The following is a 113316-nucleotide window of genomic DNA, read 5'->3' as shown; positions in this document are numbered from 1 at the left end:
GGCTTGCCCTGGAAGTACTTGAGCTTGACGCTCAGGACCTTCTTGCCCGGGCCGGTCTCGGCGGTCGCCACGTCTTTGACGTAGCCTTCTGCTTTCAGCAGTTCAGCGATCGCGAGCTTCACCCGCGAGGCTGGCATCTGCACATTCTGCTTGCCCATGGCCTGCGCATTGCGGATGCGCGTCAACATGTCGGCAATTGGATCGGTCATGCTCATGACGATTACCTGATTCTTTAGGGTGCTTACCAGCTGGCCTTGCGCAGGCCAGGGACGTCGCCACGCATGGTTGCTTCACGCAGCTTGTTGCGGCCGAGACCAAACTTGCGGTAGTAGCCGCGAGGACGGCCGGACAGGGCGCAGCGGTTGCGCTGACGGCTGGGGCTGGAGTCGCGCGGCAGCTTCTGCAGCTTGGCCTGCGCTTCCATCTTTTCTTCGTAGGAGGCGGTCAGACTGGAAATGACTGCCTTCAGTTCGATGCGCTTGGCGCCGTAGCGCTTGGCCAGCTTCTCGCGCTTGATCTCGCGATTCACCATCGAAGTCTTCGCCATGGAATCTCTCCTGGGTTCGCGTGGGATCAGTTGCGGAAGGGGAAGCCGAAGGCCTCGAGCAGGGCTTTCGCCTCCGCGTCGGTCTTCGCCGTGGTGGTGATGCAGATGTCCATGCCGCGGAGCGCGTCGACCTGGTCGAAGTCGATTTCCGGGAAGATGATCTGTTCCTTGACACCGAAGTTGTAGTTGCCGCGACCGTCGAACGCGCGGCCGGACTGGCCACGGAAGTCGCGAACGCGCGGCAGAGCGACGTTCACCAGGCGATCGAGGAACTCGAACATGTGCTTGCGGCGCAGCGTGACCTTGCAGCCGATCGGCCAGCCGTCGCGGATCTTGAAGGTCGCGATGGACTTCTTGGCCAGCGTGGTGATCGGCTTCTGACCGGAGATCTTGGTCATGTCGTCGACGGCATTTTCCAGGATCTTCTTGTTGCCGACGGCCTCGCCCACGCCCATGTTGAGCGTGATCTTGACCAGGCGCGGAACCTGCATCGGGTTGGCGTAGGCGAACTTCTTCGTCAGCGCCGGCACGACGGATTCGCGGTAGAACGTATCGAGTCTCGCGGTCACGGGTCTATACCTCAAACAATATCGATGACTTCGCCAGTGGAGCGGTACACGCGGACCTTGTGCTCCACACCGGCGTCGTTCTTGACGGTCTTGAACCCGACCTTGTCACCCTTCTGGGTCTTCGGATTCAGCAGCATCACGTTGGAGGCGTCGATCGACGCCTCGCGCTCGACGATGCCGCCAGGCTGGTTGGCCTGCGGATTCGCCTTCGTGTGACGCTTGACCACGTTCACATTCTCGACAAACACGCGGCCCTCGGTGGTCACGCGCGTCACCGAGCCCTTGCGGCCCTTGTCCTTGCCTGCGATCACGACGACCTGATCGCCCTTGCGGATGCGCTTCATAACTGAATCCTCAAAGCACTTCGGGAGCCAGCGACACGATCTTCATGAACCGCTCGGAGCGCAGTTCGCGCGTGACCGGTCCAAAGATACGAGTGCCAATCGGCTCAAGTTTGTTGTTCAACAACACCGCAGCGTTTCCGTCGAAGCGTACCAGCGAGCCATCGGCGCGGCGGACGCCCTTGCGGGTGCGCACAACCACGGCGTCGTAGACCTCGCCCTTCTTGACCTTGCCGCGCGGAATCGCGTCGCGGACGGAGACCTTGATCACGTCACCGATGTTGGCGTAACGGCGCTTGGAGCCGCCGAGCACCTTGATGCACATCAGTTCCTTGGCGCCGCTGTTGTCGGCCGCGGCGAGCGTGCTCTGCATCTGGATCATGGCGCTATCCCCTTACTCGCCGGCGCGACGCACGATCTCGGTGACCGTGTAGCTCTTGGTCTTGGAGATCGGACGGCAGGAAGTGATCGTCACCGTGTCGCCCTCACGCGCGCCGAGCTCGTCGTGCGCATGGAACTTGGTGGAACGACGGATGAACTTGCCGTAGACGCCATGGCGGATCTGGCGCTCGACCAGCACGGTCACGGTCTTCTGCATCTTGTCGCTGACCACGACGCCGACCAGCGGCCGGGCCTTCTTCGTGGTTTCTGTCTGCTGCTCGCTCATGGCTTAACCTTTGCGCTCGATCTCGGCGATGACGGTCTTCACGCGTGCGACATCGCGGCGTACACGCTTGATCTGGTGAAGCTGGGTCTGCTGGCCCTGGCTGCGCTGCATGCGCAGGTTGAACTGCTCCTGGCGCAGGCCGAGCAGCTGTTCCTTCAGCTCGGAGATCGACTTGCTACGAAGTTCACTGGCATTCATCACAGCACCGAGCGGGTAACGAACATGGTCTTGACGGAAAGCTTGGCGGCGGCAAGGGCCATCGCTTCGCGGGCCTGCGCCTCGGAAACGCCTTCCATCTCGTAGATCATCCGGCCGGGCTGGATCTGGGCGACGTAGTATTCGACGTTGCCCTTGCCGTTACCCATGCGGACTTCGATCGGCTTCTTGCTGATCGGCTTGTCGGGGAACACGCGGATCCACAGCTTGCCGCCGCGCTTGACGAAGCGCGAGATCGTGCGGCGCGCCGCTTCGATCTGACGTGCGGTCAGCTGGCCGTGTTCGACGGCCTTCAGGCCGTACTCGCCGAAGCTCACCTTGTTGGCGACGAACGCGAGGCCGTTGTTACGCCCCTTGTGCGCCTTGCGGAATTTGGTGCGTGCAGGTTGCAGCATGGCTTCCTACTCCTTACTTGGCCTGCGAGCGCTCGGCCTTCGCTTCGGCCGGTGGCGCATGGAGATCAAAGACATCGCCGCGATAGATCCACACCTTGACACCGATGATGCCGTAGGTGGTCTTGGCTTCGGCGAAGCCGTAGTCGATGTCGGCGCGCAGCGTATGCAGCGGCACGCGACCCTCGCGATACCACTCCGAACGCGCGATTTCCGCGCCGTTCAAGCGGCCCGCGACGCTCACCTTCACGCCGAGGGCGCCGAGGCGGAGCGCGTTCTGCACTGCGCGCTTCATCGCGCGGCGGAACATGATGCGGCGCTCGAGCTGCTGCGTGATCGATTCGGCGACCAGCTGCGCGTCCAGTTCCGGCTTGCGGATTTCGGCGACATTGACGTGCGTCGGCACGCCCATGATGTCCGAGACGTCCTTGCGCAGCTTCTCGATGTCCTCACCCTTCTTGCCGATGACGACGCCGGGACGTGCGGTGTAGATCGTCAGGCGCGCGGTCTTGGCCGGACGCTCGATCTGGATCTTGCTGATGCCAGCCTGGCTCAGGCGGCTCTTCAGGTATTCGCGGACGCGCAGGTCGGCTTCGAGGTAGCCGGCGAAATCCTTGCGGTTCGCGAACCACTTCGAATTCCAGTCGCGGGAGATGCCGAGACGAATACCAACGGGATTGACTTTATGACCCATTTTTCGATCCTCAGTCCGCGCGGCCGTCGCCGACAATGACGGTGATATGGCTCGTGCGCTTGATGATGCGGTTGCCGCGGCCCTTGGCGCGGGCGTGCAGCCGCTTCAGCTGCGGACCTTCGTCGACGCAGATGGTGGTGACCTTCAGCTCGTCGACGTCGGCTCCGAGGTTGTTCTCGGCGTTCGACACCGCGGACAGCAGCACCTTGCGGATCATGCCGGCCGCCTTCTTCGGGCTGAACGTGAGCAGCTGGTCGGCGCGGCCGACCTGCATGCCACGAACCTGGTCCGCCACGAGGCGGGCCTTCTGCGGCGAGATCCTCGCCGTACGCAGAATTGCGCGTGCTTGCATGATTACTTCCCTGCCTTCTTGTCGCCGGAGTGGCCCTTGAAGGTGCGCGTCGGCGCAAACTCTCCAAGCTTGTGGCCCACCATGTTCTCGTTGACGATCACCGGAACGTGCTGGCGACCGTTATGGACGGCGATCGTCAGACCCACCATTTCCGGCAGGATCATCGAACGGCGCGACCAGGTCTTGATCGGCTTCTTGCTGTTCCCGGCAGCGGCGACTTCGACCTTCTTGAGAAGGTGCAGGTCGGCGAAGGGACCCTTTTTCAATGAACGCGACATGATGCTCTAGTCCCTTGATCAGCCGTTGCGACGACGCACGATGAAGACGCTGGTGCGCTTGTTCTTGCGCGTCTTGTAACCCTTCGCCGGAGTGCCCCACGGCGACACCGGGTGCGGATTGCCCTGGCCGGAGCGGCCTTCGCCACCACCGTGCGGGTGATCCACCGGGTTCATCGCGGCGCCACGGACCGTGGGCTTGATACCGCGCCAGCGCTTCGCACCGGCCTTGCCCAGCTGCTCCAGGTTGTGCTCGGAGTTCGACACTTCGCCGACGCAGGCGCGGCAGTCGGCCGGCACCTTGCGCATCTCGCCGGAGCGCAGACGCAGCGTGGCGTAACCCTGCTCGCGAGCGACCAGCTGCGCCGAAGCGCCAGCGGAACGCGCGATCTGGGCGCCCTTGCCCGGCTTCATCTCGATGCAGTGCACCGTGGAGCCGATCGGCATGTTGCGCAGCGGCAGGCAGTTGCCGTTCTTGATCGGGGCATCGCGGCCCGAGAGCAGCGTGTCACCGACCTTCGCTCCCTTGGGCGCGATGATGTAGCGTCGCTCGCCGTCGACGAACAGCAGCAGCGCGATGTGTGCGGTGCGGTTCGGATCGTATTCCAGGCGCTCGATCTGGGCGGCGATGCCGTCCTTGTCGCGCTTGAAGTCGATCAGGCGGTAGTGCTGGCGCGAGCCACCGCCGCGATGACGCGTGGTGATGCGACCGTGGTGGTTACGACCACCGGTCTTGTCCTGCGGCTCGGTCAGCGGCTTGTACGGGCCGCCCTTGTACAGCTCCGGCGAGACGACCTTGACGACGCCACGGCGGCCTGCGGAAGTTGGCTTGACTTTGATCAGAGGCATGGTCGGTTCCTCAGCCCTGCGCGCCGAATTCGATCGACTGGCCGTCGGCCAGCGTCACGTACGCCTTGCGCCAGTCAGCGCGCTTGCCGGCGCGACCGCGAAAGCCCTTCGACTTACCCTTGACGTTCAGCACCTGAACGCCCTCGACCTTGACCTTGAACAGGGTCTCGACCGCAGCCTTCACGTCCTGCTTGGTGGCCGAGGTCGCAACCTCGAACACGTACTGGTTATGGTCCGCCTGGATGCGCGCGGTCTTCTCGGAGATGCGCGGCGCGATCAAGGTCGACAACAGACGTTCGTTGCTCACGACAGCCACTCCTCGATCTTCTTCACCGCGTCGACGGTCAGCACCAGGTTATCGGTGCCGACGAGCGCCGCCGGATTCAGGGCATGCACGTCGACGACGTACACATGCGGCAGGTTGCGCGCGGCCAGGTAGGCGGTCTCGGTCACTTCAGCGGCAACAAACGTTGCGCGCTTGACGCCGAGCTCGGCCATCTTGGCGACGAAATCCTTGGTCTTCGGCTGCGCGATGTCGAGGCCGGAGATGACCTTGACGCGATCCTGACGGATCAGCTCGGAGAGGATCGCCTGCATCGCACCGCGATACATCTTGCGGTTGACCTTCTGCGCGAAGCTGCGCGGGCTAGCGGCGAAAGCGCGACCACCGCCGACGAAGATCGGAGCGCGGTAGTCGCCGTGACGCGCGCCGCCGCCCTTCTGCTTCTTGAACTTCTTGGTGGTGCCGGACATCTGCGAGCGCGTCTTCTGCGCCTTCGTGCCGGCGCGGCCCGCATTGCGGTACGCGGTCACGATCTGGTGCACCAGCGCCTCGGAGTAGGGGCGGTTGAACACCGTCTCCGACACCTGGATCGGGCTTCCGCCCACGACATTGAGTTCCATGCTCATTCTCTCAGCGCCCCTTCGAAGCCGGACGCACGATCACATCGCCACCTGGCGCGCCGGGGATGGCGCCGCGCACCAGCAGCAGGTTGCGCTCGACATCGACGCGGACGACTTTCAGGTTCTGCGTGGTCTCGTTGGCGTTGCCCATGTGGCCCGCCATCTTCTTGCCCTTGAACACACGACCCGGGGTCTGGCGCTGACCGATGGAACCCGGAGCGCGGTGGCTCAACGAGTTACCGTGGGTAGCGTCGCCCATCGTGAAGTTCCAGCGCTTGATGGTGCCGGCGAAGCCCTTGCCGCGGGTCACACCGGACACGTCGACAATCTGGCCTTCGCTGAACACATCGGCCTTGAGTTCGGCGCCCACGTCGAACTTGCCGATGTCGGCGTCGTTCAGGCGGAACTCCCACAGGCCGCGGCCAGCGCCGGTCTTGGCCTTGGCGAAATGCCCGGCCTGCGGCTTGCTGACGAGCGCTGCGCGCTTGTTGCCGGTCGTGACCTGGATGGCATCGTAGCCATCAGTGTCCTTGGTCTTGACCTGGGTGACGCGATTCGCCTCGACTTCGATCACGGACACCGGCACCGATTCGCCGTTTTCCGTGAAGACTCGGGACATGCCGCACTTGCGGCCAACCAATCCGATTGCCATGACTGCAGTCCCCGACTCAGTAGAGCTTGATCTGAACGTCGACGCCGGCAGCCAGGTCGAGCTTCATCAGCGCGTCCACGGTCTTGTCGTTGGGGTCGACGATATCCATCACACGCTTGTGCGTGCGCGTCTCGTACTGGTCACGCGCGTCTTTGTCGACGTGCGGCGACACGAGCACGGTGTAGCGCTCGATCTTGGTCGGAAGGGGAATAGGACCGCGGACCTGGGCGCCGGTGCGCTTGGCGGTCTCGACAATCTCGCTGGCAGACCGGTCGATCAGACGATGATCGAAAGCCTTCAGCCGAATACGAATTCGCTGTTGTTGTGCCATGTTTCTCTCCGTAGCGGTGTTCACGCCGCGCATTTCGCGCGTTCGCCACATCCTTGAGCTTACGCCCCACCGCCGATGTCTTTGTTTCCCACCCGCGAAAGCGGGCAAGAGGGCCGCGGACTATACTCCGCGGTTTCGCGATTGCCAACCCTTTTTCAGGGCCGTTTACCACTCGTTCAAACTATTAGCCGGCCTAGCCTCCTGGCAGTGACCGGCTTTGGTGCCCGATGCCCAAAAAGCGGGGCAAGAGGCAGGGGGGGTGAGGGACCAAACTGGAGGCAAATGAGGACCGAGACTCACGCCCGGGCCCTTGCCCCTTGCCCCCTACCCCACGCTTCCTTACTTGATGACCTTCGCCACCACGCCGGCGCCAACGGTACGGCCGCCTTCGCGAATCGCGAAGCGCAGGCCTTCTTCCATCGCGATCGGCGCGATCAGCGACACCACCATCTTGATGTTGTCGCCCGGCATCACCATCTCCACGCCTTCCGGCAGCTGGCAGTTGCCAGTCACGTCCGTCGTGCGGAAATAGAACTGCGGGCGGTAACCCTTGAAGAACGGCGTGTGACGACCGCCCTCTTCCTTGCTCAGCACGTACACCTCGGCTTCGAACTCCGTGTGCGGATTGATCGAACCCGGCTTGCAGATGACCTGGCCGCGCTCGATGTCTTCACGCTTCGTGCCGCGCAGCAGCAGACCGGCGTTGTCGCCCGCCTGACCCTGGTCCAGCAGCTTGCGGAACATCTCGACGCCGGTCACGATCGTCTTCACCGTCGGCTTCAGGCCAACGATCTCGATTTCCTCGCCCACCTTCACGATGCCGCGCTCGACGCGACCGGTCACCACCGTGCCGCGACCCGAGATCGAGAACACGTCTTCCACCGGCATCAGGAACGGCTTGTCGATGTCACGCTGCGGCAGCGGGATGTAGGTATCCAGCGCGTCCACCAGCTTGATGATCGACGGCACGCCGATCTCGCTCTGGTCGCCTTCCAGCGCCTTCAGCGCAGAACCCTTCACGATCGGCGTGTCGTCGCCCGGGAAGTCGTACTTGGACAGCAGCTCGCGCACTTCCATCTCGACCAGCTCGAGCAGCTCGGCGTCGTCCACCATGTCCGCCTTGTTCAGGTAGACCACGATGTACGGCACGCCCACCTGGCGCGACAGCAGGATGTGCTCGCGCGTCTGCGGCATCGGGCCGTCAGCGGCCGAGCACACCAGGATCGCGCCGTCCATCTGCGCCGCACCCGTGATCATGTTCTTCACGTAGTCCGCGTGGCCCGGGCAATCGACGTGCGCGTAGTGGCGCGACGGCGATTCGTATTCCACATGCGCCGTCGAGATCGTGATCCCGCGCGCCTTCTCTTCCGGCGCCTTGTCGATCTGGTCGTACGCCTTGAACTCACCTCCAAAGCGCTCCGCACCGATCTTCGTCAGAGCGGCCGTCAGAGTGGTCTTGCCGTGATCGACGTGACCGATGGTGCCGACGTTCACGTGCGGCTTGGTGCGCTCGAACTTACCCTTGGACATGGCTAGCTAACCTTTGACTTCTATCTGGACTATGGCGGTGAGCGCAGGGCTCAGGACTTCTTCATCACGGCCTCGGCGATGTTCGCCGGGGCTTCTGCGTAATGGTCGAATTCCATCGTGAAAGTGGCGCGGCCCTGGGTCATCGAGCGCAGCGAAGTGGCGTAACCGAACATTTCGCCCAGCGGCACGTGGCAGTTGATGACCTTGCCCGACGGCGTGTCGTCGCTGCCCTGGAGCACGCCGCGACGCCGCGATATGTCGCCCATGACATCGCCGATGTAATCCTCGGGTGTTACCATCTCGACCTTCATGATCGGCTCAAGCAACACCGGAGACGCGTTCATGAAGCCTTCCTTGAAGCCCATCGAACCGGCGATCTTGAACGCCATTTCGTTCGAGTCGACTTCATGGTACGAACCGTCGATGACGCGCACCTTGACGTCCACCACCGGGAAGCCCGCCATGACGCCCGCGGCAACAGCTTCCTGGATGCCCTTGTCGACCGCCGGAATGTATTCCTTCGGCACCACGCCGCCGACGATGCCGTTCTCGAACAGGTAGCCCTCGCCACGCTCACGCGGCTCGATTTCGAGCACGACGTGGCCGTACTGGCCGCGACCACCGGACTGGCGCACGAACTTGCCTTCCTGCTTGACCGCGCGACGGATGGTTTCGCGATAGGCCACCTGCGGCTTGCCGACATTCGCCTCGACGCTGAACTCGCGCTTCATGCGGTCGACGATGATCTCCAGGTGCAACTCGCCCATACCGGCGATGATGGTCTGGCCGGATTCTTCGTCCGTACGCACGCGGAAGCTCGGATCTTCCTGGGCCAGGCGCGACAGCGCGATGCCCATCTTTTCCTGGTCGCCCTTGGTCTTCGGCTCGATCGCCATCGCGATCACCGGCTCGGGGAACACCATGCGCTCGAGCGTGATGACCTGATCCATCGCGCACAGCGTGTCGCCGGTGGTGACGTCCTTCAGACCCACGGCCGCGGCGATGTCGCCGGCGCGCACTTCCTTGATTTCTTCGCGCTGGTTCGCATGCATCTGGAGCAAACGACCAATGCGTTCCTTGCGGCTCTTCACCGGGTTGTAGACGGTGTCACCGGAGTTCAGCACGCCCGAATAGACGCGGAAGAAGGTCAGCGTACCCACGTACGGGTCGGTGGCGATCTTGAAAGCGAGCGCCGAGAACGGATCAGTATCCTGCGCATTGCGCGAGGACTCGTTGTCCTTCTCGTCGGTGCCCTTGACTGGCGGACGGTCGGCCGGCGACGGCAGCAGCGCGATGACGGCGTCCAGCATGGCCTGCACGCCCTTGTTCTTGAAGGCCGAGCCGCAGAAGACCGGGATCAGCGCCGTGGCGATGGTGCCCGCTCGCAGGCCGGAAATGATCTCGGCTTCCGACAGATCGCCTTCTTCGAGGTACTTGTTCATCAAGTCCTCGGTGGTTTCGGCCGCAGCCTCGACCATGTACTCACGCGCCTTCTTGCACTTCTCGACCAGGTTGGCCGGGATGTCGCGATACTCGAAGGACATGCCCTGCGAGGCGGCATCCCAGTGGATCGCCTTCATCTTCAGCAGGTCGACGACGCCTTCGAAGTTCTCTTCGGCACCGATCGGCACCTGCATCGGCACCGGGTTGGCGCCGAGACGCGCCTTCAGCTGGCCGACAACCTTGTCGAAGTCGGCACCGGCGCGGTCCATCTTGTTGACGAAGGCCAGGCGCGGCACGCCGTACTTGTTGGCCTGGCGCCAGACGGTTTCCGACTGCGGCTGCACGCCGCCGACCGCGCACAGCACGAACACCGCACCGTCGAGCACGCGCAAGGAACGCTCGACTTCGATGGTGAAGTCGACGTGCCCCGGGGTGTCGATGATGTTGAAGCGGTGCTGCGGGAACGACCGATCCATGCCCGTCCAGAAGCACGTCGTGGCCGCGGAGGTGATGGTGATTCCGCGCTCCTGCTCCTGCTCCATCCAGTCCATGGTGGCAGCGCCTTCATGGACTTCGCCAATCTTGTGATTGACGCCGGTGTAATACAGGATGCGCTCGGTCGTCGTCGTCTTGCCGGCATCGATGTGAGCCATGATGCCGAAATTGCGATAACGCTCGATGGGTGTCTCTCTGGCCACGGCAAAGAATCCTTTCTTGTCGGGGTGCTGGGATTACCAGCGGTAATGCGAGAAGGCCTTGTTGGCCTCCGCCATGCGGTGGGTTTCTTCGCGCTTCTTCACCGCGGAGCCGCGGTTCTCCGAGGCATCCATCAGCTCGCCGGCGAGGCGGCGCGGCATCGAGGTCTCACCACGCTTGCGCGCGGCGTCGATGACCCAGCGCATCGCCAGTGCGGAGCGGCGGGCGGGACGCACTTCGACCGGCACCTGGTAGGTGGCGCCACCGACACGGCGGGACTTCACCTCGACCACCGGGGCGACATTGCCCAGGGCCTTTTCGATCAGGCTGACGGCATCGGCGTTCTTGTTCTTGATCTCGTCGATCGCGCCGTACAGGATCTGCTCGGCGACGGCCTTCTTGCCGTGGCGCATGATCATGTTGACGAAGCGCGCGATGACCACGTTTCCGAACTTCGGATCGGGCAGGATCTCGCGGGACGGGTGCGAACCTTTGCGGGACATGGCGGTATCTCTCGATTACTTGGGGCGCTTGGCGCCGTACTTGGAGCGGCTCTGCTTGCGCTTGGCGACGCCCGAGGCGTCCAGCGAGCCGCGCACGGTGTGGTAGCGCACGCCCGGGAGGTCCTTGACGCGGCCACCGCGGATCAGGACCACCGAGTGCTCCTGCAGATTGTGGCCTTCGCCACCGATGTAGCTGATCACTTCGAAGCCGTTGGTCAGACGAACCTTGGCCACCTTGCGCAGCGCGGAGTTCGGCTTCTTCGGCGTGGTCGTGTAGACACGCGTGCACACACCACGACGCTGCGGGCAGTTCTCGAGCGCCGGGGAGGCGGTCTTGAAGGTCTTCGGAGACCGCGGCTTACGCACCAACTGATTGACTGTCGCCATTGCAGGATCCCTAAGAAACGAAACGACAGGCGAAAAGCGACCTGTCGAGAAGCGGGAGTTTAAGCCGCCGTTATTTTAGCTGTCAACTCACCGCGTGAATGGAAGCTGGCTGGACAGCGCCCGCGCGGTTCACGCGGGCGCCGCCATCAGCGGTTTACATGCTGTCGGCAAAGTCTTCACTGCGGTTGCCGCGACCACCGATGCCACCCAGCACCTCGAGTTCGGCGGTGGACAGTTCCTCGTGCTTGCGCCGACGCTTGTCGTGGTGCGCGAGACCGGTGCCCGCCGGAATCAGGCGGCCGACGATGACGTTCTCCTTGAGGCCGCGCAGCGTGTCGCGGGTGCCGCGGACGGCAGCCTCGGTAAGCACGCGGGTGGTCTCCTGGAAGGACGCCGCCGAGATGAACGACTCGGTCGCCAGCGAGGCCTTGGTGATGCCGAGCAGCACGCGGTCGTAGTCCGCCGGCTGTTCGTTGCGCGAGGCTGCACGCTGGTTTTCCTCGACCACGCGCACGCGGTCGATCTGCTCGCCGCGCAGGTAGCGGGTGTCGCCGGAGGCGGTGATCTCGACCTTGCGCAGCATCTGGCGAATGATCGTCTCGATGTGCTTGTCGTTGATCTTCACGCCCTGCAGGCGGTACACGTCCTGGATTTCCTTGACCAGGTAGGCGGCCAGTGGCTCGACGCCGAGCAGGCGCAGGATGTCCTGCGGGTTGCGCTCGCCATCGACCACGGTCTCGCCCTTCTCGACGTGCTCGCCTTCGAACACGATGACCTGGCGCCACTTCGGGATCAGCTCCTCGTGGACGTTGCCATCCTTGTCGGTGATCAGCAGGCGCTGTTTGCCCTTGGTGTCCTTGCCGAAGCTGATGACGCCGGTGCATTCGGCCAGGATCGCCGGTTCCTTCGGCTTGCGCGCCTCGAACAGGTCCGCGACGCGCGGCAGACCGCCGGTGATGTCGCGGGTCTTGGAAGTTTCCTGCGGAATACGTGCGACCACGTCGCCGACGCCCACTTCCGCCTCGTTCTGCAGAGAGATGATCGCGCCGGCCGGGAGGAAGTACTGCGCGGTGATGTCGGTGCCCGGCAGCACCAGGTTCTCGCCGTTCGGGCCTTCCAGGCGGATCATCGGGCGCAGGTCCTTGGCACCGCCACCGCGGCGCTTCGGATCGGTCACCACGTTGCTCTGCAGGCCGGTCAGCTCGTCGGTCTGCTCGTTCACGGTGACGCCGTCGACGAAGTCGATGAAGCGCACGCGGCCGGAGACCTCGGACACGATCGGGTGGGTGTGCGGATCCCAGTTGGCGACCGTCTGGCCGCCCTTGACCGCTTCGCCTTCGCGCACCGTCAGCACCGCGCCGTAAGGCACCTTGTAGCGCTCGCGCTCGCGACCGTGGCTGTCGAGCACGCAGACTTCGCCGGAACGCGACACCGCCACCAGGTGGCCGGCGCTGTGTTCGACCGTCTTCAGGTTGTTCAGGCGGATGGTACCGGTGGTGCGGATCTGCACATGGTCCTGCGCCGCCACTCGGCTGGCCGCGCCGCCGATGTGGAAGGTGCGCATGGTCAGCTGGGTACCCGGCTCGCCGATCGACTGCGCAGCGATCACGCCGACCGCCTCGCCGATGTTGACCAGGTGGCCACGCGCCAGGTCGCGGCCGTAGCACATCGCGCAGACGCCGAACCGCGTCGAGCAGGTGATCGTCGAGCGCACCTTGACTTCCTGCACGCCGAGCTCTTCCAGCTTGGCGACCCAGGCTTCGTCGAGCAGGGTGTTGCGGGTGACCACCGGATCCTCGTCGTTGCCCGGCGCGAACACGTCCGCGGCCACCACACGACCGAGCACACGGTCGCGCAGCGGCTCGATGACGTCGCCGCCTTCCACGATCGGCGCCATGGTCAGGTGCTCGAGCGTGCCGCAATCGACCTCGGTGATCACCACGTCCTGCGCCACGTCGACCAGGCGACGGGTCAGGTAACCCGAGTTCGCGGTCTTCAGCGCGGTGTCGGCCAGACCCTTGCGCGCGCCGTGGGTGGAGATGAAGTACTGCAGCACGTCCAGGCCTTCGCGGAAGTTGGCCTTGATCGGGGTCTCGATGATCGAGCCGTCCGGCTTGGCCATCAGGCCACGCATGCCGGCCAGCTGGCGGATCTGCGCCGCGCTACCACGCGCGCCGGAGTCGGCCATGATGAAGATCGAGTTCATCGACTTCTGGTCGATCGCCTTGCCCTCGGCATCGGTCGCCTTGTCGGTACCGATGCCCTTCATCATCGCCTGGGCGACCTGTTCGTTGGTACGCGACCAGATGTCGACGACCTTGTTGTAGCGCTCGCCGGCGGTCACCAGGCCAGAGGTGAACTGGTCCTGGATTTCGCGCACTTCGCGCTCGGCCACTCCAGGATTTCGCCCTTCTCCAGCGGGATCTTGAGGTCATCGATGCCGATCGACACGCCCGCGCGGGTGGCGTAGGCGAAGCCGGTGTACATCAACTGGTCGGCGAAGATCACCGTGTCCTTCAGACCCAGGCGGCGATAGCACTGGTTGATCAGGCCGGAGATCGCCTTCTTCGTCAGCGGCTGGTTGACCAGCGCGAAGGGCATGCCCGCCGGCAGGATTTCCGACAGCAGCGCGCGACCGACAGTGGTCTGGGTCAGCGTGCGCTTCCGGGTGCGCGTGCCGTCCTCGTTGACCTCGGTCTCCTCGATGCGCACGCGCACCTTGGCGTGCAGGTCCACCTTATGCGCCGAGTAGGCGCGATGGACTTCCTTGACGTCGGAGAAGGCCATGCCCTCGCCGCGCTTGCCGACCAGTTCGCGGGTCATGTAGTACAGGCCGAGCACCACGTCCTGGCTGGGCACGATGATCGGCTCGCCGTTGGCGGGCGACAGGATGTTGTTGGTCGACATCATCAGCGCGCGCGCTTCGAGCTGCGCTTCCAGCGACAGCGGCACGTGCACGGCCATCTGGTCGCCGTCGAAGTCCGCGTTGAACGCGGTGCAGACCAGCGGGTGCAGCTGGATCGCCTTGCCTTCGATCAGCACCGGCTCGAAAGCCTGGATGCCGAGGCGGTGCAGGGTCGGCGCGCGGTTCAGCAGCACCGGATGCTCGCGGATGACTTCCTCGAGGATGTCCCACACCTCGGCGCTCTCGCGCTCGACCAGCTTCTTCGCCGCCTTGATCGTGGTGGCGAGGCCGCGGCGCTGCAGCTTGCTGAAGATGAAGGGCTTGAACAGTTCCAGCGCCATCTTCTTCGGCAGGCCGCACTCGTGCAGGCGCAGCGTCGGGCCGACCACGATGACCGAACGGCCGGAGTAGTCGACGCGCTTGCCGAGCAGGTTCTGGCGGAAGCGGCCCTGCTTGCCCTTGATCATGTCGGCCAGCGACTTCAGCGGGCGCTTGTTGGTGCCGGTGATGGCGCGGCCGCGGCGGCCGTTGTCCATCAGCGCATCGACCGCTTCCTGCAGCATGCGCTTCTCGTTGCGCACGATGATGTCCGGCGCGTTGAGCTCGAGCAGGCGCTTGAGGCGGTTGTTGCGGTTGATGACGCGGCGATACAGGTCGTTCAGGTCCGAGGTCGCGAAGCGGCCGCCGTCCAGCGGCACCAGCGGACGCAGGTCCGGCGGCAGCACCGGCAGCACGGTCATCACCATCCACTCAGGACGGTTGCCGGACTCGACGAAGGCCTCCATCAGCTTGATGCGCTTGGACAGGCGCTTGAGCTTGGTCTCGGAGTTGGTGCTCGCGATCTCTTCCTTGAGCTTGACCATCTCGGCGTTGAGATCGATGGTGCGCAGCAGCTCGTAGACCGCCTCGGCGCCCATGCGCGCGTCGAACTCGTCGCCGTGCTCCTCGACCGCAATCAGGAACTGCTCTTCGGTCAGCAGCTGGCCGCGGGTCAGCGCGGTCAGGCCCGGGTCGACGACCACATAGGCTTCGAAGTAGAGGATGCGCTCGATGTCGCGCAGGGTCATGTCGAGCATCAGGCCGATGCGCGAGGGCAGCGACTTCAGGAACCAGATGTGCGCGGTCGGGCTGGCCAGCTCGATGTGGCCCATGCGCTCGCGGCGCACCTTGGCGAGGGTCACCTCGGTGCCGCACTTCTCGCAGACCACGCCACGGTGCTTCATGCGCTTGTACTTGCCGCACAGGCACTCGTAGTCCTTGATCGGCCCGAAGATCGCGGCGCAGAACAGGCCATCGCGTTCCGGCTTGAAGGTGCGGTAGTTGATCGTTTCCGGCTTCTTGACCTCGCCGTAGGACCACGAGCGGATCAAATCAGGCGAAGACAGCCCGATGCGGATCGAGTCGAAGTCCTGGGCGGGACGCTGCTGGTTGAACAGGTTCAACAGGTCTTTCATGGTGCTTTGCTCCAATGCCTTCGACGATTACTGCGCTTCGTTCTCGAGCTCGATGTGGATCGCCAGCGAGCGGATTTCCTTGACCAGCACGTTGAACGATTCGGGCATGCCCGCGACCATCTGGTGGTCGCCATCGACGATGTTCTTGTACATCTGGTTGCGGCCCTGCACGTCGTCGGACTTGACGGTGAGCATTTCCTGCAGCGTGTACGCCGCGCCGTAGGCTTCCAGTGCCCAGACTTCCATTTCGCCGAAGCGCTGGCCGCCGAACTGCGCCTTGCCGCCCAGCGGCTGCTGCGTGACCAGCGAGTACGGACCGGTCGAACGGGCGTGCATCTTGTCGTCGACCAGGTGGTTCAGCTTCAGCATGTACATGTAGCCCACGGTGACCGGGCGCTCGAAGGCGTCGCCGGTGCGGCCGTCGAACAGGACGGTCTGGCCGGAATCCGGCAGTCCCGCCAGCTTCAACATGCGCTTGATCTCGGCCTCGGTGGCGCCGTCGAAGACCGGCGTCGCCATCGGCACGCCCTTCTTCAGGTTCTTCGCCAGGTTCATCAACTCCTCGTCGGTGAACTCGGCCAGGTCCACCTGCGGACGCGGCATGTCCTTGTTGTAGATCTCGTCCAGGAACTTGCGCAGGTCGGCGATCTTCGCCTTGGCTTCGAGCATCTCGCCGATGCGCTTGCCCAGGCCCTTGGCGGCCCAGCCCAGGTGGGTTTCCAGCACCTGGCCGATGTTCATGCGCGAGGGCACGCCCAGCGGGTTCAGCACGATGTCCACGCTGGTGCCGTCGGCCATGTACGGCATGTCCTCGACCGGCACGATGTTGGAGACCACGCCCTTGTTGCCGTGGCGGCCGGCCATCTTGTCGCCCGGCTGGATGCGGCGCTTCACCGCCAGGTAGACCTTGACCATCTTCAGCACGCCCGGGGCGAGGTCGTCGCCCGCGGTGATCTTGCTGCGCTTGTGCTCGAAGCGCTTGTCGAACTCGGCCTTGTGGCGCTCGATCTGCTCCTGGGCCTTCTCGATGGCCTCGGCCGCCGAATCTTCCTTCATGCGGATCGCGAACCAGTCCTTGCGGTCCAGCTTGGCGAGGTACTCGCGGGTGACCGTTTCGCCCTTCTTGATGCCCTGCGGGCCACCATTGACGATCTTGCCCACCAACTGGTCGGCCAGGCGGTCGTAGATCGCGGCTTCAAGGATGCGGAACTGGTCGTCGAAGTCCTTGCGCACGCGCTTGACTTCGGCCTGCTCGATCTGCAGCGCGCGCTTGTCCTTCTCGAGGCCATCGCGGGTGAACACCTGCACGTCGATGACGGTGCCGTCCATGCCCGGCGGCACGCGCAGCGAGCTGTCCTTCACGTCGGAAGCCTTCTCGCCGAAGATCGCGCGCAGCAGCTTCTCTTCCGGGGTCAGCTGGGTCTCGCCCTTCGGCGTGACCTTGCCGACCAGGATGTCGCCGGCGTCGACTTCGGCGCCGATGTAGACGATGCCGCTCTCGTCGAGGCGCGACAGCGCCTGCTCGCCGACGTTCGGGATGTCCGCGGTGATTTCCTCGGGGCCGAGCTTGGTGTCGCGGGCGACGCAGGTCAGTTCCTCGATGTGGATCGTGGTGTAGCGATCTTCCTTGACCACGCGCTCGGAGACCAGGATCGAGTCTTCGAAGTTGTAGCCATTCCACGGCATGAACGCGACCAGCATGTTCTGGCCCAGCGCCAGCTCGCCGAGGTCGGTCGACGGGCCGTCGGCGAGCACGTCGCCGGGCGCCACGCGATCGCCCACCTGCACCAGCGGACGCTGGTTGATGCAGGTGTTCTGGTTCGAACGGGTGTACTTGATCAGGCTGTAGATGTCGACGCCGGCATCGTTCTCGCCGACCTCGGCCTCGTTGACCTTGACCACCACGCGGCCGGCGTCGATCTGGTCGACCACGCCACCGCGGCGGGCGTTCACGGTCACGCCGGAATCGGAAGCCACCTTGCGCTCGATGCCGGTGCCAACCACCGGCACGTCGGCGCGCAGCGTCGGCACCGCCTGGCGCTGCATGTTCGCGCCCATCAGTGCGCGGTTGGCGTCGTTGTGCTCGAGGAAGGGCACCAGCGCGGCCGCGACCGACACGGTCTGCATCGGCGCGACGTCCATGTAATGGATTTCGTTCGGTGCCTTGAGCAGGATTTCGCCACGTTCACGGCAGTTCACCAGGTCGTCGACGAAGCGGCCGTCCGGGGTCACCTGGGCGCTCGCGGTGGCGACCACGAACTCCTGTTCCTCGATCGCCGACAGGTAGTCGACCTGCTCGGTGATCTGGCCGTCGACGACGCGCCGGAACGGGGTCTCGATGAAACCGTAATCGTTGGTGCGGGCGTACACCGACAGCGAGTTGATCAGGCCGATGTTCGGGCCTTCCGGGGTCTCGATCGGGCACACGCGGCCGTAGTGCGTCGGGTGCACGTCGCGCACCTCGAAGCCGGCGCGTTCGCGCGTCAGGCCGCCCGGACCCAGCGCCGAAACGCGACGCTTGTGCGTCACTTCCGACAGCGGGTTGTTCTGGTCCATGAACTGGCTGAGCTGCGAGGAGCCGAAGAACTCCTTGATCGCCGCGGCCACCGGCTTGGCGTTGATCAGTTCCTGCGGGGTCAGGCCCTCGGACTCGGCCATCGACAGGCGCTCCTTGACCGCGCGCTCGACGCGCACCAGGCCGATGCGGAACACGTTTTCGGCCATCTCGCCGACGCTGCGCACGCGGCGATTGCCGAGGTGGTCGATGTCATCGACCGTGCCCTTGCCGTTGCGGATGTCGATCAGCACGCGCAGCACCGACAGGATGTCGTCGTGCGAGAGCACGCCCGAACCAGTGGTTTCCTTGCGCCCGACGCGACGGTTGAACTTCATGCGGCCGACGGCCGACAGGTCGTAGCGGTCGGCGGTGAAGAACAGGTTCTGGAACAGGTTCTGCGCGGCTTCCTTGGTCGGCGGCTCGCCCGGACGCATCATGCGGTAGATCTCGACCAGCGCTTCCAACTGCGAGCGCGAGGGGTCGATGCGCAAGGTGTTGCTGATGTACGGGCCGCGGTCCAGGTCGTTGACGAAGATCGTGCCGATCTGCTCGATCTTGGCCTTGCGGAAGGCGGCCAGATGCTCGTCATGCAGCTCGTCATTGGCCAGCGCCAGCACTTCGCCGGTCTTCGGGTCGACCACGTCCTCGCTCAGGATGCGACCGATCAGGTACTCGTCCGGCACCTCGATCTGCTTGTCCTTGAGCTTCTCCATCTGGCGCACGTGGCGCGAGGTGATGCGCTTGCCGGCCTCGACGATCAGCTCCTTGCCGATGCGGATGTCGAAGCTGGCGGTCTCGCCGCGCAGACGGTCCGGCACCAGTTCCAGCTTCGCGCCGACGTTCTGCAGTTCGAAGCGGTTGATCTCGAAGAAGGTCTGCAGGATCTGCGTGTTGGTGTAGCCCAGCGCGCGCAGCAGGATGGTCACCGGCAGCTTGCGGCGACGGTCGATGCGGGTGAACAGCGAGTCCTTCGGGTCGAACTCGAAGTCCAGCCAGGAGCCGCGGTAGGGAATCACGCGCGCGGAGTACAGCAGCTTGCCCGAGCTGTGGGTCTTGCCGCGGTCGTGGTCGAAGAACACGCCCGGGCTGCGGTGCAGCTGCGAGACGATGACGCGCTCGGTGCCGTTGACGATGAAGGTGCCGGTGTCGGTCATGAGCGGCAATTCGCCCATGTAGACCTCCTGCTCCTTGACGTACTTGATCGCCTTGTTCGACGACTCGCGGTCGTACACCACCAGGCGCACGGTCACGCGCAGCGGCGCGCCGTAGGACAGGCCGCGCGACTTGCATTCACGCACATCGAACGGCGGCTCACCCAGGCGGTAGCTGACGTACTCCAGCGACGCGGAGCCGGAGTAGGAGCTGATCGGGAACACCGATTTCAGCGCGGCGTGCAGGCCGACGTCGCGGTAGCCGGACGGCGACGAGTCCATCTGCAGGAAATCGCGGTAGGAATTGACCTGGATCGCCAGCAGAGGCGGCACGGCCAACACCGCGGCGGTCTTGCCGAAATCCTTGCGGATGCGCTTCTTTTCGGTGAACGAGTAGCTCATGGGGGGTACTCTCGCCTTGGGCTGTCTGTCGACAGCGGTTAAACGTGAAAAGTGAAAAGTGAAAGAGAGCGATCCGGCCGCGAGGCGCGGCATTTCAGGACCTCATTTCACTTTTCACATTTCACTTTTCACTCGTGAACAGCAAAGGGCCGGGGATCTTGCGATCCCCAGCCCAGAACCACCGATGGTGGAAATACCGAGCCAGGATCGATTACTTGACGTCGACCTTGGCGCCGGCTTCTTCCAGCATCTTCTTGAACTTCGCAGCGTCGTCCTTGCTGACGGCGTCCTTGACGGTCGCCGGGGCGCCTTCGACCAGGTCCTTGGCTTCCTTGAGGCCCAGGCTGGTGATCGCGCGGACGGCCTTGATGACTTCCACCTTCTTCTCGCCGGCAGCGGCGAGGACGACGGTGAACTCGGTCTTCTCTTCGACCGGGGCGGCAGCGGCGGCCGGACCGGCAGCCACGGCGACCGGGGCGGCGGCGGAGACGCCGAACTTCTCTTCCATCGCCTTCACGAGATCCATGATCTCCATGAGGCTCTTCGAAGCGATGGCTTCGAGGATCTGATCGTTGCTAATCGACATGATTGAAAACTCCTGATTGAAAAACGGGTGTAGCAGTTCGATTGCTGAACTCGCTCAAGCGGCTTCCTGGCGCTGCTCGCCGACCGCGCGGATTGCGCGCGCCAGGCTTGCGGCCGGTTCGGCCAGCACGCGCACCAGCTGGGTGGCGGGCTGCGTGAGCACTCCGAGCAGCATGGACAGGGCCTGATCGCGGGTCGGCAGACTCGCCAGTCGATCCAGTTCGGCAGCGCCGTAGAGCTTTCCGCCCACGGACACGACCTTGGCGACGAGCTTGTCGTTGGTCTTCGCGAAATCCTTGATCAGCCGTCCAGCCGCACCGGGATCGTCCTTGGAGAAGGCATACAGCAAGGGACCGGTGAGGGCGTCGGCGACGCACTCGAATTCGGTTCCCTGGACTGCACGACGCGCCAGCGTGTTCTTGACCACACGCAGGTAAACGCCGTCTTTGCGCGCCTTCACGCGGAGAGCGGTGAGGTGGGCGACGGTCAGGCCGTCGTACTTTGCGGCCACCAGCGACATTGCGCCGGAAGCCACCTCGGCGAGTTCGGCAACGACCTCTTTCTTCTGTTCCAGATTGAGTGCCATTGCTTTCCTCCAGCATCAGGGCCGGCGGCGGACCGCCGGGCACCTGCATCGACTACGCCGTCCACGAGTGGTTTCGGCGTCGGAGCCCTTGCGGACCCCTGACTGCGGTACTGCCGTTTCCCAACAACTCGGATCGGGCGGCACCATCTGCGCGGGTGATCCATCCATTAAGCAGTCGGTGCGCGTTGCCGGGTCTCCCCGGCGCGACGTACCGACCGCGCCCGCGGTCTTTGACGGCGGCCCGGCCAGGCCGGGCGCCCTCAAAATTGGGTGTTACTTGGTCTGCACGGTCGACGGGTCGACGATCACGCCGATACCCATCGTGGTCGACAGACTGATCTTGGTCAGGTACTGGCCCTTGGCGGCCGCCGGCTTGAGGCGCAGCAGGTCCGCGAGCAGCGCGTTCAGGTTCTCGCGCAGCGCCTGGATCTCGAAGTTGGCCTTGCCGATGGTGCAATGCACGATGCCGGCCTTGTCGTTACGGAACTTGACCTGGCCTGCCTTCGCGTTCTTCACCGCCGTCACGACATCGGGGGTCACCGAGCCGTCCTTCGGATTCGGCATCAGGCCGCGCGGACCGAGCAGCTGACCGAGCTTGCCGACGACGCGCATTGCGTCCGGCGTCGCGATCACGCGGCCGTAGTTCAAATCGCCCGCCTGCATCTTCTCGGCGAGGTCGTCCATGCCCACGGCGTCGGCGCCGGCGGCCTTGGCGGCTTCGGCCTTTTCGCCGGCCGGGCAGAACACCGCGACGCGGACGGTCTTGCCGGTGCCGTTCGGCAGCAGCGAGGAACCACGCACGCCCTGGTCCGACTTCTTGGCATCGATGCCCAGACGCACGGCAACGTCCACGGACTCGACGAACTTGACCTTGGAGTTGTCCTTCAGGATGCGCAGCGCGTCATCGACGGAATACGCCTTGCCCGGGACCACGAGACCCTGCAGGGCCTTTGCACGCTTGGTGATCTTGGCCATGGTCTCAGTTCTCCACGATCAGGCCCATGGAACGGGCGCTGCCAGCAATGGTTCGGACCGCGGCATCCATGCCAGCGGCGGTCAAGTCGGGCATCTTGGTGGTGGCGATGTCCTCGAGCTGCTTGCGCGAGATCTTGCCGACCTTCTCGGTGTTCGGGCGGCTGCTGCCCTTCGGCAAACCGAGTGCCTTCTTGATCAGGATGGTCGCCGGCGGCGTCTTGGTGATGAAGGTGAAGGAGCGGTCGCTGTACACGGTGATGATCACCGGCAGCGGGGTGCCCTTCTCCTGCTTCTGCGTGGCAGCGTTGAACTGCTTGCAGAACTCCATGATGTTCACGCCGCGCTGACCCAGCGCCGGACCGACCGGCGGCGAGGGATTGGCCTCACCGGCCTTGACCTGCAGCTTGATGTAACCTGTGACTTTCTTTGCCATTGCTCTCTACTCCTCGGGTTCGAACGCGTCAGGCGAGATGCCTTCGGCTCCCCGTTGGTTGTGAAAAGTGAAAAGTGAAAAGTCAAAAGTGCGAGGCCACCCTCATTTCACTTTTTACCTTTCACTTTTCACCGCTTCCCTCAGGCCTTCTCCACCTGCCCGAACTCGAGCTCTACCGGGGTGGATCGGCCGAAAATCAGCACCGCCACCTTGAGGCGGTTCTTGTCGTAGTTGACTTCTTCAACCACGGCATTGAAATCGTTGAACGGTCCTTCGATGACGCGGACCATTTCGCCCGGCTCGAACAGCACCTTGGGCTTCGGCTTGTCGACGCCTTCCTGCACGCGCTGCAGGATCGCGTCGGCTTCCTTGTCGCTGATCGGCAGCGGACGGTCGGCGGTGCCGCCGATGAAACCCATGACCTTCGGGGTTTCCTTGACCAGATGCCAGCACTCGTCGTCGATGCGCAGCGAGCGGCCGTCGACCTGGGTTTCGATCTGCACCAGCACGTAGCCGGGGAAGAACTTGCGCTCGGACTTGCGCTTCTGCCCGTGGCGCATCTCGATGACTTCTTCGGTCGGCACCAGCACCTGGCCGAAGCGGTCCTGCAGACCGGAACGGTGGATGCGGTCGTCGAGCGAGCGGCGCACCGCGTTCTCGAATCCCGAATAGGCGTGGACGACATACCAGCGCTTGGACATCCGTCTCGCCCCTCAGCCCATCATGACGCGGACGGATCCCGCCAGGATCATGTCGATGATCCAGATCAGGATGCCGATGACCAGAACCGCGACCGCGACGATCAAGGTGGTCTGCCAGGTTTCCTGGCGCGTCGGCCAGACCACCTTGCGGACTTCGATCTGCGAATCGCGCAGGAACTTGCGGAACAGGGCACCGGGGCCGCTGCTCAGGCCGATGGCGCCACCGATGCCGACGCCAGCGAGCACGGTCAGCACACGCGCCCACATCGGCCATACATCGGCGAACCAGGCGAAGGCCACGGCGCTACCGATTGCCAACACCGCCGCGACCGTCAGCTTGACCACGTCGAGCGTGGCGTTGCCGCCGTCTGCGCCCGGTTTTTCGTCTTTTGCGTTCATGGTTTCCTGGACGCCAGCGCCGCGCCCCTTGCGGGACGCGGCGGTGAGTACTTCTAGGCCTTTCGCTTGCACACTGGACTGGTTGGCACGCCAGGAGGGAATCGAACCCCCAACCTGCGGTTTTGGAGACCGCTGCTCTGCCAGTTGAGCTACTGGCGTACTGTCCTCAAGCGTGCAAACCCAACCAGCCGATTACTTGATGACCTTCGCCACCACGCCGGCGCCGACGGTACGGCCGCCTTCGCGAATCGCGAAGCGCAGGCCTTCTTCCATCGCGATCGGCGCGATCAGCGACACCACCATCTTGATGTTGTCGCCCGGCATCACCATCTCCACGCCTTCCGGCAGCTGGCAGTTGCCAGTCACGTCCGTCGTGCGGAAATAGAACTGCGGGCGGTAACCCTTGAAGAACGGCGTGTGACGACCGCCCTCTTCCTTGCTCAGCACGTACACCTCGGCTTCGAACTCCGTGTGCGGATTGATCGAACCCGGCTTGCAGATCACCTGGCCGCGCTCGACGTCGTCGCGCTTCGTGCCGCGCAGCAGCAGACCCACGTTGTCGCCCGCCTGCCCCTGGTCCAGCAGCTTGCGGAACATCTCGACGCCGGTCACGATCGTCTTCACCGTCGGCTTCAGGCCAACGATCTCGATTTCCTCGCCCACCTTCACGATGCCGCGCTCGACGCGACCGGTCACCACCGTGCCGCGGCCCGAGATCGAGAACACGTCTTCCACCGGCATCAGGAACGGCTTGTCGATGTCGCGCTCCGGCTGCGGGATCCAGGTGTCCAGCGCCTCGACCAGCTTGATGATCGCCGGCACGCCGATCTCGCTCTGATCGCCTTCCAGCGCCTTGAGCGCCGAACCGATCACGATCGGCGTGTCGTCGCCCGGGAACTCGTACTTGCTCAGAAGCTCGCGAACTTCCATCTCGACCAGCTCAAGCAGCTCGGCGTCGTCCACCATGTCCGCCTTGTTCAGGTAGACCACGATGTACGGCACGCCCACCTGGCGCGACAGCAGGATGTGCTCGCGCGTCTGCGGCATCGGGCCGTCAGCGGCCGAGCACACCAGGATCGCGCCGTCCATCTGCGCCGCACCCGTGATCATGTTCTTCACGTAGTCCGCGTGGCCCGGGCAATCGACGTGCGCGTAGTGGCGCGTCGGCGATTCGTATTCCACGTGCGCCGTCGAGATCGTGATCCCGCGCGCCTTCTCTTCCGGCGCCTTGTCGATCTGGTCGTACGCCTTGAACTCACCACCAAAGCGCTCCGCACCGATCTTCGTCAGAGCGGCCGTCAGAGTGGTCTTGCCGTGATCGACGTGACCGATGGTGCCGACGTTCACGTGCGGCTTGGTGCGCTCAAATTTACCCTTGGACATGTGCGGCCTCTGATGCGTGCGCGATGGTCAAGAAACACTTCGAAAATGGTGCCCACGACTGGAATCGAACCAGCGACCTCCTCCTTACCAAGGAGGTGCTCTACCGACTGAGCTACATGGGCGTAAACTTTTTCACATCCAGCTGGAGCGGGAGACGGGAATCGAACCCGCGTCATCAGCTTGGAAGGCTGAGGTTCTACCGTTGAACTACTCCCGCCTTGCTTCGCTACAACTGGAACGTGGTGGAGGGAGGTGGATTCGAACCACCGAAGGCAGTGCCAGCTGATTTACAGTCAGCCCCCTTTGGCCGCTTGGGTATCCCTCCGCGACGGAGCCCAGCATTCTGAGGATGAGCCCCGGGGTTTGTCAACGGCTCCGCAAGGTTTTTTTGTCGATCACCGGCCTTGGTTCAGTCTCGACGGCAACGATGCCGCCCTCGACACGCCCAAACCGCCTTTGCGCCCCGCTTTTCCTACACCAACCACCCACACCAACACTGTTCTTCAGCTTTCCACCACCACGCGCAACTCCCTGGGCAGCGCGAACACCATGTCCTCGCGCACCCCATCGAGTTCGCGCACCTGCCCCTGCCCGAGCCTCGTCAAGCGCTCGACCACGCCCTGGACCAGGCTCTCCGGCGCCGACGCACCCGCGGTGACACCGACGCAGCGCGCGCCGTCCAGCCACTCGGGGCGAATGTCGTCTGCACCATCGATCAGGTAGGCGGGTACGCCATTGCGCTCGGCCAGCTCGCGCAGCCGGTTGGAATTGGAACTGTTCGGCGAGCCGACCACAAGCACGCGGTCGCAGTGCTTCGACAGCTCGCGCACCGCGTCCTGGCGGTTCTGCGTGGCGTAGCAGATGTCGTCGTGCCGCGGACCCTGGATCTCCGGGAAGCGCTGGCGCAGTGCCGTGATGATTTCGATGGTCTCATCGACCGACAGCGTGGTCTGGGTGGTGAATGCCAGGTGCCCGGGCTGCCTGACCTGTATCGCCCAGACATCGGCGACCGTCTCCACCAACTGGATCTCGCCGGTCGCACCTTCGCGGTCCCATTGCCCCAGGGTGCCTTCGACCTCCGGGTGCCCGGCGTGGCCGATCAGGATCATGTCGCGGCCTGCGCGGCAGTGGCGCGAGACCTCCATATGGACCTTGGTGACCAGCGGGCAGGTCGCGTCGAAGATGCGGAAGCCGCGCTCGGCGGCTTCCTTGCGCACGGCCTGGGAGACCCCGTGGGCGCTGAAGATCACCGTGGCGCCGCGCGGGACCTCGCTCAGTTCTTCGATGAACACCGCGCCGCGCGCGCGCAGGCTCTCGACCACGAAGCGGTTGTGCACCACCTCGTGGCGCACGTGGATCGGCGCGCCGAACAGGTCCAGCGCGCGCTCGACGATATCGATGGCACGATCGACGCCAGCGCAGAAGCCGCGGGGATTGGCGAGCAGGACGTCCATGGGGCAGTGAAAAGTGAAAAGTGAAAGGAGACGTCAGGCCTACGGGGTCCCGGAACCCGGAACCCGGTTCCCGAAAATCTCGTACACGATCAACAGTACGATGCCGGCGGTGATCGCGCTGTCGGCGAGGTTGAACGCCGGCCAGTGCCAGCCATCGTAATGCCAGTCGACGAAATCGACCACGTATCCCAGCAGTACACGGTCGCTCAGGTTGCCGATCGCCCCGCCGATCAGCAGCGCCAGCGGCAGGCAGGGGAGCCAGGCGCGGCGCGGGCTGCGGCGCAGCCATTCAAGCAGGACCAGCGTGATGCCGCTGGCAACGATCAGGAAGAACCAGCGCTGCCAGCCGGGATGGTCGGACAGGAAGCTGAAGGCGCCACCGTAGTTGTGCACCAGGGTCCAGTTCCAGTGCGACAGGAAGGACTCGGGCACGCCGTAGACCAGCGAGCCGGTAGCGATCGCCTTGGTCCACTGGTCGAGCGCGATGACCGCCGCCGACAGCAGCAGCCAGATCCAGCCACCGAAGCGGCCAGCCTCAGAACCAGCCACGGATTTCCCCGGCGCCATCGACGTTCTCGACGCAGCGGCCGCACAGCTCCGGATGGGTGGCGTGGCTGCCGACATCCGCACGGTGATGCCAGCGCGCGCACTTGGCGGCTTCGCTGACGCGCACGGCGAGCTTCACCGCGCCGCCATCGACAGCGACTGCGTCGGCCGGCGCGGGCTCGCCGGTCAGGCGCACCGACGACACCAGGCACAGGAAGCGCAGGTCTTCGCCGATGTCGGCGAGGCCGCTGGCCGCGACGTCGGTCACATGCAGGTCGATCTCGGCATCCAGCCCGGAGCCGATGCGCTTGTCGCGGCGCAGGGGCTCGAGCGCCAGGTTGACCGCATCGCGCAGCGCCAGCAGGCGCGTCCAGCGCGCCGCATCGATGCGCGTGTCGGCCGGCAGCGCAGCGAGGCCGTCGTACCAGGTGTGGAACAGCGGCGACTGGCTGGCGCGTCCCGGCAGGAAGGCCCAGATCTCGTCGGCGGTGAAGGACAGGATCGGCGCCATCCAGCGCACCATCGCCTCGGCGACGTGGAACATCGCACTCTGGCCGGAGCGGCGCGCCAGCGAATCCGCCTTCAGCGTGTACATGCGGTCCTTCAGCACATCCAGGTAGAAGGCGCCGAGCTGCACGCTGCAGAAGGTGTGCAGATCCTGGTAGATCAGGTGGAACTGGTAGTCGGCATAGTTCTGCACCACGCGCTGCTGCAGCTGCCAGGACTGGTCGACGATCCACTGGTCGAAGGGCAGCAGCTGCGCGTGCGGTACCAGGTCGCGCGCCGGGTCGAAGCCGTTGAGGTTGGCCAGCAGGTAGCGGCAGGTGTTGCGGATGCGGCGGTAGGATTCCGAGACGCGCTTCAAGATCTCGTCCGAGACGCTCATCTCGGCGCGGTAGTCGGTGGCGGCGACCCACAGCCGCAGCACGTCGGCACCGAGGGTCTTCATCACCTGCTGCGGGGCGACCACATTGCCGGCCGACTTGCTCATCTTCTTGCCGTCGGCGTCGACGGTGAACCCGTGCGTCAGCACCTGGCGGTACGGGGCCGCGCCGCGCATCGCGGCGCCGGTCAGCAGCGCCGACTGGAACCAGCCGCGATGCTGGTCGGAACCTTCGAGGTACAAATCCGCCGGCACGCCAGCCAGTTCCTGGCGTGTATCGACCACGCAGGCATGACTGACGCCGGAGTCGAACCAGACATCGAGGATGTCCGGCACCTTCTCGTACTGTTCCGCCTCGTCGCCCAGCAGTTCGCGCGGATCGAGGTCGAACCAGGCATCGACGCCGCCCTGCTCGATGCGCTGCGCCACCTGCTCCATCAGCTCGACCGAACGCGGGTGCGGCGCCTGGTTCACCTTGTCGACGAACAGCGCGATCGGCACGCCCCAGGTGCGCTGGCGCGAGATGCACCAGTCCGGGCGCCCGGCGATCATGCCGACAATGCGCTCCTTGCCCCAGTCCGGGATCCAACGCACGGTGTCGATCGCGGCGAGCGCATCCTCGCGCAGCCCGGCCGCCTGCATGCTGATGAACCACTGCGGGGTGGCGCGGAAGATCGTCGGCGTCTTGTGGCGCCAGCAGTGCGCGACGCTGTGGTCGGACTCGAAGGCCGCCAGCAAATGGCCCACGCTGCGCAGGTGCTCGATGATCTGCGGATTGGCCTCGGCGATCTTCAGGCCACCGAACAGCGGCAGGTCCGCGGCGAAGCGGCCGTCGCCCTGCACCGGATTGATCACCTCGGCGGTGTAGGGCTTGAGCGCGTTGAAGTCCTCGACGCCGTAAGCCGGCGAGGTGTGCACCAGGCCGGTACCGTCCTCGGCGCTGACATGCTCGCCGCAGATCAGCAGCGAGGCACGGTCATAGAAGGGATGGCGCGCATCGACGCGCTCCAGCGCCTTGCCGGCGCAACGGGCGACGACCTCACCTTCCAGCTTGAAGCGCTTGAGGCAGCGCTCGACCAGCGCGTCGGCGAGCACCAGGTGCCCACGCTCGGTGCGCACCAGGGCGTACTCCAGCTCCGGATGCACGCTCACCGCCTGGTTGGACGGCAGCGTCCACGGCGTGGTGGTCCAGATCACCGCAAAGCCATCGGTCACCGGCTGCGCCAGGCCGAAGGCGCGCGCCAGCGCGGCGCCATCGGCGAAGGGCAGCATCACGTCGATCGCCGGATCGAGCTTGTTGCCGTATTCGATCTCGGCCTCGGCCAGCGCGCTGCGGCAATCGAAGCACCAGTGCACCGGCTTGAAACCGCGCACCACATGGCCGCGCGCGACGATCTGCGCCAGCGCGCGGACCATGTCGGCTTCGTACTTGAAGTCCATCGTGCGGTAGGGCTGGCCCCAGGCACCGAGCACGCCCAGGCGCTTGAAATCGGCGCGCTGGCGGTCGATCTGCTCCGCGGCGTACTTGCGGCATTCGGCGCGGAAGGTGCGTGCGTCGACCTTGTGGCCGACCTTGCCGACCTTTTTCTCGACCGCGACCTCGATCGGCAGGCCGTGGCAGTCCCAGCCGGGCACGTAGGGCGCGTGGAAGCCGGAGAGCAGCCGCGACTTGACCACGATGTCCTTGAGGATCTTGTTGACCGCGTGGCCGATGTGGATGTCGCCATTGGCATACGGCGGGCCGTCGTGCAGCACGAAGGCGGGGCGGCCGGCCGTGGCTTCCTGCAGGCGCTCGTAGCGGCCTTCGGCCTCCCAACCGGCGAGCATGGAGGGCTCGCGATTGGCGAGGTCCGCCTTCATCGCGAACTCGGTGGTCGGCAACTGAATGGTGTGCTTGTAATCGGTCACGCGGGCCGTACTCCGAGCAAGACGAGCGCCTCGTCGGCGTCGCGACGAATCTGGTCAACCAGGGATGCGAGGTCGGGAAAATGCCACTCGTCCCGTTGCTTCGCAATGAAATCAATGCTTAACCGCTTTCCGTAGAGGTCGCCATCAAAATCGAACAGATGCACTTCCAGCAGAAGCTCCTTGCCGCCGACGGCCGGCCGGTAGCCCAGGCTGGCGACACCCGGATGCCGCACCAGTCCGCCGCCGTCCACGCGCACGGCGAAGATGCCGCCGAAACCCTGGGAGTTCTGCGGCCAGCGCAAATTGGCGGTGGGAAAGCCGAGCTGACGTCCGAGCTGCTGACCGCGCACCACCCGGCCTGAATAGGCGTAACGGCGCCCCAGCGCGTGCTGTGCGGCCTCGAAATCCGAGGCCAGCAGCATCTCGCGGATGCGCGAGGAACTGATGCGTTCGCCATCCGCGGTGCGCGCGGCAACCTCGCAGGCGGTAAAGCCGAAGTGCATGCCGGCGGCTTCCAGCAGGTCAAAATCACCCTCGCGGCGATGACCGAAGCGGAAGCCCGGCCCGACCCATACTTCCTTCGCGCGCAGGCGCTTGACCAGCACCCGTTCGATGAATGCACGCGGCGAAGTACCGGCCAGCGCATCGTCGAAACGCAGGCACAGCAGCTCGTCGATTCCGCAGGCGCGGATGCGTTCGACCCGCTCGCGAAAGGGCGTCAGCCGCAGCAGCGGACCGCGGGCGAAATGCTGGCGCGGCAGTGGCTCGAAGCTCACCACCACCGCCGGCAGCCCGAGCGCGTCGGCGCGCGCGCGCACCTGGGCAAGCAGCGTCTGGTGGCCGAGGTGGACGCCATCGAAGGCGCCAATGGCCACCACCGCGCCCTGCGGCGCCAGTTGCGGACCATCGTGATCGCGACTGAGTCTCATGGTGCAGCGCAATAAAAAGAGCCGCCGAGTATAGCGATGCGCTCCCGTAGTCACCGCCAACCGTCGCCCTGCATCGAGAGACTGTTCAACGCGGAGACGCAGAGAACGCGGAGAGAAGCATGAGGAAGCTTACTCTGCGGGGCCGCGCTCAGTTTGTCGCCCAGGATTCCTGGATCGCCGGATCGCTCCGTACCCTGGGTTCGCTGTCCTCTGCTTCCCTCTGCTCTGCCTTTCTCCGCGTTCCTCTGCGTCCTCCGCGTCTCCGCGTTGAACCAGTCTCAACGGAGCCTCAGCCCGAGCGGCGCTCGAGCAGGTGGCGTGGGCGCAGGCCGAGGAGGAAGGCGGTACCGAGGTAGGCCACGCCGGCGATGGCCGCCAGCCCGGCCAGCCAGGCGAGGCGCCACAGCGCCGGCAGTTGCGGCCAGTCGGGGCCCCAGCGCAGTGCCAGCAGCAGGCAGGCGGCGGCGACCACTGTCGCCAGCGACAGGCTCAGCAGGTAGCGCGTCCAGCCGGGCCCCGGCTGGTAGATCCCGCGCTGGCGCAGCCAGTGCAGCAGCAGCCCGGCGTTGATGTAGCCGGCCAGCGCGCTCGACAGCGCCAGGCCGGCGTGCGCGCCCGGGCGTCCGGACCACCACCAGGCGCCGACGACGATGGCGGAGATGCCGATGTTCGACAGCATGCTGGCAATGCCGGCCTTGACCGGCGAGGCGGTGTCCTGGCGCGCATAGAAGGCGGGTGCGAGCACCTTGACCGCGATGAAGGCCGGCAAGCCGAGCGCCAGCATGCCCAGGCTCAGGGCTGACATCTGCGCGTCCTGCGCGCTGAAGCGGCCATAGCCGAACAGGGTCCAGAACATCGGCGCGGCGAGCAGCACCAGCAGCAGAGTGGCCGGCAGCGAGATGAACAAGCCGAGCCGCAAGCCCCAGTCGACCGAATGGTTGAACCCTTGCGGGATCCGCGGCCGCATGCCGCGCCGACAGATGCGGCAGGATCACGGTGCCGAGCGCGACGCCGAACACGCCGAGCGGGAATTCCAGCAGGCGATCCGTGTAATAGAGCCAGGTGACGCTGCCGGTGACCAGGAAGGACGCCACCAGGGTGTCGAACAGCAGGTTGACCTGCGCCACCGAGGAGCCGAACAGGGTCGGGATCATCAGCTTCAGCACCTTGCGCACGCCGCTGTCGTGCCAGCCCCAGCGCGGCCGCGGCAGCAGACCCAGGCGCGACAGTCCCGGCAACTGCATGCCGAGCTGCAACACACCGCCGATGAACACGCCCCAGGCCAGTGCCTTGACCGGCTCGTCGAACTGCGGCGCCAGCCACAGCGCCGCGGCGATCAGCGCGATGTTCAGCAGTACCGGTGACAGCGCCGGCAGCGCGAAGCGGCTGAAGCTGTTGAGGATGCCGCCGGCGAATCCGGCCAGGGAGATCAGCAGGATGTAGGGGAAGGTCACCCGCAGCATCTCGCTGGTCAGCGCGAACTTCTGCGGATTGGCGATGAACCCCGGCGCGAAAACGGTCACGAACGCCGGCGCGGCGAGCATCCCGAGGCCCACCACCAGCAGCAGGATGGCCGCGAGCGTGCCGCAGACGTGGTCGATGAATTGCTTCAGCGCCGCGCGATCACCGGTCTGCTTGATCTCCGCCAGCACTGGCACGAAAGCCAGTGAAAACGAGCCCTCGGCGAACAGCCGGCGCATGAAATTGGGGATGCGGAAGGCCACGTAGAAGGCGTCGGTGGCCAGGCTGGCGCCGAACTTCTGGGCGAACACCAGATCGCGCGCGAACCCGAGGATGCGCGACAGCAGGGTCATCGCGCTGACCAGCGCAGTGGAACGCAGCAGCTTCACGGGGACTCGGACTGAAGGGAACGCCGCGAGTCTAGGCAAGCGCGCCGGCCCGTGGCGGCGGCATCCGGCAATTGCCCGGCGCAGGACATCCGGCGCCCGTTGGCGCCGACCGCGCCTTTCCCGCGGCGCAGGTGTGGACGCTTTCAGCACGCACCCGGGGAACGCCCGGGCGGGTACCCCGGGCTATGCGCGCTTGATCGCGCCGATGACCGCCAGCACCACGACGGCCCCCACGGTGGCATTGAGGATCGCGCCGACCAGACCGCCACCAATCGAAATGCCGAGCACGCCGCCGAGCAGCCATCCGCCAACGAAGGCGCCGATGATGCCGACGACGATGTTGCCGACCAGCCCCAGCCCGCGCCCGCGCATCAGTTGCCCGGCCAGCCAGCCGGCCACCGCACCGATCACCAGCCACAGCACGATTGCAGTGAGGTTCATCGCAGGACTCCAGGACGGGTGGTGACGCGACTGTCGCCCTGTTTACCATCAGTTGCAAGGTGTTCCGCAGCAATCCTGCACGCCTCAGCCGTTGCGCGGGTTCGCTCGTGCCGACCGTTGCCGCTTCGGATGACAGGCGACATATTTTCTCCGCAAAGGACGCAAAGTCAGGCCGCGGTCGTTGGCGGATCTGAAAGCGACAGGAGCGCGCGGCACAGTCCAAGATGCTCTTGCCTTCCTTGCGTCCTTTGCGTCCTTTGCGGACAAGAACTTCTTCACTGCGCTCACTTTGATCGTTTTCGCCGAGACCAACTCCGGCCGAGCGATCATGCCGCTGGCAGCAGACGCTTCATCCAGTCGTGGAAGCGGGTCAGGTCCAGCGGCTTGGGCAGGAAGGCATCCGCGCCCGCGCGTTCGGCGGCGCGGCGCGTGCGCTGGTCGGCGGCGCCGGAGAACACCACGATGGCGCCGCGGTAGCCGTTGAGACGCAGTTCCTGGGTGACCACCAGGCCCGAGCGCAGGCCCAGGTCGACATCCATCACGATCAGGCCGGGGTCGAGGGCATCTACCCGCGCCAGCACCTTGCCCGCGTCGTTCAGGATCTCGGCCTCGTAGCCGATTTCGCGCAGCGACCACAGCAGCAGTTCGCAGATGTCCGGGTCATCGTCGACGATCAGCACACGGCGGCTCGCCAGCGTCAGCGCCGGCTCGCCCGGCACAGCAGGCGTGGTGTCATTTGCCGCTGCGCGTGGTTCCTCCGGCAGGCGGATCTCGATCCGCGTCCCCACGCCCACGGCCGACTTGAGTTCCAGCCGGCCACCCATGGCGTCCACCAGCTGGCGCACGATCGACAGGCCGAGGCCAGCGCCCTCGCGCCCTTGCTGCGCGCCGCGGTTGAGCGGCTCGAACACGCGCTGCTGATACTCGGGCGCGATGCCGATGCCGTTGTCGGTGACGGTCAAGGTGAGTGCGTGGCCGTCCCAATCGATCTGTGCGTCTACCCGGCCGCCCGCCGGGGTGTAGCGGACCGCATTGCTCAGCAGGTTGAGCAGCACCTGCTCCAATTTGAGCGGGTCGAAACACGGCATGCGCGGATCGACCGGCTGCGCGCGCACTTCGAAGCTGAGTCCCTTGCCATCGGCCATCGGACGCACGATGGTCTCGACATCGCTGGCCAGCTCGGTGAGCGACACCGGCTGGCGCTGCAGCGCTGCCGCTTCCGGGTGTCCCTGGCGCGCGAGTTCAAGCAGGTTTTCGGCGAGTGCCTTGAGGTACATCGCATTGCGCTGGATCGCACCGAGGGCGCGCTTGAGCGGTGTGATGTCGTCCACATAGGGCTGCATCAGCGCGGCGTAACCGCTGATCGAGGTCAGCGGCGTGCGCAGATCGTGCGCCAGGGTATCGATCAGCCGGCGCTGGAACTGCTGGGTGTCCTTCAGCGCCTGCTCGCGCGCCTCCAGCTCCAGGCGCACGCGCTTGAGCTCGCGGATGGTGCGGGACTTCTCGATGCCGGCCAGCGCCAGCTCGTTGGCGGCCTGCTGGCGTTCGGCCAGCTCGGCATTGCACAGGTCCGAATCGGTGATGATGATGTGGTCGAAGGGCGCGTCCGGGATCCAGTGCAGCGCGACGTGGTGCCCCTGCTCCAGGTGCACCAGCGGCCAATAGCCGGGCTGCCCGGCATCCGCGCCGACCAGCATGTCGGCGCACAGCTGCAACAGCGGGCCGACCTGGTTGCCGGGATAGCCATAGCGCGCGGCATCGCCCTGGATCTCGCGCACCTGGCGCTCGCGGTCGATGCTGATGACCAGCGGATGCGCCTTGTCGACCAGGCGCTGCTGGAGCGTCGCGGCGACCTTCGGCGGATAGCGGTTCATGGCGACTGCTCCGCAATCCGCCGGGCGAGTTCGCTGAAGGCTTCCTCGACGCCCACGCCGTCCATCGCGCTGGTGCGCCAGGTCGGCAGGCTCTGCTGCAGGCGCGCGATGTCCTCGGTGGAGACTTCCCAGCGATCGATCAGGTCCAGCTTGTTGACCAGCAGCACCACCGGCACGCCAGCCAGCTGCTTCTGCGACTGCATCCACAGGTACAGCGCGGCGCGCAGGCTGGCCTCGCGGGTGCCGTCGGCCACCAGCAGCAAGCCGTGCGCACCGCGGATGTAGCTGCGGTTCAAGCTGTCCAGTTCGGCCTTGCCGGCAAGATCCCAGATCACCAGTTTCATCGCCAGGTCCGGCGACAGCTCGACGCGCTTGCTGTCGACCTTGACCCCGACCGTGGTCAGGTACTTGTCGGAAAAGGTCTGGCGCACGAAGCGCGCCACCAGGCTGGACTTGCCGACGGCGAAGTCGCCGAGCAGGCAGATCTTGCGCGAGGTCTCAGCCATCGGCGGGCTCCAGCAACAAGCGCACACCGGCCGCGGGCAGTGCGAGTTGCACGTCGTCGGTGACCAGCGTGATCGAATCCGGCGGGACCGCGTGGCGCACCAGCACCTCCCGAAGCTCCTGCGCGCGGCGGGCGCGCAGCCTGGCGTTGAGGCTAGCGCTACCGCTGTCGTCGCTCCAGCCATACACGACGATCCGCACCGGCAGCTTCAGGCGATCCGCCTCCGCCATGGCCTGCGCCACCTTGAGCGCGAGCGCTTCCGCGGCGGCGCCGGCATCGCCTGCCAGGCGCGAACGGCCGCGCGCGAATTCGACGCGCATCGCGTTGGCCGCGTCGATGAGTTGGCGCAGTTGCCGTCGCGGGTCGTCGGCGCTGATCGGCAGGAGCGCGCTCGCATCGACCGATTGCACGCCGGGAATCAGCAGCGCGCGGCCCGGCAGAGCCGCAGCCCAGTCCGCCGGCGCGCTGCCGGTGGCGCGCAGCCGGCCGTCGGCGACCTCGATATGCACCCCCTGCGGTGGCGCCAGAATCCGCTGCGCGCGGATGGCCAGCAGTGGCGGATCCAGCGACAGGTAGCTACGCAGGTTCAGGTCGACTCGACCTCCGGCGATTTCCGCCCGCGCCAGCACCTCCGCGGGCGCCGCGGCATCCGGATCGCGCAGGGCGTCGACCTGCCAACGCTGGGCGTGGTGCAGATCCAGCAGTTCCCAACCGGGCGCGGCGGCGATCGCGGCGCGCAAGCGGTCCGCCTCCTCCATCCGCTGCCAGCTGCGCCAGCCGAAAACGCCGGCGAGCGCCAGTAGCACGACCACCAGCAACCACAGCGGCCAGCGCGCCGAAGGCCGCACCGTTGCCTCGGCAGGATCGACCAGCGCCTCGATGGCCAGTGGCGCGTCCGCTGCAGCATCCCAGTCGAAGGGCACGGGGCCCGGGTGCGCGTCGGCGGCGCGATGCAGGTCCTCCAGCGCCGCGCGCAGGCGGTCGAGCAGCGCCGGCGGCGGCACCCCGCGGATGAAGCAGGCGAGCACCGCGAACGGGCCCTCGACGACTTGCAGGAGGTGTTCGCCGACGGTCGCCGAGGCGAGGCCCGCATCGCTCTCGGCGTTGACCGAATCGCGCACGAAATCGCCGATCGCGGTAAGCATCCCGGCGATCGCATCGGCATCGAGATCGGGCAGTTCCGGCGCCGAGTGGCGGTGCAGCAGCAGGCCGGATTCGCGCTCGATCAGGAACAGGTGGTCGATGCGGTAGCGCAATGAGTGCTTCATCACCACTTGCGCGAAGGGCACGCCGCTGCGCCAGGATTCGAAGCGCCAGGCGAGCCCGCGCGGGGTCAGGCTGTATTCCAGTGCGCGGTTCAGGTCGGCGGCGAAGCCGCGCAGCGCCTCGGCGATCGCGCGCCGGATCGCCGGGCCGATGATCGGAAACAGCGCATCGACAATGCGCCGGCGATCGCGCTGTACGGCGTCGGTCAATGCGGCAGCCACCACCGGCGCCAGCGCGCGGTGCAGCGCCTCGCGGCGGTCGCCGCGCTCGGCCTGGTCGAGCAACTCCGGCAGGCGCTCGGGCAGCGCGGCCTCGGCTGCGCGCAAACGCGCCAGTTCGGCCTGCTCGGGGGCCAGCAAGACCTCGCGCAGTCGTTCGAACTCGCTCACGGCAACGGCCGCGCGTCGATCAGCCTGCCTCGCCGTTCAGCCGCAGCGCCAGCTCGGTGAGCATGCCGGCCAGGTCGTTGCGCCCGACTTTGTCCGCACGCAGATCGTGGTCGGCGCGCGACAGTGCCTGCTGCAGCTCCCCCGCGCGCGCCAGCAGCATCTGGCGCAGTTCCGCGAGCCCCTCGCGCAAACGCTCGTCCTTCGCCGCCAAATCGCCTTCCAGCGCCTGCAATCCACCCTGCAACTCGCTGCGCAGCGTGCGTTGGCCCTGCTGCATGCGCGACTCCAGGTCGTCGATACCGGCGCTGCGGTCGGCGATCTCCTGGCGCAGCTGCTTGCCGAGCTTGTCGAACTGGTCGTCGACGCGCTTCTCCAACTGTCCGAGGCGCTGGTCCAGGTCGCTGTGCAAACGCTGGCTTTCGCTCTCCAGCCGCTGCGACAGGTCGAGGAAGCGGCGCTCGTAGTCGCGCATCTGGCCGCCGAACAGGATGTCGCGGATCTGGTCGACGTTGCGGTCTGGCGTTGCATCATTCATCGGGGCGCTCCGTGGGGGACTGGCGGCAGGTGGCGCGACGGCCGTCGCTGGCGGATCGGGAGTCCCTGGTTTGCGCTTGCCGCTGGCCATCTGCGGGCTCCTCGCTGTCTGCCGTGGAGCGGGTAAAGGTAACGCAAACCCACCAACGCCGTGCGGGGATGAACGCAGGATGTCGCTGAAATCGGTTGGATTGACGAATGCCCTCCCGGACCGCTATGCTCCGCGGTCTTTTGTTCAGCCCACCCAGTTTTGGAGTCCGTCCGTGGCAAATATCAAGTCCGCCAAGAAGCGTGCGCGTCAGGCCGACAAGCGCAACGCCCACAATTCCAGCGTGCGCTCGATGCTGCGCACGGCGATCAAGAAAGTCGTCAAGGCCATCGAGGCCGGTGACCAGTCGGGCGCCGAGTCCGCGCTGAAGACGGCCGTGCCGATCATCGACCGCATCTCCGCGCACGGCTTCATCCACAAGAACAAGGCTGCCCGCCACAAGAGCCGCCTGACCGCCGCGATCCGCAAGCTGGCCGCGCCGGCCGCCGCCTGATCCGGGCAACATCGCTACACGAAAAAGCCGGCTACGCGCCGGCTTTTTCATGTCCGCACATGTCGACCGCAGGTCATTCCTCGGCTTCGGCGGGGCGCTTGATCGCGTTCAGCGCTTCCATCGTGGCATAGATCAACGGCTCCAGCCCACGGCGCTCGGAAGCCGAAATCACGAACACCGGCCCCTTCCAGCGCAGGCTGCGCTTGAGCGCCTTGGCGCGCACCTCGGCCTCGCCTGGCGGCAACGCGTCGGACTTGTTCAGCACCAGCCAGCGCGGGCGCTCGATCAGTTCCGGATCGAACTGCTTGAGCTCGCGCTCGATCGCGCGCACCTGCTTGGAGAGCGACACGCCCTCGTCGTACGGCGCCAGGTCGACGACGTGCCACAACAGGCGCGTACGCTGCAGGTGCTTGAGGAAGTGCACGCCGAGGCCCGCGCCTTCCGATGCACCTTCGATCAGGCCCGGGATGTCGGCGACCACGAAGCTGTGGTCGGTGGACACGCGCACCACGCCGAGATTGGGGTGCAAGGTGGTGAACGGGTAATCGGCCACTTTCGGCGTCGCCGCGGACACCGCGCGGATCAGGGTGGACTTGCCGGCATTCGGGAAACCGAGCAGGCCGACATCGGCCAGCACCTTGAGCTCCAGGCGCAGCTCGCGCTCTTCCCCCGGCGTGCCTGGCGTGGCCCGGCGCGGCGCGCGTGTCACCGAGCTCTTGAAATGCACATTGCCGAGGCCGCCGCGGCCACCCTGCGCCACCAGCAGGCGCTGGCCGTGCGCAGTCAGGTCGCCGATCAGCTCATCGGTACCCGCATCCATCACCACGGTGCCGACCGGCACGCGGATGGTGAGGTCGTCGCCGCCCTTGCCATAACACTGGCGGCTCATGCCGTTCTGCCCGCGCTCGGCGCGGAAGGAACGCTGGTGGCGGAAGTCGACCAGGGTGTTCAGCCCTTCGTCCGCAATCAGCCAGACGCTGCCACCCGCCCCGCCGTCGCCGCCGTCGGGGCCGCCGAGCGGTATGAACTTCTCGCGACGGAAGCTCACGCAACCGTTGCCGCCGTTGCCGGCATGCACCTGGATCCGCGCTTCATCTACGAATTTCATATCTCATCTCTGGGCTGGACTCGGGACTCGGGACTCGGGACTCGGGACTCCCGTCCTGCAGAAACAAAAAACCCCGCGCGCGGCGGGGCTTTTCGCGTGCAGCTGAGGTTCCGCTCAGGCGGAGACCACGCTCACGAAACGGCGCTTCTGCGGACCGCCGACGTGGAACTTGACGGTACCGTCGGTCAGCGCGAACAGCGTGTGGTCGCGACCGAGGCCGACGCCCGAGCCCGCATGGAACTGCGTGCCGCGCTGACGCACGATGATGTTGCCCGCGGAGACCGCCTGGCCGCCGAAAAGCTTCACACCGAGGTACTTCGGGTTGGAGTCGCGGCCGTTGCGGGTTGAGCCGCCTGCCTTCTTGTGTGCCATGACTTATCTCTCCTCTGCGAGTTCGTGATCAGGCGTTGATGCCGGTGATCTCGATCTCGGTGTAGTGCTGACGATGACCCTGCTGCTTGCGGTGATGCTTGCGGCGACGGAAGTGCACGATGTACACCTTGTCCGCGCGGCCATGGCTCTTCACCGTGGCTGCCACTTTCGCACCCGCGACCAGCGGAGCCCCGACCGCGATCTGGTCGCCATCGGCGACCAGCATCACCTGGTCCAGCTCAACCACTTCACCCGGGGCGGCGTCCAGCTTCTCAACCTTGAGAACGTCACCGGGGGCTGCTCGATACTGCTTGCCACCAGTCGCAAATACGGCGTACATGACGAAACCTCGTCCAATGAGTCTTGAAACAAAGGAGCGGGACTATAACCGCTCCTGATCGTCTGGTCAATGAACAGAGTGCAGGCGATCTCGCAGCCCATTCATGTCCGTGACCGGCCTGCATCACTGGCAAACTTGGCGCAGAATCTGCATCGCAACCCGGTACGGTGATGAACCGCACACCTGGGGTAGCCCGATGGATGCAGAGTACGGAGCATACGAGTTCGTCATGGAGTCCACTCCCGACATGGGCCATGTCTTCCTCGATCGCCGCCAGGAACCGCGCTTCGAGCTGCCGGGGCGCTTCCGCTGCATTGCGCCGGCGGGCCTGGGCGGGCGCGTGATCGATCTGTCGCTGAACGGCGCGCTGCTGGAAGCGGACAGCGAACCGGCGTGCAAGGGTGGCGAGCCGATCGAGGTTCTGCTGGAACTGGACGAAACCCGACCATTTGCGGCACGCGCCCGGGTGGCGCACGTACACGGCACGCGCATCGGCATCGAGTTCAGCGAAATCGAACCGCCGGCCTTCGAGCAACTGTCCGAACTGGTCCTCAACCTCAAGCGCGCGCCCGCTCTGGCCAAGCTCTCGGCCGAGTGAGTCCCGCACGATCTGGCCCGCCGCACTGTTGGCGGGCGGGACGCAGAGTCACAGAAGGCGCGCGGCCCAGAGAGGAGCGGCTTCGATCGCGATCCTGCGCCGCAAGCCGCCAGACAGTCCCCTGGAGTGCCGAACCGCTGGCCGCGCGCGGTACTCGTCGCACCCGGGGACGCGCTGCGCGCGCCGGGCTCCAGTCCGCCCCAACGCGATTCTCCGCGTTCTCTCTGCCTTTCCTCTGCGTGCTCTGCGTCCCAAACTCTTCCGCCGGGCCGCGCGAGCGTCAGGGCTTGCGCCGCTTCGGCGCTGCCTCGCCGGGTTCGCGCTTGCTGCGCGGACGGGCCTCGGGCTCGTTGTCCTTGACCCGGGAGATCTTCAGCGGACGGCCGGAGACCCAGACTTTCTTGAGGTGCTGGAAAACGTCCTTGGGCATGCCTTCGGGCAGGTCGATCAGACTGTATTCGTCCTCGATTTCGATGCGACCGATGAAGCGGCTCTCGAGTCCCGCTTCGTTGGCGATGGCGCCGACCAGGTTGCCGGGTTTCATGCCGTGGCGGTGGCCGACTTCCACGCGATAGGTTTCCAGCGTCGTGGGTGCTTCATCGCCGCTGGTGCGGGCCTTGCGGTCCTTTGGCGGGCGCGGCGGACGGGCCGGGCCGCTGTCGAAATCCGGCCGCGGCGCTTCGCTCGCGGACGCGCGCGGCGGGCGCGCGGCACGCTCGGCCGGGGCCGGCCGCTCGCTGCGCTCAGTGCGCGGCGAACTGCCGAACGGGGACGACTCGGAACGCTCGCGCACCGGGCGGTCGGCGCGTGGCGGGCGCATCGCGCGTTCGGTCGACGGCATCGGCGCCTCGCCGGCAGCGGCAGTCTCGCCAGAGGCCGGGAGCAGGAGCGGGGTCTTGCCCTGTACCAGCCGCGCCAGTCCGGCTGCGATGTCCAGTTCCGACACCTCGTGCTGGTGCGCGTAGTCGGCGATCAGGCGGCGGAAGATGTCGAGGTCGGCCGCCTCCAGCGCCTCGCTGATGCGCTTCTGGAACTTGGCGATGCGCCGCTCGTTGACCGCCTGTACCGTCGGCAGCAGCATCGGGTCGATTGGCTGGCGCGTGGCGCGTTCGATCGCACGCAGCAGATGGCGCTCGCGCGGGGTGACGAACAGGATCGCCTCGCCGCTGCGCCCGGCGCGGCCGGTACGCCCGATGCGATGGACGTAGGCTTCGCTGTCGTAGGGAATGTCGTAGTTCAGCACATGGCTGATGCGCTCCACGTCCAGCCCGCGCGCGGCGACGTCGGTGGCGACCAGGATGTCGAGCTGGCCTTCCTTGAGCCGCTGGATGGTCTTCTCGCGCTGCGCCTGCTGCAGGTCGCCATTGATCGCAGCCGCGGCGAAACCGCGCGCCTGCAGCCGCTCGGCGAGTTCCTCGGTGCCGAGCTTGGTGCGCGCGAACACGATCATCGCCTCGAAGGGCTCGGCTTCGAGGATGCGCGTCAGCGCGTCGAGCTTGTGCACCCCGCTGACCAGCCAGTAGCGCTGGCGGATCGCCGCGGCGGTGGTGGTGGCGGCGCGGATCGCGATCTCGACCGGATCCTTGAGGTGGGTCTGCGCGATGCGTTTGATCGGCGCCGGCATGGTGGCCGAGAACAGCGCCACCTGGCGCGTGGCCGGGGTCTTCTCGAGGATGCTCTCGACGTCGTCGATGAAACCCATGCGCAGCATCTCGTCGGCCTCGTCGAGCACCACCACCTTCAGTTGCGACAGATCCAGCGTGCCGCGGGCCAGATGGTCCTTGATCCCGTCCTGGCGTGCCGACAACCACATGCGTGCCGCGCGCCAGGCCATGCAACTGCGCGCCATAGCCCTGGCCGCCATAGATCGGTAGTACGTGGAAGCCGGGCATCTGCTGGGCGTAGCGCTGGAAGGCCTCGGCCACCTGGATCGCGAGCTCGCGCGTCGGCGCCAGCACCAGCGCCTGCGGCTTGGCCCGGTTCATTTCCAGCCGCGCGAGGATCGGCAGCGCAAAGGCCGCGGTCTTGCCGGTACCGGTCTGCGCCTGGCCGAGCACATCGCGCCCTTCCAGCAATGGAGGGATGGTCGCGGCCTGGATCGGCGAGGGCGATTCGTAGCCGACGGATGCGAGCGTCTGCAGCAACGCGTCGGGGAGCCCAAGGTCGGTGAAACTGGCGGGCGCGGTGGATTCGGACATGGTTGCTTCCTTGCAAGCGGGTATCGAGGAGCCCGCTGGGACGCGAACTGGCGCCGATTCTAGCGGTTGTGGCTGAACCGGCGGGCGCGCCGGCAGACGACCGCAGGGCCAGTGACCTTCGACCTGCGCCGCAGGCCGTTTCCGCGCCTAGACTCGGCACACCCCCGCCGCCGGATCCCGCATGAGCGCGCTGCCCGAACGCCCGTCTGCCTACGCCGCGCTGCTCGGCGTGCGCGACGGCGAGCGCGGGCCGCTGATGCTGGCCTTCGCCTACTTCTTCTGCGTGCTGGCGAGTTACTACGTGCTGCGCCCGATCCGCGACGAGATGGGCGTCGCGGGCGGCGTCGACAACCTGCCCTGGCTGTTCCTCGGAACGCTGGTCGCCACCCTGCTGGTGTCCCCGCTGTTCTCCTCGCTGGTGGCGCGGCTGCCGCGCCCGCGCTTCATCGCCTGGTCCTACCGCGCGATGTCCGCCTGCCTGGTCGGCTTCCTGCTGGCCCTGTCGCTGCTGCCGGAATCCACGCATGTGTGGATCGGGCGCGTGTTTTTCATCTGGCTCAGTGTCTACAGCCTGTTCGTGGTATCGCTGTTCTGGGCGGTGATGGCCGATGTGTTCCGCAGCCAGGCGGCACGCAGGCTGTTCGGCGTGATCTCGGCCGGTGGCACCCTGGGCGGGCTCACCGGCGGCATGATCACGGCACTGGCGGTGGAGCACCTCGGCACGCTGCCCTTGCTGCTGATCTCGGCACTGCTGCTCGAAGGCGCGCTGTGGTGCATGCGCCAACTGGGGCGCCACACCGCCGCCGGCGATGAGGAAGCGGCGCAACTGGAAGCGGAAGTCATCGGCGGCCAGTGGTATGCCGGATTCAGCGCCGCGGCGCGCTCGCCCTACCTGCTGGGCGTGTGCGGCTACATGTTGCTGTACACCGTGGGATCGACCTTCCTCTACTTCCTGCAGGCGGAGATCGTGGGGCAGTCGATCAGCGACAGCGCCGAGCGCACCGCCTACTTCGCCCAGGTCGACATGCTGATCAACGCACTGACGCTGGTGCTGCAGCTCTTCCTGACCGGCCGCGCGCTCGGCGCGCTGGGCGTGGGCATGACCCTGGCATTGTTGCCGCTGATGTCGGTCGGCGGTTTCCTGACCCTGTCGCTGACGCCGGTGCTGGGTGCCGTGGTGGTGTTCCAGGTGGCGCGTCGGGTGACCAATTTCGGGCTGTCGAATCCGGCGCGCGAGGTGCTGTTCGTGCCGCTCTCGCGCGAGGACAAGTACAAGGCCAAGAACCTGATCGACACCTTCGTCTACCGCCTGGGCGACCAGGTCGGCGCCTGGACCCATGCGGGCCTGGCGGCGATCGGCATCGGCAGCGCCGGCATCGCCGCGGCGGGGATACCGGTCTCGCTGGCCTGGGTGGCGCTGGCCGCCTGGCTGGGCGTGCAGCATCGCCGGATGGTCGTCCGCGACGAACCGCCCGAACCGCCGCCGCTGGTGCCCTTCCCGCCCCGCCGACCGCTGATCCCCAGCAGCGAGTCCCCCCCGCTGCACTGACCCCCGACCCGGAGAACCGCATGCACACCACTCGCCGCGATCTGCTCAAGCTGGGCATCCTCGCCGCCGCCGTCGGCGCCACCGCCAGCCGCGCGGCCTTCGCCGCCGCACCGGTGGCGAAAGCAGACAAGCCGCTCAACATCCTGATCCTCGGCGGCACCGGGTTCACCGGCCCGCACCAGGTGCGCTACGCGCTGGCGCGCGGCCACAAGATCACCCTGTTCAACCGCGGCCGGCGCCCGCAGGACTGGCCCGCCGAGGTGGAGGAGCTGACTGGAGATCGCAGCACCGGCGACGTCGCCGCGCTCAAGGACCGCCAGTGGGATGTGTGCATCGACAACCCGACCAGCGTGCCCTTCTGGGTGCGCGATGTCGGCGAAGTACTGGCCGGCAACGTCAAGCACTACATCTTCATCTCGACGATCTCGGTGTACGCCGACAACAGCAAGCCGGGCCAGGACGAAAGCGGCGCACTGGCGGTGTACCAGGGCGAGGACATCCTCAAGGAAACCCGCGACACCCTGATGGCCAACATGGCCCTGTATGGCCCGATGAAGGCAGGGTGCGAGGCGCAGGCGGCGAAGTACTTCAAGGACCAGCTGACCATCATCCGTCCCGGACTGATTGTCGGCCCGGGCGACGAGACCGACCGCTTCAGCTACTGGCCGGTGCGCATCGAAATGGGCGGTGAGGTGCTCGCGCCGCCGCAGGAGGACCCGGTCCAGTTCATCGACGCGCGCGACCTTGCCGAATGGACCATCCGCATGGCCGAGGCGCGTGCCTTGGGCACCTACAACGCGACTGGCCCGGACTACGAGATGTCGGTCGCGGCGATGCTTTATGGCATTCGCGCGGTCACCACGCAGGGCGCGAAGTTCACCTTCGTTTCCGGCGATTTCCTCGAAGCGCAGAAGGTGGCCCCGTGGGGCGACCTGCCGGTGTGGGTGCCGGGTCAGGGCGAATCGGAGGGCTTCGCCCGCATCAGCATCGCCCGCGCGCTCGCGGCGGGCCTGAGCTTCCGGCCACTGGCCACCACCGCCGCGGACACGCTGGCGTGGTTCCACGCCCAGCCGGCCGAACGCCAGGCCGCACTCAAGTCCGGCCTCAAGCCCGAGCGCGAGGCGGAGGTTCTGGCGGCCTGGAAGGCGCGGGGATGACTCCCCGAACAGGCTGGGAAGGCTTTGCGCGGCCTCGGCTGGGCGAGTTCGGGTTGGCGCCGGGCTTGAATCCTTCCGCTTGAAGCTTTCCGCTTGAAGCTTTCCGCTTGAAGCTTTCCGCTTGAAGCTTTGCGCTTGAAGCTTTGCGCTTGAAGCTTTCCGCTTGAAGCCTCTCGCTTCAAGATCAAAGGCAATAGCCAAGGGGCAACAGCCACAGCGAAAAGATCGCGGGCAAAGCCCGCTCCCACAAGTGCCAAAGCGACAGCGACAAGCGACAAGCGACAAGCGACAAGCGACAAGCGACAAGCGACAAGCGACAAGCGACAAGCGACAAGCGACAAGGTCGCAGGCAAGACCTATTCCCACGAACAACCGAGCACCAGCGTCACCGACAACCCCAGCGAAATCGCCTCGAACAGAGCCCACTTGCGCCAAACCACGGGCGCCACCCTGACCGAGCGAATCGGGCACCATCGAGATCCGTGATGGCCGCGTGCGCCTGAGCGCGCGCGGTGCGCGACTCGCGCACATGAGCCGCTGGTTCCGCTGAACCTGCTGCCCAAATGCCGCCTGCTCGCCGGCGAGTGCACCGATGCACTGACCGATCCCTTCCGCGCCAGCGTCGATTCCGCAGACTACCGCTGCCGCTGAGCGCCACCCGAGAGCGCTACGCGCAGCGCGGCGAAGCCGTGGTCCATGCTCACCCGTGGGGTATAGCCGAAATCGCGCGCGGCGGCGCTGATGTCGTACCAGTGCGCGGTGGCCAGCTGCTCGGCGACGAAGCGGGTCATGATCGGCTCGCCCTTGAGCCTCAAGGTGCCGTAAGCCAGTTCCAGCAGGGCACCGACGGCATACGCCACTCCGAAGGGAATGCGCGCATGCACCGGCGGCAGGCCCGCGCAATCTAGCAATCGGTTGATCATGTCCTCGGTCGCGATCGGCTCGCCGTTCGAGATGAAATAGGCGCGTCCGGCATGGGGCGCGCCGGCTTGCAGGGTCGCCGCGGCCTTCAGGTGCGCGTCGACCGCGTTGTCGATGTAAGTGGCATCGATCAGCTTTCCTGGCGGGCCGATGAAGCGCAGCCGACGGGCGCGGGCGCGCGCGAGGATGCGCGGCAGCAGGTGGTTGTCGCCCGGCCCCCAGATCAGGTGCGGACGCAGCGCCACCGAGGCCAGCGCCGGGCCGTTGGCGGCGAGCACTTCCTGCTCGGCGATCGCCTTGGTCGCCGGGTAGTGCGCCTGGAAGCGGGTCGCCAGCGGCGTTCGCTCGTCGACGCCTTCCAGGTCGCCGCCCGCATGCACCACGCTCGGCGTCGAGGTGTGCACCAGGCGGGTGATGCCATGCTGCTGGCACGCAGCCAGCACATTGCGCGTGCCGCTGACATTGGCGCGAAAGTACTCGTCGTAACTGCCCCAGTGGCCGGCCTTGGCCGCCACGTGGAAGATCGTGTCGCAGCCGCGCGCGGCGTCGGCGACCACCTGCGCGTCGCCGATGTCACCGCTGCGCACCGCCACCCCGATGGCCGCCAGTTCCGGCGCCGCGGAGCGCTGCAGCGACACCACCTCGTGTCCCTGCGCGCGCAGCGCACGGCAGATCCCGCTGCCGAGGAAGCCGCCGCCGCCGGTCACCAGGGCGCGCATGGGGAATGCCTGGGTGAAGCGGGGCACGGGGCACGGGGCACGGGGCACGCGGGCGCGGCGCCATCCCGGTTCCCCGGATTACTCCAGTCACCCATGGGCGGCCAGCACGGATGGAGAGGCGGATCCCGCCATGGAAGGCTCGTTCGAGTCCCCCAGCCTTGCGCGGTCTCTCGGAAATGCGCGCCCTTGGCGTGCCCCGTGCCCCGTGCCCCGTGCCCCGCTCCGCCCCTCACGCCTGTCGCTCCGTCCCGATCGCCACCTGCGGCAGCGGTGCGCCGAGCTTTTCGCTGGCCCAGCGCTTGAGGTACTCGCGGCCGATCTTGGCGTTGTGGCGGATGTCGACCGGGAAGCGCGGGTAGTACAGGATGCGCGCAATGCCGCGGGTGTGCGGGTGGCGCGCGGCCATGCCGAGCAGTTCCTCGCGAATGCGGGCGTGCTCCTCGCGGCCGATGCCCGGCTCCAGTTCGACGATCAGCACCGGCTCCTCGCTGCCCGGCGGGCCGATGCCGACCAGCGCCGTGCGGAAGACCTGCGGATGGGTGTTGAAGATCGGTTCGACCTGCTCGGTGCAGATCGGGCCACCCGCCGCCTGCACCCGCTGCGAGCGGCGGCCGCACATCCACAGGCGACCGCCCTCGTCGAAGTAGCCGAGGTCGCCCATGCGGTGCACGATGCGCCCGTCCTCGCGGATCTTGGCGATCTGCTCGGCGTCGGCGCGGTTGTAGTAGCGCTCGGTCGAGGTGGGGCCGACCACCGTGATCTCGCCGACGGTGCCGGTGGGCACGACGAGCTCGTCGCTCCATTCGGGGATCGGCGCATCGCTGATGCGGATCACGCGCACCTGGTTGGGCGCGACCACCTGGCCAACCAGGGTGCCGGCGCCGTGCTCGGTGCGCGGACGCGCGTACTCGGTCAGCTCGCGGCCCTCGACCACCGCCACCGGCAGGCACTCCGTGGCGCCGTACGGCGTCCACAGCTTCGCGTCATCGGGCAGCAGCTTGCGCATGCGCTCGACCACCGCGACCGGCACCGGCGCGCCGGCCGAGATCACGCGCTTGAGGGTGGGCAGCTTGACCCCGCGCGGCGCGCCCCAGCGCGAGATCGCGTTGACCAGCGCCGGCGAGGCGAACAGATTGGTCACGCCGAAGTCGTGGATGGTCTGGATCAGCTTGGCCGGATCGGCCATCGCCGGGCGGGTGGGGTCCATTTCCGGGATCACCGTGGTCATCCCGAGTGCCGGATCGAACAGCGCGAACGGCGGGAAGGTCGGCAAATCGATCTCGCCGGGACGGATGTCGAAGGCCTCGCGCAAGAGGTCCACCTGGGCCATGAAGTGGCGGTGCTGGTAGACCACGCCCTTGGGGATGCCGGTCGAGCCCGAGGTGTACAGGATCGCGGCCGGATCGTCCTCGCGGGTGTCGGCCAGACGCGCAGGCGTGCGCTTGCGTGCATCGCTGCCTTCGCGGCCGATCTTCAAGAGCTCGGCATAGCTGTGCCCGCCCCACATGAAGCGCGGGCCGACCGTGACCAGCGTGCGCACGGTCCGGCGCCCCCAGCCCAGCGCCACGCGCGCCGCATGCGCCAGCGGAATGCCGATGAAAGCCGCGGGCTCGGCCTCGGCCAGGCACTGCTTGAGCGCAGTCTTGGCGATGCCTGGGTCGATCAGCACCGGCACCGCGCCGGCCTTGAACAGCGCGAACATCAGCACGAACAGCTCGACGCTCGGGCGCACCATCAGCACCGTGCGCACGCCGCGGCCGATGCCGATGCGCTCCAGGCCGCAGGCGATCGCGTCCGACTCCTCGTCGAGCTGGGCGTAAGTCAGGTGGGTGTGCGCCGGGCGCCCGGCGATGTCGGCGCCGCAGGGCACGAAGATGGCGATCTGGTGCGGGCGCTCGCGCGCCTGCCGGGTCAGCGCGGAAGCGATGTTGGCGCTGTCCATGGCGGTCGTCGGTTAAAGGGGGCGCAAGGGTGCCGTGTGCGCGGCGGCGGGTCAACTCAGCGGGCGGGGGCCGATCCGGAGACGGCCGCCAGTCGCGCCCGCACGGCGTCCAGCCGCAGATCGCGCGGATCCAGCCTGGCCGCGGCATCGGTCCAGTGCCGCGCCTGGGCAAGCGCGGTGGGCGCTGCAGCACGCGACTGCGCCGCCTGCTCGATCAGCGCGGCGGCCGCGGCAAGGGCGGCATCCCGATCGTAGCGACGCAGCGCGGCGGCCTGCGCGAAGGCGGCGGCCGATTGCGCGTAGAGCGCCGCGGCAGCGGTCCGGTGGTCCCTGGCGGCCGCGTACAGCGCCTGGCCGCGAGCGAATTCCTGCTCGGCCTCAAGCGCTGGCGCCCAGCGGCGCGCCCAGGCCGACGGCGGCCACCCAGCCGCCGCGACCGCGAGCACCAGGATGCCACCGGCCATTGCGAGCGCGCCGGCGGACCACGCATGTCGCGCAGCCAAGGCCGGCGACTCGTCAGTCCGCGCCACCAGCCCCAGCGCCATGCCGATGCAGATCCAGCCGAGGACGCGGTCGCCGGTGAGCGCGAACGCGGCCTGCAGATGCACTCCCCAGGCGCCCAGCGCCAGGCCGAGCGCGGTCGCCTCGGCACGGGTGTGCGGGTTGCACCATGCGCGGTGCAGGGCGCGCCCCACGGCGACCGCCAGCACCAGGCCCGCGAGCACGCCCAGCGCGCCACCCTCGAGCGCGCGATCGAGCACCCACTGGTGCGCACGATCGGCGTCCCAGCCTGCCGCATCGACACGCACGCCAGGCACTTCCGCGCGGGCGGCCGCGAGCACCGGCTGTTGTCCATCCGGACCGTATCCCAACCAGCGGCGCAGTGGCGCCAACGCATCCGCCCGGCCGTCGAGATCGGTCAGCACCGGCGATTCGACCAGCGCATGCGTCGCCAGCTGCCAGAGCCAGGCGCGGTCCTGCAACGATGCCGGACGCCAGGTCGCGGCCAGCAGCGCCAGCACTGCCAGCAGCGGCAGCGCCGCCAGCAGCCAACGCCGGCGCGAATTCGAGGCCACCAGCAACAGGCCCACGCCGGCCAGCGCGAGCCACGCGCTGCGCGTACCGCTGGCCAACAAGGCGCCCGCCTGCAGCAGCGAGAGCAAGGCCCACGCCAAGGGCCGCGGCGAGGTGCGCACCTGCAGCAGGGTCAGGGGCAACGCGAGCAACAGCCAGCCGGCCAGCACCGTGGGGTTGCCCAGCGTCGCCATCGGCCGCGCATCGGGCTGGCCGCGCCAGTGCCAGGGATCGAGGCCGGCCCGCTGCAGCAGCGCGTAGGCCGCAATCACGCCACCGAGCAGCGCCACGCCGCGCAGCAGCGCGCGACGGCCAGCGGCATCCAGCAACGATGCGTGCGCGGCGAGCAGCGCCAGGACCATGCCGATCAGCGCTCCCTGAGCGCGCGCCGCGCTGCCGATCAGCGCAACGGCAGTTTCGGCGGCAACGGCGGCGCTGAGGCACAGCGCGACCAGACTGAAGCCAAGCGCCCGCCGCGCCAGCAGGGTCTGCAGCAGGCGGCCGTCGCGCAGGGCCAGCGCCGCCAGTGCGGCGACGCCGGCAACCTTGGCCGGCTCGGAACCGCCCGGGTGCACGGCCAACGCCGCCCAGGCGACTGCGAGCAGCGGAAATGTGGGCAGAGGAGGCAAGGCTGCGCTGCGACCAGGAAAGTACCAGTCTGACAGCGCGGAGCCGGAAAAAGTTGGCCCCGGGCGTTGGGGAGGCGCCCGGGGCCTGGGGGTCGCAGGGAGGGCTGGGGAGGTCCCGTCCCTGCTTGAAGGTTCACTATTGGGGGAGGAGTGAACCGGATTGAGCCGCTGTGGGCTCGAACCCGTAGATAGGTTGCCGCAATCGAAGTTCCAGTGACAATGCCGGTCGTCACCTTGTGCGTTCATTTACGACTAACGGCGCGGCGCGTCAGGCGCGCCTCATCGCCCGCACGGAGTCGGTCGAATAAACCGCAACTTATTGATTATACGACACTCATGATGGCGCCAAGACGAGTCTGGCCGTCCCCCAAGCACGCCGCAGCCAGATGAACGGGCGCCAACCGGATCACGGATTCCCGGTGGGACCCGCTGCGAATCCGGGTGCACCTGTCGCCATATGCCCGTCGCTGGGCGCGCGTCCGTCTCCGGGACAACTACTTTCGCAGTTCCGGGGCTTGGGCTACATTCCGCAGAAGTCTCATGAGGTCCGCGAGCCATGGCGAGCAACCCGCAAACCACCACGCTGACTGGCCTGACGGGCGTCGCCCGGCGTCTGGTCAGCGAGGGCTCCCTGTCCGAAGCGGACGCGCGCAAGGCTTCCGAGGCCTCGTCCAAGCAGCGCGTCTCGCTGATCGCCTACCTGATCGAGAATGGCCTTGCCGATCCCAAGGTCACAGCGGCGGCGGCCAGCCAGGAGTTCGGCGTGCCGCTGTTCGATGCCTCCGCCATCGATCTCAAGCAGGCACCGCTGAAGGCCATCGAGCAGGGACTGATCGAAAAGCACCGGGCAGTGCCGCTGTTCAAGCGCGGCAACCGCATGTTCATCGGCATCGCCGACCCGACCAATGATCGCGCACTGGAAGAGATCAAGTTCCAGTCGAAGACACTGGTCGAACCGATCATCGTCGACGACAACACGCTGACCCGACTGATAGAACAGGCACTGTCGCAGAACGACTCGGTGCCCGAAGGCATGGACGATGCCGAGGGACTGGAAAACCTCGACGTGCAGGGCGGCGACGACGACGCCGAAGGCGGCATCGGGTCCGCGAGCGGCGTCGACGTCCAGGGCAACGACGATACCCCGGTGGTCAGGTTCATCAACAAGGTGCTGGTTGATGCGATCAAGCGTGGTGCGTCGGACATCCATTTCGAACCTTACGAAACCGCCTACCGCGTGCGCTTCCGCATGGATGGGATCCTGCGCCAAGTGGCCTCCGCACCGGTCAAGCAGAGCGCGCGCATGGCCGCACGCCTGAAGGTCATGAGCGCGCTGGACATCGCTGAGCGGCGCGTACCCCAGGACGGTCGCATCAAGCTGAACCTGTCCAAGACCAAGGCCGTCGACTTCCGTGTCAGCACCTGCCCCACGCTGTTCGGCGAGAAGGTGGTACTGCGCATCCTCGACGGCTCGGCGGCCAAGCTCGGCATCGACAAGCTGGGCTACGAAGACGACCAGAAGAAACTGTTCCTCGCTGCGATCAACAAACCCTACGGCATGGTCCTGGTGACCGGCCCCACGGGCAGCGGCAAGACCGTTTCCTTGTATACGGCGCTGAACATCCTGAATACCGACGAGCGCAATATCTCGACGGCCGAAGATCCGGTTGAAATCCGCGTCCAGGGTATCAACCAGGTGCAGATGAACGTAAAGGCGGGCATGACCTTCGCTGCTGCCTTGCGTTCCTTCCTGCGCCAGGACCCGGACGTGATCATGGTCGGCGAGATCCGCGACCTGGAGACCGCCGAGATCGCGATCAAGGCCGCGCAGACGGGGCACATGGTGCTGTCCACGCTGCACACCAACGACGCGCCGCAGACCATTTCGCGCCTGATGAACATGGGCATCGCGCCGTACAACATCACGTCGTCGGTGACCCTGGTGATTGCCCAGCGTCTCGCCCGGCGCCTGCACGACTGCAAGCGGCCGTTGTCGCTGCCGAAGCACGCGCTGCAAGCCGAAGGCTTCACCGATGAGGACATCGCCAGCATGCAGTTGTTCGAGCCGGTAGGCTGCAGCGGCTGCAACGACGGCTACAAGGGCCGCACCGGCATTTACCAGGTGATGCCGATAACCGAGGACATCGCGCGCATCGTGCTCGGCGGCGGCAATGCGATCCAGATCGGTGAAGCCGCGCGCACTTCCGGAATTCCGGACTTGCGCCGCTCGGCCCTGATTAAAGCCAAGGCTGGTATGATCTCGTTGGCCGAAATGAACCGCGTCACCAAGGATTGATGACCATGGCAACCGCGACTGCTTCCCGTGCCAAGGCCCCAGTGTCGCGGGGCATCGGTGAACTGCAGACTTTCAGCTGGGAAGGCACCGACAAGCGCGGGGTCAAGCTCAAGGGCGAAGAGCTCGGCAAGAACGCCAATCTGGTCAAGGCGGCGCTGCGCAAGCAGGGCATCAACGCGACCAAGGTGGCGCAGAAGCGCACATCGATCTTCGGCTCGTCTGGCGCGGCCATCGCCCCGCGCGACATCGCGGTGGTCAGCCGCCAGCTGGCGACCATGATGAAAGCTGGCGTGCCGCTGGTGCAGAGCTTCGAGATGATCGCCGGCGGCCAGAACAATCCGCGCCTCAAGGATATGCTGACGGCGGTCAAGGTGGACATCGAGGGCGGCTCATCGCTGTCCGAGGCAATCAACAAGTTCCCGGCGTACTTCGATGAGCTGTATGTGAACCTGGTACGCGCTGGCGAGTCCGCCGGCGTGCTCGATGTGGTGCTCGATACGATCGCCTCGTACAAGGAGAACATCGAGACACTCAAGGGCAAGATCAAGAAGGCACTGTTCTATCCGGCGGCCGTCATGGCGGTAGCCGTCATCGTCTCGTCGGTCATCCTGATCTACGTCGTGCCCCAATTCGAGGCCACGTTCAAGGGCTTCGGTGCCGACCTGCCTGCCTTCACGCGAATGATCGTCAATGCGTCGAATTTCATGGTGTCCTACTGGTGGGTCATCCTCGGCATCGTGTTGGGCGCGATGTTCGCGTTCACCACCGCTTTGCGGCGCTCGCGCAATTTTGCGCGCCTGATCGATCGGATCTTGCTGCGTCTGCCGGTGATCGGTCAGATCATGCACAACTCGGCGGTCGCACGTTACTGCCGCACGCTGGCCATCACCTTCCGCGCCGGCGTGCCACTGGTGGAAGCGCTCGAAACCGTGTCTGGCGCCACGGGCAACATCATCTACGACGAGGCCACCAAGCGGATCAAGGAAGACGTGGCCGTGGGTCATCAGCTCAACCTGGCGATGAAGCAGGTCAACCTGTTCCCGCTGATGGTGGTCCAGATGACCGCGATCGGTGAAGAATCCGGTGCCCTGGACACCATGCTGGTCAAGGCGGCCGAGTTCTACGAGCAGGAAGTGAACAACGCCGTGGATGCCCTGTCCAGCCTGCTCGAGCCCTTCATCATGGTCATCATCGGCGTGTTGGTCGGTGGTCTGGTCATCGGCATGTACCTGCCGATCTTCAAACTGGCGGCGGTGGTCTGAACGAGTTCGTCGCGCTGTTGCACGGGAACCCCGGCGTCGCCATCGCAGCGGCGGCGGGGGTCGGCTTGATCGTTGGCAGCTTCCTGAACGTGGTGATCCTGCGCCTGCCGCCCATGCTGGAACACCGCTGGCGGCTGGAAGCGAACGAGATCCTGGGTGGCGCGGGCAGCGCCCTCCCGGAGGCCCCGCCCGGGCTGGTTGCCGACCGTTCGCGCTGCCCGCAGTGCCAGGCACAGATCCGCGCCGTCGACAACATTCCGGTGCTGAGCTACGTGCTGCTACGCGGCCGCTGCCGCGCCTGCGGGCTGCGCATCTCGCCACAATATCCCTTGGTGGAGCTGGCGACGGCGGTGGCCACCGCGCTGTGTGTCTGGCGCTTCGGCATCGGGTCCGAGGCGCTCGCGGCCATCGGGTTGACCTGGACGCTGATCGCGCTGACCGGCATCGACGCACGCACCCAGTTGCTGCCCGACAACCTGACGCTGCCCTTGCTGTGGGCAGGACTGCTGCTCTCGCTGGTGCCGCTGTTCGTGGACGCGCGTCAGGCGATTATCGGCGCCGCCATCGGATATCTCAGTCTGTGGTCGGTGTATTGGCTGTTCAAGCTGCTGACTGGCAAGGAGGGCATGGGCTATGGCGATTTCAAGCTGCTCGGCGCCCTGGGCGCCTGGTTCGGTGCCGGCGCGATCCTGCCGATTGTCCTGATGTCCTCGGTCGTGGGTGCGGTGGTAGGCGGCACCATCATGGCTCTGCGCAAGCAGGACTCCCAGGTACCCATGCCCTTCGGACCGTTCATCGCCGCAGCAGGATTCGGCTGGCTGATCTTTGCACCGCAATTGCGGAGCTGGCTGCCGTTCCTGGGGATGTAGCCGGATGCCGCACGCGCCCGTCATCGGCCTGACCGGCGGCATTGCTTCGGGTAAATCCACAGTCTCCGACACTTTCGCGGTGCTCGGCGCCGCGGTTGTCGACACCGACCTGATCTCGCGCGAGCTGGTAATACCGGGCAGCCCGGCGCTGGCGGAAATCCGCGACGCCTTCGGGTCCGCGGTGATCGCCGCGGACGGCAGCCTGGACCGGCGCCAGCTGCGCGCTCTGGTGTTCGCCGACCCCGCGAAGAAAGTGCGGCTGGAAGCCATCCTGCACCCACGCATCCGCGACGCCGCGCAGGCGGCGGTGGACCAGGCGCGCGCCCATGCACCCTATGTCGTGCTGGTGGTGCCGCTGCTGGTGGAATCGGGCGCTTACGGCTGGGTCGACCGGGTGCTGGTGGTGGATGCCACGCCGGAGGTCCAGCAGCGCCTGCTGGTCACGCGCGACCGGATCGACGCGGCGCTGGCGGAGGCGATGATCCGCGCGCAAGCCAGCCGTGAGGCGCGCCTGGCGATGGCCGACGATGTGATCCGCAACAGCGCAGGCGTCGACGAGTTGCGGGCACAGGTGCGCGCCGCGGACCGGCGTTACCGCGTGCTCGCTGCCGGTTGAGTCGCCGCGGCGACGGCGCCCGGACAGGCTACCGGTGCCGGCTCGGCGCGATCGGCCAGACCGGGAATCAGGCCTGAAAGGCGCGCCGGACTGCCGTCGATGCGCCAGTCGTAGAGCACGGCAAAGGCCAGGACGCGCGCGATATACTCGCGGGTCTCCTTGTAGGGAACCGTCTCCACCCACAGGTCCCACGGCGGCAGCGGCCCCTCCAGCCAGCGTTTCACCGCGCCGATTCCGGCATTGTAGGCGCCGGTTGCGAGCACCGGATTGCCGTCGAGTTCGCCGACCCGGCGGCCGAGGTAGGTGGTGCCGAGGCGGATGTTGTGCGTCGGGTCGGTCAGCGGGTCGGCGCGCAGACCGAGCGATTTGGCCACGGCGGCCGCGGTAGCGGGCATCAGCTGCATCAATCCGCGCGCGCCGACCGGCGAGCGCGCATTCGGATTCCACGCGCTCTCGGCCCGGATCAGGCCGAATACCCAGGCCGGTTGCAGGCCGGCGCGCTGGGCTTCGCGCGTCACTGTCTCGACCTGCAACAGGGGAAACGCGCCTCGTACTGGCGCAACAGCGGCTCGGTATTGAGGGTAAAGATCGCCCACTCATGCAGGCCTTCACGGCTCAGGATCAGGCCCGCTTCGCGGCGTTGCTCAGGGTTGAATTGCGGCAGTTGCCAGAACCACTCGGCGCGAGCGCGGTCGCTCTCGCCGATCGCATGCCACTCCAGCGCGCGCCGCACCCCACCCAGATTCAACACGGCGAGCGCGCGGTCGGCGTCGAGCAGGCCGTCGGCGGGGCAAATCGCGTAGGCGCCACCGATGCGGTCGGCGGCGAGGAAACCATGAAAGTTCGCCTCGCCGGCAGCCGCCGCGAAGTCCGCGCGCGCGTCGTCGGCGCGCCCGAGCAACTCCAGCACCCGCCCGCGCGTGTAGCGCCAGCGCGACTGTTTGCGCAGTGTTTCGCCCATCCCGTCGAGGCCCGCCAGGGCCTGCGCATACTCCAGCCGACGCAGGTGGTAGCGCACCTGCCATTCGCGCAGGTTGTCGTCGAAGGCCACGGCGGGCACCCGCTGCAGCAGCGCGGCGGCTTGCGGCAAGCGATCGACCGCGGCAAAACGCGCGATCTCGGCCTCGATCCGGCCGCGTTGAGTGGCATCGAAGGGCAAGCGCTTGCGCAGTGCCTGGTAATGGCCCTCGGTGGCGAGCGCGTCCTTCTTCGCGAGTTGCTGCAAGGCAAGCGCCGCGGCGGCGGCGCTGCTCGCGTCAGCTGGCCAACGCGCGGCCTGGCCTATGGCCACCGCCGGCTGCGAACGCGCCAGGATGCGCCGTTGCGCCAGGGCGCGCGGGGCCTTGGGCAGCTCCAGGCCCAAAGCCTGCGCCAATCCGATCTGGCCCGCCGCCAATGCGGTGTCGATGCGCGTGTTCAGCCGCGCCGGGGTCAGTTGCCCGGTGTCCCGCAGGTGCGACAGCACCGGCCGGCAGTCGTTGCGATCGCTCTCCAGCGCATCGAACAGCGCCGTTGCCTCAGCTACGGCAGCGGCATCGCCGAAGAGCTTGCGCGCCTTGCGCGCGGTCCAGGCACGGCAGCGCAAGTCCACCGGCGCCAGCGCAGGATCGTAGATCTTGAGGAATTCGTCGAAGCGCTGGGTGCGCCCGTAGCGCTCGAGCATCTGCGTGCGCAGGCGCTGCCCGGGCAAGCTGTTGCCGTGCTCGCGCAGGAACTGCTCGACCTCCTTGAAACTGGCCTTGTCGCCCTGGCGGCGCAGGCGCTCGTAGGGCAGATAGGGATAAAGCGGATAGTCTCCCAGAGCCGGATAGCGAGCGCTGGCGTCCACGCCGGTCTGTGCCAGGCGCCAGGCGGCCTGGAACTGGGCACGCTGAGGCCCAAGGTCGCTGGCGAGTGCCTGTGCGGCGAGTAGCAGCAGCAAGGTGGACAACAGGCGGCGCACGGCGACTCCGGAAGAATGGCGGGCGTCTCGACGGGGACGACGCGAAGCAGTTTGTAACGAGTCTACAAGGACTTGCGGGTCATTCCTGAGAATCTGGCTGAACAGGCAAACGCATGCTGGAAACGCTGACATTGATGCTGATCGGAGCGCTGACCGGGATCCTCGCCGGGCTGCTCGGTGTCGGCGGCGGTCTCGTGGTGGTGCCGGCACTCGCCTTCTGGCTACCGCTGCAAGGTGTCGATCCTGCGGACGCACTGCACGCGGCAGTGGCCACCTCGCTCGCGAGCATCTGCGTGACCTCGGTTGCGAGCGCCTGGGCGCATTACCGCCGCGGCGCCGTGGACCTGCGCGCCTTCGGCTGGCTGGCACCTGGCTTGCTGCTGGGCAGCAGCGGCGGCGCCGTGATCGTGGCCGGCATCCCGGCGCCGGCACTGACCCTGTTCGTGGCCGCCTTTTGCCTGTTCGCAGCCTTGCAGGTGGCACGCCCGCGCGCGCTCCAGGTGCACCCGGCGCCTCAATTGCCCGCGCGCTGGCTGGCGCCGGGGGGCCTTGCGATCGGTGCGGTCTCGGCCGCCGTCGGCATCGGCGGCGGTTCGCTGACCGTACCCCTGCTGTATCGCCTGGGCGCGCCGCTGCAGCGGGCGATCGCCACCTCCGCCGCCGCGGGGTTCCCGATCGCCCTCGCCGGCACCCTGGGCTACATGAGCGCTGCGACGCCGCCCGCGCTGTCGGCCTGGGCGGTGGGACTGGTCGACTTCAAGCTGGCGCTGGCGATCGGCTCGCTGAGCGTGCTCACTGCGCCGATTGGCGCCGCACTGGCGCACCGCTGGCCGCTGGCGCGCCTCAAGCGGGTGTTCGCCTTCTGGCTGGTGCTGGTCTCGATCCTGCTGCTGGTGCGCCTGCTGCGCGCCTGAGCCTCAGAACTGCGCGATCGCGGCTTTGCACACGGCACTGTCGCGGTCATCCTTGCAGGCCGCGCGCATCGCCTCGCACATCGCATTGCCCATCGCCGAACCCATGCCGACCACGGCATCGGCCATTGCCTTCTCCACCGCATTGCCGTCCTTGGCTGGCGCGGAGGTCTGCAATTCTGCGGCCACCTTGTCCAGGCACTTCTGGTAGGCCACCTCGACCGGATCGCGCGTGAACCACCAGGCGGCAAGCCCGGCAACAATCAACAACAGCAACCACTTGGCCATGCGCGCCACCTCCAGAAGGGACAGATGCCGCATCGTAACAGCGCGAGGGGCGGCCCGCGCCCTTCAGGCCATCCGCAGTTCAGCGCCGGGCAGCAGTTCGGCGAAGCGCGCGCCGGTCGCCACGCCCACGGCGGCGAGCAACTCCCTGCCATGCCACAGCAGCGGGATGCGCTCGCGCAGCCACGGTGGCACACCCTGTTCCTGGAACAGCAATCGGAGTTCGCGGGTGTGCGCCGCGCCCGCAGGACGGATGCGCTCCCCGCCGCAACGCCAGCGGACCTGGAGATCGACCGCCGCCGGCAGCGCCCGGCCTGCGGCGTCCACCAGCGCCAGCGTGCCCAGCCCACCGGGCAGTTCCAGCGCCGCCCGACCCGCGGGCCAGTCGATGACCCGGTCGCCGATCGGCAGCACCGCCGCGTCGGACAACAGGTACACGCGGTCGCGATAGCGGCGGTACTGATGACCGTCCTGACGCAGCACCGGGTTGGCATCCAGCTTCGCCAGCAGCACCTCCTCGCGCAGGCGCTGCAGCTCATGGAAGCCCGGCGGCTGGACGCCAAGCTGACGCGCGTGCCGCCGCAGGGTGGCGCCGAACAGCGCATCGGAGAGCGCGAGCAGACCATCAACCGACAGGCTGCGCGGGTCCCCGGCGCACACATGGTCCAGGTGTTTCGCCGCCAATGCCTCGATTTCGTCGCTCACCGAGGCAGCGTGTGCGGCAAGCCGCGCCAGGCGCTCGCCGAGCGCGGGGAAGCGCGCCGCCAGCAGCGGCCAGGCCTGCTGGCGCAGCCAGGAACGATCATGCTTCGGATCGCTATTGGCCGGATCCTCGATCCATTCGATCCCGAGTTCCTGCGCCGCCGCACGCAGCAAGGCGCGCGGCTGGGCCAGCCAGGGCCGCGCGATCAATCCCGCGCCCAGCGCGCGCACCGGGCGCATCGCGCCGAGGCCATCGACCGACGCACCGCGCAGCAAGCGCAGCATCAGCGTCTCGGCCTGGTCGTCCTGGTGGTGCGCCAGCAGCATCGCGCCACCCTGGGCCAGCGCGTCGGCGAACACCGCCAGGCGCGCCTCGCGCGCGGCCGCCTCGATGCCCTGCCCGCGCGGATCCACGCGCACGCGGACCACCGCGCAATCGACGCCGAGTGCCTGCGCCCTCGCCTGCGCGTGGGCGGCCCACGCGTCGGCATCGGGGTGCAATCCGTGGTGCACGTGCAGCGCGCGCAGCCCGCGCGCGCGCGCCGCCTCGCTGCTCGCGGCGCAGTGCAGCAGCAGCGAGGAATCCATGCCACCGCTGTAGCCGACGATGAGCGGCCCCGGCGGCAGCGCGGCGAGCGCGGCCTCGATGGCGGCGGTCAGTTGCTCAACCGGTGATGGACAGCGCATGCGCCGGTCCAGGCGCTACTCGACCTTCTGCGAACCGTAGCCGCGCAATCGGCGGTAGCGCGCCTCGACCAGGCTGCCGGCCTCAACGCGGTCGAGCCCGTCGAGCTGGCGCAGCAGGGTTTCCTTCAGGGTCGCCGCCATCGTGGCCGGATCGCGGTGTGCGCCGCCGAGCGGCTCGTCGATCACATGATCGACCAGTCCGAGTTGCAGCAGTCGCGCCGAGGTGATCCCGAGCGCATCGGCGGCCTCGCGGGCGCGCTCGGCGCTCTTCCACAGGATCGAGGCGCAGCCTTCCGGCGAGATCACCGAGTAGATCGCGTACTCCAGCATCAGCGTGCGGTCGCCGACGCCGATCGCCAGCGCGCCACCGGAGCCGCCCTCGCCGATCACCGTGCAGATGATCGGCACGCGCAGCTCGGACATGATTTCCAGGCTCTTGGCGATCGCCTCGGACTGCCCGCGCTCCTCGGCGCCGACCCCGGGATAGGCGCCCATGGTGTCGATGAAGGTCAGCACCGGCAAGCCAAAGCGCTCGGCCATCTGCATCAGGCGCTGCGCCTTGCGATAGCCCTCGGGCCGCGGCATGCCGAAGTTGCGGCGCACCTTCTCCTTGGTGTCGCGGCCCTTTTCCTGGCCGATGAACATCACCGGCCGCCCGCCGATCCGCGCCAGGCCGCCGACGATGGCCGGATCGTCCGCGTAGTGGCGGTCGCCCTTCAGCTCATGGAATTCGTCGAACACCAACGGCAAGTAGTCCACCGTGTGCGGCCGTTGCGGATGCCGCGCCAGCTGCGCGATCTGCCACGGCGACAGATTGGCGAAGATCGACTGGGTCTTCGCTCGGCACTTGTCCTTCAGCTTGCCGATCTCTTCTTCGATGTTCATCGCATTGCCCTGGCCGGCAAAGCGCAGCTCCTGGATCTTCGCTTCCAGTTCGGCGATCGGCTGTTCGAAGTCGAGGAAGGCTGGATTCATCGTGGGCAGGATCGAAAAGAGCGCGGCAGGATAGCACCGGCCCGTGACCGGGCGTCTGGACGGGGGCGTATGGGGGGTTGGAGCGGGTGTTGGTTGTTGGTGTTGGTGTTGGATTGAAGCCAGAGCTGCCGCGTCACCGCCTTGCTGCCGACAGCGGGATCCGCCGCGGCGTGAACCCACGGACCGCGCGGCTTCGCCTTGATCCAACACCAACAACCAACACCAACACCCGCTTCATCGGCACCCGCTTCAGCGGCACCAACACCAGCTCTCAGGCCAACAACGCCTTCACTCGCGCGCTCACCAGGGTCATGTCGGCGCGGCCGGCGGCCTTGGCCTTCATCGCCGCCATCACCTTGCCCATGCCTTGCGCACCGGCGGCGCCGGTTTCGGCGATGGTCTCGCGCACCAGCGCGTCGATCTCGGCTTCGGACAGGCGCTGCGGCATGTAGACCTCGATCACAACGACTTCGGACTTTTCCTTGTCGGCAAGGTCCTGGCGCCCGGCGGCCTCAAATTGGGTGATCGAGTCGCGACGCTGCTTGAGCATCTTCTCCAGCACGGAGAGCACCTGCGCGTCGCCCAGCTCCGGGCGGTCGCCCTCGCTGCGGCCGTCGATCTCGGCCTGCTTGATCGCTGCCTGGATCAGGCGCAGCGTGGCCAGGCGCTCCTTGTCGCCGCCCTTCATGGCGGCCTTGACGTCATCCATCAGTCGGGCTTTGAGGCTCATGTCGATTCTCTTCCTTGGGTGAGGCGGGAGCGGTTTCTTGTCCGCAAAGGACGCAAAGATCGCAAAGGAGAGCTTGGGCCAAGCGGTTGTGCGCGCCGGCCAACCTAGTCTCGCGGCCGCCACACTTGTTCAGAGGTTCCCAAGCTCTTCTTTGCGTCCTTTGCGTCCTTTGCGGACCCATGCTGTTGACGGAATCCCTGTCGCAGATAGCGATCAACGACAAATGCCACCGGCGGGAATCCGCCGGCGGCATCGGGAGTACCATGGGTCGCGGCGGGCGCCCTGCGGCGCCTGCCTGCGCGGATCAGTACATCCGCTGACGCTTGGTCACGTCGCGGGACACGCGACGCAGGTTACGCTTGACCGCGGCGGCGAGCTTGCGCTTGCGCTCCTGGGTCGGCTTTTCATAGAACTCGCGGCGGCGCACTTCGCTGAGCACACCGGCCTTCTCGCACGAGCGCTTGAAGCGGCGCAGGGCAAACTCGAAGGGTTCGTTTTCGCGGACTTTAACGTTGGGCATGGATACTCCGTAATGTCATCGGCTGGCGCCCGGCGCCAAGCGAGCCGAGAATCATAACCCGAGAATTGGTGACAGAGCAAAGCATGCGCGTACTGGGTGTGGAAACCAGCTGTGACGAGACCGGCATTGCGGTGTACGACACCGAGCACGGCCTGCGCGCGCACGCGCTGCACACCCAGGCGGCGCTGCACCAGGATTATGGCGGCGTGGTGCCTGAACTGGCCTCGCGCGACCACGTGCTGCGCCTGCTTCCGCTGGTCGACGAGGTGCTGGCGCAGGCGCGCATGACCCGCCGCGACCTCGACGGGATTGCTTACACCGAGGGCCCAGGCCTGATCGGCGCGCTGCTCACCGGCGCCACGCTGGCCAAGACGCTCGCCTGGACGCTCGACATCCCGGCGCTTGGCGTGCATCACCTGGAAGGCCATCTGCTGGCGCCGCTACTGGAGGATCCGCCGCCGGCCTTTCCATTCGTCGCGCTGATCGTCTCCGGCGGCCACAGCCTGCTGATGGATGTTGCCGGGATCGGCCGTTACACCCTGCTCGGCGATACCCTGGACGATGCCGCCGGCGAGGCCTTCGACAAGACCGCCAAGCTGCTCGGACTGGGCTATCCGGGCGGCCCGGCGCTGGCGCGCCTGGCCGAGAGCGGCGATCCGAAGGCCTTTCGGTTCGCGCGTCCGCTGACCGACCGACCCACCCTGGACTTCAGCTTCAGTGGCCTCAAGACCCAGGTGCTGCTGGCCGCGCAGAAAGCAGGGCCGGAGCGCCATGCCGACATCGCCGCGGGCTTCCAGGCGGCGGTAGTCGACACCCTGGTGTGGAAATGCTTGCGCGCGCTGGACCAGACCGGCCGCGCGCGACTGGTGGTGGCGGGGGGCGTCGGTGCCAACCTGCACCTGCGCGCGGAGCTGCAAGCCGGCGCGGCACGGCGCGGCGCGACGGTGTATTTCCCGCGCCCGGCTTTCTGCACCGACAACGGTGCGATGATCGCGCTGGCCGGCGCCTTGCGCCTGGCCGCTGGCGAGCGCGAGGATGCGTGCATCCGCGCCACGCCGCGCCGCGACCTTGCCACCCTGACGCCGCCATGAGCCTGACCACCATCCTGATCAAGAACCTGCGCGTGGACACCGTGATCGGCGTCTACGACTTCGAGAAGCAGGCACCCCAGTCGCTGCGCCTGGATCTGGAGCTACGCCTCGACGCGCGCCGCGCGGCGCACAGCGATGCGCTCGCCGACACCGTCGACTACGACGAGGTCTGCGCCGCCGCACGCGAATTCGGCCAGCGCCAGCGCCACGAGTTGCTGGAGCGCTTCAGCTACGAACTGGCCGGCGAACTGATGCGCCGCTTCCCCTTGCGCAGCCTGTCGCTGACCGCCTGGAAGTCGATCGCCGCGCTGCTGCCGGCGGAGATCGCGGTGCGCGTGGACGTGGACCGCGCGGCAATGGAACGCGCCCAGGCCGATGACGACCGTTACAACGACTGAACTGCGCGGCACGCCGATACACGTCGTGCTGCTGCTCGGCAGCAATGTCGATGCCGAGGCGCGCATGGACGCGGCATTGGCGGAACTTGGCTCCCAGTTCGCGCTGATCGCACGCTCGGCGCGCCACCCAAGCGCGGCGAGCGGTGTCGATGGCGCGCCGCCTTATCTCAACCAGGCGGTAGTGATCGAATCCAATGCCGAGCGCCAGTCCCTGAAGGCCAGGCTGCGCGAGATCGAAGCGCATCTCGGCCGTTTGCGCCCCAGCCCGGACCCCCGGCTGTGCCCGATCGACATCGACGCGATCGGGCGTTGCGGCGCGACCTTCGAGGTATGGGACCCCAAGGCCTTCAGCGCCGACTACGCCCGCCTGCCGCTGATCGAACTGGGAACATTTTGCACGCTCCCTTGACTTCCCTGAACCGATGCTGAAAATGGTGAGACGCAGCCGTGCATGGGGATGCATCGGCGCGGGCCAGACATGAATGTCGGCCAATTTCACTCTTTTCCGGGGAACATCGATGAAGATGAGTCTGGGTGCGATCGTGGGTGCGTTGCTGCTGGCGGGCGTCGGCAGTGCCTATGCTGCAAATCCGCTGAGCGTCGAACTGCGTGCGCAGACCAGCAAGTCCTCGCCCGGCGAGTCGGTGGTGTGGTCGCTGACCAACCACTCCGACGAGACGGTCCATGTGCTGCGTTGGGAAACCCCGCTGGACGGCCTGTCGCGTTCGATTTTCGAGGTCAGCAAGAACGGGCGCCCGGTGCGCTACATGGACAAGATCGTGCACTGGGGCCACCCGGATGCGAACGACTTCGTCAAGGTTGGCCCGGGCGAAACGATCAGCGCCGAAGTCAACCTCGCGGCGTCCTACGAAATGGTCGACGCCGGCAACTACACGGTGAGCTTCGAAGGCCAACTGAGCTATGTGATGGCCACCGACGAGAAGTCCGGCCACATCGAGGACCTCGGCGCTTCCCAGCTGGATGCCGACCCGATCCAGATGTACTCGATGGGCCGCTCGCCGACCTACTACCAGAGCCTGGGCGCGTTGCCGGCCGCGGTCAACGCCACCAAGGCCGGGACCTATGCCAACTGCTCGAGCAGTCAGCAGAGCAGCTTCGGCAGCACCCACAACAACGCCAAGACCTATTCTGCGAACGCCGCGGCCTATCTCAACGCCGGCACCCGCGGCAGCCGTTACACCACCTGGTTCGGCTCGTACACCTCGTCGCGCTACAACACGGTCAAGAGCCACTTCAACCTGATCAACAACGCGCTGATCAGCTCGACCATCACCTACGACTGCTACTGCACGCCGTCGGCCGCGAGTGCCTACGCCTATGTGTACCCGAGCCAGCCGTACATCATCCACCTGTGCAACGCCTTCTGGTCGGCGCCCGCGACCGGCACCGACTCCAAGGCCGGCACGATCATCCATGAGATGAGCCACTTCACGGTCAACGGGGGCACCAAGGACAATGCCTACGGCCAGACCGCGGCCAAGAACCTGGCTTCGCGCACTCCCAGCAAAGCAGTCGCGAATGCCGACAACCACGAATACTTCGCCGAGAACACCCCGGCGCTGAACTGAGTCCGGCAGCATCGCAGCCCACGAAGGGCGGGGAGAGATCCCCGCCCTTCGCCTTTTTGGGCCCATTCAAACGCGGAGACGCAGAGGACGCGGAGAAGAGCCGCGACACTGGCGGGTGCCTCGCGGAAAACTGCAGGCGCCAGGTCTCCACGGCTTCTCTCCGCGTCCTCTGCGTCTCCGCGTTTGAATGGGCTACCCCATTTGCGGCAAAATCGGCAGTCCCCAGGAAGGCCCATCGGCGAGTGCACCGCACTGGCCCGCAAGGAGCGCACCCATGAACTACATCTACACGATGAGCGGCGTCAGCAAGACGGTGCCGCCCAAGCGCGAAATCATCAAGGACATCTCGCTGTCCTTCTTCCCCGGCGCGAAGATCGGCTTGCTGGGCCTGAACGGCGCGGGCAAGTCGACCGTGCTGCGGATCATGGCCGGGGTCGACAAGGATTTCGTCGGCGAGGCGCGGCCGCAGCCGGGCATCAAGGTCGGCTTCCTGGAGCAGGAGCCCAAGCTGGATCCGAGCAAGACCGTGCGCGAGTGCGTGGAAGAGGGCCTGGGCGAGATCTTCACGGCGCAGGCCGAGTTGGACAAGGTCTATGAGGCCTACGCCGATCCCGAAGCCGATTTCGAGGCGCTGGCCGAGAAGCAGGCACGCCTGGAAGCGATCCTGGCCGCCGGCGACGCGCACACCATGGAGCAGCAGCTGGAGCAGGCCGCCGATGCGCTGCGCCTGCCGCCCTGGGATGCGATCGTCGGCAAGCTCTCGGGTGGCGAGAAGCGCCGCGTGGCGCTGTGCCGTTTGCTGCTGCAGAAGCCGGACATGCTGCTGCTGGACGAACCGACCAACCACCTGGACGCCGAGTCGGTGGAATGGCTGGAGCAGTTCCTGGCGCGCTTCCCCGGCACCGTGGTCGCGGTCACCCATGACCGCTACTTCCTCGACAACGCCGCCGAATGGATCCTGGAACTGGACCGCGGCCGCGGCATTCCGTGGAAGGGCAACTACTCCTCCTGGCTGAGCCAGAAGGAAGAGCGTCTGCGCCAGGAAGCGCAGAGCGAGAAGGCACGCCAGAAGGCACTCGCGCGCGAGCTGGAATGGGTGCGCCAGAACGCCAAGGGCCGCCAGGCCAAGAGCAAGTCACGCCTGGCCAAGTTCGAGGAGCTGAACTCGGTCGAATACCAGCAGCGCAACGAGACCAACGAAATCTACATCCCGCCCGGCGAGCGCCTGGGCGACCTGGTCATCGAATTCCGCAACGTGAGCAAGTCCTTCGGCGACCGCCTGCTGATCGACGACCTCAGCTTCAAGATGCCGCCCGGCTCGATCGTCGGCATCATCGGACCGAACGGCGCCGGCAAGTCCACGCTGTTCAAGATGATCATCGGCAAGGAGCAGCCGGATTCCGGCCAGGTGGTGCTCGGCCCGACGGTCAAGCTGGCTTATGTCGACCAGTCGCGCGATTCGCTCGATGCGGACAAGAACGTCTGGCAGGCGATCAGCGGCGGCAGCGACATCCTGACCATCGGCAAGACCGAGATCCAGTCGCGCGCCTACATCGGCCGCTTCAACTTCAAGGGCCAGGACCAGCAGAAACTGGTGGGTTCACTCTCCGGCGGCGAACGCGGGCGCCTGCACCTGGCCTCCACCCTGCTGCAGGGCGGCAATGTGCTGCTGCTCGACGAACCCTCCAACGACCTCGATATCGAGACCCTGCGCGCGCTGGAAGACGCCATCCTGGAATTCCCCGGCTGCGTCATGGTCATCAGCCACGACCGCTGGTTCCTCGATCGCATCGCCACCCACATCCTGTCCTTCGAGGGCGATTCCCACGTCGAGTTCTTCCAGGGCAACTACACCGAGTACGAGGCCGACAAGAAGCGCCGCCTCGGCGAGGAAGGCGCCAAGCCGCACCGGTTGAAGTACAAGCCGCTGTCGCGCTGAGGGAGCGGAAAAGGGAAAGGTAAAATGGGAAAGGGCGCGTGCGGCGATCTGCCGGGCGCCCCTTGTGCGCGGAAGTTTCCCGGCGGGTATTGCTCCGGCGCCAGCTCCAGTTGCTTCGCGACTGCACACACCCATGACCTTGCCTGTGGTCGCATGCGGCTTTGCCCGGAATTCCATCCATGCACCCGAACCGTTCCCGCTGGTGGCTGATCCCGTGGGCGCTGCTGCCATTCGCTGCAGCACTGACCGGCGCTGCGTTTCCGCCGGATGCCTGGTTCGCTGCGCTGGCCAAGCCTGCCTGGCAGCCGCCGAACTGGCTGTTCGGGCCGGTGTGGACCACGCTGTACCTGATGATCGGCATCGCCGGCGGGCTGGTCTGGCTGCGCGGGCCTTCGCCGGTGGTGCGCGGCGCGCTGACGGCCTGGTGGGTGCAACTCGGCCTCAATGCGCTGTGGACGCCGGTGTTTTTCGGCGCGCAGGCGCTGGGTGCTGCGCTGGTGGTGATCGGAGTGCTGTGGCTGGCCATCGTCTGGACCATCGCGCGCTGTTGGCCGATGTCGCGGCTGGCCGCGGGACTGCTGCTGCCCTACCTGGCTTGGGTCAGTTTCGCCACGGTGCTCAACGCCTCGTTGTGGTGGATGAACCGCTGAACTTCGGCGCGGTACGCGGGTATCCTGCGGGAATCCCGCCGGAGGGTGCCTGACCCCGTGCACCACACCCTCGCCGAACGCGCGGCCACCGAGGTTTCCGTCGAGGACGCGCAGTCCCTGCCCTTCCGTTTCAGCGGCCGCACGGACGAGTATTTCCGCATCTGGATCGTCAACCTCGCGCTGACCATCGTCACGCTGGGGGTGTACTCGGCCTGGGCCAAGGTGCGCAGCGAGCGCTATTTCTACGGCAACACTTCGGTCGGCGGCACCCCTTTCGAGTACCTCGCCGAGCCCCTCGCCATCCTCAAGGGCCGCGCGATTGCGGCGGTGCTGCTGCTGGCTTATGTGGGCTCCTCGCAGATCTCGCCGCTGCTGAACCTCTGGGTGCTGGCGCTGCTGGCGCTGCTGTTCCCGTGGATGCTGACGCGCTCGCTGGCCTTCCGCGCGCGCTATTCGGCCTGGCGCAGCATCCGTTTCGGCTTCGACGGGCGCTACGGCAGCGCCTTCAAGCTCTACATCTGGTATCCCTTCCTGACCATTTTCACGCTCTACCTGCTGTTCCCGATCGTGGCCCGGCAGCAGGCCGAATGGATGGCCAATCACCACCGCTACGGTGGCACGCCGCTGCGTTTCCAGTCCGATAACAGCCAGTTTTATGCGATCTACCTGCTGGCCACGGTGTGCGCGGTGGGCGTGGGCTTCATGATCGCGATCCTGATGGGCTGGGCAATGGACCTGATGCGCATGCTCGACGCCGCCGGCGCCGAGTCGGTGCTGGCGCTGGTCGGCGGCGTGGCCTACCTCGGCATGTTCGCGATCGGGGTGTATGTGCGCGCCTCGGTGGCCAACCTCATGTGGAACGGCATCGAAGTGGGCGGCTGCCGTTTCCGCAGCACGATTTCGGGATGGGAAATGGCCTGGCTGTTCTTCACCAACACCCTCGCGATCATCTGCACCCTGGGCCTTGCCTACCCCTGGGCACGCATCCGCGTGGCGCGCTACCGCGCCGAGCATCTGTACTTCGTGCCGATGGGGGATCCGGACCAGTTCTTCGCCGACGCCGCCGGCAATGCGCCCGCCTTCGGCTCGGAAGCCGGCGATCTGTTCGACGTGGACATCAGCTGGTGAACTGGGCCAACGGTTTCCTCTACGACGGCGTCACCTCGGCACAGACCCTGGTGCGCTTCGGCGTGGATGCGCCGGGCCGGTTGCTGATCGAGCACGCGGAAGGCGTGGAGATCATCGAGGATGCCTCGCGCGTGCGCGTCGGCAGCCGCGTGGCAAATACCCGGCGCACGCTGTGGCTGGCCGACGGCCGCCAGATCCAGAGCGACGACAACGACGCGATCGACCGCATGTTCGCCGCGCGCGCCGGCGTAGAGGCCCTGGTGCACCTGCTGGAAAACCGCTGGCAAGTGGCGCTGGCCAGCGTGGTCGCCACTGCGATCGCGGCCGTGATGCTGGTGTGGTTCGGGGTGCCGTGGGCGGCCGACCAGGCGGCGGCGATGGTGCCGATGTCCTGGGAGCGCGAGGCCGGCGAGCACACCCTGGCGGCGCTGGAGGAATTGGGTTTCGAGCCTTCCGAGCTGCCGCAGAAGCGCCAGGACGAGCTGCGCGCGGTGTTCGACCGCTTCGTCACCGAGCTGCCCGAGGCGCGCGATTACCGCATCGAGTTCCGCAACTGGATGCTGGGGCCGAACGCCTTCGCGCTGCCCGGCGGCACCGTGGTGTTCACCGACGACATCGTCGGCCTGTTCGCCGACGACGCCGAGTTCCTCGCCGTGCTGGCGCACGAAGTCGGCCACCTGGAACACCGCCACGTGATGCGCACGGTGATGCGCGGCGCGTCCATCGCAGTACTCACCGCGGTGGTATTCGGCGACGTCGGCAGCGCCAGCTCGGTGATCGTCGCCGTGCCCACGACGCTGGTCTACAGCGCCTACTCGCGCGAGTTCGAGCGCGAGGCCGACCAGTACGCCTTCGCCGCACTGAAGCGCCGCGGGATGAGTCCGCTGGCCTTCGCCCGCGTGATGCGCAAGCTCGACGATGCCGCGGCGAAGGCGGCCGGCGAGGCGGACGAGGGCGACTGGTCCTACCTGTCCTCGCACCCGGACACCGCCGAGCGCATCGAGGCCGCCGAACGGGCGCAGTAGGGAACTTCGGGCGGCCGGCAGGCGTCATTGCGTGCCAGAGCCGCGTATCGGCTACTGTGGGCATACTTGCGCAGCACCGCTGCTTCCCGTGCAATCCATGGCCGACGCAAACGTCACCCAACTGCTGAGTCGCTGGCGCCAGGGCGAGAAGGCCGCCGAGGCCGAGTTGCTGGACGCCATTTACCCGGTGCTACGCAAGCTGGCGCAGCAGCGCATGTCGCCGGCGGACGCCCAGGCACTCGCGGCCACCGATCTGGTGCATGAGGCCTACATCAAGCTGATCGACCAGCGCGGCACCGATTTCCAGAACCGTGCGCACTTCTACGCGATCGCCGCGCGCCTGATCCGGCGCGTGCTGATCGATCAGGTGCGTGAGCGCCAGGCGCAGAAGCGCGGCGGCGACCAGATCCACGTCAGCCTCAATCACGCGCTCGACGCCGACTCGCCCGAGCGGGTGGCGACCGATGACCTGATCGACATCGACCGCATGCTCGGGCGCCTGGCGCGTATCCGCGAGCGCGCTGCGCGGATCGTCGAACTACGCTACTTCACCGGACTGTCGCTCGAGGAGACCGCCGAGGTCTGCGCGATCTCGCTGGCCACGGCGAAGCGCGAGTGGGCCTTCGCGCGTGCGTGGATGCAGGACCAGCTCGGGACGGGCTGATGGGTGCGGAGACCGACCAGTGGCGGCTGGCGGCGGAACTGTTCGATCAACTGGTCGACCTGCCTGCCGACACCCGAGAGCGCAAGTTGACCGCGCGCTGCGGCGGAGACGCCGCACTGGCACAAGCGGTGCGCCGGTTGCTCGCCGGGCACGAGCGCGCGTTGGCTTCGCACACCGGCGACAGCGGCCGCAACGCGGCAGTTGACCAGGCGCTGCGCGTGCTGGTGGACACCGGCGACCTCGCTGCCGGCACCCAGGCCGGGCCGTTCCGGGTGCATCGCGCGCTCGGCGCGGGCGGCATGGGCCAGGTGTACCTGGCGGAGCGAGACATCGACGGCCGCACCCAGCGGGTCGCGCTGAAGGTGCCGCGCGCCGACCGGAATCGGGAAGCCGCAGAGCGATTCCGCCGCGAGCGCGCGATCCTGGCCACCCTGCAGCACCCGGCCATCGCGCGGCTGATCGATGCCGGCGAGCTGGCCGATGGGCGTCCCTACCTCGCGATGGAGTACGTCGAGGGGCGCTCGATCATCGATTACTGCCGCGAGGAGCGGCTGGACCTGGCGGCGCGCATCCGGCTCGTGGTCGCCGTGCTCTCCGCCTTGCAGCACGCACACGAACGGCTGATCCTGCACCGCGACATCAAGGCCGCCAATGTGATGGTGGATGACGCCGGGCAGCCGCGACTGCTCGACTTCGGCATCGGCAAGGAACTGGATGCGGCACCGACGCAGTCCACTGTCGACGGCATGCGCTACTTTTCGCTGGCGAGCGCTGCACCGGAGCAGATCGCCGGCCATCCGACCAGCGCCGCGACCGATGTCTATGCCGCCGGCGTATTGCTGTACGAGCTGCTGGCCGGCAACCCGCCCATCCGCTTCGACGGACTGGCCGCGCACGCTGCACTGGAGCGCGCCCTGCATGAGGTGCCGCCACTGGCCAGCGTCGCGGTCGCCGCGCTGGGCGCGGATGTGGCCGCGGAGCAGTCGGCCGAGCGGCGCCTGCGCCCGCCCGCCTGGGCCACGGCGCTGCGCGGCGACCTGGACCAGATCCTCGCGCGCGCTCTGCGCAAGGAACCGCAGGCCCGCTACACGACGGCTGATGCCTTCGCCGCCGACCTGCGTGCCGTGCTGGAATTGCGCCCGATCAGCGCGCGCAGCAGCGAGCGCGGCTACCGCATCCACCGCTTCCTGCGGCGGCACGCGCTGGCGGTGACACTGGGCGCGATGCTGGCGCTGTCGCTGGCCGCCTTTCTGACCCTGACAGTGCTGCAATCGGCGGCGCTGCGGCGCGCGCGCGACACGGCCGAGCAGCGCCGGGCACAGGCCGAACAGGTGACCCAGTTCGTCAAGCAGCTGTTCCGCCAATCGGATCCGCTGGTCGCGCGCGGCCGCGACCTCAGCGTGCGCGACCTGCTCGACCGCGGCGTCGCCGACCTCGAGAGCGCGCGCATCGACGACCCACTGGTGCGTGCCGAACTGCTGGAGACCCTGGGCGACATCCAGCTTGCGCTGAACAACTTCGAACCGGCCTACAGCCTGGCCGCGGAGGCCCTCGCGCTGCGCGGCGGCGATTCGGCGGCACTGACACGCAGTCGCGAACAGATGGCCCGCATGGAGGCGGCCCGCGGCAACTACTCGGCGGCAGTCGAGCAACTGCAACTGGTGTTGGGTGCGCGCAGCAGCGCGCCGCTGTCAACGCTGGACGACACCACGCTGGCGCACCGGGCGATGCTCGCCGCGGCCCGGCTGGGCCAGGGCGTGCCGATGGACGAGTCGATTGCGGTGTTCACCGCGCTGGTTGAAGAGCATCGCAGGCGCTACGGCGCGGCTGACGCGCGGACCCGATCGGTGCTGCGTCGCCTGGCGATGAGCCTGGGCGCTGCGGGCCGCACCAATGAGGAAAGCGCCATCATGCGCGAGCTGGACGGCGACGCGCCGCTGGCGGACGGCGCCCTCGACCCGTTGCAGGCAAGCCTGATGCTCCGTCGCGCGCGCCTGGCTCGCGATGCGGGCGACTGGAACCAGGCCCGCGCCCTGGCCAGCCGGGCGCTCGAAATCAACCGCGAGGTCTACGGCGAGGCCGACGAACAAGTTGTCGCCAGCCTGGCGCTGCTGGCGTCGATAGCGGGGCGCGCCGGCGACCTGGCGCAGGCGCAGGTCCATCACGAAGCAGCCGTGGCGAGCGCGGACCGACTGCCGGCGAACTCGCCGCTGCGCATGCTGGCGCATCACAACTACGGGACCTTCCTGGCCGAGCGCATGCACGATCCGGCCGGCGCGATACCGCATTTCGAGACCAGCGTGGGAATCCAGGAACAGTCCGGCAAGCCGCAGAGCGTCAACCTGATGCTGGGCTGCATCGCGCTGGCGCAGGTGCTCGCCGATGTCGGCCGCCGCAATGACGCGCTGCTACGGTTCCGGCAGGCGATGACGATCGCCGAATCGCTGGGCGACAACGCGGTGCGCACCCGCGCCAAGCTCGCCGCCGAAATGGAATGCCTGGACCCGCCGGGCGCGCGCGCCGAGGGCGCGCCCGGGCGCCTGCAGCACGCGATCGCGCTGTTGCAGGCGAATGATCCGGAAGACCTGTCCCTGGGCCGGCTGCTGGCCTGCCGGGACGGGCGCCCTCGTTCGGACCGGAGTTCCACCGCTCCGCACTGAGGGTGGGCGTTCTGGCCTGCGTCCGATGCCAACCGGCGCTTTCAGGAACCGGCGCGCCAGCTGGTGCGCGCAACGGTGGACCCATTGGCATTGAGGTGCCGAAGCAGGGACACGCGGTAAGACCCTGGGTAGATCTGACGCATGGACCTGGGCGTGGTCAGCAAAGTGACCGAGTTGCGACTGATCTTCACCTTCTTGCCGTCCTCCACCCAGATCGTGAATGGGGTGCTCAAGAAGGGCGCCGCCGTATCGCTCTTGCAATCCGGGAGCGGCAGGGTCGCGATCGGCGTGGCGGGAAGCTGGTTCGCGGGATTCGCCAGGCTCCAACCACGCGGGACCGTGGGCAGCAGGTCGACCACCAGCGAGCGCGTGCCGTTGACCTGCGCCGCAGTGAAGACCAGGACGGTCGACGGTGTATCGCGGGAGTCGGAATAGTATTCGAGCTCCGCAAAACTGATCTCGCGATCGATGCCTGGCGCTTCAGTGGGCCAGCTTCCGCACAAGTCCACACTGACCGTGTCGGCTGGATAAGGGAAAGCAAGGATTGCCGGCGGCAGAGGTGCCGATTGCGCCTCTTGCGGTCCCGACACGTCCACCCGGCATTCGGCTTCGCCAAGGGGAACGATGACGGAGTATTCGAGGTAGGTTCCGTCGCATTCGGCAGCCTGGAGCGGACCCAGCGCCAACCCGCAGCCACCTGCCAGCAGCGCTAAACCATACAAGGCGGAAGGAATGATGGCGGTCTTGCGGCGGCTGAAGGTCATTGCGGCGTTCTTCTGAGACGGGATTCCCTGCGGGGGCGCTTTGTAACCGAATGCACTCGAGACAGCAATGCCGGCGCGTCAAGTGGCCGAAAAACGCCATCGGGTGGCGTCGCCGGATTGCCGGCGTTGCCCGGCCCAGCGCGCATTGAGAGGATCAGCCGAATCGCAGGGAAGCCCGCGCCCCGCCCTCAGGCCGCGGCTCCAGGTCCGCCGTCCAGCCGTACAGCGCGCACAGGCGCTTGACGATGGCCAGGCCCAGGCCCGCGCCGTTGGTGCTGCCGGCGCTGCTGCCGCGCACGTGGCGCTCGAACAGCTCCTTGGCCTCGTTGGCCTTGATCCCGGGGCCGGTGTCTTCGACGATCACGCCGTCCGCGTCCACCCGCACCCGCACCTCGCCTTGCTTGGTGTACTTCACCGCATTGCCGACCAGGTTGTTCAGCACCACCGCGATGACGGCCTCGGGGGCGGCCACTTCGGGGTGCGCGTTCACTTCGAGGATCAGCGCGACGGGTTTCTGCCCGATCTGCGGGCGCTGCGACTCGACCACCTCGGCCGCCACCTTGGAGACATCCGTGGCCTCCCCGTCCTGCGGCCCCTGGCGCTCGCTGCGCGAGAGCAACAGCAGGGCGGCGATCAGTTCAGTCGACTGCTTGGCCGCGCGCTCGATGCGCTGCAGGCGCTCGCGCATCTTGTCGCTCAGCTCCGGACTGCCCATCACCAGCTCGGTGGTGGTCTTGATCACCGCCAGCGGCGTGCGCAACTCGTGGCTGACGTCCGAGTTGAACTCGCGGTCGCGCTCGACCAGCGCGGTCAACTGGCCGGCGTAGTCGTCCAGCGCGCCCGCCAGTTGGCCGACTTCGTCGTCGGCGAAGTGCGGCGCCAGCGGCTCGTGTCGACCGCGCCGACTGATGCCTTCAAGGCGTCGCGCCAGCTCCGCCACCGGCGCCATCACGCGCGAGGATGACCAGAAGGCGATGACGAAAGCGAGGATCGAAAAAAAGGCGACCGCCACGGCCAGCGCGCCGATCAGCAGCTTGCGCCCGCGCTCCTCCTCGGTGATGTCGTACTCGAGGAAAAACCAGACATTGGCGTCCTTGCGCACGGCCAGCTTGTAGGTGACCGGCCCGTTGGCGCCGGTCTCGGTGATCCGGTGCACGCCATTGGGCAGGCGCTGGCGGTCGAAACTCTGGTTGGCGAAGCGGTTGGGCCCGACCACCCGGCCGCGGATCTTGGAAAACTCGAACAGCGAAGGGCCATGGCCGTCGCGCTCCTTGTACCAGGCGTTGGCGAAGGCATCGAGCTCGGCGCTCAGGGTCTCGCCGATCAGGTTCTCCTCCAGATAGCCGCGCAGGAAGATCGCGGCCGCCGCGAACAGCACCGTCAGCGCCGTACCGAACAGCGCGATCGCGATGACGATGCGGCTGCGGAGGCGCTTACGATGCCGCTTCGGGGTCGACGAGGCGGTAGCCAATGCCGTGGCGCGTCTGGATCAGCGGCTTGTCGAAGGGCTTGTCGATCGCCGCACGCAGCGTGTGGATGTGCACGCGCAGGGAATCGCTGTCGGGCAGTTCCTCGCCCCACACCCGCATTTCCAGCTCCTGACGGGTCACCACCGAGGGACTGGCTTCCATCAGGCACTGCAGGATCTTCAGCGCGATGGGATTCAACTGGATGTTCTTGCCCTGGCGCCCGACCACCAGCGTGTCCAGGTTGTAGCTGAGATCGGCCACCTGCAGCACGCGCGCCTGCTGCGGTTTGGAGCGGCGCACCAGCACCTGGATGCGCGCCTCCAGTTCCTGCAGCGCGAAAGGCTTGACCATGTAGTCGTCGGCGCCGGTCTCGAAACCCGCCAGCTTCTGCGGTAGCGCGTCGCGCGCGGTCAGCATCAGCACCGGGGTGTGCTTGCGCGCTTCCTGGCGCAGCTTGCGGCAGACCTCGAGGCCATCCATGCCGGGCAGCATCAGGTCGAGGACGATGCACTCGTAGTCGTTGACCACGGCGAGATGCAGGCCGGTGATGCCGTCGCCGGCGAAATCGACCACATTGCCGCGATCGGAAAGGTAGTCGCCAATGTTGCTGGCGATGTCGGGATTGTCTTCGATGACGAGGATGCGCATGGACGAACTCTACACCGGGAGGCAGGCGGGCATGCGTTGGACCGGATCCGGCAATGTCGGGTTCCTTCGCCAGAAGCTGGGCAAAAGAAAGCCCGGGTGGCGTTTCATGGGGGAATCCGCCGTGCCCGGGCTTCGAAAGTGCTGCCCCGATTACCGATGGTGCCCTGGAGCGAAGCCCCGAACACCACGATGAGCCAGACGCTAGCGGAGCGAGTGTTAGATCAGGGTTAAGTGAGAGTTTCCCGGGCGTTAAGCAGCGCACCGGGTCCGGCGCTGCCATGCGCCTTCGGGAGCCTCACGCCGAGCGGATCGAAGGCGCCCCGGTCGCCACGGAAAACGCCCCTCGGTGCCAGAAACTTGCGCGCACCACTGCACTACCGTACCTTTCCGCTTCTTTATCGCAAGACGCCCTTCCGCATGCGCTTCAAGCACGTCGCCATTGCCTCCGTCGCCCACGTCGACGCCCCGAATCGCCTGAGTTCGGCGGAGATTGCGGCGCGCCTGCGCCCGTCGATGGAGCGCCTCGGCCTGCGCGCCGATCTGCTCGAAGGGGTGGCCGGGATCGAGGCACGCCGGGTGTGGGACGAGGGCACCGAGCCCTCGGATGCTGCGGCGCTGGCGGCGGAGAAGGCGCTGGCCGAAACCGGCCTCGATCGCGAGAAGATCGGCATGCTGGTCAACACCTCGGTCTGCCGCGACTTCCTGGAACCGTCCACCGCCAGCATCGTCGCCGGCAAGTTGAAACTCCCGGAGCACTGCCAGAACTTCGACGTCGGCAATGCCTGCCTCGCCTTCCTCAACGGCATGGACATCGCCGCGCACATGATCGAGCGTGGCGACATCGAGTACGCGCTGATCGTCGACGGCGAATCCAGCCGCTTCATCACCGAGAAGACCATCGAGCGCCTGAGCCAGCCGACGGTCACCGCCGAGCAGTTCCGCGAGGAGTTCGCCTCGCTGACGCTGGGCTCGGGTGGCGTGGCGATGATCCTGGCGAATGCCGACCTCTACCCGGATGGCCATCGCTACCTCGGCAGCGTGTCGCGCTCGGCCACCCAGTTCTCGCGCCTGTGTGCCGGCAACATCGACCGTATGGTCACCGACACCCGCACCCTGCTGGTCGAAGGCCTGAAGCTCGCCGGCAAGACCTTCGCCGCGGCGCGCCAGATGTTCGGCTGGGCGGTCGGCGAGATCGACGAGTTCGTGATCCACCAGGTCAGCCGCGTGCACACCGAGGAACTGGTCAAGATGCTCGGCATCGACCCGCACAAGGTGCTCACCATCTTCCCCGAGTTCGGCAACATCGGCCCGGCCTCGCTGCCGACCGCACTCAGCAAGCTCAAGGACACCGGCCGCCTGGTCAAGGGCAAGCGCGTGGCCCTGCTCGGCATCGGATCGGGGCTGAACTGCTCGATGGCGGAAGTGGTCTGGTGAGGCGGTGAAAAGTGAAAGGTGAAATGTGAAGGGGTGGTGGTTGCCGCTATTCTGCTTTCCTTTCACTTTTTACATTTCACTTTTCGCTGCTCCGCAGGAGCTTCCATGCCCGTCACCGTGACCGAAAACATCTCCTGGTGGAGCCGGCTGAAGTCGTCCTTCGTCGGCTTTCTGCTGTCCTTCGTGATCGTGATCGGCGCGCTGGTGTTGCTGGCGTGGAACGAGCACCGCACGCTGAAGAACTTCAAGGGACTGAAGGCGGCGGGCGAGACGGTGCAAATCGCCAGCGCGGATACCGTCGATGCGGCGATGAACGGCAAGCTGGTGCACATCAGCGCCGAGGTCAGCAGCGAAGAGACCGCGCAGGACCCGGAGTTCGGGGTCGAGGCGCCGGCGCTGGTTCTGCGGCGTTCGGTCGAGATGTACCAGTGGAAGGAGAAGTCGCGCACCGAGGAGCGCGAGAAGCTGGGCGGCGGCAAGGAGCGGGTGACCACCTACACTTACGAGAAAGTGTGGGACGACCAGCCGATCGACTCCGACAGCTTCAAGGAGAACGGGCACCGCAATCCGGATTCGATGCCCTACCGCGACGAGAAGTTCGCGGTGTCCGATGCGCGCATCGGCGCCTGGCGCGCCGACGACACCATCCTCGATGCACTCGACGGCCAGTCGCTGGCCCTGGCCGAGGCCGGCGAGTACCCGGACGGCTTCTGGCTGGCGGACGCCAACACGCTGTACCGCGGAAACAGTCCCAAGTCGCCACAGATCGGCGATGTGCGCGTGCGCTACTCGGCGGTGCCATCGCAGATCGCCTCGCTGGTGGCGCAGGCCGACGGCGAGGGCTTCAAGGCCTGGACCAGCCCCGTGGGCACCGAGATCTACCTGGTTGAGCCGGGCCGGAAGGACGCCGCCACGCTGGTGGCGCATGCGCAATCGAGCAACAGCGTGCTCGGCTGGATCCTGCGCGCGGTCGGTTTCATCCTGCTGTGGGTGGCCTTCGGCATGATGCTGAATCCGCTACGGACGTTGGCCGCGGTGCTGCCGCCGCTGGGCAAGCTGGTCGGCACCTTCACCGGCATCGTCGCTTTCCTGCTCGCGGCCGTGCTCGCCAGCGTCACCATCGTGCTCTCGTGGATCCTGGTGCGACCGCTGTGGACGGTGTCGATCGTGCTCGCGATCGTCGTCGCGGTCGCCATGTGGAGCCGCAAGAGCGCGAAGGCCCCCGCCGCCGCCCCGGCGATGGCTTTTGGCCCACCGCCGATGGCCCCGCCGGCGGGGCCGCCACCGCCGCCGCGTTGAGCCCGGCAGAAGAGGTTTGGGGGCTGGGGTTGGTGTAAGGCGCGGAGCGAAAGGCAGGCGATCCGCGGACGGCCGACCTTCCAACCCCCACAGCCCTGTGATCTGCGCAACAATCGGCTTCCCGCCCCTTCCCCGCCAGCCTCGCATCCGCCACACTGCGCGCCCTTTTTCCCAGCGACTCCCGCACCGTGCCCAATGCCCAAGCCCAGGCCCTGATCGAGGGGCTCGGATTCACCCCGCGCCACTTCACGCGCGATGGCCTGTCGATGCATTACCTCGACGAGGGACAGGGCGAGCCGCTGGTGATGGTGCACGGCAACCCGAGTTGGTGCTGGCTCTATCGCGACCTGGTCGCCGCGCTGAAGCCCGACTACCGCTGCGTGGTGCCGGACCACATCGGCATGGGCCTGTCCGACAAGCCGGACGACAGCCGTTACCGCTACACGCTCGACTCGCGCGTGGCCGATTTCAGCGCCTTCCTGGACAAGGTGGTCCCGAGCGGCCCGGTGACCCTGATCGTGCACGACTGGGGCGGCGCGATCGCCAGCGCCTGGGCGGTGCGCAACCCGGAACGCGTGCGGCGCATGGTGGTGTTCAACACCGCCGCCTTCCCGATGCTCGACGGCAAGCGCCTGCCACCCACCCTGAAGCTGGTGCGCAACACGCGCCTCGGCGCCTTCCTGGTCGAGCGCTTCAACGCCTTCGCCGCTGGCGCCGCGCGCATCGGCAGCGTGCGCGGGATGTCGGCCGCCGCACGCGCGGCCTACACCGCGCCCTACGACAACCCGGTCTCGCGCCGCGCCACCCTGCGCTTCGTGCAGGACATCCCGCTGAGCGAGGGCGATCCGGCCTATGCCACCATCGCCGCCACCGGCAAGGGTCTGCAGATGCTGGAAGGCAAGCCGATGCTGATCATGTGGGGCCTGCGCGACTTCGTGTTCGACCGCGACTACTTCGACGAATGGTGCGCCCGCTTCCCGCGCGCCGAGGCCATCGCCTTCGCCGACGCCGGTCACTACGTCATCGAGGACGCCGGCGACACCATCCTGCCCAAAGTGCGCGAATTCCTCGCACGCACCTGATGAGGCAAGCCCGGGCCGGTTAAACGCGGAGACGCGGAGGGCACGGAGAAGAGCGGAAGCGTCATGGTCGGCTCTTCTCCGCGTCTTGGCGTCTGCGCTTTGCATCGGTCCCCGCATCCAACTGGCCCGAGCGCGCCAGCCAGAGGCAAAGACGCCAAGACGCAGAGAGAAGCTGAAGGGCATCGCTGATTCGCCCCTCTCCAACGCTCTTCTCCGCGTCCTCTGCGTCTCCGTGTTGAATGGGGTTTGTCGCAGCCGTCAGCCGGCGCGACGCTTCAGGTGCACCAGCAGCAGCGAGACCGCGGCGGGTGTGACGCCGGGTATCCGCCCGGCCTGGCCCAGCGTGGACGGGCGCACGCGTTCGAGTTTCTGCAGCACTTCGGCCGAGAGGCCAGTGACGCGGCGGTAGTCGAAGCCATCGGGGATCTCCGCGGCTTCGTGGCGCTGGGCGCGCGCGATCTCACCCTGCTGGCGCTCGACATAGCCGGCGTACTTGGCTTCGATCTCGACCTGCTCGGCCACCGCCGGATCGTCCACCGGCGGGCCGAATCCATCCACCGCGGTCAGCGTGACGTAGGCCATGTCGGGGCGCTTCAGCAAGTCGATGGCATGCGTTTCGCGCGACAGCGGTGCGCCGGTGGTCGCGGCGAATTGCTGGCCGAGCATATTGGTCGGCGCCGCCCACAGCGCGCGCAGGCGCGCGCTTTCGCGGTCGACCGCCTCGCGCTTGCGGCTGAAGGCGGCCCAGCGTGAATCGTCGACCAGGCCGAACTCGCGCCCGACCGGCGTCAGCCGCGCATCCGCGTTGTCTTCGCGCAATTGCAGGCGGTACTCGGCGCGCGAGGTGAACATGCGGTAGGGCTCGGTGGTGCCGTGGGTGATCAGGTCGTCGACCAGCACGCCGAGATAGGCCTGGTCGCGTCGCGGGCACCAGGATTCGCGCGCGAACACGCGACGCGCGGCGTTGAGGCCCGCCAGCAGGCCTTGGGCCGCCGCCTCTTCATAGCCCGTGGTGCCGTTGATCTGGCCGGCGAAGTACAGTCCTTCGATGGCCTTGGTTTCCAGCGAAGGCTTCAGGCCGCGCGGATCGAAGTAGTCGTACTCGATGGCATAGCCCGGGCGCGTGATGTGCGCCTGCTCGAAGCCCCGGATCGAGCGCACCAGTTCCAGCTGCACGTCGAAGGGCAGGCTGGTCGAGATGCCGTTCGGGTAGATCTCGTGGGTGCCCAGGCCCTCGGGTTCGATGAAGATCTGGTGCGAGGACTTCTCCGCGAAGCGCACCACCTTGTCCTCGATCGAAGGGCAGTAGCGCGGGCCGATCCCTTCGATCTTGCCGCTGTAAAGCGGCGAACGGTGCAGCGCACCGCGGATGATCTCGTGGGTGCGTTCGCTGGTGTGGGTGATCCAGCAGGACACCTGACGCGGATGGTCAGCGCGAGTGCCGAGAAACGAGAACACCGGCGCCGGATCGTCACCCGGCTGCTCTTCCAGCTCGCGGTAATCGATGCTGCGCCCGTCGATCCGCGGTGGCGTGCCGGTCTTAAGCCGCCCCTGGCCCAGCGGCAACTCGCGCAGGCGCTCGGCCAGCCGCTGCGCCGGCGCATCGCCGGCGCGACCACCACGATAGTGCGCATCGCCGATGTGGATCAGCCCGGCGAGGAAGGTGCCGGTGGTCAGCACCACGCTGTCGGCGGTGAAGCGCAGGCCCATCTGCGTCAGCACGCCGGTCACCCGGTCGCCCTCCAGCAGCAGATCGTCGACCGCCTGCTGGAACAGCGTCAGGTTCGGCTGGTTTTCCACCGCCTGGCGGATCGCGGCGCGGTACAGCGCGCGGTCGGCCTGGCAGCGCGTCGCGCGCACCGCCGGGCCCTTGCTCGCATTGAGCGTGCGCCACTGGATGCCGGCGCGGTCCGCCGCCCAGCCCATCACGCCGCCCAGCGCGTCGATCTCGCGCACCAGGTGCCCCTTGCCGATGCCGCCGATCGCCGGATTGCAGCTCATCTGGCCGACGGTCTCGATCTGGTGCGTCAGCAACAGCGTGCGCGCGCCCATGCGCGCAGCCGCCAGCGCGGCCTCGGTGCCGGCATGGCCGCCGCCGACGACGATGACCTGGTAGTGCGTGGGGTGCTGCATGGATGTGGGCGCGTGAGTTCCGGGGGGCGAATGGTAATCCCGGAGGGTGGAGCTGGTGTTGGAGCTGGAGCTGGTGTTGGTGTGGGTTGTTGGTGTTGGTAGAGGCAGCGGAATCCCTGGTGGAGATGCCGGTGTAGCGCGCAGCGCTTCACGGGCAATCCGCAAAGCCTGGGCAGCGGCGCTGTTTCCAACACTTACAACCCACACCAACACCGCTTTCCAAAACCCCCTAAACACAAAACGGGCCCACTGGCCCGTTCTGTGCATGAGACTCCATGTGTCAGGGGGAGTCCCGGCCGCCGTGAGCGCAAGCTGCGGCGGCCGTTTTTTTTGGGTAGGTTTCGACGCCCGGTGTTCAACTGGAACAGGGGGAATCCGGATGAACTGCACGCCGGACGTCGAAACCGTGGAAACCAACCACACGGTCAGTATAACCCCAGGGGTTCCGCATATTGTGACGCTCGTCAAGCATTGTGACCGTCGGTCCGCTTGACGTTCAGACTTTCATTCCTCTTCGCGCGACTCGCGGACCATTGCGCGCGCTGCGCCGCCGGCACTGCTGCTGCGCGCGCTGCCCATCGAGGATCCGCTGAGGCCCGAACCGCGGCTGCCGCCGAAGCTGCCTTCGTAGTCGCGCGAGGCGCCCGATAGCCCTGAGGAAGCACCGAAAGTGGCACGGCTGCTGCCGTACTCGGCGGGCGGCTGGCGCCACTGGCGGCTTTCGCGCCAGGCGCGGTCGCCACCGCCAGTGTCGCGGTTGCGTCCCGGCGCAAGCTCCTCGTAGCGCGGGAAATAGCCCGGACCCAGGCTTGGCTCGTCGGCCAGGTGCCGCGCTCGCTGCCCGGCGCGCGGGGCCTCCGGTGTCGGCGGCGGCAGATACCAGCGCTGCGACCAGAAGGGGTCATGCCAGTAGCCACCGTAGCCAGGGTAGTAGCCCGGCCCGTACCAGCCGCCATAACCGTAGCCGCAGCCGTAAGCATGGGCGCCGGGATAGGACCACGGTCCGTACCAGGGCCGGCAACCCGCGCCGTACCCAACGCTGATCATCACCTGGGAGCGGCGCGCATCGCCGGCGGTGTAGTAGCCGTCGTCGTGATAGCGATAACCATCGCTGGCGCAGCCGCCCAAGGTCATCAGCGCTGCCAGCGCGAGCAGAATCCGCATCGGTCCTTCCTCCTTCCGAACGTGTCCGAGCGTATCGCCGCCGCGGTAAAAGCCCGATGAACCGCGGACCGGTGCCGTTGCGCCTGGATGGACACAGCCAGTCCCGGTTACCGACTTATACTCCGGCGTTCCGCTCTGTAACGGGTGCGCCGATGATCCGCGTCGTCTTCAACCAGAAGGGTGGGGTGGGCAAGTCCACCATCGTCTGCAACCTCGCGGCGATCGCCGCCAGCCGCGGCCAGCGCACGCTGGTGGTGGATCTGGACGCCCAGGGCAATTCCTCGCGCTATCTGCTCGGCGAGGCCGCAGGCAGCGTGGAACTCGGCATCGCCGATTTCTTCGAGGAAACCCTGTCCTACCGGCTGCGCACGCGCGATCCGGCCGAGTACCTGACGCCCACGCCCTACGAGAACCTCGCGGTGATGACCGCCGACGCGCGCCTGTCGGATCTGCAGACCAAGCTCGAGACCAAGCTCAAGATCTACAAGCTGGGCGAGATGCTGGCCTCGCTGAAGAAGGAATTCAGCCAGATCTGGATCGACACCCCGCCGGCGCTGAACTTCTACACGCTGTCGGCGCTGATCGGCGCGGACCGCTGCCTGATCCCCTTCGACTGCGACGACTTCTCGCGCCAGGCGCTGTACCGCCTGCTGGAGAACGTCGACGAGATCCGCGCCGACCACAACAAGAAGCTCAAGGTGGAGGGCATCGTGGTCAACCAGTTCAACGCGCGCTCCAACTTGCCGCAGAGGGTGGTCGAGGAACTGATTGCCGAGAAGCTGCCGGTGCTGCCGCAGTACATCTCCACCAGCATCAAGATCAAGGAAAGCCACGAGGCCGCCCGGCCGCTGGTCTACCTCGAACCCGGGCACAAGGTGGCGCGTGAGTACCAGGCGCTGTACGACCTGCTGAGCAAGCAGAAGCGCTGAGCGGAGCGGGCGTTTATGCTGTCCCCTCGGCCGCAGCGACCGGCCAACCCATTGCGCATGAAGACAGGAGCACAACCATGATTCTCGGAAAGTTCTGGGCCGCCTTCCGCGCGCAGATCAACAAGCTGGCGAATTTTTTCTGGGAGGCCGATCCGATCGCCCAGATGCAGTACGAGTACGACAAGTCGGTCGAGGAGCTGAAGAACGGCCGCGTGGGCCTGGAGCAGTATCGCGGCCTGGTCGAGCGCGTCTCGCGCCAGGTCAAGGAAGGCGAGCGCCACGTGGCGCAGCTGGAAGCGCAGGCCAAGGCCTACCTCAAGGCCGGCGACCGCGCCACCGCGGCCAAGTTTGCGCTGGAGATGGAAAAGGCGAAGAAGGACCTGGCCGCCAACCAGGAGCAGCTCTCCATGCATGAGACCTCTTACAACAACAGCTTGGCGAAGATCCAGCACGCCACCAAGAAGCTCGGCGAGGTCAAGGCGAAGATCCAGAAGTACGACGCCGAGATCAAGATGAGTGAGGCCGAGGCCGAGGTCGCCAAGCTCTCGGAGACCTTCAACTTCAACGTCACCACCGACTTCGGCCAGTTGGAGCAGGTGGTGCAGCAGCGCATCGACACCAACCGCGGCGCGGTGCGCGTGGCTGCCGACCTGTCCAACCGCGGCATCGCCGAGATCGAGGCCGAGCAGAACATGGAGAAGTTCATGGCCGAGGACGCCCTCAAGCGGATGGAGATGGACATGGGCATCGTCACCGCCGAGACCGCCGCCGCCCCGCCGGCGCAGAAGGAACTCGGCCCCGCACAGCCGAATTGACGCGCCCTGCACGTCCGTCCTTTCACCTTTCACTTTTCACCTTTCGCTGGGGCAAGCATGAACGGCCAACCCAAACCAGGTTTCTACTTCGTCGTCCTGTTGGTGATCCTGTCGCTGGTGGGCTACGGCCTGTACCGGCTGAAGACGCCCACGCCGGATGGCACGCCACCGGTCACCGTCGATGCCGGCCAGCAGTCCGACAACGGGGACCCCGCCACGCCGCCCACCGATGGCGGCGCCGAAGCGCCGGATGCCGCCGGCATCACCACGGTCAAGGAATACGCCTACGTCCCGAGCCAGCGCCTGCCGGACGTCAAGGGCGTGTCCAACTACAAGGAAATGGACGCGCGCACGGTACGCTTCGCCATCAACGTGTGGGCCGGCTGGGCGCCGATCGTGCACGCCAACGGCGGCTTCAAGCCGGGCAAGACCTGGCAGGCTCCGGGTGGCCAGCCATTCAAGGTCGAACTGGTGCTGATCGATGACCCGGTGGCGATGCGCGACGCCTACGCCGCCGGCGATGTGCACATCGGCTGGGCCACCGTCGACATGCTGCCGCTGCTGCTGGAGAGCCTGCAGAAGGACAGCCGCGTGATGCCGCGCATCTACCAGCAGATCGACTGGTCCAACGGCGGCGACGGCATCGTGGTGCGCGCCAACATCAAGACCGCCTCTGACCTGCGCGGCAAGACCGTGGTGCTGGCGCAGAACAGCCCCAGCCACTTCTTCGCGCTGAACACCCTGATCAACTCAGGCGTGGAGCCGGCGGAGGTCGATTTCCGCTTCACCAATACTGCCTTCGAAGCCGCTGCGGCGTTCAATGCCGACAAGAAGATCGCCGGCGTGGTCAGTTGGGCGCCGGACATCTACAACCTGTCGGACGTCAAGGGCAACAAGCTGCTGGTGTCCACCGCGACGGCCAACAAGCTGATCGCCGACGTCTGGTTCGCGCGCGCGGACTTCGCCAAGGACCACGCCGACATCATGGAAGGCCTGGTGCGCGGGATCTTCGATTCGATGGTGACGCTGGAGGCGCAGGAGGCCAAGCAGCAGGTAGCCACCTGGATGGCGGAAGGTTATTCGCTGCCGCCGGCCGACGCGCTGGCGATGCTGCCGGACGCGCACTGGACCAACCATGCGGAGAACCGCGAGTTCTTCTTGAACCGCAACAATCCGACCAACTTCGAGCGCACCTTCAATACCGCCTACGTGATGTACCGCAAGATCGGTGCGGTGTCCTCGCGCGTGAGCTTCGACCAGATCGTCGATTTCAGCGTGATCCAGAAGCTCAACGCCGAGCCGAAGTACGCCAACCAGAAGTCCACCTACGGCATCAACTTCGCGCCGATGAGCGCCAGCGCGATCCAGTCGGAAAGCCCGGAGATCCTGACCAAGACGGTCGTGATCCACTTCTTCCCGAACTCCTGGGATCTGCGCAAGATGGTGGTCAAGGACCAGAACGGCAAGGCGGTGGAGGAGATGTACGACCCGAACGTCGACTTCGTGCTGGAGGAGATCGGCAAGCTCGCCGGCTCCTACGGCGCCGCGCGCGTGGTCATCGAGGGCCACACCGACGGCTCGATGCGCGGCCAGGTGCCGGATTCTGCGGTCAAGGAACTCTCCAGCAACCGCGCCAATGCGGTGAAGCAGGAACTGCTGCGCAAGTTCACCACCATGGACCCCAACCAGTTCTCCGCCCAGGGCATGGGCTGGGCCCGCCCCGCCGACGCCAGCGACCCCGACAACCACGCGAAGAACCGCCGCGTGGAGGTGAAGGTGTATCCGTTGGAAGCGCAGTGAAGCGGGTGTTGGTATGGGTTGTTGGTGTTGGCTGAAGCCGAAAAGCTGGTGTTGGTGTGGGTTGCTGGTGTTGGTTGAAGCCGACAAGCTCGTGTTGGTGCGGATTGTTGGTGTTGGGTGAACCCGGCGCCCCCACCCAGCGGACTCAGCCCGCGGTCCCGCAAGGTACCGCGGGCTTCTTGTTTTCAGCCGGCTCTCTGCCGATCTGCGCCGCTGGCTCTTGCCCCTACCAACACCAACACCAACAACCAACACCAGTCGCTTGGCACCTCCACGCCCCTTGGCTACCATCGACGGGTTCCCTCAACTAGAGGCGGGTCATGAAGATCCTGGTGGGTTTGAAGCGGGTGGTGGATTACACGGTGCGGGTGCAGGTCAAGCCGGACGGTTCCGGGGTGGCCATCGAAGGCGCCAAGATGAGCGTCAATCCCTTCGACGAGATCGCGCTGGAAGAGGCGCTGCGCCTGCGCGAAGCGGGCAAGGCGACCGAGGTGGTGGTGGTCTCGATCGGCCAGCAGACCTCGATGCAGCAGATCGACACCGGCCTGGCGATGGGTGCCAACCGCGGCATCCTGGTCAAGACCGATGCGGCGATCCAGCCGCTGACCGCTGCGCGAGTGTTCGCCAAGCTGGTCGAGAAGGAACAGCCGGGCCTGGTGATCCTGGGCAAGCAGGCGATCGACGACGACGCCAACCAGACTGCGCAGATGCTCGCCGAGCTGCTGAACCAGCCGCAGGCCACCTTCGCCAGCAAGGTCGAGGTCGACGGCAACGTGGCGCGCGTCACGCGTGAAGTGGATGCGGGCCTGGAAACCCTGGAAGTGGACCTTCCGGCGGTCATCAGCGTCGATCTGCGCCTGAACACGCCGCGCTTCATCAAGCTGCCGGACATCATGAAGGCCAAGAGCAAGCCGCGCGAAACCCTCGAACTGGCCAGCCTCGGCGTCCAGTCCGGCGACCACCTCGCCACCGTGCACTACGCGCCGCCGGCCAAGCGCCAGAAGGGCGTGATGGTCAAGGACGTGCCGGAGCTGATCGGTGCGTTGAAGGCGAAGGGGTTGCTCTGAGAGCAGTGAAAAGTGAAAGGTGAAAAGTAAAAGGCGTGTGGAACGGAGCGCGAGTCGCTTCCTTTCACTTTTCGCCTTTCACTTTTTGCCGCGAATCCGCAGCAAGTGTCGGTTGCCGACGCTGCCCAACGAACACGGATGACCACCATGTCCAAGATCCTCATCATCGCCGAACACCTGAACGGCCAGCTCAACCCGAGCACGGCCAAGTGCGTCAGCTGCGCGGCGAAGATCGCCGGCGGCAGCATCGATGTCGTCGTGCTCGCTGCCGACCCGGCGCAGATCGCCGCGCAGGCCGCGCAGATCGCCGGGGTCGCGCGCGTGCGCACCGTCGCCAACGCCGCCAACGCGCACGCGCTGGCCGCGGTGTACGCGCCGCAAGTGGCCGCGATTGCCGGCGACTACACCCACGTTTTCGGTCCGTCGACCACCTTTGGCAAGGACCTAATGCCGCGCATCGCCGCGCGCCTGGGCGTCAGCCAGGTCAGCGACGTGATGGCGGTGGACGACGCACACACCTTCAAGCGCCCGATCTACGCCGGCAATGCGATCGTCACGGTCAAGGCGCCGGCCGGCCAGATCGTGGTCGCCACCGTGCGCACCGCATCCTTCCCGACCGCCGCCGGTGGCGGCGCGGCGGCCATCGAGGCGGCCAGTGTCGACGTCGCGCTGCCCGCGCACACCCGTTTCGTCGGCCTGCAGCAGGGCGGCGGCGACCGCCCGGACCTGCAGACCGCGCGCTTCGTGGTCTCCGGCGGCCGCGCGCTCGGCAGCGCCGATGCCTTCAAGCTGGTCTACGACTTCGCCGACAAGCTCAAGGCCGGCGTCGGCGCCTCGCGCGCCGCGGTGGACTCGGGCTACGCGCCGAACGACATGCAGGTCGGCCAGACCGGCAAGATCATCGCGCCCGAGCTGTATGTCGCTGTCGGCATCTCCGGCGCCATCCAGCACCTCACCGGGATCAAGGACGCGGGCACCATCGTCGCGATCAACAAGGACGCCGAAGCGCCGATCTTCGAAGTGGCCGACATCGGCCTGGTCGCCGATTTGTTCAAGGCGGTGCCGGAGATCATGGCCGCGCTCTGAGGGCGAAAGCTGATGATAGGAGCCGACTGTCGGCGATCTCCCGGCGGAAAGCGGATCGCGGCTGAAGCCGCTCCCACAGACAGCCAGCGCGCGAAACACGCTGACGTGGGAGCCGATTCTGTCGGCGATCTTCCGGGCGGAAAGCGGATTGCGGCTGAAGCCGCCCCCACAGACAGCCAGCGCGCACGAAACACGCTGATGTGGGAGCCGACTCTGTCGGCGATCTTCCCGGCGGAAAGCGGATCGCGGCTGAAGCCGCTCCCACAGACAGCCAGCGCGCACGAAACACGCTGATGTGGGAGCCGATTCTGTCGGCGATCTTCCCGGCGGAAAGCGGATCGCGGCTGAAGCCGCTCCCACAGACAGCCAGCGCGCGCGAAACACGCTGATGTGGGAGCCGACTCTGTCGGCGATCTTCCCGGCGGGAAACGGATTGCGGCTGAAGCCGCTCCCACAGGCAGCCAGCGCGCGCGAAACACGCTGACGTGGGAGCCGACTCTGTTGGCGATCTTCCCGGCGGAAAGCGGATCGCGGCTGAAGCCGCTCCCACACACAGCCAGCGCGCGCGAAACACGCTGATGTGGGAGCCGATTCTGTTGGCGATCTTCCCGGCGGAAAGCGGATCGCGGCCGAAGCCGCTCCCACAAGCAGCCAGCGCGCACGAAACACGCTGATGTGGGAGCCGACTCTGTCGGCGATCTTCCCGGCGGGTAACGGATCGCGGCTGAAGCCACTCCCACAGGCAGCCCGCGCGCGCGGACACGCTACACTGCGCGCATCCGTACTTCCGAGGCTTGGTCCGTGCGTCGAATGCTGCTGCCGCTGCTGTGCGCCCTCTCCGCGCCTGCCCTCGCCGGCGACAAGATCGCCGCCAATGTCGAAGCTGCGCTCAAGCGCGGCGAACGTACAACGGTGCTGGTGTCGCTCGCAGAGCAGGCGGACCTGAAGTCCATCGCGGACAAGCGCAGTGGCGATGACCGGCTGGTCGCCAGCGTGGCGCGCCTGCGCGAGACCGCCGCGCGCACGCAGGCGCCGCTGCGCGCCTACCTGGAAGCGCGCAATGTGCCTTATCGGGCGTTCTGGGTTGCCAATTTCATCGCGTTGCAGGCAGATGCCGAGCTGGTCGACGATCTGGCGGCGCGCGCGGACGTTGCGGCGATCGAACTGGAGACCCGCCTCGCGGTGGAGCAGCCTGTCGCGGAACAGCCCGCCAGCCCGAAATCGGTCAACGCCATCGAAACCGGCGTCACCCAGGTCAACGCGCCCAGCCTGTGGGCGATGGGTTTTCGCGGCCAGGGCGTGCTGGTGGCCGGTGCGGATACCGGCTACGACTGGGACCACCCGGCCATCGTCCGCCAGTACGCCGGATCGGCGGACGGCGCGGCGGACCACAACTTCCACTGGTGGGATGCCATCCACAGCAGTGGCGGGTCCTGCCCCGGCAACTCGGCGGCCCCGTGCGACGACAACTCGCACGGCACGCACACCATGGGCACCATCGTCGGCGACGACGGCGGCAGCAACCAGATCGGCGTCGCGCCCGGCGCGAGGTGGATCGCCTGCCGCAACATGGACCAGGGCAATGGCACGCCGACCACCTACACCGAGTGCTTCCAGTTCTTCATGGCGCCGACTGACCTCGCCGGCAACAACCCCGATCCGCTGCGCGCGCCGCATGTGATCAACAACTCCTGGGGTTGCCCGGTGTCCGAAGGCTGCACCACGCCGAACATCCTGCAGACGGTGGTCGAGAACGTGCGCAATGCCGGCATCCTGGTGGTGGTGTCGGCGGGCAACTCCGGCTCCAGTTGCTCGTCCGTGTCCGACCCGCCATCGATCTACTCCGCCAGCTTCAGTGTCGGCGCCGTCGGCGGCATCGCGATGGCCAGTTTCAGCAGCCGCGGGCCCGTCACCGTGGACGGCAGCAACCGCTTGAAACCGGACATCGTTGCGCCGGGCGTCAACACCCGCTCCGCACTGCCCGGCACCGGGTACGGCACCAAGAGCGGCACGAGCATGGCTGGCCCGCATGTGGCGGGCGTGGCGGCACTGCTGATGAGTGTCGACCCGACACTGAAGCGCGATCCGGCCCGCATCGAGGCGCTGATGAACAGCACCGCGGTGGCCGACATCACCACGTCGCAGCTCTGCGGCGGCACCCAGTCGCCCGCCACGATCCCGAACAACACCTTCGGCCACGGCCGCGTGGACGCACTCAACGCGGCGCGCGTGGGACTTGGATTGCTCAAAGCGTCGGGGTTCGAATGACTGCGTAGCCCGGTGTGCGGCGCAAGCCGCTCACCGGGTCTTCGCGGTCTGCGCCTGGCAACCGCGTTGGGTCCAGCCGGCCGCTCTCAGTGCCCCACGCCCTCGAAGGGATTGGCCTTCGGCGCCGCAGAGACCACCTGGGCGCGCGGAATCTTGGGGGCGTTTTCCGCCACCAGCCGCGGTCCCTCGCGGAAGCGGCCGGGTCCGGTCATGAGGTCTGTGCCACATTCCAGGTGGCGGATCCAGTCGATGAAGCGCGCCACCGCCTTGCCCTTCATCGGCCGGCCGTGCTGCGGCACGATCATGTCGATGTCCATGTCCTTGACCATGTCCGCCCAGACCACGCAGGCGCGGTTGCTCGCCATGTAGCGGCGATGGAATCCGGTCATGCTCGGCAAGTGCTGGTCGAAATCCGCGCCTTCCACCGGCGAGAACTCGTCCACCATCGAGGCGCCAAGGTCACCCGAGAACAGGATCTTGCTGATCGGGTCATAGAACTGGAAATTGCCCACCGAGTGCAGGAAGTGCGCCGGCAGGGCCTTGATGACGGCGTCGCCCATCTGCAGGTCGCAGCCCTCGTCGGGGATCAACTGGTAGCGGTCCTTGCCGCCGGTGTCCACGTAGTGCGGCACGCTGTGCGGCACGAAGCGCCCCCACAGCTTGGAGCAGGCGATCGTCGCGCCGGTGTACATCAGCCAGCGGTCCGCCGAGCCGATCACATCCGGGTCCTGGTGCGAGGCCAGGATCCACGACAGCGACTTCAGCGGGACATAGCGGCCCACCGCCAGCGACACCGGGGTGTACAGCAGCGCGCCACCCGGGTCGATCAGCGCGGAATACTCGCCGTGGAGGACCAGGAACTGGTTCGCCTGGACCCCGTCGTCGCCGCGGACGAGATCGTTGAAGGCGACACAGCGGTGATTGCCCGACTTGTACAGGTCGACCGGCATGGGGAGAACCTCAACCTCGAGATGTTGAAGTCCAAGGTATCGGCAGCACCCCGCGCCAGGATTGACCCGCGTCAACTCTAGTCCAAAGGTACTAGCCCGACGGCTGGCCGGCGTTCAGCTTCGGGTTCGCCATCAGTTGCCCTCGAAGCCGTTGGCGAAAACCTCCTGCGAGCCTGCCCGTGCGATGTACACCCCGGTGCCCCATTCGATCTGGTTGTTCCCCGCCGGCGTCAGGGTGGGCGAGAAGGCGATATCGCCGGCCGAGTTGATCGCAACCCCGCCCGAGAACGCCGGTGAGCCGGGTGTCTCCTGGTCGATCATGCCAAGGCCGAGGTCGGTGTCGAGGGTGTCGCCACGGCCGATCACGCGGCGCAAATCGGCGTCGTCGCCGACGAAGATCGCCTGTTTGCCATTGCTGTCGACACCGCGGAAGGCCACCAGTCCGGCGTCATTGATCGCCGGGCCGAAGGATTCGATCGAACCCAGGCCCTGGGTGCCGGTGCGCGCGATCTCGACGATCTGCCCGGGTCCGTCGTAGCGGTAGACGCCGCGGCCGCCAGCCGAGAGGTTGGCGATGAAGGCGACCAGGCCCGAGCCAGGCGAGATGGCCGGGCTGTTGTCGAAGCCGGAGAACGGCGATTGCGCGTCTTCTGCGCTGGTGCGCGCGAGGACCACCGCATTGCCGTGGTTGTCGATGGTGCGGATCTGGTCGAAGCCGCCGGACACCAGGGTCACCTTGCCGGCAATCAACTGGCGCTCGTCGAAGCTCGGGGTGAACAGGAAGCTGTAAGGGCTGCCGGCGTCCAGCGTCTGCTCCATCGCATGCGTCTCCACCGCGCTGCCGCTGAAGGACACCCACGCCTTGCCGGTGGCGAAATCCGCGCGGTAGCCAACCTGCGCGGCCGCATTTCCGCGCGGCGCGGTGTAGAAGGTCGTGCCAACCGGAAGGCCGGTGACGCGTACCGTGCTCAAGTCGTTCGGGTTGTACCGATAGATACCCGCCTGCGCGTTGCCGCCCTGGAAATTCGCGGCGAACCAGACCATGCCGTCCGGCGCCACCCGCGGATCGCTGACCAGCGAGCCCACCGGCCCCTCGCTGACGACGAAACCACCACCGTTCTCGCCGACGAAAACATGCCGGGTGAAGTCGTCGCCCGGGATGCCGGTGGGAATCGCCACGCGGACCGCCACGCGGCCGGCGTCGTTCAGATCCACCGTTGCGCTGTTGATGCTGGCGTTGATCGGCAGGTTGTAACCCAGGCCAATGGTACTGCGGGCCTGCAACTGGAAGGTCAGGTAGTCGGGCAAGGCCCGGACGTCGGCAGCGGCGGACAGCGGCAGACAGGCCGCCAATACAGCCGCCAGGCAGGAAATGCGCATCGGAAATCCCAGGAAACGGCGGCCCCCCGGCCGCATGCGCGAACGATAGCGCCTCGCGCCGCGCTATTCTCGTTACTTTTGGTCACCGGGAATGGCGGATGCGCGTGTGGCTGGTGGCGATCTTTGCGGGCTTGGCGGGGTTTGGGCTGGCGCGGTGGACCGGGGACGCGGTGCCGGCCGCCAAGCCGACATCGAGACTGAGTGCCGAGACCGGCGTCGTTGTAGAAAACCCACCCGGCGAGGCGAATGCGTCAGCTGCTACCGCGACCGATGCCCAGGCGCCTGCCATGCCGCAGCCCACACCGGAGCCGCGAGCTCTCGTCACGCCACCCGAAGCCCCCGCGCCGGATGGTCCGAAGCTGGCCCTCGATGCCGTGGCGTTCCTGCGTGAGTGGCCGGCGCGGCTGGATGACCTGGCCGCCCGTGCCAAGACCGGCGAGGCGCGGGCACTGACCGAACTGGCGGAGGCGCTGGAATATTGCTTCTCCGCCTCCGCCGCGGTTGCGCGCGTGCGCTACACCCCGATGCTGGCCGGGAATTTCGCCGATGCCACGCTCCAAGGTTTTTTCGTAGAGGTCGAAGGCCAGTGCAAGGCCTGGAAGCAGCGGAATCCCTGGCTGGGCCAGCTCGAGACCGATTCGCACCGGCGGATGCAGGAATACCGTGAGGACATCCTCCAGAAGCGGATCGATCCGAACACGCCGCGCCCGCCCTCAAGCGCGCCCGACGCGTTGCGCAGACAAGCCGCCGACGCCGGCGATGCGATCGCCGAGGGCCTGACCAACAACGATGATGTCCGACGCGGCTGCGGCGAGATCCCGGGAAATGTTCCGCAGAACCAAGCCTACTGGCAATGCTTGCACGCCGCCGCGCGCGAACGCCTCGCCGCCATCTTCACCCGGCGCGATCCGCGCGAGATCGAGGCGATCCCGCGCATCTTGAGCGGGTCGCCGTTGCTGTTTGGGTCGGAGTTCATTCGCCCCGACAGCTACAACTCGGAAACCAACAACGTGCGCTGGATCCTCACGGCCTGCGAGTTCAGCCTCGATTGCGGCCCCGCTGGCCGCGCGATGCGCTGGGCCTGCGCCAGTCACGGGGCCTGCGGCTATCGCCACTTCCGCGACTACGCCGCAGACCGCCTGCTTCCACCGGCAACGATGCGCATGGTCGATGGCCAGGTTCGGCGGCTGGTCAACCTGATCCTGGCAGGGGATGTGGACACCATCCTGGGCCCGCCGCCGAAGTACGGTATCCCGGGGCGGCGCTGACCTGGACCGTGAGCTTTGCGCGCCTCGCGTAGCCCGGTGTACGCGCGCAGCGCGTTCACCGGGTGCTTGCGGCAAGTACCCGGAGAACCGCTGCGCGGTACTCCGGGCTACGCGGGATCGGGCTGCGTCCGGCAAGACCAAAGGTCTCTGCGCCCTCTCCGCTCTTCCTCTGCGATCTCTGCGTCCTGCTTCTGGCTGCCGGCCCTCAGTGGGCCGACAATCCCGCCCCGGCTCAGAACGGCCAGAGCTTGCTCCACCAGCTCGTCTTGCCCGCGTTGCCGACACCCGTCAGGTAAGGGTGTCCAGGAGCGTTGGCTTCGAGCACGCGGCGGGCGTCGTCGGCCAGGTCTTTCTGGCCCAGCGCCTCGTAGCTCTGCACCATCAGCGCCAGCGCGTCCGGGATCTGCGCAGCCTGCTGGTAGTTCTCGACGATGTACTTGGCGCGGTTGGCGGCGCCCACATAGGCGCCGCGGCGGAAGTAGTAGCGCGCCACCGTCAGCTCGGAATTGGCGATGTCGTTGCGCAGGAACACCATGCGCTGGCGCGCGTCGGCGGCATAGCTGGACTGCGGATAGCGCCGCAGCAGCTCCGAGAAGTCGTTGAACGACTGGCGCGCGGCTTCCAGGTCGCGGTTGCCGGCCTGCGAGGGCAACAGGCGGTCGATGTAGCTGCGGTTGCGATCGAAGTTGACCAGGCCGCGCAGGTAGTAGGCGTAGTCGATCTTCGGATGCGCCGGGTAGGTCTTGACGAAGCGGTTGACCGTGCTGACCGCTTCATCGTAATCGGAGCGTTTGTACTGCGCGAAAGCCAGGTCCAGCTGCGCCTGTTCGGAGTAGTCGCCGAAGGGGAAGCGCGAGGTCAGGCGCTTGTAGTAGCGGATCGCGCGCTCGAAGTTGCCGGCGTCCAGCGAGGACTTCGCCTCGGAGTAGAGCTGATCCACCGGCAGGGTCTCGGTTTCCGCTTCGCGCCGCTCGCCGCAGGCGGCCAGCATCAGGACCAGGATGGCGATCGAGACCGCACGCACGGCTGCAGTGACATTGAACACGATGGGGAAGATCCGGAGCGACAAGGCCCGCGATGATAGCCTACGCGCCCGACCGGTCCGCCTAGTCCCCCGCGCCGCCGGTTCATCCCGCCTTGATCTGCGCGCAAGCGACTGATTCCAGAAGGCCCGCCGCGCCCCATGAGCGATGCAACGATGTCCCGATCCGAGATCCTGGAAGCCACCATCCCGATGAGCGCCGGCGGCATGCGCTTCGATGCCGCGCTGGCGCAGGCCTTTCCGCAGTTCTCGCGGTCGAAACTGACCGCCTGGCTCAAGGACGGCAAGGTGGAGGTGGACGGCCGTCCGCCGCGCCCGCGCGACGCCGCGCGCGGTGGCGAGCGCGTGCGTCTGCATGTCGAGGTGGAGACCGTCACCGTCGATGCGCCGGAGGACATCGCGCTGGAGGTGCTGATCGAGGATCCGGACTTCTACGTGCTGAACAAGCCGGCCGGCCTGGTGGTGCACCCCGGCGCCGGCAACCGCAGCGGCACCCTGGTCAACGCGCTGCTGCACCGGGATCCGGCGCTGGCCGCGCTGCCGCGCGCCGGCGTGGTCCATCGCCTCGACAAGGACACCAGCGGGGCGATGGTGGTGGCGCGCACCCAGGAAGCCCATCACGCGCTGGTCAAGGCGCTGGCGAAGCGCCAGATCAGTCGCGAGTACCTGGCCCTGGTGATGGGCCGGGTGATCGCCGGCGGCACCATCGACGCTCCGATTGGCCGCCACCCCACCGATCGATTGCGCCAGGCGGTGGTGGAGAGCGGCAAGCCCGCGCGCAGCCACTACCGGGTGGTCGAGCGCTTCCCCGCACACACCCTGCTCAGGGTGGCGCTGGAGACCGGGCGCACCCACCAGATCCGCGTGCACCTCTCCCACCTGCGCTGGCCGATCGTGGGCGATCCGCTGTACGGCGGCAACCTGCGCCTGCCGGTGGGCGCCAGCGAGGCGCTGAAGAGCGCATTGCGCGATTTCCGGCGCCAGGCGCTGCACGCCGAGACCCTCGCCTTCGCGCACCCGCGTACCGGCGAGGAAGTGCGCGCCAGCGCGCCGGTGCCGCAGGATTTCATCGACCTTCTCGACGTGCTGCGCGCCAGCGCGGAAGGCGCCGGTTGAACCAGGCGCTGCCCGGCTGGATCGAGGCCACCGGCCTGCCACCCGGGATGCGCGGCGGCACGGCGACGCGTCGGTTCGCGGGTACGTCGGCCGCGCCCTTCGGCCCAGCGAACTACAGTGACCGCGGCGGCGACGATCCGGCCGCGGTGGCGCGCAACCGCGCGCTCCTGCGCCAGCAACTTGGACTGCCGGGGGAGCCGCTTTGGCTGCAGCAGGTGCACGGCACCGAGGTGCTCGTAGAGCCGAACTTGCTCGGCTCGGCGTCCAGCGGAGCAAGCTCTGCTCTGCGGGAGGTGCCGTGCGCCGATGCCAGCGTGGTCCGTGGGCGGGGATCTGTCGCGGTGGTGCTGACCGCCGACTGCCTGCCGCTGCTGCTGGCGGCCGGCGACAGCGTGGCCGCGGTCCACGCCGGCTGGCGCGGGCTCGCCGATGGCGTGATCGAGGCCGCCATCCGCGCGCTCGGCGCGCTGCCGGGTGAGGTTTGCGCCTGGCTGGGCCCGGGCATCGGCCAGCGCGCATTCGAGGTCGGGCCCGAAGTCCGCGCGATCTTCGTTGCCGCCGATCCGGCCGCAGCTGCCTGCTTCATCCCCGGCCGCGCCGACCGCTGGCACGCCGACCTCGACGCCCTCGCCCGCCGGCGTTTGGGCGCAATCGGCGTGGAGCGCATTGGCGGCGGAGGCTGGTGCACCTTCGACGACCCCGCGCAGTTCCATTCCTACCGCCGCGACGGCGCCCGCAGCGGGCGCATGGCGACGCTGGTTTGGCGCGTCTAGAGCGGTATTGGTGCGTAAGAGCGGGTGTTGGTGCGCAAGAGCCGGTGTTGGTGTTGGCTATTGGTGTTGGAAGGAGCCGAAGCCTGCCCGTCCGCGGCGATGTCGGTTAAACGCATGGGTGAACGCCGGACGTCGGCACTGAAATCGCCACAACCCGCCCGCGACTTTCGCCGTCGCCCACATCCATCATGCAGAGCGCGGGGCGATCCCTTGCCGCACGCCCGCTCTTGCCAACACCAACAACCCACACCAACACCAGCTCCTACCCACCAACACCGGCTCCAACCGCCCCAATGCTCCCCTGGCTCGCCTTCGCCGCCTGCACCCTGATCTGGGGCTCCACCTGGTTGGCGCACAAGTGGGCGCTGATGGACCTGACGCCGCTCGGGCTGGCCTCGCTGCGCTTCACCACGGCGGGCATCCTGTGCCTGCTGATCGCGCGGATCTCGGGTGAGCGCTTCGTGCGCCGCAGCGAGCTGCCCTCGCTGCTGCTCGCCGGCATCCTGATGGCGGGTGCGGCCAATGTGATCACCGCCTGGTCGCTGCAGTACATCCCGAGTGGAGTTGGCGCGGTGCTGCAGGCACCGATTCCGGTCTGGCTGGCGCTGTTGTCCCTGCGCAGCGATCCGATGCGCCCGCTGGGCTGGGTCGCCGTGCTGCTGGGCTTCGCCGGGGTCGCGCTGGTGGTCGGGCGCGATCATTCCGGCAGCATCGATCCGCTGGCCGCGCTGGTCTGTGCGGTCACACCATTGGCCTGGTCCTGGGGCTCGCTGCACCAGCGCGCGCATGTGCACAGCGGCGGGCTGTTCGCCAACGCCGGCACCCAGATGCTGTTCAGCGGCCTGCTGTGCATCGTCATCACCAGCGCCTTCGGCAAGTTCACCCAGCACGGCGGGATCGACACCCGCGCCTGGCTCGCCACCGGCTGGCTGATCATCGGCGGCTCCTGCATCGCCTTCGCCTCCTACCAGTACCTCGCCAAGGTCTGGCACCCGGCGCGCGCCGGCAGCTTTTCCTACCTCAATCCGGTGATCGCCGTGCTGCTCGGCTGGGCCTTGGGCGGCGAAGCCCTCGGCCTCAGCCTGATCCTCGGCATGGGCGTGGTGCTGGTCGCGGTCGCGGTGCTGCAAGTGGCCACGGCAAAGCGCCAAGCCTAGCCCGGAGTACGCGACGCCACGACTGCCGTATGCTGGCCGCGGACCAGCCGGTCCATCCAATTGCCAGGGGGAAATCCAGATGAAGAAGTCTGCGCTGCTGCCGTTGCTGCTGCTCCTTGCGGGTCTGCTGGCCTTCGCCACCGCGCAGGCCAAAACCCTGGGCTACCCTGACGTCAAGAACGCCAGTTTCCTGGTCGACCTGCCGGACGACTGGACCGTGGAGCCGGGCGAGAGCGTGGGCGACTACGTCCACGTCAACAGCGAGAGCGGCGTCTACCTCGCCTTCCGCACCATCGAAGGCAACGAAGATTCGATGAAAGAAGCGATCGAACAATCGATCGCCTTCCTGCAGGAGAACTATCAGGAGGTGCAGGTGGGCGATGCGAAACAGGTCAAGCAGGCCGGGCAGGAAGCCTTCCTGATGGACGGCAATGGCAAGGACTCGGAGGGCGACAAAGTGGTCTTCCGCATGGCCTGGGTGGCCCTGAACGACGGTCACATCGGCGAAGTCTGGTTCGTGGCCATGGCCGACGACGAGGACGGCATCAACGCCGCCGGCGCTGCACTGAGTTCCTTCCGGACGCCCTGAAGTGGGAGCGCCGGCGTTCGCGCCGGCGCTCTTCCGGCGGCCTCAGAAACGTCTCCCCTTCGCGATGGAAGGCTCGCGGTCAGACTGCCATGGGGCTCCGGCTCAGGGTGCGTCCGGATGCGCCGTGCACCGGGGTTCGGGCTCCACCAGCCGGACCGACAACGCGCCGGAGTACCCGAAGCTGACCTGGCTGAGATAGCTCTGCCGTGCTTCCGCGATGGCCTCGGCAACCGGCGCCGCGGTGAACCGGCGCGTGTCGACCATCTGGTTCGGGGTCGACATGTCCGGCGCAATCACCACGGTCTGGGCCAGCGGGGGAACCCGCGCCCGGTTCCAGACGCCGATCGTATTGAAATCGAAGTCGCCCCAGCACACCGGGGAACGCAGTTGCGCTGACAGGGCATTCCCCTGCGCATCCAGGAAGGTGTACTGCGGCCGCACAAAGGTGATCCGGTCCAGGCGCAATCCACCGCCCTTCTTGGGACCGAAGCTGTAAACCTCCACGTGCTTCCCCTGCGCCTCGGGCGGCAACCGGAAGGCCAGTGCCGGCAGCGCCGTATCGCCGATCTTCGCGATCTCGGTTGCCCCGGATATGGCCGGCAACTGAGGCGTGTCCAGGCTGGCCGCCGGGAGCTTGCCCAGGTCGACACAGCATCTCTCGTCTAGCGCCAGACTGTCCTTCTGCGACACGATCAAGGCGTCGTAGGTTTCTGGTGCCATGGGGGTGGCTGCGCAACCGGCCAGCAGCAAGGAAGTGGCGAGAACCGGCAGTCTCCGACGCATCAACGATCTCCTGAGTCCGTTCCGCCATTCGAGCAACTGCAACACCCCGGGGCAAGGCCGCGGTGAAAGCCGCTTCCGCGGCGATCCTGTGTCCTCACCCCGTTGGATGCCGCGTCAGCGGCAATCTTTGGCCCTTCCTGCAATCCAGGAAGAATGCCCTCCGGACATGCAGGGCGCGCCATCTTGCCGCTGCGCCCCCGTCGTAGCAACATACACACATCGACGTACACACCGAGTCCGGACCATGAGCTCGCTCACCTCCAGAGTGTTCACCAACGGCAACAGCCAGGCCGTGCGCATTCCGGCCGAGTTCCGGCTGGATACGGATCGCGTCCGGATTTCGCGCAACGAGCAGGGCGATCTGGTCATCCACCCGCTGCGAGCGGCGCGAGGAGAGGCCCTGTTGCAGGCCCTGCGCGCATTGGCTGAGGTCGATGATGCCTTTATCGCCGCCTTGGAGGCGGATCAGGCCGGCAGCTTGCCGGTGCAGGAGCGCGAGGCGTTGTGATTTATCTGCTCGATACGAACATCCTGATCTACCTGATCAAGAACCACCCGCCCACCATCGCCCAGCGCATCGATACCCTGGCCGACGACGACCGGCTGTGCATGTCCTTTGTCACCTGGGCCGAATTGCTCAAGGGCGCCGAGCGCAGCGACAGGAAACCGGACGTCCTGCGCCGCCTGGATGCACTCGCCCGACAAGTCACCGTCATCTACCCGACCGGTCCCGAGATCTGTCGTCATTACGCCGAGCAATCCGCCCGGCTCACCGCCGCCGGCACCCCCATCGGCGCCAACGATCTTTGGATCGCCTGCCACGCGTTGGCCGAAGATGCCTGCGTGGTCACCCAAAACACCCGCGAATTCCAGCGCATCGTTGGTCTCAGGATCGAAGATTGGGTGCGCGAGCCCTGAAGAACCCCACACAATCCCGAACCGCCCCGTGGCAGCCGCTCCAGCGGCGATCGTTCGCGCTTCCCGAACCCCCAAAAAGAAAAAAGCCGCATCACTGCGGCCTTCTCTTGAATCGACGTTGAGTGGGAAGGTCGGCGCTAGGCCGCTTTCCGCTCCTCGCCTTCCGGCTTGGCAGCTCGCCGTTTCCGGTACATCCCCGAAAGGTCACGGCGCAGGGTTTCCAGGCCTTCGGCACGGCCGGTCAGCTTCAGCAAGCCATAGGCCTGCAATGCCACCGTCAGGATGTCGTTGCCCAGGGCGGCATCGGTGTCGTTGCAACGCGCCACCAGACGGGTCAGGCGGGACAGGCACGGACGCAGCTGGTCCAGGAGCTTGAGGTCGCCGATCGCATCATTGACCGGGATGTTGGCCGGAATCATCTGCGGATTCTGGCTGATCACCTGCAAGGCCTGGCGGCTGAAGCTTTCGCTCTGCACCCCCATCCTGCGCATGGTGCGCTTGTCGGAGGCACTCAGGGCGATCAATCCACCCAGCTCGGTTTCCAGCGAGGTCAGTGCGGCATTCACATTGGCCAGCTGAGTGTCGGTGAGGATCAGGTTCACGAGGTTCTGCGTAGACATCTTGGTTTTTCCTTTTTGACTTTGATTGGCGTCCGCGCCCCTTGGCTTGGATCGCTCCCGGGCGTTGTTGTCGGGGTGTGGCCATCAGACCAGGGGCCCGTGTCACCGGCTGACCTGTGGGTTAAATCTGCCTGAACGCCGTGTATGGACGCAGGCCAGTCCAACGCGTTCATGGGATCACCCCGATGCCGCGGCGAGCGCGCGGGGTCCACACGGCCGCACGCGACGACGCCCAGGCAGCCGGCAAGGGCCTGCGCCGGCGCGCGCGCCATCTCCGCGCAGATGCCAGCGGTCCGCGAGCAAGCGCTGGCGATCTGCACGCAGATCCCGCAGGTCTTTGCGCAAGTGCGGGCGGTCTGCGATCAGATGCCGGCGATCTGCGCGCAGACGCCGCGGTACTCAGTGCCAGACGCCAGCGGTCTGCGCTCGGGTGCTTCGGTACTCGGCGCCAGTCGCTGGCGATCTGCGCTCAGGTGCTTCGGTACTCAGCGCCAGACGCCGGCGGTCTGTGCGCAGATGCCGCGGTAGTCGGTGCCAGACGCCGCCGATCTGCGCTCAGATGACACGGTGTTCAAGACCAGACACCAACGATCTGCGAGCAGATGCCGCCGTACTCGGCGACGGACGCCAGCGATCCCCTGTCAGATGCCGGCGGCCTGCGCGTGCCCTCGTGCCCTCCAAATCGTCGCTTGCAGCCACCAGCCCACGGAGCACGCCCGACACCCGCAGAATCCCACCACCCCCACCGCGGAGGCCCGGCATGGACCGCACCGAGCGCATCGCCCAGTTGCACGGGCTGCTGTCCACCCATCGCCGCGGCCTCAGTTACGAGCGCCTCATGGCGGAGACCGGCAACTCGCGTTCCACGCTCTATCGCGATCTCTGTTTCATGCGCGACACCCTGGGCGCGCCGCTGGAGCATGAGGGCGAGCCGGCGCGGGTCTGGCGCTACGTCAATCGCAACCTGGATGCCTTCCAGCTCCCCGGCGTGTGGCTCAGCGCCGATGAGTTGTACGCCCTGATGCTGGCCCAGCAGGTGCTGAAGCAGAGCGGCGCCGGCCTGCTGGGACAGGCCCTCGGCCCGTTGCAGCCGCGCATCCAGAAGATCCTGGGCGACAAGGCCAATCACCTGGACCGCCTGCTGGTCCTGCGCACCCAGGCGCGCCACAGCAACCCCAGCGTCTTCCGCATCGTCACCGAGGCCGTCCTCGGCCGGCTGCAGCTGCGTTTCCGCTACCAGGCCCGCTCCACCGCCGAGGAAAAAGAGCGCCAGGTCTCGCCCCAACGTCTGATCCACCACCGCGACAACTGGTACCTGGACGCCTCGCAGGCCGGCCAGACCAGCGTGCGCCGCTTCGCCCTGGACCGCATCCGCCGCCCCGAACTCAGCGCCGAGCCGGCCATCCCCATCCCCATCGCCACCCTCGACTCGGAGGGCGACGCCGGCTACGGCATCTTCGCCGGCCCCGCCGTCGCCACCGCCGTCATCCGCTTCACCCCCCACGCCGCCCGCTGGATCGCAGACGAACACTGGCACCCCCGGCAGCAGCAACGCCTCCTCCCCGACGGCAGCCTGGAACTCACCGTCCCCTACGCCAACCCGCGTGAGCTGCTGATGGACGTACAACGCTACGGCGCCGACGCCGAAGTCATCAGCCCACCCGAGCTGCGCGAGCAGATGCGGGCGATGCATGCGGCGGCGTTGGGGAGGTATGGGGCCTAGCCGAGCCACTGCGCAAACGGGGTCACCAGCCTGCACTCACCCGACACAGCGCTGTTGCACGCCAGTCCGGCAGCCGCGAATATCCCAGCCACGCTCATCACCCGGCCACACCGTGTTCCATCTGCTCGACATCCTTGGCCCCAGCGCGCGCGGTCCGGAGATCGCGGCCGCGGTCTCGGAGCTTGCGAGCAACGATGAGACCGAGCGTGGCGCGGTGTTCACGCGGCCGGAGGTGGTCGCGGCGATCCTCGACCTGTCCGGTTATGTCGCCACCCTCCCGTTGCACCGGATGCGTCTGCTGGAGCCTTCGTTCGGCGGCGGCGAGTTCCTTTTGGCGGCGGTGGATCGCCTGCTGGCTGCGTATCGACTTGCCGGCGGCCGCCTCGATGACGCGGCGCGCACGCTGGCGCCGGCGATTCGCGCCGTGGAGCTGCACCGCGACAGTTACGAGGCCACCGCCCTGCAGGTCCGTGCGCGCCTGATCGCGCATGGCGTGGATCCGGCCGATGCTGGCGCGCTGTGCCGGGAATGGCTGCTGTGCGACGACTTCCTGCTCTGCGGGCTTGCTGGCGAGTTCGAGTTTGTCGTCGGCAACCCGCCCTATGTGCGCCAGGAGCGCATCCCGGAAGCTTTGCTGCGCGAGTACCGCGCGCGGTTCCGGACGATGTTCGACCGTGCCGATCTTTACATCGCGTTCTACGAGCGCGCGCTCGATCTGCTTGCGCCCGGCGGGCGCCTGGGCTTCATCTGCGCCAACCGCTGGCTCAAGAACAAGTACGGCGGCCCGCTGCGCGCCAAGATCGTGCATGGGTTCGCGCTGCAGCACTACATCGACATGGAAGGCATCGACGCCTTCCATTCCGAGGTGATCGCCTATCCCGCGATTACCGTGATCGCGCGCGCGGCCAGCGATGCCCATATCGCCGCAGCTACACGCGTCGCCCGGCCCGGCACGATCACCGACGAGCACGGGCTGCCGCGGCTGGTCGCCGCAATGCTCGCCGAGCAGGCCGACGAGTCCCTGGTCGGCGAGATCTCGCTGGCGGGGGCCGGCGCGGCGCCCTGGCTGCTGGATGACCTGACCCGGCTGGACCTCGTGCGCCGGCTGGAGCAGACCTATCCGACGCTGGAGCAGGCCGGCTGCAAGGTCGGCATCGGGGTCGCCACCGGTTGTGACCGCGTCTTCATCGGGCCGCTCGACGCGCTGCCGGTCGAGGCCAGCCGCAAGCTGCCGCTGGTGATGGCGCGCGATCTGATCGACGGACAGATCCGCTGGGGCGGCAAGGGCGTGGTCAATCCGTTCCGTGACGAAGGCGGTGTCGTCGATCTCGCCGACTACCCGCAGTTGTCCGCCTACTTCCACCAGCACTACCAGGCCGTCGCCGGCCGGCATGTCGCCACCAGGAACGGCGATGCCTGGTATCGAACCATCGACCGCATCTATCCCGATCTGGTGCAGCAACCGAAGCTGCTGGTGCCGGACATCAAGGGCGAGGCGACCTTCGTGCTGGACGAAGGCCACTACTATCCCCACCACAACCTCTATTACGTCACCTCCGCGCAATGGGATCTGCGTGCCCTGCAGGCGGTGTTGCGCTCCTCGGTCACGGTACTGCTGGTCGCCACCTACTGCACACGCATGGCCGGCGGGTTCCTGCGCTTCCAGGCCCAATACCTGCGCCGCATCCGCATCCCACACTGGCACGATGTGCCGCCGCCACTGCGCGACGAATTGGTTCAAGCAGCTTGCGCCAAGGATCAGCAAGCCATCGACGAACCGGTGTTCCGGCTCTACGGCCTGTCGCCCGAAGACGCCGAGCGCACGCGGCAGATGGCGGCGCAAGCGCAAGTCACCGCCAAGCGCAGGAATCGCCGCGAATGACGCCCAGCCTGTTGCCCGACGACTTCGACGAACGCGTGCGCCAAGCCACGCGGACCTTCTGGGCCGGCCGATCCAGCGCCAGCGCCGAGCGCACCCAGGGTGGCACGCGTGACAGCGTGCTCGGCGGCAAGAACATGGACGGTTTCATCGATCTCGTCGAGCACGTCGCCCGCCACTGCGGCCTGCCCGCCGACGCCGTCCATCGCCAGAAATCCAAGGTCGCCTTGCCGGGGTTCTTCCGCGCGACCAAAGACTGGGATGCCGTAGTCATCCACAAGCAGCGTTTGCTCGGAGTGTTCGAGTTCAAGTCGCAGGTCGGCTCCTTCGGCAACAACTTCAACAACCGCAGCGAGGAAGTCATCGGCTCCGCAGCCGATCTCTGGGTCGCCCACCACCTCGGCGCCTACGGTCACCGGCCGGCGCCACCGAGCGCAATCGCCCAATCCACGCCGGCGATCGCGGTAGGAATGCCCGTCACCGGGCACCCCCCGCACAGATCCCGGCGGGCGCAATTAACGCACCGGGCTCCCACCTTGGGTGTTTGACGCGAAAGCGCACGCTGGGCCAGGGATGGGTGATGCGCGGTCGGGGAATGTAAGCCTCCGCCAGCTGGCTCATTCGGTCCCACGTGGTGGAGCCCCGCTGGCTGCGACGCTTGAGCGCCTTGCGCCAGTGGTCGACCGCGTAGTGCCGGAACGCGTCCAGCCGATGAAAGTTGGTCGGTACGCCGTGGTAGGCCATGTAACCGCCAACCACCTGCCCCAGCCATTTCCCCCTGAACCGGGATCGGTTGGTGGAGTCGACTCCGCAGGCCGTCCTGATCGCCACCAGGGCAGCACGCATGCGGTCACGCCGAGTATGGCGACGAAGTTGAAATTCGCCGCGCCGGTCGCGTCCGCAGATGTGCGTGAACCCCAAGAAGTCGAACGTCTCGGCCTTACCCTGTCCCTCCCGGTCGCGCTGCACTTGCGCGTAGCGGCCGAACATCAGCAGCCGGGTCTTCTCCGGATGCAGGGTCAGTGCAAATCGCTCCAGTCGTGCGCGCATCGCAACCAGGAATGCTTCAGCGTCGCTCTGGTGCTGGAATCCCAGCACGATGTCATCGGCATATCGCACCACGATCATCGAGCCCCGGGCATGGCGCTTTCGCCATTGCTGGGCCCAGAGGTCAAAGACGTAGTGCAGATACACATTCGCCAACAGCGGTGAGATCACGGCGCCTTGCGGCGTCCCCACCTCGGTGGCCAGGTGCACCCCGTCCTCGATGACTCCCGCTTTCAGCCACTTCCTGATCAGCCGCAACACCCGCTCATCGCCGATACGATGCTCCAGAAACCGCAATAACCACTCATGACTCACGGTGTCGAAGAACTTCGCCAAATCGGCGTCCACGATCCAATTTACTTTTTCCTGTCCAATCGCCACCGCCAGAGCGTCCAGCGCATCGTGCTGTCCACGCCCTGGTCGGAAGCCATACGAGAAGCCCAGAAAATCCTGCTCGTAAATCGCATTCAGCACTTCCACCAGCGCCCGCTGCACGATCTTGTCCTCCAGTGCCGCGATGCCCAAGGGACGTTGCCGTCCATCAGCCTTCTCGATGTACTGGCGGCGCGAAGGTCGTGCTCGGTAGGTGCCACGGTGAACACGCTCGTGCAAATCCGCGAGTCGGCGCTCCTGGTCAACCTCGTAGTCGTGCCACGTGACGCCATCCACACCGACGGCCGCATCCCGCTTCAACCAGGAAAAAGCGGCCGCCAACAGCGATGGCGTGAGGTGGTGCAACAGCGCCGTGAAGCGCTCCTGCCCTCGGACTTTCGCCCGTTCGCGTACACGGTGCAGCTGCAGTGACACGCTTTCCCGGCTCTGCGTCCGGCGCGTGCGTGGCTGTCCCGCGTTCCCTTCGGCCTGCCGCCTTCGCTCCATGAACTCCGCCTCCGCTCGCGCGTTCTTGTTCGCCCACTTCATCGCTACTACGCAGCAGTCTGACTTCTCCGGTCCGTGCATTGTCGGCTTCGGCTCCTCGCCTTCCCGACACGGGCCGACAGGCGTCACCGCCCACCGGTCGGACCGGAGACCTCCCGGCTCCCGTACAAAGCGCGTATCCACATGCCAGGGTCTAGCGACCTCGCCGGGTCGCCACGACGCTCGCGAATAGCGCGTCGCAGCGTGCTGCCTTCCGCCGAATAGAAAGCGTCGGCACCCGGAATTAGGGTTCTTTCGCGGCTCAATGGCTGGCCTATGGACGCCCCTGTCAACGCTTCACGACGCATCTCGCGATGCGCCATGCATGACTCGGGGACAGATTGGATCGCTACTCCTCTCCCTGTCGGGGACTCTCACCCCTTACGCTTTGCCGGTTTGCGCCGGCGCACCTACTCAACCCCGTCTACCAGGTCGACCCGCGCCCGCCGTTCGTGGGCTGGCTGATGCTGCTGGAAGACTGCGAGCGCTCGACCACCGAGGTGCGCTGCGTCGAACCCCACTTCCCGGTATTCCCCGAGTTCAAGGGCGCTTCCTACGCCCGCCGCCACCAACTCCTCTGCGAGCGACTCGTCGAACGCCGCCTCTACAGCGCCGCCGCACTCGAACTGACGCCAACCGGCAGAGACACCTGCAAGTCGTTGTCGCCAGCGACCAGCATCAAGAACCTGTTTGCGGAGTTCGCGGGGAGGGTGCTGGCGGCGCGCGCAGCCGGTTGATCGGGTGCCCAGGTAGGTATCAATTGGCAGGCATGCCACGAGCCCTCACTGAGAGCTCTTCCCCCAAACCTCCCACCTCGCCCGCATTCCGCCCCAGTCCTGCCCCTCCCCGTCGTAGTCTCCCGTTGATGCTGCTCATTGCCGCGCGCTCGCGCGGCCTCCTTGGGGAACTGACGCATGGACCAAACTAGCCGCTGACTCGGCCGCGCAGCCGGAGCCGGCTGCGCCTGCTTCTTCGAGCAAGCGCCGGGAACTACGCGCGCGGGAGCGCCTAGTCCTTGACCGGATCCCCCACGTGCACGGCAAGCCACTCCACGACCCGCTTCCTGCGTGAACTCGAAATTCACCACGGGAGATCGCAGGATCTTCTGCCATGTCTTCTTGGGCCAGGAGGGCCTCTTTCCTGATCTTTGCCAGCGGAAGGCGGCCATCGTGAAGCAAGATGTCAATTAGTTGCCCTAGGGTTGCCAATGCGTGATATTTCGCAACGACAGCCTTTAAGCTCTCAACTCGCCTGTTGTAGGCGTTTTCTAAGTCATCGATGAGGTCTTTGGCTACGTCATCCTTTAGCCCCAAGGACTCGAGGTGATCTCGAATGGGCGAGAGATTCAGGGGGGCAAATAGGTTTCGCGCTTGGCGTTCCTTGTTGTCGCCCCCATCTTTGGTTTTTGATGATTCTCGAAGGTCTTCAATTTCGGAGAGGATTGATTTTAGTATTTCGCGAAGGTCTGAGTAACCTTGGTTCTCGTCCAGCCCCTCGCGATTTGACTGGTCTCTGAGTTCTGGATTTTTGTCGGCCGTAATAGAAACATGGCCAACAATCTGGTTATTTGACAGGCGCTTAGATGGAAATTGAACTCGGCGGATGTCAAGCCGTAACCAATCATTATTTGGTTCACCATAAGGCAAAACCCTGAAGTCATCTCGGTAAATGTTAATGCCGGCAAACGCGTTCAAGTCCGATCGAATGTCCTGGAGGCTTAATTTTGTTTGCTGGATTACGTTTCCAAGATCATCTCGATCCCAGATTCGCAATTCGATAAGGAGTGGCCCGCAGACGGGGATCTTCTTCCTCCACCGTGCCTGGCTTTGTTCTTTGTCGTCGCCTATTGCTTCCTCTTTGACTCTAGAATAGGCCTCGATCCCGAGATACTGGAGTCCGCCCTTTCCATCCCTTACGAAAGCACCGTCCATCGACTTGACTTCACCCGTTGCCTTGACCTCTAGCTTTAGAGCGCATTTCCCTTCAGCATCGATCGATCCGCTTACGGTGTAGTGTGGATAGTTCAAGACTGCCGGAGATGTTATTTCGGATGAAAACTCTGAGAACTCCTCTGGTGCCTGCAGAAAAACGGTGAAGTCCTCGCAATTATTAAATGGGGAGATCAATCGAGACAGCCCCCTTTGGATCTGGCGAAACTTGTCTTTGTCCCAGACCTGGGCGAGATTGCTCATGCGGAGCAATGTGCCCTGGTCCGAGGGCGGGGAAGCGGTGGGAACTTCATGCCGAGGCCAGATTGCGTCGAGACCCCTATCGCTCGTAATTACTTCGGGCTCCCGCACTTCTGTAAGGATCAGAACTTCATCCAGATATTTTTGCTCGTTGTCGAATTGCGTCCAATCGAATATGCCGTAGATTTCTTCGCTGGTCCCCGTTGCTCTCGTGATCAACTCCAATTCTGAAGCAAGACGCATCGCTGCAAAACGGCCGATGCCCTTCTCCCCAGTTACCCGCCTGCCTTTGGGTCCGGAACTGGTTGTCTGTCGCTTGCCAGGTGTCGCTGGTTCCATCCAGGCACCACGAACGACGTCAAGAGCCATTCCGCAGCCGTCGTCAAACACTTCAATTCGACCCGTTCCAGGCACGAGCGGAGGGACGAACCTGATGAGGACTCGACTTGCTTCGGCGTCGTAGGCGTTCTTAACCAGTTCAATAACGGCAACGGCGTCATTGCTAATAAGTTCGCTACCGAGCGTCTTCATTATCCTCGCTCTTGGACGCAAGGAGGATTCGTTTGGATTTCGTGTACGAGTCATCGTTGATCTGTTGAGCGCCGATTGGTTGCGGATGTATCCGGTTAAAGGGCCGGTCCCCGGCAAGGGTGCAGCTCGCCGTGAGTCCTGGGCCCATAGTCGTTTGTCAAGGTTTGCACGAGCGACGGCCGTGCACAAGTCGCGGACAGTGAGGTGCGGACTTTTCCCGATTGATCGTGCAGACCTTGGGCGGCCTTGGTGAGTCTTTTTCGCGTAGGGACATTCAGTCGTAGAGGGCAATGCTCCTTAAAGCTCCGCGAGTGGGTATTCCACGGAGATAGTCGGGCAACTTAGGAGTCTTGACCCCAATCCTCCCCACCTCGCCCGCATTCCGCCCCAGTCCTGCCCCTTCCCGTCGTAGTCTTGCGTGATGCTTCACGTTGCCGTGCGCCCGCGCGGCCTCCTTGGGGAACTCACGCATGGACCACACCGAATCCGCCGACGCGGCCGCGCAGCCGGCGCCGGCTGCACCCGTTCCTTCGCGGTCCTTCCTGACCGCGCTGTTCGGGCAGTGGGATCCGCCGCCGTGGTGTCGCTGGTTGTGGCAGCGGCGGGCGAAGGTGGCGGGGGTGCTGGTGCTGCTGGCGGCGCTGGGCTATGGCATGTACTGGTGGGCGACGCGGCCGGCGCCGGTGATCCCGAATGCGCTGGAGTTGTCGCTGTCGGCGCCGGGGTTGACGGATTACGACCGCGACGACATCCGGGTGGATGCGCTGCGGGTGCATTTCTCGGGGTCGGCGGCGCCGCTGGAGGCGGTGGACGGGCCGGCTTCGGGGGTGGCGCTGGAGCCGTCGTTGCTGGGCAGTTGGACCTGGGAGGATGACCGCACGCTGCGCTTCCAGCCGCAGACGGACTGGCCGGTGGGCCAGCACTACACGGTGACCCTCGATCCTAAACTGACCGTGGCGGACACCGTGGTGCTGGCGCCATTCGATTTGCAGTTCGACACCGCGCCGTTCACCGTGCAATCGGTCGGCAGCGAGTTCTACCAGGATCCGCAGGACGCGAACCTGAAGAAGGCGGTGTGGCAGTTCCGCTTCAGCCACCCGGTGGACGCGGCCAAGCTGGAATCCGCGCTGCGTTCGCGCATGTTCGATGGCGCCGGGCGGGTGCTGCAGAGCCCTGCGCTCAGCACCCAGCTCAACCAGCGCAAGCTCAATGCCTGGGTGCATTCGGCGCCGCTGGAACTGCCGCCGAATGGTGGCCAGGTGTTCCTCGACGTGGGCAAGGGCATCACCAGCCTGCTCGGCGGACCGGGCAGCGAGACCGAGCTGTCGCAGAAGGTGGACCTGCCGGCGCTGTATTCGGTGACGGTCGACGACCTGTCGCCCACGCTGGTGGAGGATCCCGGCAAGGATCCGATCCAGGTGATCGTGATCGGCTTCAACTCGGCGATGAAGGACACCGAGGTGGTGGCGGCGACGCGCGCCTGGATCCTGCCGGAGAAGAATCCGAAGCTGAAGGACGATGAGCAATCGATTCCCTACCAGTGGAGCGAGGGCGAGATCGACGAGGCGCTGCTGAAGGCTTCCGCGCCGCTGAAGCTCACGGCAGATCCGGCCGAGCGCGAGTGGCTGGAACTGCACAGTTTCAAGTACAGCGCGCCGGTCGGTCGCCGCATCTACGTGCGGGTGGACAAGGGGCTGAAGTCCTTCGGCGGCTTCATCCTCGGCAAGCCGCACGCGGTGGCGCTGACGGTGCCGGAATACCCGCGGCTGCTGAGCTTCGTGGGCGAGGGCGCGCTGCTGTCGCTGCGCGGCGAGCGCCGGGTCACGGTGGTGGCGCGCAACATGCCGAAAGATCCGCCTGGAGATCGGCCGCGTGGTGCCCGAACGGTTTACCACCTGGTGCAGTTCAACGAAGGCAGCTACGGCCGGCCGGAGCTGTGGACCATCGGCGAGGACAGCCTGGTCGAGCGCATGGAAGCGCGTGGTGCTGCCCTCAGGCGATCCGGCGAAGACCCTGTACGAGGGCATCGACCTCGGCGAGTTCTTCAGCGGCGGCCCGCCACGGCGTGTTCCTGCTGTCGCTGCGCACGCTGTCGATTACGAGGCCGAGCAGGCGCCCGACTGGACCATCGCGAATGATTCCGGCGAGACCATGGACGCGCGCCTGGTGGTGCTGACGGACCTCGGCATCGTCGCCAAGAAGACCCTGGACGGCTCGCGCGAGGTGTTCGTGCAGTCGCTGGCCGGCGGCACGCCGGTGGCCGCGCGCGCGAGGTGCGCGTGCTGGCGCGCAACGGCGAGACCTGACCGCAGCCGACACCGATGCGATGGGCCGCGCCTCACCGCCGCTGGATGGATTCGTGCGCGAGAAATCGCCGGTGGCGATCAGCATGACCGCAGGCGATGACCTCCTTCCTGCCGCTCAACAGCTATGACCGCGGGCTGGATCTGTCGCGCTTCGACATCGGCGGCGATGCCAACGAGATCGATGCCGGCACGTTGAAAGCGCATCTGTTCTCGGACCGCGGGCTGTACCGCCCGGGCGACACGGTGAACATCGGCTTCATCGTGCGCGCGGCGGACTGGAACCGGCCGCTCGCCGGCATCCCGCTGGAAGTGGAGTTCTCCGACCCGCGCGGCAGCGTGGTCAAGCGCGAGCGGGTGTCGCTGGATGCCACCGGCTTCGACGGCTTCAGCCATGCGCCGCCGGACAGCGCCCGTCCGGCACCTGGCGAACCACGCTGTACCTGCTGGGCGATGACGATTCGCGCACCATGATCGGCGCCACCACGGTGCAGATCCGCGAGTTCCTGCCGGACACCCTGCGCGTGCGCGCCACCCTGTCGGCCAGCGCCAGCGGGGCTGGAGTCAAGCCCGACGGCATGAGCGCCACGGTGGCGGTCGAGAACCTGTTCGGCACCCCGGCGCAGC

General features: G+C 66.7%; 104 protein-coding genes, 4 tRNA genes and 4 pseudogenes (1 of these 112 only partly in view). 43 read left to right on the top strand and 69 right to left on the bottom strand.

What is annotated here, in order from left to right:
- From rpsH to IPK27_13995, 43 genes and pseudogenes are all read right to left on the bottom strand, one after another.
- Positions 1-215 carry the 5' portion of a 30S ribosomal protein S8 gene (gene rpsH, locus IPK27_14205; protein MBK8068728.1) on the bottom strand. Its footprint begins 184 nt before the window's first position, so only the first 215 of its 399 coding nucleotides appear in the window; it begins with the start codon at positions 213-215; its stop codon lies beyond the left edge, outside the window.
- A gap of 26 nt (positions 216-241) precedes the next feature.
- A complete protein-coding gene (gene rpsN, locus IPK27_14200; GenBank protein ID MBK8068727.1) occupies positions 242-547 on the bottom strand; it encodes a 30S ribosomal protein S14 in 306 nt (101 codons plus the stop codon).
- Positions 548-573: 26 nt separating this feature from the next.
- Entirely contained in the window at positions 574-1116 is a 543-nt protein-coding gene (gene rplE / locus IPK27_14195) for a 50S ribosomal protein L5 (protein ID MBK8068726.1), read from the bottom strand.
- A gap of 11 nt (positions 1117-1127) precedes the next feature.
- Entirely contained in the window at positions 1128-1460 is a 333-nt protein-coding gene (gene rplX / locus IPK27_14190; protein ID MBK8068725.1) for a 50S ribosomal protein L24, read from the bottom strand.
- A 10-nt stretch (positions 1461-1470) separates the two neighbouring features.
- The gene (gene rplN, locus IPK27_14185) at positions 1471-1839 is read right to left on the bottom strand and encodes a 50S ribosomal protein L14 (GenBank protein MBK8068724.1); all 369 of its coding nucleotides are present in this window, start codon (positions 1837-1839) and stop codon (positions 1471-1473) included.
- A gap of 12 nt (positions 1840-1851) precedes the next feature.
- Positions 1852-2124: a 30S ribosomal protein S17 gene (gene rpsQ / locus IPK27_14180; protein MBK8068723.1), complete on the bottom strand. Its 273-nt coding sequence runs from the start codon at positions 2122-2124 to the stop codon at positions 1852-1854.
- 3 nt (positions 2125-2127) lie between these two features.
- The gene (gene rpmC, locus IPK27_14175; GenBank protein ID MBK8068722.1) at positions 2128-2322 is read right to left on the bottom strand and encodes a 50S ribosomal protein L29; all 195 of its coding nucleotides are present in this window, start codon (positions 2320-2322) and stop codon (positions 2128-2130) included.
- The gene (gene rplP, locus IPK27_14170; protein ID MBK8068721.1) at positions 2322-2735 is read right to left on the bottom strand and encodes a 50S ribosomal protein L16; all 414 of its coding nucleotides are present in this window, start codon (positions 2733-2735) and stop codon (positions 2322-2324) included. Before rplP ends, rpmC begins: the two co-directional genes overlap by 1 nt.
- A gap of 13 nt (positions 2736-2748) precedes the next feature.
- The gene (rpsC, locus tag IPK27_14165) at positions 2749-3426 is read right to left on the bottom strand and encodes a 30S ribosomal protein S3 (GenBank protein MBK8068720.1); all 678 of its coding nucleotides are present in this window, start codon (positions 3424-3426) and stop codon (positions 2749-2751) included.
- Between the two features lie 10 nt (positions 3427-3436).
- Positions 3437-3778 (bottom strand): 50S ribosomal protein L22, encoded by a 342-nt coding sequence (gene rplV / locus IPK27_14160; protein ID MBK8068719.1) that lies wholly within the window; start codon positions 3776-3778, stop codon positions 3437-3439.
- A gap of 2 nt (positions 3779-3780) precedes the next feature.
- Positions 3781-4056, bottom strand: a complete 276-nt coding sequence (rpsS, locus tag IPK27_14155) for a 30S ribosomal protein S19 (GenBank protein MBK8068718.1) — start codon at positions 4054-4056, stop codon at positions 3781-3783.
- An 18-nt stretch (positions 4057-4074) separates the two neighbouring features.
- The gene (gene rplB, locus IPK27_14150; protein ID MBK8068717.1) at positions 4075-4902 is read right to left on the bottom strand and encodes a 50S ribosomal protein L2; all 828 of its coding nucleotides are present in this window, start codon (positions 4900-4902) and stop codon (positions 4075-4077) included.
- A gap of 10 nt (positions 4903-4912) precedes the next feature.
- Positions 4913-5209 (bottom strand): 50S ribosomal protein L23, encoded by a 297-nt coding sequence (gene rplW, locus IPK27_14145; protein ID MBK8068716.1) that lies wholly within the window; start codon positions 5207-5209, stop codon positions 4913-4915.
- Positions 5206-5805 carry a 50S ribosomal protein L4 gene (gene rplD, locus IPK27_14140; protein ID MBK8068715.1) on the bottom strand — a complete coding sequence of 200 codons (600 nt, stop codon included), beginning with the start codon at positions 5803-5805 and terminating at the stop codon, positions 5206-5208. Before rplD ends, rplW begins: the two co-directional genes overlap by 4 nt.
- 10 nt (positions 5806-5815) lie before the next feature.
- On the bottom strand, positions 5816-6457 hold the full coding sequence (rplC, locus tag IPK27_14135; GenBank protein ID MBK8068714.1) for a 50S ribosomal protein L3: 642 nt from the start codon (positions 6455-6457) through the stop codon (positions 5816-5818).
- Between the two features lie 16 nt (positions 6458-6473).
- On the bottom strand, positions 6474-6788 hold the full coding sequence (rpsJ, locus tag IPK27_14130) for a 30S ribosomal protein S10 (GenBank protein MBK8068713.1): 315 nt from the start codon (positions 6786-6788) through the stop codon (positions 6474-6476).
- A gap of 339 nt (positions 6789-7127) precedes the next feature.
- Entirely contained in the window at positions 7128-8318 is a 1191-nt protein-coding gene (tuf, locus tag IPK27_14125; GenBank protein ID MBK8068712.1) for an elongation factor Tu, read from the bottom strand.
- Positions 8319-8368: 50 nt separating this feature from the next.
- Positions 8369-10459, bottom strand: coding sequence for an elongation factor G (gene fusA, locus IPK27_14120; GenBank protein ID MBK8068711.1), 2091 nt, complete (start codon positions 10457-10459; stop codon positions 8369-8371).
- Positions 10460-10492: 33 nt separating this feature from the next.
- Positions 10493-10960 carry a 30S ribosomal protein S7 gene (rpsG, locus tag IPK27_14115; protein MBK8068710.1) on the bottom strand — a complete coding sequence of 156 codons (468 nt, stop codon included), beginning with the start codon at positions 10958-10960 and terminating at the stop codon, positions 10493-10495.
- 15 nt (positions 10961-10975) lie between these two features.
- Positions 10976-11347 carry a 30S ribosomal protein S12 gene (gene rpsL / locus IPK27_14110; GenBank protein MBK8068709.1) on the bottom strand — a complete coding sequence of 124 codons (372 nt, stop codon included), beginning with the start codon at positions 11345-11347 and terminating at the stop codon, positions 10976-10978.
- A gap of 154 nt (positions 11348-11501) precedes the next feature.
- Positions 11502-15706: pseudogene (rpoC, locus tag IPK27_14105) on the bottom strand (DNA-directed RNA polymerase subunit beta').
- Between the two features lie 27 nt (positions 15707-15733).
- Positions 15734-19816 carry a DNA-directed RNA polymerase subunit beta gene (rpoB, locus tag IPK27_14100; protein ID MBK8068708.1) on the bottom strand — a complete coding sequence of 1361 codons (4083 nt, stop codon included), beginning with the start codon at positions 19814-19816 and terminating at the stop codon, positions 15734-15736.
- 211 nt (positions 19817-20027) lie between these two features.
- Entirely contained in the window at positions 20028-20402 is a 375-nt protein-coding gene (gene rplL / locus IPK27_14095; protein ID MBK8068707.1) for a 50S ribosomal protein L7/L12, read from the bottom strand.
- A 54-nt stretch (positions 20403-20456) separates the two neighbouring features.
- On the bottom strand, positions 20457-20987 hold the full coding sequence (gene rplJ, locus IPK27_14090; GenBank protein MBK8068706.1) for a 50S ribosomal protein L10: 531 nt from the start codon (positions 20985-20987) through the stop codon (positions 20457-20459).
- Between the two features lie 273 nt (positions 20988-21260).
- Entirely contained in the window at positions 21261-21962 is a 702-nt protein-coding gene (gene rplA / locus IPK27_14085; protein MBK8068705.1) for a 50S ribosomal protein L1, read from the bottom strand.
- 4 nt (positions 21963-21966) lie between these two features.
- A complete protein-coding gene (gene rplK / locus IPK27_14080) occupies positions 21967-22395 on the bottom strand; it encodes a 50S ribosomal protein L11 (GenBank protein MBK8068704.1) in 429 nt (142 codons plus the stop codon).
- A gap of 140 nt (positions 22396-22535) precedes the next feature.
- Positions 22536-23096, bottom strand: coding sequence for a transcription termination/antitermination protein NusG (nusG, locus tag IPK27_14075; GenBank protein MBK8068703.1), 561 nt, complete (start codon positions 23094-23096; stop codon positions 22536-22538).
- 12 nt (positions 23097-23108) lie between these two features.
- Positions 23109-23495 (bottom strand): preprotein translocase subunit SecE, encoded by a 387-nt coding sequence (gene secE, locus IPK27_14070; GenBank protein MBK8068702.1) that lies wholly within the window; start codon positions 23493-23495, stop codon positions 23109-23111.
- Between the two features lie 83 nt (positions 23496-23578).
- Positions 23579-23654 (bottom strand) — tRNA-Trp (locus IPK27_14065).
- A gap of 33 nt (positions 23655-23687) precedes the next feature.
- Positions 23688-24878, bottom strand: coding sequence for an elongation factor Tu (gene tuf / locus IPK27_14060; protein MBK8068701.1), 1191 nt, complete (start codon positions 24876-24878; stop codon positions 23688-23690).
- A gap of 46 nt (positions 24879-24924) precedes the next feature.
- A tRNA-Thr gene (locus tag IPK27_14055) sits at positions 24925-25000 on the bottom strand.
- Positions 25001-25021: 21 nt separating this feature from the next.
- Positions 25022-25095, bottom strand: a tRNA-Gly gene (locus tag IPK27_14050).
- A 23-nt stretch (positions 25096-25118) separates the two neighbouring features.
- Positions 25119-25203, bottom strand: a tRNA-Tyr gene (locus IPK27_14045).
- Between the two features lie 178 nt (positions 25204-25381).
- Complete coding sequence (gene ispH, locus IPK27_14040) at positions 25382-26332, bottom strand: 4-hydroxy-3-methylbut-2-enyl diphosphate reductase (protein ID MBK8068700.1); 951 nt, start codon at positions 26330-26332, stop codon at positions 25382-25384.
- 39 nt (positions 26333-26371) lie between these two features.
- Positions 26372-26899: a lipoprotein signal peptidase gene (locus tag IPK27_14035; GenBank protein ID MBK8068699.1), complete on the bottom strand. Its 528-nt coding sequence runs from the start codon at positions 26897-26899 to the stop codon at positions 26372-26374.
- Entirely contained in the window at positions 26868-29669 is a 2802-nt protein-coding gene (gene ileS, locus IPK27_14030; protein ID MBK8068698.1) for an isoleucine--tRNA ligase, read from the bottom strand. Before ileS ends, IPK27_14035 begins: the two co-directional genes overlap by 32 nt.
- The gene (locus IPK27_14025; GenBank protein ID MBK8068697.1) at positions 29666-30598 is read right to left on the bottom strand and encodes a bifunctional riboflavin kinase/FAD synthetase; all 933 of its coding nucleotides are present in this window, start codon (positions 30596-30598) and stop codon (positions 29666-29668) included. The genes ileS and IPK27_14025 overlap by 4 nt, the downstream gene beginning before the upstream one ends.
- A 289-nt stretch (positions 30599-30887) precedes the next feature.
- Positions 30888-32412 (bottom strand): annotated as a pseudogene (gene murJ / locus IPK27_14020) (murein biosynthesis integral membrane protein MurJ).
- Positions 32413-32631: 219 nt separating this feature from the next.
- Complete coding sequence (locus IPK27_14015; protein MBK8068696.1) at positions 32632-32889, bottom strand: GlsB/YeaQ/YmgE family stress response membrane protein; 258 nt, start codon at positions 32887-32889, stop codon at positions 32632-32634.
- A gap of 326 nt (positions 32890-33215) precedes the next feature.
- Complete coding sequence (locus tag IPK27_14010; GenBank protein MBK8068695.1) at positions 33216-34763, bottom strand: hybrid sensor histidine kinase/response regulator; 1548 nt, start codon at positions 34761-34763, stop codon at positions 33216-33218.
- The gene (locus IPK27_14005) at positions 34760-35269 is read right to left on the bottom strand and encodes a GTP-binding protein (GenBank protein MBK8068694.1); all 510 of its coding nucleotides are present in this window, start codon (positions 35267-35269) and stop codon (positions 34760-34762) included. The genes IPK27_14010 and IPK27_14005 overlap by 4 nt, the downstream gene beginning before the upstream one ends.
- On the bottom strand, positions 35262-36923 hold the full coding sequence (locus tag IPK27_14000; GenBank protein MBK8068693.1) for an OmpA family protein: 1662 nt from the start codon (positions 36921-36923) through the stop codon (positions 35262-35264). The genes IPK27_14005 and IPK27_14000 overlap by 8 nt, the downstream gene beginning before the upstream one ends.
- Positions 36924-36942: 19 nt before the next feature.
- Positions 36943-37458 carry a hypothetical protein gene (locus IPK27_13995; GenBank protein MBK8068692.1) on the bottom strand — a complete coding sequence of 172 codons (516 nt, stop codon included), beginning with the start codon at positions 37456-37458 and terminating at the stop codon, positions 36943-36945.
- A 262-nt stretch (positions 37459-37720) separates the two neighbouring features.
- On the opposite strand from IPK27_13995, the gene rpsT reads away from it, so the two are divergent.
- Positions 37721-37999: a 30S ribosomal protein S20 gene (gene rpsT, locus IPK27_13990; GenBank protein ID MBK8068691.1), complete on the top strand. Its 279-nt coding sequence runs from the start codon at positions 37721-37723 to the stop codon at positions 37997-37999.
- A gap of 73 nt (positions 38000-38072) precedes the next feature.
- Here rpsT and obgE read toward each other — a convergent pair whose 3' ends face one another.
- From obgE to rplU, 3 genes are all read right to left on the bottom strand, one after another.
- Positions 38073-39107 carry a GTPase ObgE gene (obgE, locus tag IPK27_13985; protein MBK8068690.1) on the bottom strand — a complete coding sequence of 345 codons (1035 nt, stop codon included), beginning with the start codon at positions 39105-39107 and terminating at the stop codon, positions 38073-38075.
- Between the two features lie 114 nt (positions 39108-39221).
- Positions 39222-39479 carry a 50S ribosomal protein L27 gene (rpmA, locus tag IPK27_13980; protein MBK8068689.1) on the bottom strand — a complete coding sequence of 86 codons (258 nt, stop codon included), beginning with the start codon at positions 39477-39479 and terminating at the stop codon, positions 39222-39224.
- A gap of 28 nt (positions 39480-39507) precedes the next feature.
- On the bottom strand, positions 39508-39819 hold the full coding sequence (rplU, locus tag IPK27_13975) for a 50S ribosomal protein L21 (GenBank protein MBK8068688.1): 312 nt from the start codon (positions 39817-39819) through the stop codon (positions 39508-39510).
- A 229-nt stretch (positions 39820-40048) separates the two neighbouring features.
- Here rplU and IPK27_13970 point away from each other — a divergent pair, with 229 nt between their 5' ends.
- Entirely contained in the window at positions 40049-40417 is a 369-nt protein-coding gene (locus IPK27_13970) for a PilZ domain-containing protein (protein ID MBK8068687.1), read from the top strand.
- Positions 40418-40697: 280 nt separating this feature from the next.
- Here the strand turns inward: IPK27_13970 and IPK27_13965 are convergent.
- Positions 40698-42615 (bottom strand): annotated as a pseudogene (locus IPK27_13965) (DEAD/DEAH box helicase).
- Positions 42616-42796: 181 nt separating this feature from the next.
- Here IPK27_13965 and IPK27_13960 point away from each other — a divergent pair.
- Both IPK27_13960 and IPK27_13955 read left to right on the top strand, forming a co-directional pair.
- The gene (locus tag IPK27_13960; protein MBK8068686.1) at positions 42797-44164 is read left to right on the top strand and encodes an MFS transporter; all 1368 of its coding nucleotides are present in this window, start codon (positions 42797-42799) and stop codon (positions 44162-44164) included.
- 20 nt (positions 44165-44184) lie between these two features.
- Entirely contained in the window at positions 44185-45321 is a 1137-nt protein-coding gene (locus IPK27_13955) for an epimerase (protein MBK8068685.1), read from the top strand.
- A 635-nt stretch (positions 45322-45956) separates the two neighbouring features.
- Here the strand turns inward: IPK27_13955 and IPK27_13950 are convergent.
- From IPK27_13950 to IPK27_13940, 3 genes are all read right to left on the bottom strand, one after another.
- Entirely contained in the window at positions 45957-46961 is a 1005-nt protein-coding gene (locus IPK27_13950; GenBank protein ID MBK8068684.1) for an NAD-dependent epimerase/dehydratase family protein, read from the bottom strand.
- Between the two features lie 229 nt (positions 46962-47190).
- Positions 47191-48903 carry an AMP-binding protein gene (locus IPK27_13945; protein MBK8068683.1) on the bottom strand — a complete coding sequence of 571 codons (1713 nt, stop codon included), beginning with the start codon at positions 48901-48903 and terminating at the stop codon, positions 47191-47193.
- Positions 48904-48959: 56 nt separating this feature from the next.
- A complete protein-coding gene (locus IPK27_13940) occupies positions 48960-50558 on the bottom strand; it encodes a hypothetical protein (protein ID MBK8068682.1) in 1599 nt (532 codons plus the stop codon).
- A 604-nt stretch (positions 50559-51162) separates the two neighbouring features.
- Here IPK27_13940 and pilB point away from each other — a divergent pair.
- Genes pilB through IPK27_13920 form a run of 4 tightly spaced genes read left to right on the top strand, consistent with a single transcriptional unit; the run spans position 51163 to position 55649 of the window.
- On the top strand, positions 51163-52902 hold the full coding sequence (pilB, locus tag IPK27_13935) for a type IV-A pilus assembly ATPase PilB (GenBank protein MBK8068681.1): 1740 nt from the start codon (positions 51163-51165) through the stop codon (positions 52900-52902).
- Between the two features lie 5 nt (positions 52903-52907).
- Entirely contained in the window at positions 52908-54164 is a 1257-nt protein-coding gene (locus IPK27_13930) for a type II secretion system F family protein (GenBank protein MBK8068680.1), read from the top strand.
- Complete coding sequence (locus tag IPK27_13925) at positions 54161-55033, top strand: prepilin peptidase (GenBank protein ID MBK8068679.1); 873 nt, start codon at positions 54161-54163, stop codon at positions 55031-55033. Before IPK27_13930 ends, IPK27_13925 begins: the two co-directional genes overlap by 4 nt.
- A gap of 4 nt (positions 55034-55037) precedes the next feature.
- Entirely contained in the window at positions 55038-55649 is a 612-nt protein-coding gene (locus IPK27_13920; protein ID MBK8068678.1) for a dephospho-CoA kinase, read from the top strand.
- On the opposite strand, the gene IPK27_13915 is transcribed toward IPK27_13920, so the two are convergent.
- Positions 55625-56167: a lytic transglycosylase domain-containing protein gene (locus IPK27_13915; GenBank protein ID MBK8068677.1), complete on the bottom strand. Its 543-nt coding sequence runs from the start codon at positions 56165-56167 to the stop codon at positions 55625-55627. The two genes, IPK27_13920 and IPK27_13915, sit on opposite strands and share 25 nt — an antisense overlap.
- Positions 56164-57591, bottom strand: coding sequence for a hypothetical protein (locus IPK27_13910; protein MBK8068676.1), 1428 nt, complete (start codon positions 57589-57591; stop codon positions 56164-56166). The genes IPK27_13915 and IPK27_13910 overlap by 4 nt, the downstream gene beginning before the upstream one ends.
- A gap of 113 nt (positions 57592-57704) precedes the next feature.
- Between IPK27_13910 and IPK27_13905 the strand changes: the two genes are divergently transcribed.
- Positions 57705-58505: a sulfite exporter TauE/SafE family protein gene (locus IPK27_13905; GenBank protein MBK8068675.1), complete on the top strand. Its 801-nt coding sequence runs from the start codon at positions 57705-57707 to the stop codon at positions 58503-58505.
- Positions 58506-58508: 3 nt separating this feature from the next.
- Here the strand turns inward: IPK27_13905 and IPK27_13900 are convergent, their stop codons facing one another.
- The 5 genes from IPK27_13900 to rpsU form a co-directional block, all read right to left on the bottom strand.
- Positions 58509-58790 carry a hypothetical protein gene (locus tag IPK27_13900; GenBank protein MBK8068674.1) on the bottom strand — a complete coding sequence of 94 codons (282 nt, stop codon included), beginning with the start codon at positions 58788-58790 and terminating at the stop codon, positions 58509-58511.
- Positions 58791-58853: 63 nt separating this feature from the next.
- Positions 58854-60176, bottom strand: a complete 1323-nt coding sequence (tilS, locus tag IPK27_13895; protein ID MBK8068673.1) for a tRNA lysidine(34) synthetase TilS — start codon at positions 60174-60176, stop codon at positions 58854-58856.
- 15 nt (positions 60177-60191) lie between these two features.
- Positions 60192-61151, bottom strand: coding sequence for an acetyl-CoA carboxylase carboxyltransferase subunit alpha (locus IPK27_13890; GenBank protein MBK8068672.1), 960 nt, complete (start codon positions 61149-61151; stop codon positions 60192-60194).
- A gap of 271 nt (positions 61152-61422) precedes the next feature.
- The gene (locus tag IPK27_13885; protein MBK8068671.1) at positions 61423-61887 is read right to left on the bottom strand and encodes a GatB/YqeY domain-containing protein; all 465 of its coding nucleotides are present in this window, start codon (positions 61885-61887) and stop codon (positions 61423-61425) included.
- A 298-nt stretch (positions 61888-62185) separates the two neighbouring features.
- A complete protein-coding gene (rpsU, locus tag IPK27_13880) occupies positions 62186-62401 on the bottom strand; it encodes a 30S ribosomal protein S21 (protein ID MBK8068670.1) in 216 nt (71 codons plus the stop codon).
- Positions 62402-62484: 83 nt separating this feature from the next.
- Here rpsU and tsaD point away from each other — a divergent pair, with 83 nt between their 5' ends.
- From tsaD to IPK27_13830, 10 genes are all read left to right on the top strand, one after another.
- Entirely contained in the window at positions 62485-63492 is a 1008-nt protein-coding gene (tsaD, locus tag IPK27_13875; protein MBK8068669.1) for a tRNA (adenosine(37)-N6)-threonylcarbamoyltransferase complex transferase subunit TsaD, read from the top strand.
- A 2-nt stretch (positions 63493-63494) separates the two neighbouring features.
- Positions 63495-63890, top strand: coding sequence for a dihydroneopterin aldolase (gene folB, locus IPK27_13870; GenBank protein ID MBK8068668.1), 396 nt, complete (start codon positions 63495-63497; stop codon positions 63888-63890).
- Entirely contained in the window at positions 63868-64299 is a 432-nt protein-coding gene (locus IPK27_13865; protein ID MBK8068667.1) for a 2-amino-4-hydroxy-6-hydroxymethyldihydropteridine diphosphokinase, read from the top strand. Before folB ends, IPK27_13865 begins: the two co-directional genes overlap by 23 nt.
- 109 nt (positions 64300-64408) lie before the next feature.
- Positions 64409-65479 carry a hypothetical protein gene (locus tag IPK27_13860; GenBank protein ID MBK8068666.1) on the top strand — a complete coding sequence of 357 codons (1071 nt, stop codon included), beginning with the start codon at positions 64409-64411 and terminating at the stop codon, positions 65477-65479.
- Positions 65480-65753: 274 nt separating this feature from the next.
- The gene (ettA, locus tag IPK27_13855; GenBank protein MBK8068665.1) at positions 65754-67418 is read left to right on the top strand and encodes an energy-dependent translational throttle protein EttA; all 1665 of its coding nucleotides are present in this window, start codon (positions 65754-65756) and stop codon (positions 67416-67418) included.
- 179 nt (positions 67419-67597) lie between these two features.
- Positions 67598-68068 (top strand): tryptophan-rich sensory protein, encoded by a 471-nt coding sequence (locus tag IPK27_13850; protein MBK8068664.1) that lies wholly within the window; start codon positions 67598-67600, stop codon positions 68066-68068.
- A gap of 57 nt (positions 68069-68125) precedes the next feature.
- Positions 68126-69196, top strand: a complete 1071-nt coding sequence (locus tag IPK27_13845; GenBank protein MBK8068663.1) for a DUF898 domain-containing protein — start codon at positions 68126-68128, stop codon at positions 69194-69196.
- Positions 69193-70221, top strand: coding sequence for a M48 family metallopeptidase (locus IPK27_13840; GenBank protein ID MBK8068662.1), 1029 nt, complete (start codon positions 69193-69195; stop codon positions 70219-70221). The genes IPK27_13845 and IPK27_13840 overlap by 4 nt, the downstream gene beginning before the upstream one ends.
- A 97-nt stretch (positions 70222-70318) precedes the next feature.
- Positions 70319-70885: a sigma-70 family RNA polymerase sigma factor gene (locus IPK27_13835; protein ID MBK8068661.1), complete on the top strand. Its 567-nt coding sequence runs from the start codon at positions 70319-70321 to the stop codon at positions 70883-70885.
- Positions 70885-73545 (top strand): serine/threonine protein kinase, encoded by a 2661-nt coding sequence (locus IPK27_13830; GenBank protein ID MBK8068660.1) that lies wholly within the window; start codon positions 70885-70887, stop codon positions 73543-73545. Before IPK27_13835 ends, IPK27_13830 begins: the two co-directional genes overlap by 1 nt.
- Before the next feature lie 41 nt (positions 73546-73586).
- On the opposite strand, the gene IPK27_13825 is transcribed toward IPK27_13830, so the two are convergent.
- The 3 genes from IPK27_13825 to IPK27_13815 all read right to left on the bottom strand — a co-directional run bounded on the left by IPK27_13825 (position 73587) and on the right by IPK27_13815 (position 76426).
- Complete coding sequence (locus IPK27_13825; protein MBK8068659.1) at positions 73587-74309, bottom strand: hypothetical protein; 723 nt, start codon at positions 74307-74309, stop codon at positions 73587-73589.
- Between the two features lie 154 nt (positions 74310-74463).
- On the bottom strand, positions 74464-75726 hold the full coding sequence (locus tag IPK27_13820) for a HAMP domain-containing histidine kinase (GenBank protein ID MBK8068658.1): 1263 nt from the start codon (positions 75724-75726) through the stop codon (positions 74464-74466).
- A gap of 16 nt (positions 75727-75742) precedes the next feature.
- On the bottom strand, positions 75743-76426 hold the full coding sequence (locus IPK27_13815) for a response regulator transcription factor (GenBank protein MBK8068657.1): 684 nt from the start codon (positions 76424-76426) through the stop codon (positions 75743-75745).
- A gap of 417 nt (positions 76427-76843) precedes the next feature.
- On the opposite strand from IPK27_13815, the gene IPK27_13810 reads away from it, so the two are divergent.
- From IPK27_13810 to IPK27_13800, 3 genes are all read left to right on the top strand, one after another.
- Entirely contained in the window at positions 76844-77860 is a 1017-nt protein-coding gene (locus IPK27_13810) for a 3-oxoacyl-ACP synthase III (GenBank protein ID MBK8068656.1), read from the top strand.
- A 105-nt stretch (positions 77861-77965) separates the two neighbouring features.
- A complete protein-coding gene (locus IPK27_13805) occupies positions 77966-79159 on the top strand; it encodes a TMEM43 family protein (protein ID MBK8068655.1) in 1194 nt (397 codons plus the stop codon).
- A 266-nt stretch (positions 79160-79425) separates the two neighbouring features.
- Positions 79426-80241: an alpha/beta fold hydrolase gene (locus tag IPK27_13800; GenBank protein MBK8068654.1), complete on the top strand. Its 816-nt coding sequence runs from the start codon at positions 79426-79428 to the stop codon at positions 80239-80241.
- Positions 80242-80499: 258 nt separating this feature from the next.
- Here IPK27_13800 and mnmG read toward each other — a convergent pair whose 3' ends face one another.
- Positions 80500-82374: a tRNA uridine-5-carboxymethylaminomethyl(34) synthesis enzyme MnmG gene (gene mnmG / locus IPK27_13795; GenBank protein ID MBK8068653.1), complete on the bottom strand. Its 1875-nt coding sequence runs from the start codon at positions 82372-82374 to the stop codon at positions 80500-80502.
- 504 nt (positions 82375-82878) lie between these two features.
- Complete coding sequence (locus tag IPK27_13790; protein ID MBK8068652.1) at positions 82879-83538, bottom strand: hypothetical protein; 660 nt, start codon at positions 83536-83538, stop codon at positions 82879-82881.
- Positions 83539-83690: 152 nt separating this feature from the next.
- Here IPK27_13790 and IPK27_13785 point away from each other — a divergent pair, with 152 nt between their 5' ends.
- From IPK27_13785 to IPK27_13760, 6 genes are all read left to right on the top strand, one after another.
- Positions 83691-84467 (top strand): ParA family protein, encoded by a 777-nt coding sequence (locus IPK27_13785; protein MBK8068651.1) that lies wholly within the window; start codon positions 83691-83693, stop codon positions 84465-84467.
- A gap of 77 nt (positions 84468-84544) precedes the next feature.
- The gene (locus IPK27_13780; protein ID MBK8068650.1) at positions 84545-85282 is read left to right on the top strand and encodes a PspA/IM30 family protein; all 738 of its coding nucleotides are present in this window, start codon (positions 84545-84547) and stop codon (positions 85280-85282) included.
- Between the two features lie 57 nt (positions 85283-85339).
- Complete coding sequence (locus tag IPK27_13775) at positions 85340-87082, top strand: OmpA family protein (protein MBK8068649.1); 1743 nt, start codon at positions 85340-85342, stop codon at positions 87080-87082.
- A gap of 320 nt (positions 87083-87402) precedes the next feature.
- A complete protein-coding gene (locus IPK27_13770) occupies positions 87403-88149 on the top strand; it encodes an electron transfer flavoprotein subunit beta/FixA family protein (protein ID MBK8068648.1) in 747 nt (248 codons plus the stop codon).
- A 147-nt stretch (positions 88150-88296) separates the two neighbouring features.
- Entirely contained in the window at positions 88297-89235 is a 939-nt protein-coding gene (locus IPK27_13765; GenBank protein MBK8068647.1) for an electron transfer flavoprotein subunit alpha/FixB family protein, read from the top strand.
- A gap of 801 nt (positions 89236-90036) precedes the next feature.
- A complete protein-coding gene (locus tag IPK27_13760; protein ID MBK8068646.1) occupies positions 90037-91503 on the top strand; it encodes a S8 family serine peptidase in 1467 nt (488 codons plus the stop codon).
- A gap of 86 nt (positions 91504-91589) precedes the next feature.
- Here the strand turns inward: IPK27_13760 and IPK27_13755 are convergent, their stop codons facing one another.
- Together IPK27_13755 and IPK27_13750 are read right to left on the bottom strand one after the other, a co-directional pair.
- The gene (locus IPK27_13755; protein MBK8068645.1) at positions 91590-92453 is read right to left on the bottom strand and encodes an FprA family A-type flavoprotein; all 864 of its coding nucleotides are present in this window, start codon (positions 92451-92453) and stop codon (positions 91590-91592) included.
- A 132-nt stretch (positions 92454-92585) separates the two neighbouring features.
- Positions 92586-93833: a hypothetical protein gene (locus tag IPK27_13750; GenBank protein ID MBK8068644.1), complete on the bottom strand. Its 1248-nt coding sequence runs from the start codon at positions 93831-93833 to the stop codon at positions 92586-92588.
- Between the two features lie 98 nt (positions 93834-93931).
- Here IPK27_13750 and IPK27_13745 point away from each other — a divergent pair, with 98 nt between their 5' ends.
- Positions 93932-95101 (top strand): hypothetical protein, encoded by a 1170-nt coding sequence (locus IPK27_13745; GenBank protein ID MBK8068643.1) that lies wholly within the window; start codon positions 93932-93934, stop codon positions 95099-95101.
- Positions 95102-95333: 232 nt separating this feature from the next.
- Here the strand turns inward: IPK27_13745 and IPK27_13740 are convergent, their stop codons facing one another.
- The gene (locus IPK27_13740; protein ID MBK8068642.1) at positions 95334-96170 is read right to left on the bottom strand and encodes an outer membrane protein assembly factor BamD; all 837 of its coding nucleotides are present in this window, start codon (positions 96168-96170) and stop codon (positions 95334-95336) included.
- Between the two features lie 114 nt (positions 96171-96284).
- On the opposite strand from IPK27_13740, the gene rluD reads away from it, so the two are divergent.
- The 4 genes from rluD to IPK27_13720 all read left to right on the top strand — a co-directional run bounded on the left by rluD (position 96285) and on the right by IPK27_13720 (position 99778).
- Complete coding sequence (gene rluD / locus IPK27_13735; protein MBK8068641.1) at positions 96285-97259, top strand: 23S rRNA pseudouridine(1911/1915/1917) synthase RluD; 975 nt, start codon at positions 96285-96287, stop codon at positions 97257-97259.
- A 47-nt stretch (positions 97260-97306) separates the two neighbouring features.
- Positions 97307-98032: a peptidoglycan editing factor PgeF gene (gene pgeF / locus IPK27_13730; GenBank protein MBK8068640.1), complete on the top strand. Its 726-nt coding sequence runs from the start codon at positions 97307-97309 to the stop codon at positions 98030-98032.
- Between the two features lie 293 nt (positions 98033-98325).
- A complete protein-coding gene (locus tag IPK27_13725) occupies positions 98326-99189 on the top strand; it encodes an EamA family transporter (protein MBK8068639.1) in 864 nt (287 codons plus the stop codon).
- A 79-nt stretch (positions 99190-99268) separates the two neighbouring features.
- Positions 99269-99778, top strand: a complete 510-nt coding sequence (locus IPK27_13720; protein MBK8068638.1) for a hypothetical protein — start codon at positions 99269-99271, stop codon at positions 99776-99778.
- Between the two features lie 102 nt (positions 99779-99880).
- Here IPK27_13720 and IPK27_13715 read toward each other — a convergent pair whose 3' ends face one another.
- Positions 99881-100528, bottom strand: coding sequence for a hypothetical protein (locus IPK27_13715; GenBank protein MBK8068637.1), 648 nt, complete (start codon positions 100526-100528; stop codon positions 99881-99883).
- A gap of 277 nt (positions 100529-100805) precedes the next feature.
- On the opposite strand from IPK27_13715, the gene IPK27_13710 reads away from it, so the two are divergent.
- On the top strand, positions 100806-101069 hold the full coding sequence (locus tag IPK27_13710) for an AbrB/MazE/SpoVT family DNA-binding domain-containing protein (GenBank protein MBK8068636.1): 264 nt from the start codon (positions 100806-100808) through the stop codon (positions 101067-101069).
- Positions 101066-101479, top strand: a complete 414-nt coding sequence (locus IPK27_13705) for a type II toxin-antitoxin system VapC family toxin (protein ID MBK8068635.1) — start codon at positions 101066-101068, stop codon at positions 101477-101479. Before IPK27_13710 ends, IPK27_13705 begins: the two co-directional genes overlap by 4 nt.
- Positions 101480-101616: 137 nt before the next feature.
- Here the strand turns inward: IPK27_13705 and IPK27_13700 are convergent, their stop codons facing one another.
- Positions 101617-102081, bottom strand: coding sequence for a hypothetical protein (locus tag IPK27_13700; protein MBK8068634.1), 465 nt, complete (start codon positions 102079-102081; stop codon positions 101617-101619).
- A 778-nt stretch (positions 102082-102859) separates the two neighbouring features.
- Here IPK27_13700 and IPK27_13695 point away from each other — a divergent pair.
- From IPK27_13695 to IPK27_13685, 3 genes are read left to right on the top strand one after another with little or no spacing between them, the layout of a single operon-like run.
- On the top strand, positions 102860-103822 hold the full coding sequence (locus IPK27_13695) for a WYL domain-containing protein (GenBank protein ID MBK8068633.1): 963 nt from the start codon (positions 102860-102862) through the stop codon (positions 103820-103822).
- A complete protein-coding gene (locus IPK27_13690; GenBank protein MBK8068632.1) occupies positions 103812-105704 on the top strand; it encodes an Eco57I restriction-modification methylase domain-containing protein in 1893 nt (630 codons plus the stop codon). The genes IPK27_13695 and IPK27_13690 overlap by 11 nt, the downstream gene beginning before the upstream one ends.
- Positions 105701-106249 carry a hypothetical protein gene (locus tag IPK27_13685; GenBank protein MBK8068631.1) on the top strand — a complete coding sequence of 183 codons (549 nt, stop codon included), beginning with the start codon at positions 105701-105703 and terminating at the stop codon, positions 106247-106249. Before IPK27_13690 ends, IPK27_13685 begins: the two co-directional genes overlap by 4 nt.
- Here IPK27_13685 and ltrA read toward each other — a convergent pair.
- Positions 106179-107708, bottom strand: a pseudogene (gene ltrA / locus IPK27_13680) (group II intron reverse transcriptase/maturase). The gene IPK27_13685 and the pseudogene ltrA overlap by 71 nt on opposite strands.
- 422 nt (positions 107709-108130) lie before the next feature.
- Here ltrA and IPK27_13675 point away from each other — a divergent pair.
- Entirely contained in the window at positions 108131-108403 is a 273-nt protein-coding gene (locus tag IPK27_13675; protein MBK8068630.1) for a hypothetical protein, read from the top strand.
- A 135-nt stretch (positions 108404-108538) separates the two neighbouring features.
- Here the strand turns inward: IPK27_13675 and IPK27_13670 are convergent, their stop codons facing one another.
- The gene (locus IPK27_13670; protein ID MBK8068629.1) at positions 108539-110386 is read right to left on the bottom strand and encodes an ATP-binding protein; all 1848 of its coding nucleotides are present in this window, start codon (positions 110384-110386) and stop codon (positions 108539-108541) included.
- Positions 110387-110856: 470 nt separating this feature from the next.
- Here IPK27_13670 and IPK27_13665 point away from each other — a divergent pair, with 470 nt between their 5' ends.
- The 4 genes from IPK27_13665 to IPK27_13650 form a co-directional block, all read left to right on the top strand.
- Positions 110857-112524 carry a hypothetical protein gene (locus tag IPK27_13665; GenBank protein MBK8068628.1) on the top strand — a complete coding sequence of 556 codons (1668 nt, stop codon included), beginning with the start codon at positions 110857-110859 and terminating at the stop codon, positions 112522-112524.
- 13 nt (positions 112525-112537) lie between these two features.
- Complete coding sequence (locus IPK27_13660) at positions 112538-112792, top strand: hypothetical protein (protein ID MBK8068627.1); 255 nt, start codon at positions 112538-112540, stop codon at positions 112790-112792.
- Positions 112789-113163, top strand: a complete 375-nt coding sequence (locus IPK27_13655) for a hypothetical protein (GenBank protein MBK8068626.1) — start codon at positions 112789-112791, stop codon at positions 113161-113163. Before IPK27_13660 ends, IPK27_13655 begins: the two co-directional genes overlap by 4 nt.
- Positions 113160-113316, top strand: a 157-nt coding sequence (locus tag IPK27_13650; protein MBK8068625.1) for a hypothetical protein, incomplete at its 3' end; no start/stop codon positions are given. The genes IPK27_13655 and IPK27_13650, both read left to right, overlap by 4 nt.

Source organism: Rhodanobacteraceae bacterium, from assembly GCA_016713135.1.
Classification (GTDB): domain Bacteria; phylum Pseudomonadota; class Gammaproteobacteria; order Xanthomonadales; family SZUA-5; genus JADKFD01.
The sequence above is the reverse complement of the archived record's forward strand: the minus strand, read 5'-3'. Positions and strand labels throughout refer to the sequence as shown.

Bases quoted from the DNA above. Each gene is read 5' to 3' on its own strand.
- rpsN (MBK8068727.1), bottom strand. From the start codon at position 547: ATGGCGAAGACTTCGATGGTGAATCGCGAGATCAAGCGCGAGAAGCTG.
- rplX (MBK8068725.1), bottom strand. From the start codon at position 1,460: ATGAAGCGCATCCGCAAGGGCGATCAGGTCGTCGTGATCGCAGGCAAG.
- rplN (MBK8068724.1), bottom strand. From the start codon at position 1,839: ATGATCCAGATGCAGAGCACGCTCGCCGCGGCCGACAACAGCGGCGCC.
- rpsQ (MBK8068723.1), bottom strand. From the start codon at position 2,124: ATGAGCGAGCAGCAGACAGAAACCACGAAGAAGGCCCGGCCGCTGGTC.
- rpmC (MBK8068722.1), bottom strand. From the start codon at position 2,322: ATGAATGCCAGTGAACTTCGTAGCAAGTCGATCTCCGAGCTGAAGGAA.
- rplP (MBK8068721.1), bottom strand. From the start codon at position 2,735: ATGCTGCAACCTGCACGCACCAAATTCCGCAAGGCGCACAAGGGGCGT.
- rpsC (MBK8068720.1), bottom strand. From the start codon at position 3,426: ATGGGTCATAAAGTCAATCCCGTTGGTATTCGTCTCGGCATCTCCCGC.
- rplV (MBK8068719.1), bottom strand. From the start codon at position 3,778: ATGCAAGCACGCGCAATTCTGCGTACGGCGAGGATCTCGCCGCAGAAG.
- rpsS (MBK8068718.1), bottom strand. From the start codon at position 4,056: ATGTCGCGTTCATTGAAAAAGGGTCCCTTCGCCGACCTGCACCTTCTC.
- rplB (MBK8068717.1), bottom strand. From the start codon at position 4,902: ATGCCTCTGATCAAAGTCAAGCCAACTTCCGCAGGCCGCCGTGGCGTC.
- rplD (MBK8068715.1), bottom strand. From the start codon at position 5,805: ATGGAACTCAATGTCGTGGGCGGAAGCCCGATCCAGGTGTCGGAGACG.
- rplC (MBK8068714.1), bottom strand. From the start codon at position 6,457: ATGGCAATCGGATTGGTTGGCCGCAAGTGCGGCATGTCCCGAGTCTTC.
- rpsJ (MBK8068713.1), bottom strand. From the start codon at position 6,788: ATGGCACAACAACAGCGAATTCGTATTCGGCTGAAGGCTTTCGATCAT.
- tuf (MBK8068712.1), bottom strand. From the start codon at position 8,318: ATGTCCAAGGGTAAGTTCGAGCGCACCAAGCCGCACGTGAACGTCGGC.
- rpsG (MBK8068710.1), bottom strand. From the start codon at position 10,960: ATGTCCCGCAAAGGTTCGCACCCGTCCCGCGAGATCCTGCCCGATCCG.
- rpsL (MBK8068709.1), bottom strand. From the start codon at position 11,347: ATGGCGACAGTCAATCAGTTGGTGCGTAAGCCGCGGTCTCCGAAGACC.
- rpoB (MBK8068708.1), bottom strand. From the start codon at position 19,816: ATGAGCTACTCGTTCACCGAAAAGAAGCGCATCCGCAAGGATTTCGGC.
- rplL (MBK8068707.1), bottom strand. From the start codon at position 20,402: ATGTCGATTAGCAACGATCAGATCCTCGAAGCCATCGCTTCGAAGAGC.
- rplJ (MBK8068706.1), bottom strand. From the start codon at position 20,987: ATGGCACTCAATCTGGAACAGAAGAAAGAGGTCGTTGCCGAACTCGCC.
- rplA (MBK8068705.1), bottom strand. From the start codon at position 21,962: ATGGCCAAGATCACCAAGCGTGCAAAGGCCCTGCAGGGTCTCGTGGTC.
- rplK (MBK8068704.1), bottom strand. From the start codon at position 22,395: ATGGCAAAGAAAGTCACAGGTTACATCAAGCTGCAGGTCAAGGCCGGT.
- nusG (MBK8068703.1), bottom strand. From the start codon at position 23,096: ATGTCCAAGCGCTGGTATGTCGTCCACGCCTATTCGGGATTCGAGAAC.
- secE (MBK8068702.1), bottom strand. From the start codon at position 23,495: ATGAACGCAAAAGACGAAAAACCGGGCGCAGACGGCGGCAACGCCACG.
- tuf (MBK8068701.1), bottom strand. From the start codon at position 24,878: ATGTCCAAGGGTAAATTTGAGCGCACCAAGCCGCACGTGAACGTCGGC.
- ispH (MBK8068700.1), bottom strand. From the start codon at position 26,332: ATGGACGTCCTGCTCGCCAATCCCCGCGGCTTCTGCGCTGGCGTCGAT.
- IPK27_14035 (MBK8068699.1), bottom strand. From the start codon at position 26,899: ATGGCGCCGGGGAAATCCGTGGCTGGTTCTGAGGCTGGCCGCTTCGGT.
- IPK27_14025 (MBK8068697.1), bottom strand. From the start codon at position 30,598: ATGAGACTCAGTCGCGATCACGATGGTCCGCAACTGGCGCCGCAGGGC.
- IPK27_14015 (MBK8068696.1), bottom strand. From the start codon at position 32,889: ATGAACCTCACTGCAATCGTGCTGTGGCTGGTGATCGGTGCGGTGGCC.
- IPK27_14010 (MBK8068695.1), bottom strand. From the start codon at position 34,763: ATGAACCGCTATCCGCCGAAGGTCGCCGCGACGCTCCAGCAGCGCCTG.
- IPK27_14005 (MBK8068694.1), bottom strand. From the start codon at position 35,269: ATGGCTGAGACCTCGCGCAAGATCTGCCTGCTCGGCGACTTCGCCGTC.
- IPK27_13995 (MBK8068692.1), bottom strand. From the start codon at position 37,458: ATGAATGATGCAACGCCAGACCGCAACGTCGACCAGATCCGCGACATC.
- obgE (MBK8068690.1), bottom strand. From the start codon at position 39,107: ATGAAATTCGTAGATGAAGCGCGGATCCAGGTGCATGCCGGCAACGGC.
- rpmA (MBK8068689.1), bottom strand. From the start codon at position 39,479: ATGGCACACAAGAAGGCAGGCGGCTCAACCCGCAACGGCCGCGACTCC.
- rplU (MBK8068688.1), bottom strand. From the start codon at position 39,819: ATGTACGCCGTATTTGCGACTGGTGGCAAGCAGTATCGAGCAGCCCCC.
- IPK27_13970 (MBK8068687.1), top strand. From the start codon at position 40,049: ATGGAGTCCACTCCCGACATGGGCCATGTCTTCCTCGATCGCCGCCAG.
- IPK27_13960 (MBK8068686.1), top strand. From the start codon at position 42,797: ATGAGCGCGCTGCCCGAACGCCCGTCTGCCTACGCCGCGCTGCTCGGC.
- IPK27_13955 (MBK8068685.1), top strand. From the start codon at position 44,185: ATGCACACCACTCGCCGCGATCTGCTCAAGCTGGGCATCCTCGCCGCC.
- IPK27_13950 (MBK8068684.1), bottom strand. From the start codon at position 46,961: ATGCGCGCCCTGGTGACCGGCGGCGGCGGCTTCCTCGGCAGCGGGATC.
- IPK27_13945 (MBK8068683.1), bottom strand. From the start codon at position 48,903: ATGGACAGCGCCAACATCGCTTCCGCGCTGACCCGGCAGGCGCGCGAG.
- pilB (MBK8068681.1), top strand. From the start codon at position 51,163: ATGGCGAGCAACCCGCAAACCACCACGCTGACTGGCCTGACGGGCGTC.
- IPK27_13930 (MBK8068680.1), top strand. From the start codon at position 52,908: ATGGCAACCGCGACTGCTTCCCGTGCCAAGGCCCCAGTGTCGCGGGGC.
- IPK27_13920 (MBK8068678.1), top strand. From the start codon at position 55,038: ATGCCGCACGCGCCCGTCATCGGCCTGACCGGCGGCATTGCTTCGGGT.
- IPK27_13905 (MBK8068675.1), top strand. From the start codon at position 57,705: ATGCTGGAAACGCTGACATTGATGCTGATCGGAGCGCTGACCGGGATC.
- IPK27_13900 (MBK8068674.1), bottom strand. From the start codon at position 58,790: ATGGCCAAGTGGTTGCTGTTGTTGATTGTTGCCGGGCTTGCCGCCTGG.
- tilS (MBK8068673.1), bottom strand. From the start codon at position 60,176: ATGCGCTGTCCATCACCGGTTGAGCAACTGACCGCCGCCATCGAGGCC.
- IPK27_13890 (MBK8068672.1), bottom strand. From the start codon at position 61,151: ATGAATCCAGCCTTCCTCGACTTCGAACAGCCGATCGCCGAACTGGAA.
- rpsU (MBK8068670.1), bottom strand. From the start codon at position 62,401: ATGCCCAACGTTAAAGTCCGCGAAAACGAACCCTTCGAGTTTGCCCTG.
- tsaD (MBK8068669.1), top strand. From the start codon at position 62,485: ATGCGCGTACTGGGTGTGGAAACCAGCTGTGACGAGACCGGCATTGCG.
- IPK27_13865 (MBK8068667.1), top strand. From the start codon at position 63,868: ATGACGACCGTTACAACGACTGAACTGCGCGGCACGCCGATACACGTC.
- IPK27_13860 (MBK8068666.1), top strand. From the start codon at position 64,409: ATGAAGATGAGTCTGGGTGCGATCGTGGGTGCGTTGCTGCTGGCGGGC.
- ettA (MBK8068665.1), top strand. From the start codon at position 65,754: ATGAACTACATCTACACGATGAGCGGCGTCAGCAAGACGGTGCCGCCC.
- IPK27_13850 (MBK8068664.1), top strand. From the start codon at position 67,598: ATGCACCCGAACCGTTCCCGCTGGTGGCTGATCCCGTGGGCGCTGCTG.
- IPK27_13835 (MBK8068661.1), top strand. From the start codon at position 70,319: ATGGCCGACGCAAACGTCACCCAACTGCTGAGTCGCTGGCGCCAGGGC.
- IPK27_13830 (MBK8068660.1), top strand. From the start codon at position 70,885: ATGGGTGCGGAGACCGACCAGTGGCGGCTGGCGGCGGAACTGTTCGAT.
- IPK27_13825 (MBK8068659.1), bottom strand. From the start codon at position 74,309: ATGACCTTCAGCCGCCGCAAGACCGCCATCATTCCTTCCGCCTTGTAT.
- IPK27_13815 (MBK8068657.1), bottom strand. From the start codon at position 76,426: ATGCGCATCCTCGTCATCGAAGACAATCCCGACATCGCCAGCAACATT.
- IPK27_13810 (MBK8068656.1), top strand. From the start codon at position 76,844: ATGCGCTTCAAGCACGTCGCCATTGCCTCCGTCGCCCACGTCGACGCC.
- IPK27_13805 (MBK8068655.1), top strand. From the start codon at position 77,966: ATGCCCGTCACCGTGACCGAAAACATCTCCTGGTGGAGCCGGCTGAAG.
- IPK27_13800 (MBK8068654.1), top strand. From the start codon at position 79,426: ATGCATTACCTCGACGAGGGACAGGGCGAGCCGCTGGTGATGGTGCAC.
- mnmG (MBK8068653.1), bottom strand. From the start codon at position 82,374: ATGCAGCACCCCACGCACTACCAGGTCATCGTCGTCGGCGGCGGCCAT.
- IPK27_13790 (MBK8068652.1), bottom strand. From the start codon at position 83,538: ATGCGGATTCTGCTCGCGCTGGCAGCGCTGATGACCTTGGGCGGCTGC.
- IPK27_13785 (MBK8068651.1), top strand. From the start codon at position 83,691: ATGATCCGCGTCGTCTTCAACCAGAAGGGTGGGGTGGGCAAGTCCACC.
- IPK27_13780 (MBK8068650.1), top strand. From the start codon at position 84,545: ATGATTCTCGGAAAGTTCTGGGCCGCCTTCCGCGCGCAGATCAACAAG.
- IPK27_13775 (MBK8068649.1), top strand. From the start codon at position 85,340: ATGAACGGCCAACCCAAACCAGGTTTCTACTTCGTCGTCCTGTTGGTG.
- IPK27_13770 (MBK8068648.1), top strand. From the start codon at position 87,403: ATGAAGATCCTGGTGGGTTTGAAGCGGGTGGTGGATTACACGGTGCGG.
- IPK27_13765 (MBK8068647.1), top strand. From the start codon at position 88,297: ATGTCCAAGATCCTCATCATCGCCGAACACCTGAACGGCCAGCTCAAC.
- IPK27_13755 (MBK8068645.1), bottom strand. From the start codon at position 92,453: ATGCCGGTCGACCTGTACAAGTCGGGCAATCACCGCTGTGTCGCCTTC.
- IPK27_13750 (MBK8068644.1), bottom strand. From the start codon at position 93,833: ATGCGCATTTCCTGCCTGGCGGCTGTATTGGCGGCCTGTCTGCCGCTG.
- IPK27_13745 (MBK8068643.1), top strand. From the start codon at position 93,932: ATGCGCGTGTGGCTGGTGGCGATCTTTGCGGGCTTGGCGGGGTTTGGG.
- rluD (MBK8068641.1), top strand. From the start codon at position 96,285: ATGAGCGATGCAACGATGTCCCGATCCGAGATCCTGGAAGCCACCATC.
- pgeF (MBK8068640.1), top strand. From the start codon at position 97,307: ATGCGCGGCGGCACGGCGACGCGTCGGTTCGCGGGTACGTCGGCCGCG.
- IPK27_13725 (MBK8068639.1), top strand. From the start codon at position 98,326: ATGCTCCCCTGGCTCGCCTTCGCCGCCTGCACCCTGATCTGGGGCTCC.
- IPK27_13720 (MBK8068638.1), top strand. From the start codon at position 99,269: ATGAAGAAGTCTGCGCTGCTGCCGTTGCTGCTGCTCCTTGCGGGTCTG.
- IPK27_13710 (MBK8068636.1), top strand. From the start codon at position 100,806: ATGAGCTCGCTCACCTCCAGAGTGTTCACCAACGGCAACAGCCAGGCC.
- IPK27_13695 (MBK8068633.1), top strand. From the start codon at position 102,860: ATGGACCGCACCGAGCGCATCGCCCAGTTGCACGGGCTGCTGTCCACC.
- IPK27_13690 (MBK8068632.1), top strand. From the start codon at position 103,812: ATGGGGCCTAGCCGAGCCACTGCGCAAACGGGGTCACCAGCCTGCACT.
- IPK27_13685 (MBK8068631.1), top strand. From the start codon at position 105,701: ATGACGCCCAGCCTGTTGCCCGACGACTTCGACGAACGCGTGCGCCAA.
- IPK27_13675 (MBK8068630.1), top strand. From the start codon at position 108,131: ATGCTGCTGGAAGACTGCGAGCGCTCGACCACCGAGGTGCGCTGCGTC.
- IPK27_13670 (MBK8068629.1), bottom strand. From the start codon at position 110,386: ATGAAGACGCTCGGTAGCGAACTTATTAGCAATGACGCCGTTGCCGTT.
- IPK27_13665 (MBK8068628.1), top strand. From the start codon at position 110,857: ATGGACCACACCGAATCCGCCGACGCGGCCGCGCAGCCGGCGCCGGCT.
- IPK27_13660 (MBK8068627.1), top strand. From the start codon at position 112,538: ATGGACGCGCGCCTGGTGGTGCTGACGGACCTCGGCATCGTCGCCAAG.
- IPK27_13655 (MBK8068626.1), top strand. From the start codon at position 112,789: ATGACCTCCTTCCTGCCGCTCAACAGCTATGACCGCGGGCTGGATCTG.